The organism is Leucobacter sp. G161 (genome assembly GCF_001482305.1).
Taxonomy (GTDB): domain Bacteria; phylum Actinomycetota; class Actinomycetes; order Actinomycetales; family Microbacteriaceae; genus Leucobacter.
Window position 1 is genome coordinate 1 of record NZ_LOHP01000001.1, and the last position, 86,802, is coordinate 86,802.

The 86,802-nt window shown below is 63.0% G+C and carries 79 protein-coding genes and 3 pseudogenes; 51 read left to right on the forward strand and 31 right to left on the reverse strand.

The window, feature by feature from the left end:
* The 5 genes and pseudogenes from AUL38_RS17275 to AUL38_RS00025 form a co-directional block, all read left to right on the forward strand.
* Positions 1 to 250, forward strand: a pseudogene (locus tag AUL38_RS17275) (FAD-dependent oxidoreductase); the annotation flags it as partial.
* Positions 247 to 1,257, forward strand: coding sequence for a hydroxymethylbilane synthase (hemC, locus tag AUL38_RS00010; protein ID WP_059057995.1), 1,011 nt, complete (start codon positions 247 to 249; stop codon positions 1,255 to 1,257). The pseudogene AUL38_RS17275 and the gene hemC, both read left to right, overlap by 4 nt.
* Positions 1,254 to 2,093, forward strand: a complete 840-nt coding sequence (locus tag AUL38_RS00015; protein WP_059057997.1) for a uroporphyrinogen-III synthase — start codon at positions 1,254 to 1,256, stop codon at positions 2,091 to 2,093. The genes hemC and AUL38_RS00015 overlap by 4 nt, the downstream gene beginning before the upstream one ends.
* On the forward strand, positions 2,090 to 3,064 hold the full coding sequence (gene hemB, locus AUL38_RS00020; RefSeq protein ID WP_059057999.1) for a porphobilinogen synthase: 975 nt from the start codon (positions 2,090 to 2,092) through the stop codon (positions 3,062 to 3,064). Before AUL38_RS00015 ends, hemB begins: the two co-directional genes overlap by 4 nt.
* Positions 3,061 to 4,431, forward strand: coding sequence for a glutamate-1-semialdehyde 2,1-aminomutase (locus AUL38_RS00025; RefSeq protein ID WP_083506472.1), 1,371 nt, complete (start codon positions 3,061 to 3,063; stop codon positions 4,429 to 4,431). The genes hemB and AUL38_RS00025 overlap by 4 nt, the downstream gene beginning before the upstream one ends.
* 123 nt (positions 4,432 to 4,554) lie before the next feature.
* Here AUL38_RS00025 and AUL38_RS00030 read toward each other — a convergent pair.
* The 4 genes and pseudogenes from AUL38_RS00030 to purL all read right to left on the reverse strand — a co-directional run.
* Positions 4,555 to 4,785 (reverse strand): annotated as a pseudogene (locus AUL38_RS00030) (hypothetical protein); the annotation flags it as partial.
* A gap of 246 nt (positions 4,786 to 5,031) precedes the next feature.
* On the reverse strand, positions 5,032 to 5,607 hold the full coding sequence (locus AUL38_RS00035; protein WP_059058004.1) for a hypothetical protein: 576 nt from the start codon (positions 5,605 to 5,607) through the stop codon (positions 5,032 to 5,034).
* 18 nt (positions 5,608 to 5,625) lie between these two features.
* Complete coding sequence (locus AUL38_RS00040; RefSeq protein WP_059058006.1) at positions 5,626 to 6,135, reverse strand: matrixin family metalloprotease; 510 nt, start codon at positions 6,133 to 6,135, stop codon at positions 5,626 to 5,628.
* Between the two features lie 545 nt (positions 6,136 to 6,680).
* Entirely contained in the window at positions 6,681 to 9,008 is a 2,328-nt protein-coding gene (purL, locus tag AUL38_RS00045) for a phosphoribosylformylglycinamidine synthase subunit PurL (RefSeq protein WP_059058008.1), read from the reverse strand.
* 129 nt (positions 9,009 to 9,137) lie between these two features.
* Here purL and AUL38_RS00050 point away from each other — a divergent pair, with 129 nt between their 5' ends.
* The 6 genes from AUL38_RS00050 to AUL38_RS00075 all read left to right on the forward strand — a co-directional run bounded on the left by AUL38_RS00050 (position 9,138) and on the right by AUL38_RS00075 (position 15,201).
* A complete protein-coding gene (locus AUL38_RS00050) occupies positions 9,138 to 10,061 on the forward strand; it encodes a hypothetical protein (protein WP_059058010.1) in 924 nt (307 codons plus the stop codon).
* Positions 10,062 to 10,112: 51 nt separating this feature from the next.
* A complete protein-coding gene (locus tag AUL38_RS00055) occupies positions 10,113 to 11,141 on the forward strand; it encodes a GNAT family N-acetyltransferase (RefSeq protein WP_059058012.1) in 1,029 nt (342 codons plus the stop codon).
* Positions 11,142 to 11,332: 191 nt separating this feature from the next.
* A complete protein-coding gene (locus AUL38_RS00060; RefSeq protein WP_235590533.1) occupies positions 11,333 to 12,340 on the forward strand; it encodes a siderophore ABC transporter substrate-binding protein in 1,008 nt (335 codons plus the stop codon).
* 101 nt (positions 12,341 to 12,441) lie between these two features.
* Positions 12,442 to 13,422, forward strand: a complete 981-nt coding sequence (locus tag AUL38_RS00065) for an iron chelate uptake ABC transporter family permease subunit (protein WP_059058014.1) — start codon at positions 12,442 to 12,444, stop codon at positions 13,420 to 13,422.
* Positions 13,415 to 14,443: an iron chelate uptake ABC transporter family permease subunit gene (locus AUL38_RS00070; protein WP_059058016.1), complete on the forward strand. Its 1,029-nt coding sequence runs from the start codon at positions 13,415 to 13,417 to the stop codon at positions 14,441 to 14,443. The genes AUL38_RS00065 and AUL38_RS00070 overlap by 8 nt, the downstream gene beginning before the upstream one ends.
* Positions 14,440 to 15,201, forward strand: a complete 762-nt coding sequence (locus AUL38_RS00075) for an ABC transporter ATP-binding protein (protein WP_059058019.1) — start codon at positions 14,440 to 14,442, stop codon at positions 15,199 to 15,201. Before AUL38_RS00070 ends, AUL38_RS00075 begins: the two co-directional genes overlap by 4 nt.
* Before the next feature lie 205 nt (positions 15,202 to 15,406).
* Here the strand turns inward: AUL38_RS00075 and purQ are convergent, their stop codons facing one another.
* Both purQ and purS read right to left on the reverse strand, forming a co-directional pair.
* Positions 15,407 to 16,111 (reverse strand): phosphoribosylformylglycinamidine synthase subunit PurQ, encoded by a 705-nt coding sequence (purQ, locus tag AUL38_RS00080; protein WP_059058020.1) that lies wholly within the window; start codon positions 16,109 to 16,111, stop codon positions 15,407 to 15,409.
* Positions 16,111 to 16,377 carry a phosphoribosylformylglycinamidine synthase subunit PurS gene (gene purS, locus AUL38_RS00085; protein ID WP_059058023.1) on the reverse strand — a complete coding sequence of 89 codons (267 nt, stop codon included), beginning with the start codon at positions 16,375 to 16,377 and terminating at the stop codon, positions 16,111 to 16,113. Before purS ends, purQ begins: the two co-directional genes overlap by 1 nt.
* Before the next feature lie 115 nt (positions 16,378 to 16,492).
* On the opposite strand from purS, the gene AUL38_RS00090 reads away from it, so the two are divergent.
* Complete coding sequence (locus tag AUL38_RS00090; protein ID WP_059058024.1) at positions 16,493 to 17,527, forward strand: nitronate monooxygenase; 1,035 nt, start codon at positions 16,493 to 16,495, stop codon at positions 17,525 to 17,527.
* A gap of 33 nt (positions 17,528 to 17,560) precedes the next feature.
* On the opposite strand, the gene AUL38_RS00095 is transcribed toward AUL38_RS00090, so the two are convergent.
* On the reverse strand, positions 17,561 to 18,487 hold the full coding sequence (locus AUL38_RS00095) for a phosphoribosylaminoimidazolesuccinocarboxamide synthase (protein ID WP_059058028.1): 927 nt from the start codon (positions 18,485 to 18,487) through the stop codon (positions 17,561 to 17,563).
* 103 nt (positions 18,488 to 18,590) lie between these two features.
* Here AUL38_RS00095 and AUL38_RS00100 point away from each other — a divergent pair, with 103 nt between their 5' ends.
* Positions 18,591 to 19,388, forward strand: coding sequence for an SRPBCC domain-containing protein (locus AUL38_RS00100; protein WP_059058030.1), 798 nt, complete (start codon positions 18,591 to 18,593; stop codon positions 19,386 to 19,388).
* 33 nt (positions 19,389 to 19,421) lie between these two features.
* Here the strand turns inward: AUL38_RS00100 and AUL38_RS00105 are convergent, their stop codons facing one another.
* Together AUL38_RS00105 and AUL38_RS00110 are read right to left on the reverse strand one after the other, a co-directional pair.
* Entirely contained in the window at positions 19,422 to 20,087 is a 666-nt protein-coding gene (locus AUL38_RS00105) for a TrkA family potassium uptake protein (protein ID WP_059058032.1), read from the reverse strand.
* The gene (locus AUL38_RS00110) at positions 20,080 to 21,447 is read right to left on the reverse strand and encodes a TrkH family potassium uptake protein (protein WP_059058149.1); all 1,368 of its coding nucleotides are present in this window, start codon (positions 21,445 to 21,447) and stop codon (positions 20,080 to 20,082) included. Before AUL38_RS00110 ends, AUL38_RS00105 begins: the two co-directional genes overlap by 8 nt.
* Before the next feature lie 141 nt (positions 21,448 to 21,588).
* On the opposite strand from AUL38_RS00110, the gene AUL38_RS00115 reads away from it, so the two are divergent.
* From AUL38_RS00115 to AUL38_RS00125, 4 genes are all read left to right on the forward strand, one after another.
* Positions 21,589 to 22,053 (forward strand): helix-turn-helix transcriptional regulator, encoded by a 465-nt coding sequence (locus AUL38_RS00115; protein WP_059058034.1) that lies wholly within the window; start codon positions 21,589 to 21,591, stop codon positions 22,051 to 22,053.
* A gap of 101 nt (positions 22,054 to 22,154) precedes the next feature.
* Positions 22,155 to 22,253 carry a 30S ribosomal protein bS22 gene (locus AUL38_RS16715; protein WP_005504750.1) on the forward strand — a complete coding sequence of 33 codons (99 nt, stop codon included), beginning with the start codon at positions 22,155 to 22,157 and terminating at the stop codon, positions 22,251 to 22,253.
* Positions 22,254 to 23,111: 858 nt separating this feature from the next.
* Positions 23,112 to 23,708: an SLATT domain-containing protein gene (locus tag AUL38_RS00120; protein WP_059058152.1), complete on the forward strand. Its 597-nt coding sequence runs from the start codon at positions 23,112 to 23,114 to the stop codon at positions 23,706 to 23,708.
* A 2-nt stretch (positions 23,709 to 23,710) separates the two neighbouring features.
* Positions 23,711 to 25,024, forward strand: a complete 1,314-nt coding sequence (locus tag AUL38_RS00125) for a nucleotidyltransferase (RefSeq protein WP_059058036.1) — start codon at positions 23,711 to 23,713, stop codon at positions 25,022 to 25,024.
* Positions 25,025 to 25,203: 179 nt separating this feature from the next.
* Here the strand turns inward: AUL38_RS00125 and AUL38_RS00130 are convergent, their stop codons facing one another.
* The 5 genes from AUL38_RS00130 to AUL38_RS00150 all read right to left on the reverse strand — a co-directional run bounded on the left by AUL38_RS00130 (position 25,204) and on the right by AUL38_RS00150 (position 31,151).
* A complete protein-coding gene (locus AUL38_RS00130; RefSeq protein WP_059058038.1) occupies positions 25,204 to 26,046 on the reverse strand; it encodes a hypothetical protein in 843 nt (280 codons plus the stop codon).
* A 332-nt stretch (positions 26,047 to 26,378) separates the two neighbouring features.
* Complete coding sequence (locus AUL38_RS00135) at positions 26,379 to 28,172, reverse strand: enoyl-CoA hydratase/isomerase family protein (RefSeq protein WP_059058040.1); 1,794 nt, start codon at positions 28,170 to 28,172, stop codon at positions 26,379 to 26,381.
* A gap of 157 nt (positions 28,173 to 28,329) precedes the next feature.
* Positions 28,330 to 29,739 (reverse strand): TRAP transporter large permease, encoded by a 1,410-nt coding sequence (locus AUL38_RS00140; protein ID WP_083506461.1) that lies wholly within the window; start codon positions 29,737 to 29,739, stop codon positions 28,330 to 28,332.
* The gene (locus AUL38_RS00145; protein ID WP_059058044.1) at positions 29,736 to 30,215 is read right to left on the reverse strand and encodes a TRAP transporter small permease; all 480 of its coding nucleotides are present in this window, start codon (positions 30,213 to 30,215) and stop codon (positions 29,736 to 29,738) included. The genes AUL38_RS00140 and AUL38_RS00145 overlap by 4 nt, the downstream gene beginning before the upstream one ends.
* 48 nt (positions 30,216 to 30,263) lie before the next feature.
* Positions 30,264 to 31,151 (reverse strand): hypothetical protein, encoded by an 888-nt coding sequence (locus AUL38_RS00150; RefSeq protein ID WP_059058046.1) that lies wholly within the window; start codon positions 31,149 to 31,151, stop codon positions 30,264 to 30,266.
* A 538-nt stretch (positions 31,152 to 31,689) separates the two neighbouring features.
* Between AUL38_RS00150 and AUL38_RS00155 the strand changes: the two genes are divergently transcribed.
* From AUL38_RS00155 to AUL38_RS00185, 7 genes are all read left to right on the forward strand, one after another.
* Entirely contained in the window at positions 31,690 to 33,273 is a 1,584-nt protein-coding gene (locus AUL38_RS00155; protein ID WP_083506464.1) for a class I adenylate-forming enzyme family protein, read from the forward strand.
* Positions 33,274 to 33,584: 311 nt separating this feature from the next.
* A complete protein-coding gene (locus AUL38_RS00160; RefSeq protein ID WP_161937379.1) occupies positions 33,585 to 34,340 on the forward strand; it encodes a TetR/AcrR family transcriptional regulator in 756 nt (251 codons plus the stop codon).
* Positions 34,341 to 34,425: 85 nt separating this feature from the next.
* Complete coding sequence (locus AUL38_RS00165) at positions 34,426 to 34,719, forward strand: glutaredoxin family protein (RefSeq protein ID WP_059058053.1); 294 nt, start codon at positions 34,426 to 34,428, stop codon at positions 34,717 to 34,719.
* 38 nt (positions 34,720 to 34,757) lie between these two features.
* Positions 34,758 to 35,060: a Dabb family protein gene (locus AUL38_RS00170; RefSeq protein ID WP_059058055.1), complete on the forward strand. Its 303-nt coding sequence runs from the start codon at positions 34,758 to 34,760 to the stop codon at positions 35,058 to 35,060.
* A 3-nt stretch (positions 35,061 to 35,063) separates the two neighbouring features.
* Positions 35,064 to 36,230, forward strand: coding sequence for a sugar diacid recognition domain-containing protein (locus tag AUL38_RS00175; RefSeq protein ID WP_059058057.1), 1,167 nt, complete (start codon positions 35,064 to 35,066; stop codon positions 36,228 to 36,230).
* A gap of 65 nt (positions 36,231 to 36,295) precedes the next feature.
* On the forward strand, positions 36,296 to 37,462 hold the full coding sequence (locus AUL38_RS00180) for a glycerate kinase (protein ID WP_059058059.1): 1,167 nt from the start codon (positions 36,296 to 36,298) through the stop codon (positions 37,460 to 37,462).
* Positions 37,463 to 37,538: 76 nt separating this feature from the next.
* Complete coding sequence (locus AUL38_RS00185) at positions 37,539 to 37,805, forward strand: type II toxin-antitoxin system prevent-host-death family antitoxin (protein ID WP_161937380.1); 267 nt, start codon at positions 37,539 to 37,541, stop codon at positions 37,803 to 37,805.
* Positions 37,806 to 37,882: 77 nt separating this feature from the next.
* Here AUL38_RS00185 and AUL38_RS00190 read toward each other — a convergent pair whose 3' ends face one another.
* The gene (locus AUL38_RS00190; RefSeq protein WP_059058062.1) at positions 37,883 to 39,016 is read right to left on the reverse strand and encodes an FAD-dependent oxidoreductase; all 1,134 of its coding nucleotides are present in this window, start codon (positions 39,014 to 39,016) and stop codon (positions 37,883 to 37,885) included.
* An 80-nt stretch (positions 39,017 to 39,096) separates the two neighbouring features.
* Positions 39,097 to 39,654, reverse strand: a complete 558-nt coding sequence (locus tag AUL38_RS00195) for a helix-turn-helix domain-containing protein (protein WP_059058065.1) — start codon at positions 39,652 to 39,654, stop codon at positions 39,097 to 39,099.
* A 110-nt stretch (positions 39,655 to 39,764) separates the two neighbouring features.
* Between AUL38_RS00195 and AUL38_RS00200 the strand changes: the two genes are divergently transcribed.
* Complete coding sequence (locus AUL38_RS00200) at positions 39,765 to 40,724, forward strand: NAD(P)/FAD-dependent oxidoreductase (protein ID WP_059058067.1); 960 nt, start codon at positions 39,765 to 39,767, stop codon at positions 40,722 to 40,724.
* Complete coding sequence (locus tag AUL38_RS00205) at positions 40,714 to 41,397, forward strand: bifunctional 2-polyprenyl-6-hydroxyphenol methylase/3-demethylubiquinol 3-O-methyltransferase UbiG (protein WP_059058069.1); 684 nt, start codon at positions 40,714 to 40,716, stop codon at positions 41,395 to 41,397. Before AUL38_RS00200 ends, AUL38_RS00205 begins: the two co-directional genes overlap by 11 nt.
* 605 nt (positions 41,398 to 42,002) lie before the next feature.
* Here AUL38_RS00205 and aspS read toward each other — a convergent pair.
* Both aspS and AUL38_RS00220 read right to left on the reverse strand, forming a co-directional pair.
* A complete protein-coding gene (gene aspS / locus AUL38_RS00215; protein ID WP_059058073.1) occupies positions 42,003 to 43,346 on the reverse strand; it encodes an aspartate--tRNA(Asn) ligase in 1,344 nt (447 codons plus the stop codon).
* Between the two features lie 196 nt (positions 43,347 to 43,542).
* A complete protein-coding gene (locus tag AUL38_RS00220) occupies positions 43,543 to 44,664 on the reverse strand; it encodes a mannose-1-phosphate guanylyltransferase (RefSeq protein ID WP_059058075.1) in 1,122 nt (373 codons plus the stop codon).
* A 191-nt stretch (positions 44,665 to 44,855) separates the two neighbouring features.
* On the opposite strand from AUL38_RS00220, the gene sdhC reads away from it, so the two are divergent.
* The 5 genes and pseudogenes from sdhC (at position 44,856) to AUL38_RS00245 (ending at position 50,558) form a co-directional block, all read left to right on the forward strand.
* Positions 44,856 to 45,272, forward strand: coding sequence for a succinate dehydrogenase, cytochrome b556 subunit (sdhC, locus tag AUL38_RS00225; RefSeq protein ID WP_083506468.1), 417 nt, complete (start codon positions 44,856 to 44,858; stop codon positions 45,270 to 45,272).
* A 20-nt stretch (positions 45,273 to 45,292) separates the two neighbouring features.
* Entirely contained in the window at positions 45,293 to 45,736 is a 444-nt protein-coding gene (locus AUL38_RS00230; protein WP_059058077.1) for a succinate dehydrogenase hydrophobic membrane anchor subunit, read from the forward strand.
* A 45-nt stretch (positions 45,737 to 45,781) separates the two neighbouring features.
* Positions 45,782 to 47,613, forward strand: a pseudogene (sdhA, locus tag AUL38_RS00235) (succinate dehydrogenase flavoprotein subunit).
* A 3-nt stretch (positions 47,614 to 47,616) separates the two neighbouring features.
* The gene (locus AUL38_RS00240; RefSeq protein WP_059058079.1) at positions 47,617 to 48,384 is read left to right on the forward strand and encodes a succinate dehydrogenase iron-sulfur subunit; all 768 of its coding nucleotides are present in this window, start codon (positions 47,617 to 47,619) and stop codon (positions 48,382 to 48,384) included.
* Between the two features lie 296 nt (positions 48,385 to 48,680).
* Positions 48,681 to 50,558 carry an SHIRT domain-containing protein gene (locus AUL38_RS00245; protein ID WP_153006399.1) on the forward strand — a complete coding sequence of 626 codons (1,878 nt, stop codon included), beginning with the start codon at positions 48,681 to 48,683 and terminating at the stop codon, positions 50,556 to 50,558.
* Between the two features lie 171 nt (positions 50,559 to 50,729).
* On the opposite strand, the gene AUL38_RS00250 is transcribed toward AUL38_RS00245, so the two are convergent.
* Complete coding sequence (locus AUL38_RS00250; RefSeq protein ID WP_059058083.1) at positions 50,730 to 52,445, reverse strand: sigma-70 family RNA polymerase sigma factor; 1,716 nt, start codon at positions 52,443 to 52,445, stop codon at positions 50,730 to 50,732.
* A 314-nt stretch (positions 52,446 to 52,759) separates the two neighbouring features.
* Here AUL38_RS00250 and AUL38_RS00255 point away from each other — a divergent pair, with 314 nt between their 5' ends.
* From AUL38_RS00255 to purE, 3 genes are all read left to right on the forward strand, one after another.
* Positions 52,760 to 53,707, forward strand: a complete 948-nt coding sequence (locus tag AUL38_RS00255; RefSeq protein ID WP_059058085.1) for a YihY/virulence factor BrkB family protein — start codon at positions 52,760 to 52,762, stop codon at positions 53,705 to 53,707.
* 50 nt (positions 53,708 to 53,757) lie between these two features.
* Entirely contained in the window at positions 53,758 to 54,915 is a 1,158-nt protein-coding gene (locus AUL38_RS00260; protein ID WP_083506474.1) for a 5-(carboxyamino)imidazole ribonucleotide synthase, read from the forward strand.
* 86 nt (positions 54,916 to 55,001) lie between these two features.
* Entirely contained in the window at positions 55,002 to 55,511 is a 510-nt protein-coding gene (gene purE, locus AUL38_RS00265) for a 5-(carboxyamino)imidazole ribonucleotide mutase (RefSeq protein ID WP_083506469.1), read from the forward strand.
* Positions 55,512 to 55,535: 24 nt separating this feature from the next.
* On the opposite strand, the gene AUL38_RS00270 is transcribed toward purE, so the two are convergent.
* Entirely contained in the window at positions 55,536 to 56,669 is a 1,134-nt protein-coding gene (locus AUL38_RS00270; protein ID WP_059058089.1) for a hypothetical protein, read from the reverse strand.
* Between the two features lie 145 nt (positions 56,670 to 56,814).
* Between AUL38_RS00270 and galE the strand changes: the two genes are divergently transcribed.
* The 3 genes from galE to AUL38_RS00285 are packed head-to-tail and all read left to right on the forward strand — an operon-like array spanning position 56,815 to position 60,283.
* The gene (galE, locus tag AUL38_RS00275; protein ID WP_059058091.1) at positions 56,815 to 57,828 is read left to right on the forward strand and encodes a UDP-glucose 4-epimerase GalE; all 1,014 of its coding nucleotides are present in this window, start codon (positions 56,815 to 56,817) and stop codon (positions 57,826 to 57,828) included.
* Entirely contained in the window at positions 57,825 to 59,255 is a 1,431-nt protein-coding gene (locus AUL38_RS00280) for an LCP family protein (protein ID WP_059058093.1), read from the forward strand. Before galE ends, AUL38_RS00280 begins: the two co-directional genes overlap by 4 nt.
* 29 nt (positions 59,256 to 59,284) lie before the next feature.
* Positions 59,285 to 60,283, forward strand: coding sequence for a glycosyltransferase (locus AUL38_RS00285; protein ID WP_235590535.1), 999 nt, complete (start codon positions 59,285 to 59,287; stop codon positions 60,281 to 60,283).
* Here AUL38_RS00285 and AUL38_RS00290 read toward each other — a convergent pair.
* Complete coding sequence (locus tag AUL38_RS00290) at positions 60,280 to 60,855, reverse strand: TetR/AcrR family transcriptional regulator (protein WP_059058097.1); 576 nt, start codon at positions 60,853 to 60,855, stop codon at positions 60,280 to 60,282. The genes AUL38_RS00285 and AUL38_RS00290 overlap by 4 nt on opposite strands.
* 122 nt (positions 60,856 to 60,977) lie before the next feature.
* Between AUL38_RS00290 and AUL38_RS00295 the strand changes: the two genes are divergently transcribed.
* The 3 genes from AUL38_RS00295 to AUL38_RS17280 all read left to right on the forward strand — a co-directional run bounded on the left by AUL38_RS00295 (position 60,978) and on the right by AUL38_RS17280 (position 63,262).
* The gene (locus tag AUL38_RS00295; RefSeq protein ID WP_059058099.1) at positions 60,978 to 61,982 is read left to right on the forward strand and encodes an SDR family NAD(P)-dependent oxidoreductase; all 1,005 of its coding nucleotides are present in this window, start codon (positions 60,978 to 60,980) and stop codon (positions 61,980 to 61,982) included.
* 68 nt (positions 61,983 to 62,050) lie between these two features.
* Positions 62,051 to 62,896 carry a glycosyltransferase gene (locus AUL38_RS00300; RefSeq protein ID WP_059058101.1) on the forward strand — a complete coding sequence of 282 codons (846 nt, stop codon included), beginning with the start codon at positions 62,051 to 62,053 and terminating at the stop codon, positions 62,894 to 62,896.
* Between the two features lie 216 nt (positions 62,897 to 63,112).
* Complete coding sequence (locus tag AUL38_RS17280) at positions 63,113 to 63,262, forward strand: hypothetical protein (RefSeq protein ID WP_161937381.1); 150 nt, start codon at positions 63,113 to 63,115, stop codon at positions 63,260 to 63,262.
* Positions 63,263 to 63,378: 116 nt separating this feature from the next.
* Here the strand turns inward: AUL38_RS17280 and AUL38_RS00305 are convergent, their stop codons facing one another.
* The 6 genes from AUL38_RS00305 to AUL38_RS00330 form a co-directional block, all read right to left on the reverse strand.
* On the reverse strand, positions 63,379 to 64,269 hold the full coding sequence (locus AUL38_RS00305) for a glycosyltransferase family 2 protein (RefSeq protein WP_059058103.1): 891 nt from the start codon (positions 64,267 to 64,269) through the stop codon (positions 63,379 to 63,381).
* Positions 64,257 to 65,900, reverse strand: coding sequence for a glycosyltransferase (locus AUL38_RS00310; RefSeq protein ID WP_059058105.1), 1,644 nt, complete (start codon positions 65,898 to 65,900; stop codon positions 64,257 to 64,259). The genes AUL38_RS00305 and AUL38_RS00310 overlap by 13 nt, the downstream gene beginning before the upstream one ends.
* 1 nt (position 65,901) lies before the next feature.
* Complete coding sequence (locus tag AUL38_RS00315; protein WP_059058106.1) at positions 65,902 to 66,642, reverse strand: DapH/DapD/GlmU-related protein; 741 nt, start codon at positions 66,640 to 66,642, stop codon at positions 65,902 to 65,904.
* Positions 66,639 to 67,634, reverse strand: a complete 996-nt coding sequence (locus AUL38_RS00320; RefSeq protein WP_059058109.1) for a Gfo/Idh/MocA family protein — start codon at positions 67,632 to 67,634, stop codon at positions 66,639 to 66,641. Before AUL38_RS00320 ends, AUL38_RS00315 begins: the two co-directional genes overlap by 4 nt.
* Positions 67,635 to 67,701: 67 nt before the next feature.
* Positions 67,702 to 68,790 carry an ATP-binding cassette domain-containing protein gene (locus AUL38_RS17945; RefSeq protein WP_369795261.1) on the reverse strand — a complete coding sequence of 363 codons (1,089 nt, stop codon included), beginning with the start codon at positions 68,788 to 68,790 and terminating at the stop codon, positions 67,702 to 67,704.
* Positions 68,791 to 68,824: 34 nt separating this feature from the next.
* Positions 68,825 to 69,691, reverse strand: coding sequence for an ABC transporter permease (locus tag AUL38_RS00330; protein WP_059058113.1), 867 nt, complete (start codon positions 69,689 to 69,691; stop codon positions 68,825 to 68,827).
* Between the two features lie 96 nt (positions 69,692 to 69,787).
* Here AUL38_RS00330 and AUL38_RS00335 point away from each other — a divergent pair, with 96 nt between their 5' ends.
* From AUL38_RS00335 to AUL38_RS00345, 3 genes are read left to right on the forward strand one after another with little or no spacing between them, the layout of a single operon-like run.
* Positions 69,788 to 71,335, forward strand: coding sequence for a class I SAM-dependent methyltransferase (locus AUL38_RS00335; RefSeq protein WP_059058115.1), 1,548 nt, complete (start codon positions 69,788 to 69,790; stop codon positions 71,333 to 71,335).
* The gene (locus AUL38_RS00340) at positions 71,332 to 71,532 is read left to right on the forward strand and encodes a DUF6752 domain-containing protein (protein ID WP_059058117.1); all 201 of its coding nucleotides are present in this window, start codon (positions 71,332 to 71,334) and stop codon (positions 71,530 to 71,532) included. The genes AUL38_RS00335 and AUL38_RS00340 overlap by 4 nt, the downstream gene beginning before the upstream one ends.
* 52 nt (positions 71,533 to 71,584) lie before the next feature.
* Positions 71,585 to 72,574: a glycosyltransferase family 2 protein gene (locus tag AUL38_RS00345; protein ID WP_083506471.1), complete on the forward strand. Its 990-nt coding sequence runs from the start codon at positions 71,585 to 71,587 to the stop codon at positions 72,572 to 72,574.
* Positions 72,575 to 72,649: 75 nt separating this feature from the next.
* On the opposite strand, the gene AUL38_RS00350 is transcribed toward AUL38_RS00345, so the two are convergent.
* The 3 genes from AUL38_RS00350 to AUL38_RS00360 are packed head-to-tail and all read right to left on the reverse strand — an operon-like array spanning position 72,650 to position 75,659.
* Positions 72,650 to 74,581 carry a DUF6541 family protein gene (locus AUL38_RS00350; protein ID WP_369795262.1) on the reverse strand — a complete coding sequence of 644 codons (1,932 nt, stop codon included), beginning with the start codon at positions 74,579 to 74,581 and terminating at the stop codon, positions 72,650 to 72,652.
* A gap of 11 nt (positions 74,582 to 74,592) precedes the next feature.
* A complete protein-coding gene (locus AUL38_RS00355; RefSeq protein ID WP_059058120.1) occupies positions 74,593 to 74,949 on the reverse strand; it encodes a DUF2304 domain-containing protein in 357 nt (118 codons plus the stop codon).
* Positions 74,950 to 74,954: 5 nt separating this feature from the next.
* Positions 74,955 to 75,659 (reverse strand): glycosyltransferase family 2 protein, encoded by a 705-nt coding sequence (locus AUL38_RS00360; RefSeq protein WP_059058123.1) that lies wholly within the window; start codon positions 75,657 to 75,659, stop codon positions 74,955 to 74,957.
* 90 nt (positions 75,660 to 75,749) lie between these two features.
* On the opposite strand from AUL38_RS00360, the gene pseI reads away from it, so the two are divergent.
* A complete protein-coding gene (pseI, locus tag AUL38_RS00365; RefSeq protein WP_059058125.1) occupies positions 75,750 to 76,811 on the forward strand; it encodes a pseudaminic acid synthase in 1,062 nt (353 codons plus the stop codon).
* A 21-nt stretch (positions 76,812 to 76,832) separates the two neighbouring features.
* On the opposite strand, the gene AUL38_RS00370 is transcribed toward pseI, so the two are convergent.
* Positions 76,833 to 78,302 carry a bifunctional UDP-2,4-diacetamido-2,4,6-trideoxy-beta-L-altropyranose hydrolase/GNAT family N-acetyltransferase gene (locus tag AUL38_RS00370; RefSeq protein ID WP_161937382.1) on the reverse strand — a complete coding sequence of 490 codons (1,470 nt, stop codon included), beginning with the start codon at positions 78,300 to 78,302 and terminating at the stop codon, positions 76,833 to 76,835.
* 170 nt (positions 78,303 to 78,472) lie between these two features.
* Between AUL38_RS00370 and pseB the strand changes: the two genes are divergently transcribed.
* The 7 genes from pseB to AUL38_RS00405 form a co-directional block, all read left to right on the forward strand.
* Positions 78,473 to 79,462 carry a UDP-N-acetylglucosamine 4,6-dehydratase (inverting) gene (gene pseB / locus AUL38_RS00375; protein WP_059058130.1) on the forward strand — a complete coding sequence of 330 codons (990 nt, stop codon included), beginning with the start codon at positions 78,473 to 78,475 and terminating at the stop codon, positions 79,460 to 79,462.
* A gap of 2 nt (positions 79,463 to 79,464) precedes the next feature.
* On the forward strand, positions 79,465 to 80,589 hold the full coding sequence (locus AUL38_RS00380; protein ID WP_059058132.1) for a DegT/DnrJ/EryC1/StrS aminotransferase family protein: 1,125 nt from the start codon (positions 79,465 to 79,467) through the stop codon (positions 80,587 to 80,589).
* Positions 80,590 to 80,596: 7 nt separating this feature from the next.
* Complete coding sequence (locus AUL38_RS00385) at positions 80,597 to 82,024, forward strand: hypothetical protein (protein WP_153006400.1); 1,428 nt, start codon at positions 80,597 to 80,599, stop codon at positions 82,022 to 82,024.
* A gap of 4 nt (positions 82,025 to 82,028) precedes the next feature.
* The gene (locus AUL38_RS00390) at positions 82,029 to 82,880 is read left to right on the forward strand and encodes an aldo/keto reductase (RefSeq protein ID WP_161937383.1); all 852 of its coding nucleotides are present in this window, start codon (positions 82,029 to 82,031) and stop codon (positions 82,878 to 82,880) included.
* 14 nt (positions 82,881 to 82,894) lie between these two features.
* Positions 82,895 to 83,632, forward strand: coding sequence for a cytidylyltransferase domain-containing protein (locus AUL38_RS00395; RefSeq protein WP_059058138.1), 738 nt, complete (start codon positions 82,895 to 82,897; stop codon positions 83,630 to 83,632).
* 2 nt (positions 83,633 to 83,634) lie between these two features.
* Positions 83,635 to 84,924, forward strand: a complete 1,290-nt coding sequence (locus AUL38_RS00400; protein ID WP_059058140.1) for an aspartate aminotransferase family protein — start codon at positions 83,635 to 83,637, stop codon at positions 84,922 to 84,924.
* Between the two features lie 163 nt (positions 84,925 to 85,087).
* On the forward strand, positions 85,088 to 86,802 hold a 1,715-nt coding region (locus AUL38_RS00405), incomplete at its 3' end, for a hypothetical protein (protein WP_059058142.1).

Below are 86,802 nucleotides of genomic sequence, written 5' to 3' on the forward strand. Positions count from 1 at the left end.
CCTCGGCATCGCCATCGCGCCCGAGCACATCGTCGACTGGGCGAGGCAACCCTGGCACGTCGGTGCCCCTCCCGGCCCCACGCCCCGGATCGCCGCCCCCGCGGGCATCGCGCTCGCCGGCGACTGGGTGTTCGGTACGGGGCTTGCCTCCGTGATCCCTGGCGCCCGCGCCGCGGCCACCGAGTTACTGCGCGCACTCGACCCACACCCCACCGCATCGACCCCCGAAAGTCCGGTATCTCCAGCATGACCAGCTCCACCACTCACACTCCCGGCAGCGTCACCCGTGCAGCGGGACCCCTCGCCGCGGCCCCTGGACTCCTCCGGATCGGCACACGCGGCAGCGCGCTCGCCGTCGCCCAGACCACGCGCGTCGCCGAGGCGATCGCCCACGCCACGGGCGTCGACGTCGCGCTCGTGATCATCACGACGCACGGTGACGTCTCGCGTGCCCCGCTCGCGCAGCTCGGCGGCACCGGCGTCTTCGTGAGCGCGCTGCGCGAGGCGCTCGTCGCCGGGGAGTGCGATCTCGCCGTGCACTCGCTCAAGGATCTCCCGACCGGACCCTGCGACGGCATCGCGCTCGGCGCTGTGCCAGTGCGCGCGGATCCGCGCGACGCGCTCTGCGCACGCGACGGTCTCACGCTCGAGACCCTGCCGATCGGGGCGAAGGTCGGCACCGGGTCGCCGCGCCGCGCTGCGCAGCTGCTCGCTCGCCGCCCCGACCTGGCGGTCTCCGACATTCGCGGCAACGTCGATACCCGGCTCGCGCGCGTCGACGCGGACCTCGACGCCGTCGTGCTCGCGGCGGCCGGCCTCGACCGGATCGGCCGTGGTAACGCGATCTCTGAGCGATTCGCGCTCGACGTCGCCCCGCCGGCTCCCGGTCAGGGTGCGCTCGCGATCGAGGTCCGCGCCGCCGACGCCGAGTCCGCGCCGTTCGCGCAGGCGCTTGCCGCGCTCAATGACCCGCAGGCGCGCGCCGAGGCGATCGCCGAGCGCGTGCTGCTCGGCACCCTCGAAGCGGGCTGCGCGGCACCGATCGGCGCGTCTGGCAGCATGACGGACGGGATCCTCACCCTCACCGCCACCGTCTACCGGCTCGACGGCAGCGAACAGCTCACCGCCGCGGCCTCGCTGCCGTGGGACGCGAGTATGCCCGACGGCGCAGCACCGACCGAACTCGGACGCCAGGTCGCGCGGGAACTCCTCGCTCGCGGTGCCGAACAGCTCGCCCCGCTCGGAGCCGCGCTATGACGGGAGATCCGCAGGGCGACCCGCAGACCGATGCGCAGTCTGACCGGCAGCCCCTCGCGCGGCTGCTCGGAGGCAAACCCGTGCTCGTGCCGCGCGGCGGGGATCGCGGCGAGGCTATGGCTCTGCTCCTCGCAGAGCACGGCGCGCAGGCAGCGCTCGTGCCCCTCATCGAGCAGGTGCCCCCGCGCGACAACGCCCCGCTGGAGGAATCTGTCACGCAGCTCAACCGCGGAGCATTCGACTGGGTTGCCGTGACCAGCGTGCACGGTGCCCAGGCGCTCATCGCGGCGGGGGCCCGCCCCGGCTCCGCCCGCATTGCCGCCGTCGGTCCGGCAACCGCAGCCGCGCTCACGACAGCCGGCTTTGCGGTGGACCTCGTGCCGCCCGAATTCACGGGAGCCGAGCTCACGGCCCGCCTGATCGACACCATTAGCGCCCAACGAAACCCCGGGGGCCGCGTGCTGCTGCCGCTCTCCGAGATCGCAGACCCCACCCTCGAAGAGGGGCTGCGCGCCGCGGGGTTTGCGCCACACCGGGTCACCGCCTACCGGACGGTCCCCGCACGGGCAGACCCCGCGGCCGACGCCGCGCTGGGCCCCCGCCTCGGGGCCGCCCTCGTGCTGAGCTCGTCGGGGGCGCGTGCTCTCGTCGCGCGCTTTGCGCCGCTGCCACAGACCGTTGTCGTTGCGGCCATCGGTGCGCCCACCGCGCGGGAACTCTCCCGTCTCGGACTCCCACCCGCGGTGATCGCACCCGTGCACACCGCCGCGGGAACGGTCGCCGCTCTCGTCGACTACGCCGCTCGCACCATCAACCCAGAAGGACGAACCACATGACCCCCACGATCCGCCCGCGGCGCCTGCGCGCCACCCCCGCGCTGCGCGGGCTCACGGCCGAAACCCGACTGCACCCGCGCGAGCTCATCCTCCCGATGTTCGTGCGCGAGGGGCTCGCCGAGCCGTTGCCGATCGGCTCGATGCCGGGTGTCTTGCAACACACGCTCGACTCGCTCCGTGCCGCGGCGACCGAGGCCGCGGAGGCTGGGGTGGGCGGCGTCATGCTGTTCGGCATTCCCGCCGAGCGCGACGCGCGGGGGAGCGCGGCCGACGACCCGCAGGGCATCCTCAACGTCGCAACGGCCGCTGTGCGCGCCGAGGTCGGCGACGCGCTTGTCGTGCAGACTGACCTCTGCCTCGACGAGTTCACCGACCACGGTCACTGCGGCGTGCTCGGCAGCGAAGGCGCTACGGTCGACAACGATGCCACGCTCGACAGGTATCGCGCGATGGCGCTCGCACAGGCGGAGGCCGGGTCAGAGCTCCTCGGGCTCTCCGGCATGATGGACGGGCAGGTCGCCGCGGTGCGCTCCGCGCTAGACGAGGCCGGCTTCAACGACACCGCGCTGCTCGCGTACTCCGCGAAGTACGCCTCCGCCTTCTACGGGCCGTTCCGCGAGGCGGTCGACTCGCAGCTCACGGGCGACCGCAAGAGCTACCAGATGGACCCAGCGAACCGGCGCGAGGGGCTCCGCGAGGTCGAGCTCGACATCACCGAGGGCGCCGACATCGTCATGGTGAAGCCGGCGATGAGCTACCTCGACGTGCTCGCGGACGTCGCCGCGGTGAGTTCCGTGCCCGTGTGGGCGTACCAGGTCTCGGGCGAGGCCGCGATGATCGAAGCGGCAGCAGCGAACGGCTGGATCGACCGCAGGCGAGCGGTCGAGGAATCGGTAGTCGGCATCAAGCGGGCCGGGGCCGATGCGATCCTCAGCTACTTCGCGACCGAGCTCGCGGGGTGGCTCCGATGAGCGCCGCGCAGCAGGCCGCCGCGTCGCACCCCGCTGGGTCGGAGCGCGCAGCCCAGCAGACCGCCCGCAGCGCCGAATACGCTGCGCGGGCCTCGAACGTCATCCCCGGCGGCGTGAACTCGCCAGTGCGCGCCTTCGGGTCCGTCGGCGGCACACCGAGGTTCTTCGTGCGCGGCAGCGGTGCGACGGTGACCGACGCCGACGGCACCGAGTACGTCGACCTCGTCGGCGCGTGGGGGCCGGCACTGCTTGGGCACGCGCACCCCGCAGTGGTGGCGGCCGTGCAGGAGGCGACGGGCAACGGGCTGGGCTTCGGTGCGTCGGTTCCGGGCGAGTTCGAACTCGCAGAGGAGATCATCGCCCGCATGCCCGACGTCGAACGCGTGCGGCTCGTGTCGACGGGCACCGAAGCGACGATGACGGCGATCCGGATCGCCCGCGGCGCAACCTCGCGGCCGCTCATCATCAAGTTCGCCGGGCACTACCATGGCCACTCCGACGGGCTGCTCGCCGCGGCAGGCTCTGGGCTCGCGACCTTCGGACTCCCCGGCTCCGCGGGCGTCACCGCTGAGAACGCCGCGCAAACCCTCGTGCTGCCCTACAACGATCTCGCCGCGCTCGAACACGCCTTCCAAGCGCACGAGGGGCAGATCGCGGCGGTCATCACCGAATCGGCAGCGGCGAACATGGGCATCCTGCCGCCAGACCCGGGCTTCACCGAGGGCCTGATCCGGACCGCGCACGCCCACGGCGCGCTCGTCATCACCGACGAGGTGCTCACCGGGTTCCGGGCGAGCGCTGCAGGCTTCTGGGGGATCGAACGCGAGACGATGCCGACTGGGCTTGCCCCAGACCTCTTCACCTTTGGAAAGGTCGTCGGCGGCGGGCTGCCGCTCGCAGCCATCGGAGGGCGGCGAGACCTCATGGAGCTGCTCGCGCCGCTCGGCCCGGTCTACCAGGGCGGGACGCTCTCGGGCAATCCGCTCGCGGTCGCCGCGGGGCTCGCGACGCTGCGTCACGCCGACGCCACCGTCTACGAGCGACTCGCGGCGGCAGCCGACGCGCTCACCGTGGAGGTCGAGGACGCGCTTACCGCGGCCGGAGTTGCGCACCGCGTGCAGCGTGCCGGCACCCTGCTCAGCGTGCTGTTCGGCGAGTACCCGGTCGCGCCGGCGACCTACGACGATGTGCTTCGGCAGAACACCGAGCAGCACCGGGCGTTCTTCCACGCGATGCTCGCAGGCGGTGTGAACCTGCCGCCGAGCGCGTTCGAAGCCTGGTTTGTAAGTGCGGCCCACGACGACCGCGTGATCGGGCAGATCGCGGAGGCGCTGCCTGCCGCCGCCCGCGCCGCGGCGGCTGCATAGGCAAAGCGGCTGCATAGGCAAGGCGGCTGCACAGGCCAAGGGGCCGCACAAAACAAGGGGAGGGTGTCACCTGACGGTGACACCCTCCCCTTTGCAAGCCCGCGACCAGCGAGCCGCGGCGTGTTACTCGGCGATGACCGGGCCGAACGCGGCAGGCAGCGTAGCCTGCACCGAAGCGCGCAGCTCCGAGAGCGGCAGCGTGAAGCGATCCTGCAGCTCGATCGCTGCGTCGTCGCCTGCGAGGTCGGTGACGCCGACCTTCAGCACCGGGTAGTTGCGACCCTCGCAGAGGCCACGGAACTTCACGTCTTCCTCGTGGGGAACGGCGACGAGCACGCGCCCCTGGGTCTTGGCATTCGTTCGGCACGCATTCCGCGCGAGTGACGTGCTTACTCCCATTGCCTCGACGTGCAGGTAGGGGAGCTGCTCAAGCAACGACAGTACGATTTGTCGATAGTCAGCCACACAGGGCTCTTTCATCGCCCATCACCGCAATTGGTCATGCGTAAGAACTAGCCTGCACCCACAGCGGCACCCCTAGATAACCCCGCGCGCTCCCGAAAGCGACTGCTCAACTTCGTGGTGGCAGCAGATGCTCGCCTAGCTAATATCTTTCGGCACTACTGTGATCAAAGCAGGTTCCTCCTCGGTAGGATCAACCTGTTTGAACTCCATGCTCAGCAAGTCGGGCTGGCCGGACCTGGCCACATCTTGGCGGGGTTCGTACAGGCCAGCGCTAGCGCCAGTAACGTAGTACTGAGAAGCAAGTTCGCCGCCCAATCCTGAACTAGTGAGAAAGAGAAGGTACGTCTTTCCTGGTTCGAGAAGTGTGACGGGGGGCGCAGCGCTCCCGGATTCCTTGCTCCCGAACTGTCGCACTTCAATGACATCACCCATTTTTGAGTCGACCTTGACGTCCTCCTTCATGACTCCCTTTAGATCGACATCAGAGATAGTGATAATTGTGTCGGACCCCTCGATATCTTGGGCCTCACGAATTTGAGTAACTGTGCCGACAGCAACAAGGTCACTGTCCTCACGCATCTCAATTGCCGACGCATACATTTGCTCGCGATCGAACGAAGAATTCGCTCGCTGTTGGGTGCAGCCCGACAACAACGCGGTTGACAGCGCAGCCACCGTCAAGAGTGTGAACCCTCGTTTGAAGCTTGACATGTCTTCTCCTCGAATCTCTCAGTAAAGTGCGTTGATTCCGCGGATGTCACCGGCGGTAAGATTCCGGATACCGAGGTTCCAAGCCGTCTGGGTGCCCCCTCCGTACATGGCACGCCGGGTGTTGTCAATGTGGGCCAATCCGAGTGCATGACCAAACTCGTGTTGCCAGGTTAGGGATACGCGGGCGGCCGTGCCATTGGCCATCTGTGGGGCCGAACGATTCATCTCGATCTTCGCTGAGGAAGTAACGCCCAAAAAGCACCACCTATACGTTTGGGCATTCCAGCCGGTGTCGCCGTAGAATCCAGCTTCTGTTCTTATCTGACCGGTAGAACGCGAGATCAACGTAGCATTTGTGCGATCTCTGACCTGCTGTATGGCAGACGCTAACGATTCGTTCCATTTTCCGCTCGGGATGCCGCTCGTTTCCACATACATGATTCGCTGAGGAAACTTGCATCCCGCAAGTTGATACGCGTTGGCGGGCGCAATATTCAGGAACACCATCGCAACCGCGATTGCAGCCACCGAGGCGACAACCCTCTTGCGAGGAGTGCGGGCAGCCGTGTTGGGTTCTTGTTTCGAAAACACATTGTCTCTTGACCGCTGATTCGACGTTCATTCCAATGCTCTGAACGTCAAGCTAACTGTAGCCAGAGACGAAGAATCAAGTGCGTTCAGATCGGCCACAGACTCCCAAAGAGCGATGGGTAGGCTTCACTCGCAAATTCTCTGGGCCAACAGCCGTGGCCAGTTATTGTCTCTCAACTGCAGCCCAAGACTCAACGATGAGCTCGGTACTCAAAGAATAAAGCACCGTCGATAAACTAGCAACATAAACTTGATAAATAATTACCGTCTATTGTTTATCTATTAACATTTTGCTCGTGATTTGTGGCAGTTCCTCGTGTCGTTGCACGTGGTTCAGAGCCCATGCCTCACGAGCCGTTGAAGTAAACTTGCCGTAGAACGCAACTGTTTGGTCGCTCGGCGGCACGGAAAACCACACGGGCCAGGCGAAAATCCCCCAGCCCGTGTTCGCATTCAGGGAGTGGTTACGTCGCTTGTTGTAACTACTCGGCGATGACCGGGCCGAAGGCCGCGGGGAGCGTCGCGTTCACAGCCGTGCGCAGCTCCGAGAGCGGCAGCGTGAAGCGATCCTGCAGCTCGATCGCTGCGTCGTCGCCTGCGAGGTCGGTGACGCCGATCTTCAGCACCGGGTAGTTGCGCCCCTCGCAGAGGCCACGGAACTTCACGTCCTCCTCGTGCGGGACGGCGACGAGCACGCGGCCTTGCGACTCCGAGAAGAGCGCGGCGACAGCGTCGACACCGTCGCGCTGCATGATTTCGTCGATCCACACGCGAGCGCCGACACCGAAGCGGAGCACACCGTCGACGAGGGTCTGCGCGAGGCCACCCTCGGAGAGGTCGACCGCTGCGGAGAGCAGGCCGCCCTGCGAAGCCGCGTGGAGCAGCTCAGCGAGGGTACGCTCGGCGTCGAGATCAGCCTTCGGGGGCACGCCGCCGAGGTGCGAGTGCACTGACTCTGCCCAGGCCGAGCCGTCGAGCTCGTCGCGGGTGACGCCGAGGAGGTACAGGTGCTCGCCCTGATCCTGCCAGCCCGACGGCACGCGGCGCGCGACGTCGTCGATGATGCCAAGCACGCCGACGACGGGGGTCGGGTGGATCGGGGTGTCACCGGTCTGGTTGTACATCGAGACGTTGCCGCCCGTGACCGGCACCTCGAGGTGGAGGCAGGCGTCCGAGAGGCCCTCGACGGTCTGTGCGAACTGCCACATGACCTCGGGGTTCTCGGGGCTGCCGAAGTTCAGGCAGTCGGTGACGGCGGTCGGGACCGCGCCGGTGGTTGCGACGTTACGGTAGGCCTCGCCGAGGGCGATCTGTGCGCCGACGTACGGGTCGAGGTAGGAGTAGCGGCCGTTTGCGTCGGTCGAGATCGCGATGCCGAGCCCGGTCTCCTCGTCGACGCGGATCATGCCCGCGCCGTCGGGGAAGGACAGCGCGGTGTTACCGCCGACGTAGTAGTCGTACTGGTTCGTCACCCACGACAGGTCCGCCTGGTTCGGCGCGCTGGTCACGGTGAGCAGCTGCTCGCGGAGCGCGTCGGCCGAGCCGTTGCGCTCGAGGCCCGCGGCGTTCACGGTGTCGGCCTTGAGGGCGTCCATCCACGTCGGGTACGCGACCGGACGGTCGTAGACGGGGCCGTCGACTGCGACGGTCGAGGGATCGACGTTCACGATCTCCTCGCCCTGCCAGTTGATGACGAGGCGGTTGGTGTCGGTGACCTCGCCGAGCACGCTGGCCTCGACGTCCCACTTCGCTGCGACCGCGAGGAACGCGTCGAGCTTCTCGGGAGCGACGATCGCCATCATGCGCTCCTGGCTCTCCGACATGAGGATCTCCTCAGCGGTGAGCGAGGGGTCGCGCAGCAGCACGCTGTCGAGCTCGATGTACATGCCGCCGTCGCCGTTCGCGGCGAGCTCCGAGGTGGCGCAGGAGATGCCGGCCGCGCCGAGATCCTGGATGCCCTCGACGAGGTCAGCCTGGAACATCTCGAGGCAGGCCTCGATGAGTACCTTCTCAGCGAAGGGGTCGCCGACCTGCACCGCGGGGCGCTTCGACGGGCCGTCTTCCTCGAAGCTCGAGGAGGAGAGCACCGAGGCGCCGCCGATGCCGTCGCCACCGGTGCGCGCACCGAAGAGCACGACCTTGTTGCCGAGGCCGGAGGCGTTCGCCGTGTGGAGATCCTCGTGGCGGAGCACGCCGACGCCGAGCGCGTTGACGAGCGGGTTGCCCTGGTAGACCGAGTCGAACACTGTCTCGCCGCCGATGTTCGGCAGACCCAGGCAGTTCGCGTACGACGAGATGCCGGCAACTGCGCCGTGCACGACGCGTGCGGTGTCGGGGTGATCGATCGCACCGAAGCGCAGCTGATCCATGACCGCGACCGGGCGAGCGCCCATCGAGATAATGTCGCGGATGATGCCGCCGACGCCGGTCGCGGCGCCCTGGAACGGCTCGATGTAGGAGGGGCTGTTGTGGCTCTCGACCTTGAAGGTCACCGCCCAGCCTTCGCCAACGTCAACGACGCCAGCGTTCTCGCCGATGCCAACGAGCAGCCGCTCGCGCATCTTGTCGTTGACCTTCTTGCCGAACTGGCGCAGGTACGGCTTGGAGGACTTGTACGAGCAGTGCTCGGACCACATCACCGAGTACATGGCGAGCTCGCCAGAGGTCGGACGGCGGCCGAGGATCTCACGGATCTGCTCGTACTCGTTGGTCTGGAGACCGAGGGCCGCGTACGGCTGCTCTTTCTCGGGGGTGGCAGCCGCATCGGCGACCGTATCGGGGCGGGGCAAAGAGGCAGCGAAGTCAGTCACCCCCTCAGTCTACGGGGGTTTCGGGAGGACGTTTGTCCCCTCTGGCAGCGCGCGCGGGGAGAAGCAGTGGGATTTGGCATCGCGCAGTATTTCTGACAGTTCGCAGGCCGAAAGTGTCAGACTAGGGGCATGAGCGACAATCATGCACCGCAGGAACCCACGCAGGGCGCCGTCATTGACGCCCCACAGGTGGCGGGGGTCGGGAAAAAGAAGCTGTCGACGTTCCTTCGGGTGAGCATCATTTTGCTCATCGGGTTGACGCTCGCATCGATCTCGCTGCTCTTCATCGGCGATTTCGAGGGGCGCTTCGAGCGGATCTTCTCGACGTTTGCGCTGTTCGCCGTCTTCGTCGTACTCACCGCGATTGACACCACGCGCGAGCGAACGAACGAGTGGTACGCGCCGGTCGCGCTCATCGCAAACACGTACATCCTCGGGCTGCTGCTCGTGGTGATCTGGATGACGCCGTACGATCCCTTCGCGCTCGTGCTCGAGATCTTCTGGAAGTCCTTCCTTGTGATCCTCGTCACGCGACTCGTGATCCTCTGTTGCGAGCTGCTGCTCCGATCCGGAGACGCGGAAGACGAGGCCGGGAACCGCTTCGCTTTCATCACGAGCGCCCTGGCCGTGCTCGCAGGGATCCTGTTCACCGCGCCGGTCGGCATTGAGGCGTTCAGCCTCCATGTGCCCGATCTGTACTGGAAGATTGCGACCGCGGTCCTCATTCTGACGGCTCTCGGGCTCTCCGTGACGCTGCTGCTGCGCTGGGCGAACAGCTCGGAGGAGCGGGCCGCGAAGCGCCAAGCGGCGGTGGCCGAACGTGTCGCGAATGACGCTGCACAGGCCGCGGCGGCCCCCGTCGCTCCGCAGGCTCCAGCTCAGGTCCTGTCGACGACCACCGCAGTGCCGGACGCTGAAGTTGCGCAACAGCCGGCCCCGACCCAGGTGCTGTTGCCGTGGCCGACGTTTGCTGATGGTCGGCCGATCCCGGCCCGCCCGGACGGCCAGCCGGACTTCTCCGTCCCCGGAGCGCCGCTGCCACCTCAGGTGTAGCACCCGAGTTCGGCGGAACATGCAGAGCGGTCCCGGCCATAGAATTGCCGAGTGATTGATGCTTCATTTCCGCTGATTCGCCCGATTCGAACCGAGGAGTACCCGGCGGAGGTCACGCTGCTGCGCGCCGCCTACGGTGCAGGGCCGTATGCGGCTGAGCTGGCTGGGAACCCCGAGTGGGAACGCTCCGAGAACGATACCGCGGGGCGAGACGCCGACGGCCGTGTGCTCGTGTGGGAAGAGGAGGGCGCGCTCCTCGGTGCTGCCTCGGTGCTGCGGGCCGAGAGCTCGCACACGAAGCTTGCTCAGTCCGGCGAGGCTGAGCTGCGCTTGGTCGCGGTCTCGCCGGCAGCCCAGGGGCGCGGAATCGGTGCAGCGCTCGTTCGTGCCGGCCTTGAGGAGGCGCTCCGGTGGGGCTCGACGGTGCTTCGACTGGACACTGGGGAGCGGAACCCTGCCCAGCACCTGTACGCGCGGCTCGGGTTCGACCGCACGGATGCGCTCGACGGTGAGCGCTCGGGCGCGAGCTACGGTCGCTCGCTCACCTACGCGTACCCGCTGCAGGAGCGGGACGATGTGCGGGTGCGGCTCGTCCGTGATGCGGAGATTACGGAGGTAAGCGACATGGTGCTCGCGGCGTACCGTGACGACTATGCGCACCTTGATGCCTCCTATTTGGAAGTGATCGCAGACGTGGCCTCGCGGGCCGAGTCGGCGCTGGTGTGGGTCGCCGAGGACGTCACCACGGGTGCGCTGCTCGGGACGGTCACGACGCCGAGGAACCGCGAGCTCATCACGCTGGTCTCGGAACCGGGGGAGATGGACATTCGGCTGCTCGGCGTCGCGCACAGCGCGCGCGGGCGGGGGATCGGTGAGCTGTTGACGCGTCACAGCCTGCGGCTGGCGCGGATTCGTGGCGCGCGCCAACTCTCGCTCGAGACGAGTCCGCTCATGCCGGCAGCGCGTCGACTCTACGAGCGGCTCGGTTTTCACCGGCTGCCGACGCGTGAACGACTGATCCACCTCGACAGTGGCACCGAGCTGCAGCTGCTCGCCTACGGTTACGAATTGACGGCGTAGTTCTAAACCCCAGTTCAGGGTAATAATTCACGCACCCCCTTGAACATCAGATGAATTCAAGGTTAGGCTTGCCTAAGCAGGAACCAGTGTGGGAATTTGCCCAGTGCACGGGCCCTCTCACGGAACCTCATAGCTTCCAACCGGAAGCTGGCGCGCCGTCAATCGAACTTCGTCCTAAGGAAATCATTATCGTGACTCTCCGAACCTCCCGCAGGCCACGCCTGCTGAGCCTCGCAGCGATTGCTGCCGGCGCCGCCCTCGCACTTTCGGCCTGCACCTCGGCTCCCGCCGACGATGCTGAAACGAAACCCGAAGGCGCTTCGACAGTTTCGATCACTGACAACTACGGCACCGTCGAGGTGCCCGTGAACCCCGAGACCGTCGTCGCACTTGATAATCACGTCTTCGAGACCCTTGACAGCTGGAACGTCGAGCTCGCCGCTGCCCCGAAGGGCATCATGGGCTCGAACTGGTCGAACTACACCGACAACGAGTCGGTCGTTGACATCGGTTCGCACCGCGAGCCAAACCTCGAGGCAATCGTCGCGGCCCAGCCCGATGTCATCATCGCCGGCTACCGCTTCAGCGATGCGTACGACGACATCAAGGCGCAGAACCCCGACGCAGTCGTTCTCGATTTCTCGCCGCGTGAGGGCGAAGACCTCATGAGCGAACTCAAGCGCGGTACGACGATCCTCGGTGACATCTTCGACCACGCTGACGAGGCCGAGGCACTGAACACGCAGCTCGACGACGCCATCGCCGACGCGAAGGAAGCCTACAACGGCACCGACACCGTCATGGGGCTCATTACCTCGGGCGGCAAGGTCGAGTATGTCGCCGCGAACACCGGTCGCACCGTCGGCCCCGTATTCCCGGCCCTCGGCCTGATCCCCGCCATCGAGCAGGAAGCAGAAGACACCTCGCACGGTGACGACATTTCCGTCGAGGCCATCGCCGCAGCAAACCCCGACTGGGCGATCGTGCTCGACCGTGACGCGTCGTTCGCACCCGAGGATCTCGAGCCGGGCGCTGCCCCTGCTGACGAGCTCATCGCGGGCTCGGAGGCACTGCAGAAGGTCACCGCGGTAGAGAAGGGTCAGATCGTATACCTCGACTCGAACTTCTACCTCACCGAAGACATCCAGGCCTACACGGGTCTCTTCGAGCAGATTCGGGATGCCTTCCAGGCTGCATGACGCACATGAACACACCCACCGGTCCCGGTGGTGGCGAGGCGCCCGCTTCCTTAAGCGGGCGCCCTCGTGTTGCCGGGAGAAACACCACGGGGATCGCGTCGGTGCACACCGACGACGCCGTGATTCCTGAGGCACCGCGCGCGAAGATCTGGCCGCTACTGCTCGCAATCCTCGCCGTGGCGGGGCTGCTCACACTCTCCCTGTTTGTCGGTGTGTACGACATCTCCGATGGGGAGATGGGCCGGGAAATGATCTGGATCACCCGTGTCCCACGCACCCTCGCACTGCTCCTTGCGGGCGCCGCGATGGCCGCGAGCGGCCTGGTGATGCAGATGCTCACGCAGAACCGATTCGTCGATGCCACCACCTCCGGAACGACAGAGTGGGCGGCGCTCGGGCTGCTGCTCACGACACTCCTCGTCCCCGACTTCGGGCTCGTCGGGCGGATGGTCGTCGCCAGCATCTTCGCCTTCATCGGCGCCATGACGTTCATGCTCATTCTGCGGCGCATCGTCATCCGATCCACCCTCGTCGTCCCGCTCATCGGGATCATGCTCGGCGCGGTCGTGAGCGCCCTCACCACGTTCCTCGCCGTGCAGTTCAACCTGCTGCAGATGATCGGCACCTGGTTCATGGGCAGCTTCACGAGCGTCGTGCGCGGCCGCTACGAGGTGCTGTGGATCGTCGCGATCGTCACCCTTCTCGTGTTCCTGCTCGCTGACCGCATCACCGTTGCGGGTCTCGGCAAGGATGTCGCCACGAGTGTTGGGATGCGCTACGAGACGATCCTCATCGCCGGCACCGCGCTCGTCGCGGTCGCGGCTGGTGTGACCACCGTCGTCGTCGGCTTCTTGCCCTTCATCGGACTCGTCGTGCCCAATGTGGTCGCCATGCTTCGCGGCGACAACGTGCGCAGTAATCTCCCGTGGGTGTGCCTCGGAGGCATCGCCCTCGTCACCGTGTGTGACCTCATCGGCCGTACCGTACGGATGCCGTTTGAGGTGCCCGTATCCATGGTCCTCGGAATGATCGGATCCGTCGTGTTTATTGCGATTCTCCTGCGGAGCAGGTCGCGTGGCTAGCATCACCAGGCTCAGCGCCGAGGGCGTACTGCCCGAGGGGCCATTCCCGACGATGTCGCGCTTCCGGCAGGCGCTCCCCGTCATGATCGTGTTCGCGATTGCGATCCTGCTCGCGATCGGCATCCTCGTCTACGGCAACCCGGCAGAACCGGGGAGTGCCGGCTACTGGGTGATCGTGCGCACCCGACTCGGTTCGCTCGGCACCATCGCTCTCGTTGCGATCTGCCAGGCCGTCGCCACCGTGCTCTTCCACACCGCGACCTCGAACCGGATCCTCACCCCATCGATCCTCGGCTTCGACGCGCTCTACGTCCTCACCCAGACCTCGCTCGTATTCTTTTTCGGGTCGGCGGCCGCGGGCATGGAGGGGATCCCGAAGATCCTCGCGCAGAGCGGCCTCATGGTCGTCTTCGCTACGCTCCTCTACGGCTGGCTGTTTTCCGGGAAGGGTGCGAATCTCCATCTGCTCTTGCTCGTCGGGGTCGTGCTCGGCATCGGCTTCGGCTCGGTCTCAACGTTCATGCAACGGCTACTCACCCCGAGCGAGTTCGACGTGCTCAGCGCGCGCCTGTTCGGCAGTATCGGCCAGGGGAATATCGCCTATCTCCCGTTCGCCGCGGCGATCGCGCTCGGAATATTTGTGTACGTCTGGCGCAGGCGACGCACCTACGACGTGGTCGCGCTCGGCCGCGACACAGCGGTGAGCCTCGGGCTGAACTACCGGCGCGAGGTCGTGACGATCCTCGTGCTTGTTGCGGTGCTCGTGTCAGTGTCGGTGACGATGGTCGGGCCGATGACGTTCTACGGGTTCCTCGTGGCAACGCTCGCCTACCAGTTCGCGCGCAACGACTCGCACGGCGAAACACTGCCGCTCGCGATCGGCATCGGCCTCGTCACCCTCATCGGTGCGACGTTCATCCTGAAGCACGTGTTCTCCGCGGGCGGCCTCGTCACCGTCATCATTGAGTTTGCCGGCGGGCTGCTCTTCCTCGTTGTGCTGCTCAGAAAGGGGCTGCGTTGATCCAGCTCACATCAATCGGCAAGAACTACGCGGGCAAGCGCGTGCTCGGGCCAGTGGATCTCACGATCGAACCCGGCGGCATCACCGCGCTCATCGGCCCGAACGGCGCCGGGAAGTCGACGATGCTCACGATCATCGGCCGGCTGCTCAGCGCGGACGAGGGGCAGGTCACCGTTGGGGGCCTCGACGTCTCGACCGCGAAGCCCAAGACCCTGGCGCAGATCGTGTCGATCCTGCGCCAGGAGAACCACTTCATGGCGCGGCTCACGGTGCGCCAGCTGGTGACCTTCGGCCGGTTCCCGCACTCGGCCGGGCGCACGACCGAGGTGGATCGCCGGGCGATCCACGCCGCGATCGCGTTTCTCGACCTCGCGGGCATGGAGGATCGCTTCATCGATGAGCTGTCTGGTGGGCAGCGGCAGCGCGCCTTCGTTGCGATGGTGCTCGCGCAGGACACGGACTACGTGCTGCTCGACGAGCCGCTCACGGGCCTCGACATGCGGCACGCAGCCGGCATGATGCGGCAGCTGCGGGCGGCGGCGGACGCGCTCGGAAAGACGATCGTGCTCGTCGTGCACGACGTGAACTTCGCGTCAGCCTACGCCGACCGCATCATCGCGCTCGCGGACGGCGAGCTCGTCGCCTCGGGCACGCCAGACGAGATCATGACCCCGGAGGTGCTCGAGCAGGTCTTCGGCACCGAGGTTGAGGTCATCGAGCACGCCGGGAACAAGGTCGCGATCTACTACCGCGTGTAGGTTGCGCTCCCGCCCCCATCCCGACCCGTTTTTTCTATTCCGAGCCCTGTGCCGGCCGCACAAGGCTCGGAATAGAAAAAACGGGGCATGGAGGGTGGGGGAGGGGGCGCGGGGGCAGTCACCACCGCGTCAAGACGCAGGAAGGGCCGGGGAGCTGTAGCTCCACCCGGCCCTTCCTGTGCGTGGCCAAAGAGGCCCGGCGTCGTTAGACGCGTGCTGCGATCGCGTTCAGCGCGCTCTCGAAGAATCCGAGACCGTCCACACCAGAGCGCATCGCCTCGGGGGTGTTCGGGCCAAAGCCCTCCTCGATGGCGTGCTCGGGGTGCGGCATGAGGCCGACGACGTTGCCTGCGGGGTTGGTGAGCCCCGCGATGTCGTTGAGTGAACCGTTCGGGTTGACGCCCGCGTAGCGGAACGCGACGAGGCCGTCGCCCTCGAGCTGCTTGAGGGTTTCGTCGCTCGCGATGTAGCCGCCGTCACCGTTCTTCAGCGGGATCACGATTTCCTGGCCCTGCTCGAAGGTGTTCGTCCACGCGGTCGATGCGTTCTCAACGACGAGGCGCTGATCGCGGCGGATGAACTGCTGGTGCGCGTTGCGAATGAGGCCGCCGGGCAACAGCTTCGCCTCGACGAGCATCTGGAAGCCGTTGCAGATGCCGAGCACGGGCATGCCCTTGCCGGCCGCGTCGATGACCTCAGTCATGATGGGCGCGAGCGCGGCAATTGCGCCAGGACGCAGGTAGTCGCCGTAGCTGAAGCCGCCAGGCAGGATGATCGCATCGACGTTCTGCACGTCGTGGTCAGCGTGCCACAGAGCGACGGGCTCGGCCCCGATGAGTCGCACCGCGCGCTGCGCGTCACGGTCATCGAGGGAGCCGGGGAAGGTGACAACTCCGATGCGGGTCGTCATTAGCGTGCCTCGACAGCGACGCCGTCGACCGAGATTGCAACGACGTCCTCGATCACCGAGTTCGACAGCATCTCGTCAGCGAGCTGGCGTACCTCGGCGAGCACGTCTTCGGTGACCTCGCCCTGGACGGTCATCTCGAAGCGCTTACCGATGCGCACGTTCTCAAACTTGCCGTGACCGAGACGCTCGAGCGCCCCCGTCGTCGCCTTACCCTGCGGGTCGAGGAGTTCGGCCTTGGGCATGACATCAACAACAATCGTGGGCAAGGAGTGCCTCCAGGTTCGCGAAAATAACGGGATGCGGACCGTTCAAGTCTACCCTGGCTGTGAGGGCGAACATGCGCCCGGATTGCCACCGCACGCGAACGTATCGGAGGATCCCATGACCCCACGTTTTCTCACGAGCGAGCTGCCGCTCATCGCCGCCCCGATGGCGGGTGGTGCAACGACGGTGCAGTTTGCGGCGGCAGCTGCCACGGCTGGCGCGTTCCCATTCCTCGCTGGCGGCTACAAAACCGCCGAAGGGATGGGGGCGGAGATCGCCGAGCTGCGCGCGGACGGTGCCGCGTTCGGGGTGAATCTCTTCGTTCCGGATCGGGCGGATCCCGGCTCCGCTGACGGTGACGCGGCGGCCTTCGCTGCCTACGCCCGGGAGCTCGCCGATGAGGCGGCGACGTATGGCATCACCCTCGACCCGATACCGCGCGACGACGATGGCTGGCCCGCCAAGCTGGCGCTGCTGTGCGCTGACCCCGTCGAAGTCGTGTCGCTGACGTTTGGACTCCCAGCGGCGGGTGACATTGCGGTGCTGCGGCGGGCCGGCAGCGCGGTGCTCGCGACGGTCACGACGGCCGGTGAGGCCCGCGCGGCCGACGAGGCTGGGGTCGACGGGCTCATCGTGCAGGGCCCGCGGGCGGGTGGACACTCGGCAACGTGGGATCCGAGACGGGAGGTCGGAGACGCAGCGACCTCCGAGACGCTTGCGGCAGTCCGGTCAGTGACGAGGCTCCCGCTCGTCGCGGCGGGCGGGGTAGACGGCCCCGGATCGGTGCGCACGCTGCTCGACGGCGGCGCAGCGGCGGTCGCCGTCGGCACGCTGCTGCTGCGCACGGACGAGGCTGGCACCAGCGCCACGCACCGAGCCGCGCTTGCCTCGGACGCGTTTGTCGGCACCGCCATCACCCGGGTGTTCACGGGGCGGCCGGCGCGCGGACTCCGCAACGGGTTCATCGATCGACACGCACCGCACGAGATCACCGCCTACCCGGCGGTGCACCACCTCACCCGCGAGCTGCGCACAGCCGCGGGGGCTGCCGGTGACGCTGATCGTCTGCACCTCTGGGCAGGCACCGGCTATCGCTCGGCAAAAGCCGAACCGGTTGCCCGCACCCTCGAACGCCTCGCCAGCGGCCTCTGACGCCGCTGGGGAGCCCGTGCGGCGAGCCTCCCGCTACGCGTGTGACCGTGCGAACGGCGGCTGTGTGCCTGTGAGTCGAACGTAGAGATCGAGGTAGCGGGCATAGGTCTGCTCGACGATCTCGTCGGGGAGCACTGGCGGCACACCCTGCTTGTCCCAGTTCGCGGACAACCAGTTGCGCACGATCTGCTTATCGAACGACGCGAGTCGTTCCGGGCCGCTCAGTGACGCGTCGGAGTACGTTGCGGCATCCCAGTAGCGGGAGGAGTCGCTCGTCAGGACCTCATCAGCGAGCACGAGTTCGCCGGTCTCGGGGTCGCGGCCAAACTCAAACTTGGTGTCCGCGAGCACGACGCCCCGCTCCGCAGCGAGCTCTCGCGCGGCAGTGAAGATCTCGAGTGACGCGGCGCGTAGCGCCTCGGCAACTTCGGCGCCGACCAGCTCAATCGACCGCTCGAAGGTGATGTTCTCGTCGTGCTCACCGAACGGCGCCTTATACGCGGGGGTGTAGATCGGCTCGTCGAGGAGATCGCCGTCCTGCAGCCCTGCGGGGAGCTCGATGCCGCACACCGCCCCCGTCTGCTGGTACTCGATGAAGCCCGATCCGGTGAGCGCCCCGCGCACCACGCACTCGACGGGGAACATGTTCAGTCTGCGAGACACAACCGCGCGATCCGCAACGGCGTCGGGCGCCGCGGGAACGCCCGGCCCCTCCGCGAGATGGTTTGCCATCGGGATGCGTGCGAACCACCAGTTCGACAGCGCGGTGAGCAGCGCGCCCTTGCCGGGGATCGGCGGCTCGAGCACGAAATCAAACGCGCTCACCCGGTTGCTCGCGACCACGAGCAGGTGCGATGACGACGCGGCGTCTTCACTCTCGGGCACGTACAGGTCGCGCACCTTTCCCGAATACGTGTGGGACCAGCCGGGCAGCGCGAGGGGAGCGGGGAGAGCGTTCACTCCTCCATTCTCCCACCTCGAGCACCACCGTGTGCTCCCCGGGCCAGTTGCCTCCCGAGTACGCGGAATATGATGGGGGAAACAAACGGGAGGGTGTGGCGTCATGGCGGCTGTCGGACCAGTAATTGCGCGGATGCGTGCGAGGGCGTCGCGTGAGATCGCATGGACCTACATCGCAGATCCTGAGCTGCGGCACACATGGTGGCCCGACGCCGAGTTCGAGGTGGTGCTGGGCGGTGCGATCGTCGAACGGTGGAGCGACGGAGACGGCGATGGCGCAGAAGCCCCGAGCCGAAACGCAGTCGGCGTCGTCGACGTGTTGATCGCCGGGCACGCATTCGGCTTCCGGTGGCGTGACGGTGCCGACGAGCACGAGACCGCAGTGCTGCTGACGCTCCGCTCGCAGGGAGCCGAGACGGACCTCATGGTTACGGAGACCGGCTTTGGCAGGTTCCCCGACGCCTTCGAGCGCACGGCAGACGCACAACAGAGCTGGATCGAGCTCCTCAGCGACCTGGCCGCGGTGCTTGCGATCGTCGAGCCCGCGGTCGCAGAAACCGCGGAGGTCGAGGCGGCAGCGGAGGTCGAGGCGGCAGCTGAGGTCGCCGAGAACGCTGATAATGACGAAGCGGTGGCTGAAGGCGCCGAAGGGATCGTGGAAGCCGACGCCGAGCCAGCGGAGTTTGCCGAGCCAGCGGAGTCAACTGAGCCAGCCGAGCAAGCGGAACCCGAACCGGCCGAGCCAGCGGAACCAGAACTGGCCGAGGAACCAGAACTAGCCGAGGAACCAGAACTGGTCGAGGAACCAGAACTGGCCGAGGGCCCCGCGGAGTCCGAGGAGCCGGCTGAACCAGACTTCGACAGCCTGCTCCGGGGCGACACCGGCACTCGGACGAACTAGTCCCTTGGCGCCCAGGGCGCCAAGGCTTCGGGGTTAGCCGATCGTCGCGAACCGCTCCACGTCGGCTGCGGTGCCCGACACGATGATGAGGTCGTGGGGTGAGATGACGGTTTCCTGCGTCGCGTGCGTGAACGGCTCGCCTGGCGTTTTCACCCCGACGACGGTCACGCGGTAGCGCGTACGCACCCCGCTCTCGCGCAGCGTGCGCCCGCGCACGGAGCGCGGCGGGTACATCTTTGCGATGACGTAGTTGTCGTCGAACTGGATGAAGTCGAGCATCGAACCGGACAGCAGGTGGGCGACGCGCTCCCCGGCTTCCCGCTCGGGATAGATGACGTGGTTGACGCCGATCCGCTCGAGAATCTTGCCGTGTGAGTGCGAAATGGCCTTCGCCCAGATCTGGGGAATGCCGAGATCCACGAGGTTGGCGGCGATGAGCACGCTTGACTCGATCGACGCGCCGGTTGCGACGACTGCGATCTGAAACTCGTCGGCGCCGATCTGCTGGAGCGCTTCGATCGACCGCGCATCGGCCTGCACCGCGTGTGTGACGCGATCCGACCACTTCTGCACGAGGTCGGCGTTGCTGTCGACGACAAGCACCTCACGGTCTTGCCGGTCGAGCTGCCCGGCGGTGGACGCGCCGAACCGGCCGAGCCCGATCACGATGACGGGGGCATCACTTCGAATATCAACCAACGATCGGCCTTTCCTCGGGGAACCTGAACAGCTGCGACTTGCTTGTGGCCGCAACGGCTGCGGCGAGGGTGACGGTGCCCACGCGGCCCGCCCACATTGTCGCAGCAAGAATGTATTTGCCGGAGTCCGGCAGTGCCTCTGAGAGGCCCGTGCTCAGGCCGCAGGTGCCGAACGCAGAGATCACCTCAAAGAGGGTTTCGTCGAGCGTCGTGCCGGCGATGTGCATGATTGCCGTGGTCGAGATGAGTACGATCGTCGCGCCCCAGATGAGCACTGACACAGCGACGCGAAGCACCTCGGTGGGGATCCTCCGCCCGAACGCCTGCATGTCCTTGTAGCCGCGAGCTTCCGCGTAGGCGGCGAGGAACAGCACTGCGATCGTCGTGACCTTGATGCCGCCCGCGGTTGATGCGGATCCGCCGCCAACAAACATGAGCATGTCGAGCACGAGCCGGGTTGACCCGTTCATCTCCATCGGGTCGATGATTCCGAGGCCGCCAGAGCGAGTCATGATCGACATGTACCAGGCGTCAAAGAGGGTGCGTCCGACTGGCTCGGCTCCCAGCGTCGATGGATTGTTCCACTCGAGCGAGGTGATGAGCAGCCAACCGAGAATGACGAAGATCAGCGTCGTTGCGAGCGTGAGCTTCGCGTGCAGGCCGATGTGCCGACGCTTCTCCGAACCCTTGATGACGTAGCGGTAGAGGGCGAAGATCACCGGGAAGCCGATACTGCCGAGGAACACGCCGATGGCGAGCACACTCAGGAGGTAGTAGTCGCCGAGGTACGGCTCCAGGCCGTCAGCGAGCGGCACGAAGCCCGTGTTCGTGAACGCGGAGGCAGCGAGGTAGAAGCCGTTCCAGAGAGCCGGCCAGAACTGCATGCCGTCCGCGATGAGGCGCGGGGTGATGAGGAGCGTGAGTGCGGCCTCGATGACGAGCAGGCTGATCGCAACCGCGCCGAGGAGCCCGCCGATGTCGCCGAGGCCGACTGCCTGGCTCTCGGACGCGCCGCGAGTGGTGCGGTTCGGGTTCGTGTCGCTCGCGACGAGGAGCCGCTGCCTGAGTCCGAGCCTGCGGGTCACGGTCAGACCCAGCAGGCTGGCGATCGTGAGTACGCCGACGCCGCCGATCTGGATCCCGAGCAGAATGACGATCTCGCCGAAGAGTGACCACTGCGATGCCATGTCGACCGTCGCGAGACCGGTGACGCAGATCGCTGACACCGCGGTGAAGAGCGCGTCGGCAAGCGGGGTGACGGTGCCCGTCGCGCTGGCGATGGGGAGCGCGAGCAGTGCGGTCCAGATCGCGACGAGGCTCGTGAAGACGAGGATCGCGAATCGGGCCGGCGTGGTGTGCACGAGCGCATGGAACCACGACGGGCGATTGCCCTGGAAGGGAGCCCTATTGGCTAGTGCGCTTGAGCTCACTTCTCCTTCTTTCAGCGAACGGTGAGGGTGAATGTTGTCATGCTACACACTGGGCGGGATACCCTGGTGTCTATGCCAGACATTTTCGGAGTGATCGCAGACGCGACCCGGCGTGACATCTTGCAGGTACTGCTCGAACGTCACGTCGACGACGCTGAGATGAGTGTCTCCGAAATCGTGAACCAGCTTGAGATCAGCCAGCCTACAGTTTCCAAGCATCTGAAGGTACTGCGCGACGCCGAGTTGGTCACGGTTCGTGAGGAAGGGCAGCACCGGTTCTACTCGCTGAACCCGGAGCCGCTCGAAATGGTTGAGGATTTTGTGATCCCATTCCTCTCCGCCGGTTTCGACACGGAAGTGACCGTGGAGTATCTCGACGGTAACGGCTCGACGCTCACCGGACCCGAGGGTTTGCAAGACGGTGAGCCAGTTATCCCGGAAGAAGCAGCGGTTGCTGCAGAGCGATTTGGCCGCGCCGCGGCCGTCGCAGAGCATCGCGTCAAGGAGCTTGTCGCGCGATTTAAGCTGCGAGAGTAGCGTTCGAGTTCGCGCGAGGCTCCCCGGCGTTGTAGACTGTTGATCTTGTGGGCCACGTTACGGTTAGGCCCCGTACGGCCCCTAGAGACGTGAGGTAACTGATGGGTTCAGTAATCAAGAAGCGCCGCAAGCGTATGTCCAAGAAGAAGCACCGCAAATTGCTTCGGAAGACGCGCCACCAGCGCCGCAACAAGAAGTAGTCACACTGCCGCGTTCGCGGCGCAGTGACTGGGCACCGAGCTTCGGCTCGGTGCCTTTCTTGGTTTCAGGGCTGGAGACCGGTGCGGCTGCGAGCCCTGCGCAGTCATCGGCCCCTGCACCCGCGCCGCGCAGGTCCATCGGGCCTGAGAATGTCCAGATTGCATTATCGTCGGTGCTTTAGCGCTTCTAGAGCGTTAAGTAGGTCGATTGGGAGCACCAGTCGGCGTCGGTCCTCTAGGAATTGCCTGGAGGACCGATGCTTTGCTATGGGTATATCTTCAGCCCGTATCCCCTGAATTCTCCGATGGGAGATCGAGCGGTGTGAGGTTCGAGACTCTCCCATGCCCGGTTATGCTGATCTGGCCACAGGAGGTGCAACCCAATTGGGCGTGCCACCATGTCCGCGATCTGCAGGCCCGCGCTTTCGCGCTATTTACTCACGATCATGAAGTCGAGAGTTTCGTTCATGCCGCGCAGTCTTGTCGAGTCTAGGATTCGTCGAAACTCAATCTCAAAGGCTGAGTATTCGGCCTTGCCTCGGCTCTCAAAAAATGGCGCGTACCCGCCGGCCTCTCCTCCCCGCTGTTGAAACTGCAATACACGCGTTCGACCCCAATTCCGGCTTGTCGGCCGATTCCAGCCAATCTGATGACCTCAGGAGGTTCTGGTGACCAAAGTGGCGACCTCCGTTGTTCATGATTAATGATGAATCAACACTGTTGGACGCGACATTAAAGCTGCGTCACCAGTGCGAGCTCCAGCCCAGAAACGAGAATGTCGGTGGTCGCATTGATACTCGAAGAGGAAGCATCCGCAGCCGAGTGCGCGAGCAGAAGGCTTCGAGCGATAGGAACAATTTGATTGACGAACGAGCAGCGGCGTCCGACCGAGAACCGTACCTACTCGCGCAGGTGCGCGAGTCATTCGGGCGGGTTGTGTACAGCCACAAGACCCATGAAAAGCAGGCGGACATCTGCTTCGCCAAGCACCGGTGGCAGCAGAGCCTACTCATCGGTCTCACTGCGGTTAGCTCCGGTACTTTTCTTGCCGCAGTATTGGGGCTCACTGGCGATCCAGTAGTGACGAGCATGGTGACCTCGTCCATCGCTCTGCTGGTGACCTGGATCAGCCTGGGCACGAAAACCTTTCGGTTCGCCGACGAGTCCGACGAGCATCGGGCAATCGCCTCCCAGCTCTGGGATCTCCGAGAGTCGTACATCTCCCTGATCGCTGACCTCATGGCCGGCAGCGTCTCGGAAGCCGAAGGTGGCCGGCGGCGTGATGAGCTCCAGGAAGAGGTGCGGGGCACCTATTCCAGCGCACCCAGGACCAGTCCTAAAGCCTTCGCACGTGCACAGGGTGGCCTCAAGAACAACGAAGAGATGACGTTTACGTCGCGTGAGATCGACCTGTTCCTCCCGGAAACACTCCGACTCGATGAGGGTGAGGCCTGACCATGAAAACGTCTGAGATCTTTGACACACTGCTCGAAAACCTCAAAGTCGGCGAGACATCTAGCATCGTCGCATCCCGTCGGGACGAGATAGTTAAGGCGCTTAACAAGGACTTCCGGGACAAGGATGGCTGTACTGATTACAAGCTCATGGTTGGTTCGTTCGGTCGGCATACCGCAATCAAGGGCGTGTCCGACCTCGACATGATCTTCATCCTCCCACCCGGGATTCGCTCAGCCTACGATGGCGACACCGGTCCACGTCGGATTCTAGAGCGCGTCCGCGATGACTTGAAAGCGCGGTACACGAAAACCGATGTCCGTGTCGACCAGTGCGTCGTCCGGGTGCAGTTCACCAGCAACGCCTTCAAATTCGAGATTCAGCCGGCGTTCGAGAATTCGGATGGCAGCTTCGACTACCCGGATACGAAGGCCGAGAGGTGGAAGGTCACTAAACCGCGCGAGGAGATCACGGCGACCAAGGAGTGTAACGATCGCACCTCGGCGAACATGCGGCACCTTGCACGGATGGTGAGGGCTTGGAAGAACCAAAATGGCGTCAACATGGGTGGGTTGCTCATCGACACCCTCGTGCACAGTTTCTTCTCCCAAACTGACGACTACGACTCGGCGGGAACTGGTTCCTTCGACCGGATGGTCCGAGACTTCTTCGAATTCCTTAAAAAGGAACCTGACAAGGACTACTACCTTGCGCTGGGGAGCAACCAGCGCGTCGCGGTGAAGGCTCGGTTCCAGCCAAAGGCAAAGAAAGCTTACAACCGCTGCCTCGAAGCGATCGAGGACGCTGGTAAGGCGTCGGCCAATAAGAAGTGGCGAGAGGTCTTCGGGACCTCCGTGCTACTCTCCACGAGCACGAGCGAGGCTTCGCGGTCGTTCACGAACACCGAGCAATTCATCGAGAGTTGGTACCCCGTGGATATCTCTGAGGACGTCACCATCGACTGCGAAGTGACGCAGGACGGCTGGAGGCCCACCAGGCTCCGGGAGATGTTGCGAACGGGTTCCCTGCTCAAAGCGGACAGGAGTCTGACCTTCCGCCTCGTCGGATGCACCGTCGCTGAGCCGTACGAACTTAAGTGGAAAGTGGTCAACCGGGGAACGGAGGCCGAGCGGCGCGACAAGATCCGGGGCCAGATCGTCGACTCGAGCAGACCAGGCGTCCGGATCGAGCACTCCGACTTCAAGGGCGAACACGTCGTGGAGTGCTACGTCGTCAAGGCTGGGGTTGTTGTCGCCCGGGACCGCATCGACGTTCCGATTAGCAACACGAGCGCCAAGGCACCGAGTATCACTTGATGAGCGAGTGGGATCTGGAGCAATCCGCTGGAGTAAGCGCGCCGCGAATCTTGACCTGGGGACGGTGACCTCGAGTTGGGGCTGGGCCATGCGGGCGGATCGGTTCCGAGGCCAGTAGTTAGCCATGACACAGTTGGCCGCCGGGAGCAGGATGGAACCGATTGGGTCATGCAGTCCGATTACAGCGACGCGTAGTACCTCTGGTACGCGAGAAGCTTCTCGTGCAGATCAAACCCGGCGTCGCCGAGTTCATTAGTCATCGCCGTGTGCTGCTTGTATGCCGCATCCGTGACGTGACGGTCGAGCTTCGTGTTGAAGTGATCCCCGTCCGTCGAAGCAACACGCATGAACTTCAAACGCCAGGTTCGGGCTGCTTCCGCGAGCTGACCGAAGTGTCGTTCTAGCTCAGCGTTCCGCGCAGCTCGAATCACAGGCAGCTCTGAGAGCTCGTCAATCAGTCGGACGGGGCCCTGTGGAATCTGGTATGGGAAGAAGGAGCCGAGCATCGTCAGCAGCTCGCCGTCGGACGCATACTCGAAAAGATGTCGGGCAAGGTCGCGATCGGGCTCGCTCAATGCAGCAGACGCAGATCGAAGGCTTTCCAGTGCAGCCCTCGTTTCTGCCGCATCAGCCTCCGCTGCGGCAGCTGCAACCCTGTCTGTCTCCGTTTGTTCAACCGCAGCACGGGCCATGGCTTTCGCCTTTTCGGCGTCTGACTTTGCGGCATCGGCGTCAGCCCTAGCTTTGTTCAGGCCTTCAGTCGTCTGTCTAGCTTTCTCGACTTCGGTGACGATCGTTTCGTCGGCGATTACTATCTCTTCCTTCGCAGCGGTGACTCGAGCGATCAATAGCATCACGGCCGCAACGAGCGCAGCGACAACCAACCAAGGTAACCAGATCGCGTTGCTATTGACCCAGGTGACGACAGGAAGCACAGCGACGAGGATCGTCGCAAGTGTCGCAATTGCCCCCAGGACGATGAAGAGCGGTCCGAAAGCATACTTTTTCCTCGCCGGTAACATGCCACGAGACTATCGCGGGCTCGACGGTTAGATCGGGAACCCGCAGCCCTACAACACTCGCTGTCGGTAAAGTCGGCGACCCATAGCGCACGAACGAGTGGGCCGAACGGAACAGGCCTGGCGTCAGGCGTATCCGACTAGTTGGCGCTCACTTTGCTGGCGGCCACCTGCCTGTTGGCTCCCTCTCCGAGCTTCATGAAGAGCAGAGATTCTTGGGGGCTCTGAAGGTTTCATGGACTCCTGTCCGCCAGCCACGAGCGACCAGCTAGAAGGAAATGGCGAGCATAGACGGGTTTCTCCGTGAGGAAAAGAATGCGCACGCAGGTGCCTGCTTATCCGTCAGAGATGACCTCGCCGACGTCGAAGCGTTCCCCGTGCTGGTGCTTGAGTTCATTCGAACGGCGCCGAAACCCAGTTGTGCCATCTTGATACTGAGTGGCAAACCGCACTGCGCCCCCGGTCCACACCGGATAGCCCACGGCGAGAAAAGAAGCGATATTCGCTTCGGCAGTGGAACCAATATTGCCCTCGGAGACTGCCTTCAACGCGGTAATTGCCGCTGCAAAGAGCAGTCTGTCTTCGGCGTCAGAAGCCACGCATGGGGAGAGAAGCGCAGTGTTTTGAGCCTGAGGATCAGTTGGGGACGTCGGTAGCCAGACTGCGGATTCCCCTGAGAAGCCAGCGGCTGAAACTACCTGGTGAAGGTCTTCCAGAGTCAAGCCCTCGCTCATGAGCGCTTGCGACTCGCTGTGGAGGCGGTTTATAAGTCGTTCGCCAAAAGACTCGGGAGTGTTCTTCGTGAGAATTGCTTGTTTGTTGAGTGCATCGGCAAGATCGTAGGCGAGTCCGATCGCTCGCTGATCAGAGTCAGGAGTCTCGACGATCTGCAGCAGCCTGAAGTTCTCAACCGGAGAGAAGAGCAGAAGCTGCGTAGAGGCAGTATCGGGGGCACCGTTTCCGATACTGATCTGATACGAAATGGTCCTCTCCCTGGATTTCTGTCCCGCCATGCCTCGGGGCGGCAACTCAGTGAGAGACATCTGTGCATCGTCACTACCTGACGTACCTGTGCGCACCTCGACTCCGGCTTTCTCCAGGGCATGCCTCAGCAGGGTCGCCGAGTGCCCGGTGCCTGTGAGTCGAACTCGTACAAGGCGACGTGGGGCGAAACCTACTGGGCGTTTCACACCACGGGAAACCGCGGAGGAGTCGAAGAACAGTGCGTGAATCATGTTCTTGGTGACTTGCCCGGTGGCGACTCGAATGAGATATCGACTCTCGATGTGCAATGCAACATCGATACCTGTAGCCGCTCCCTCTGCTGCAGCGATGATTGCGGCAGCAGGCGCGGGGAATCGTGGGCGCAGAGCGGCGTCGGCGAGTGGTTCCGGAAGACTACGACGCAGTTCATCTGCGTCGTAGATCCCGCCTGGGAGCTCAAAGCCTGGCAGATCCCAGGCTTTCGCTGGAGCAGGATTCTTACGAATCCATTCGAGAGCCCGCGGCCGCAGCTCCGCGATAGTGTCCACCACCTCGTCAACGAGGCCGAGCTCATGTGCTTCAGCAACGGTGAAACGCGTGGCAGGCAGCACGATCTTGTAGAGCGCCTGTTTCAGTCCGAACATATAGACGGCCCGGGTGAGCCCACCTGCGCCTGGCAATAGTCCAAAGCCAATCTCGGGCAGCCCAATCTTGCTGTCCTTCACATCCGCAGCGATTCGGTAGTGCGTTGCGAGAGCAAACTCGAGACCACCGCCGAGCGCCGACCCGTTGATAGTGGAGACCACCGGTATCCCGAGGGTCTCCAGCGCTCTGAAGTGCCTTTTCACCGCGTCAATGGACTCGACCTGTTCTTCCGTGTGTTCCGCGGTGTAAGAAGCAAGCCTATTCAGATCGCCGCCTGCCAGGAAAGACTTTTTGGCCGAGGCCAGAATGACGCCGCTTGTCTGGTCTACCTCTTCGTGGAGTCGATCCACCACCGCCCCGAGGGCGGCTTCGAAAGGTTCGTCCATGACGTTTACTGGGCCGTGCGGATTGTCGAGAGTGAGGGTAACGATTCCTTCGCTATTTCGCTCGTACCTGATCGCTCCGGAAGTGCTCGTGATACCGGAATCTTTACTGTTCATGCTGGGTCACCTTGAAATATCCCGCGATACGGCGATACCGCGATGAGAAGTAATGCAAAAAATGAGTCGTACGGGCCAAAGCCCGGTGGTAGGCGCAGCTCGCTGACGGCCGAAGCCTGCTGTCCGTCGAACTGCGACGCTGACTTATTGAGCGGATCTACATGATCGAGGGCAGCCATGTAGCCAGCACGGGGAAGGTGAGAACCAGCGCAACGACGGTGATATCGGAGATGAAGAACGGTACTACCGACATAAATATTGACTTCATTGGGACCCCGGGCGGCACGAACTTCCGCATGACGAAGAGCGACATCCCAAGTGGCGGAGTGATGGTGCCGATCTGAATCGAAATGATCATTGCAATTCCGAATGCCAGAGGGTCGATTCCTGCGGCGGTGACAATCGGCATGAACAGCGGGATCGTGATCAACAGTAGCGACACGGACTCGAGGAACAATCCAAGCACGATGACGATGAGCACCATGATGATGACGAGGAGCAGCGAGTTATTGGTTGCTCCGGTAATCACGCCTACGAACCAGCGAACGAGGCCGCTGCCGGACATGACTCTGGCGTAGATGCTCGCGCCAACTACCAGGAAGAAGATCATGCCTGTGTTGAGTAACGCGTGATAGAGCGAGCGATAGAGCGCTTCCCAGTTGAGGCTCTTCGTGCTGATGGCGGCAAGGAGCGTGAGAACGACACCGATTGCGGCTGCCTCAGAAGTGGTAGCTATTCCCGAGAGGATGCTTCCTAGCGTTGCGACGATGATCACAAACAACCAGCAGGATGCCGCAACGACTTGGCTTTTCGAGGGGCTAGCCTGATCAGTGATGCTGACAACGTGTGTCGGCACGCCAGAAGCACTCAGGGTACCGGTGGGCACCTCAGTATGGCCGCTTCGTTCGGAGGGACGTCTCCACGCCTCGATGTAACCGTGGTCGCTAGCGGGGTCACGTTTCACAATGGTCTTTACAACCAGCGCATAGCCCACTGCCATCAAAAGCCCTGGCACTACGCCAGCGATGAGCAGTGGTCCAACCGGAACTCCTGCGGTGGAACCCCAAACAATCACTACGGCGCTGGGCGGCAACACCATAGCGAGACCCCCGGCAGCCAAAACAGACCCCGAGGCCAGTTTTGGCGAGTACCCCCTGCGCTGCATTTCAGGAATGAGTGATCCTCCGAGGACGGCAGTCGAAGCAACTGCCGAACCGGAGAGCACTCCCATGAGGCCACCGCCAAACACTGCTAGGAATGCGAGGCGACCTTTGACGTTGCTCAGCATCTGGTCGAGGCCGCTGATAGCGGTGAGCATGAGACCGGAACGAAACAGGACTTCACCCATCAAGATGAATAAGGGGATGGCGACGAGCGTAAAGGTGGATACGCTCGTCACAGCTGCGATAGCAGCCATTTGCAGACCAGAGGCTGCCCCGAAAAGGAGCATTGCACCGCCGGCGGACACGACCAGCAGAGCCACGCCTATCGGAAACCGGGCGAGCAACATGACCGCCAGCCCGCCGAACATGAATAGTACCCATACCCAAATTGGAAGAGTTGTCATTCTGATAGCTCCTCGCTGCTGTCATCGGCGTCAAGGACGGTTTGCCTCCGCAGCAGCGTGAGGGCGAACGTGGTCAGGCCAATCGCAAGGGCGAGCATCGGAATCCAACGTGGCGGGCCACTATTTGATCCAATCCTGATCCCGAGATCCACATCGTTCAAGAACTGCCTGAATACGACGACTGCGAAGGCGCCGAGCACGAAGGCTGAGATGAGCGTGGAGAGTCTGCCTGCGAGAATCTTGCCTCTACGAGCTGCGGCCGGAAGAACCTCCATGCGTACATGGCCGTTGTGAAGCATGACGAAAGCCAGCGATAGAAACACAGTGAGGCCCATCGCAACTTCGCTGCTGCCAAAAAGGAACGCAGAGGGTTGCGACAGTACTTTCCGGTAGTACACGCCGAGGGCTGTGGCCACCAACATGTAGACAAAACAAGCGCCTGCGATGACTGCAGTGCCGCGTGCGAGCCACGCCACACCAACGTCATAAGCTGCGCTGAAACCGCGCCTGGACATGCTGTGGTGCTACTTAATCCCGTAGATTTCTGCGAGAGGCATGGATTCCGGGCTGCGGGACAGGAGATCATCCCACGCGCCATTCACCACGATCTCCGTAATCCTGGCGGATTCTGAGCTCGAGGGCGTGACGATCTCGATCCCGTCAGCCTCGAAGTCCGCTAACTGGCCTTCCACTAGCGGGAGGAATATGTCCCCGAGTTTTCCTTCAGTGGTCACGATCGCCTGATTGATCGCGTCTTGCGTCGCTGGCTCCAAGCTGTCCCATTTCGCGAGGTTCATCACGATGGGGTAGGCGCCACTCATGAGTTCAACGTTCAGGGTCGCGACTACGGCCTCCTTCAGCCCGAGACCTTCTACGCCGAAGTTGCCAGCGATAAATCCGTCAGTTGTGCCACGGTCCATCGCGTTGTACACCTCGGAGATTGGGAGATTGACGGACTGCCCACCAAGTCCTTCTATCGCGGGCATCTGTGAAGCAGATCCTCGGATGAGGAAGCCGTCTAGGTCGATATTGTTTGGGTCGAGAGACTTGTACTTTTCGCCCAACTGCATCTGCGCACCGTAGTGCTCGAGCCCCTGCCCGACGAGCTTGAGCCCATTGTCTGCGTGCATCGAATCGAGAATCTCGAAAGCGCCATTCTCACGATCCTCGAGTGGGCTGGTGGTCGCCAGGCCCATGACGTCAGCAAACTGCAGAAGGTGTGAATAGTAGCAGGAGCACAAGCTGGACATGTCCACCGCACCGGACATCACAGCCTCTGCCTGCTCCGTCCCCGGAATGGTTTCTGGGCCGCCCATGTACTCAATGGTGATCCAGGGGGCGTTCTCGCTGAGCTCGTCAACGAATGACCAAAAGCCGAGGTGTTCATTTGCGTCACGTACTTGAGCAGTCATTGCGCGGATAGTGACGGGGCTGGGTTCATCCGCAGAAGCACCGTCGTTGGTGCTCGCAGGAGACGGGCTCCCGCTGCAGCCGACGAGCGCGAGCGAGAGCCCTGCTGCTATTGCTGTGATGCGAAGGAGTTGCCTACGAGGGGAGTTCATTAGTGATCCCTTTCATGTTGGGTCTGTACCGCGCAGTCGTGCGTAGCTGAGGGCATGACAGGTGAGCGTCGGTATGGCGACGGTGGTTCGGTTTGCCCTGCAAGGCAGGCTCGAAGGGGCTTGAGTGTGCTGGGTGTTCTGCGGGGCCAACGTCCTTGTGGGGTGGGCAGAATCCTGGACTTCATTAATTGGTCGATTGTACGATTAATGTAGAGAATAGCCGACTTTTTAGATTGCGCAAGGGTTAGAGCGGCTTCGGTTTTGAATTTTGTAGGCAGGAAATTCGTAGCCCATTCGGTGGGTATGTCGTGTATCGTGTTCCAAAATTAATCGAGCGAGATTAATTATCCAGCCATATCAAATAGTGAGTCCGAAGGCGTCAGAGGCGATGCCAGAAAGAGTTCAGGCAATCATGGATATTTCCTTTACCATTCGTCAATCCGAGAATCAGCTTTCTCGTTTCGATGACTCCGCACCGGCCATTAGGTTTGAAGATCAAGAAGCCCTGAGTTTTTCTGAGCTGCGTGAGCTGACCTGGCAGTTCTCCAACGGGCTTCACGAGCTCGGGGTGCGGCCGGGTGACCGGGTCGGACTGGCGCTTCACAACAGCGTGGAATACTGGGCGCTCTATCTCGCGGCAACTCGTTTGGGTGCGATTGCAGTCCGAATTAATTTTCGCCTGCGGAGCGAAGAACTGGAGTTCATTCTCCAGGACTCCGGCTGCAAGGTGCTGGTGGCAGAAACACATGTCCTAGATAGCCTTGAGGCTATTCGGGACGAGCTGCCGGTGCTTCACTACTTTGGCCCTGGAGTTGAACTGTCGGCCGCCGATTGGTGGGCTAACCTGACGGAGCTTAGGGCAGCGAGCTCGGATGAACCGAACGTTGCCCTACCTGACCCCTCTGATCCCGCCATGCTGATGTATACCTCTGGGACCACGGGCAGCCCGAAGGGCGTGATCTGGAGTCACAGCAACACGCTCTGGTACTCAGCCATGCAGCGTATTGAGTGGGGGTACGGGCAGGAGACTGTCACGCAGCTGAATGGACCTATTCACCACGTTGGTGCGCTCGAGAACTTTGGCCTACCGACACTGCTCGCCGGGGGAACCGTCGTGGTGTTTGGTAGCACAGGCTTCAGCCTCGAGCGCGCGCTTGAGGTTGCAGAGAACGTAGGCACAACGGAGCTGATGCTCTTTCCGTCGATGCTGCAGGAGCTGACTCGGAAGAGGCCTGACGAGTTGGCTGGACTCCATCGGGTGAGACGCATTGTGACTGGCGGAGATACTGTTTCCCCGGTCACCGCGAACGCAATCAAGGCTCTTCTTCCGAATGTCGAGCTCACGCAGGTGTACGGACTGACGGAAGGTACACCGATTGCTGTTTCGAGTCCTCCAGGGTTGATGTTTGATCGCCCCGAACTAGTCGGTATTCCCTCACCGTATACCGAGGTCTCAATTCGCGACCAAGACGGACGCGATGTTCCCGCTGGGGTCGCCGGAGAGATTTGGACTCGCAGTCCAGCTGGCTCGCTCGGGTACTGGAACCGGCCTGAGGAGAACGACCAGACGTTCATCGACGGCTGGTGTCGGACCGGCGACGGAGGTGTGATTGAGGGAGGGCACTTAAAGTTCACCGCACGCCTAAAGGACATTATCCGTAGCGGCGGAGAGAACCTCTCTCCAGCCGAGATTGAGAATGTGTTGAAGCGGCATCCAGAGATTCTGGATGCAGCAGTGATCGGGGTACCCCACCCGGCGCTTACTGAAACTGTGTGTGCCGTAGTGGTGAAGAAGGAAGGAGCTGCGATTCAATCTGAAGACGTCGTTGCATACTGCGGCCAGTACCTGGCCGGTTTCAAGAAGCCCCGCGCAGTGATGTTCGTGGATCAGCTCCCACGAAATCCGTCACAGAAAGTGCAGAAGTTCATTTTGCGCGAGCAGTTTGCGACGACCGGCATTCCCGTGGCCTAGCAGATGTATCCAGTGAGGTTGGTTCCAGCAGGCGGCGAGCGGCACAAGCTTGCTGCCAAGGCGGCTTCGCCCGGTTCTCTCCGGCTGTGGCTGGGGCTCGTACGCCAGTGATTTCAAAATCTGTATTGCGGTAACGGTGGCCGGAAGGGGGTTACCATTGATTCGAACGACGTCGCCGCAGGGCGCAGCGATGACCTGGCGAGTTGGAGAAAGATGCGCGGGTTGCTGTGCAGCATAGCTTGCAGGGAGCCCGTCACAGAAAGTGCAGATGTTTATCTTGAGGGATCAATTTGCAGTAGCGGGTTTTGCCATTGTCTAGACCCACTGCACCCCGCGGTCGGCCAAGAGCTGCAGCGTTAGCGGAGCGCGGCATCGATACGCGGCAGAATATTCTCGATGCTTTCACGCACCTGGTCGCGCAGCGCGGTTACCAGGCCACGAGTATTTCGTCGATCGCGGAGGCTGCGGGGGTGACTAAGGGCACCGTAGTGCATCACTTCGCGACGAAAGATCACATGATGCAGGAAGCGCAAACTCAGTATTTTCTCCGCCGGGTTGAAGAGTTTTCACGTATCTTGGCAGAGGTTGACGATCCGGAGCTACAGCTCACCGCTGCGATCTACCTCACGATTCGCGCGCACCGTGACGATCGCGCAGGGACTGTTGCGTTCATGCGCGAGTACGCGCACTATCTGTTTGCTGAGATGACTCCCGAGCTGCAGACTCTCCGTTCTGAGTATGCAGCCTTGATGGTGGGAATAGTGCGGAAGGGGGAGGCCAAGGGCGTTTTCGCTGTCAAGAACGCTCGACTCACCTCTTTGCAGATATTTGGAATGGTTAACCATCTTTGGACCTGGTACCGACCTGAGCAATCTGAGTCAGCAGAGGAAATCACCGCGCAGTTCGCTCACAACATTTTGTATGGTGTGGTGTCCGCCCGCTCAGGCACAGATCGGAGCGTGGAGGATCTTGCGGTGTTTCTGCACACGCTCAAACCATGGTTGGCGCCGGTGCAAACGTATGCCCCTTCGAGATTCACTGCCTCTGAAGCGGAGCGGGATACGTAGCTGTGGCCATTAGGCGGCTGCGAACATGTGACGATACCCGGGCTGTGCCGCACGCCCACGAGTCTCCGCGCCCTAGACTGGAGCCGTGGAACCCGTACGCATCACCCTCCTCGGCAAGCCCGGTTGTCACCTCTGTGATGACGCTCGCGCGGCGATCGAGCAGGTGTGCGCCCAGCTCGCACAAGACAAGATCGCGACCGAGCTCATCGAGCTGAACATCCTCGAGGACGAGGGACTCGCCCGGCTGCACTCGGAGGAGATTCCCGTTGTGCGCATCGGGGAGAAGCGCCACGCGATCTGGCGGGTCGACCCGGTGAAGTTCGATGCGGCCGTGCGCCGCGCCGCTCGATCATCCAAATCCTCGTTCTGGCGGCGCTAACTGCCCGCACCCACCTGCACCGCATCAAAGGAGACATCATGGCAGTGCGCCACATTGTGAGCTGGAAAATGAACGGCGAGACCGCAGAGGTCCGTGCGCATCAGGCGACGGAGATCGCGGAGGCGCTGCGTGCACTCCCGGCGACCGTCCCCGGGATCCTCGCCCTCGATGTGCACCTCAACGAGCTCAACGCCGAAGCGAACTGGGATCTTGTGTTGGTGAGTGACCACGCGGATCAGGCCGCGCTCGATGTCTACGCGACTCACCCGGATCACCTCGAGGTCGTGGCGCTCGTCAAGGAGCGTTCCGCGGGTCGGGCCGGGGTCGACTTCGAGGTCTAACCGGTGACCGCGGAGCCGCAGTCGCAGAGGGTCCACCTGAGCCAGGCGCTCGCGCAGCGGATCGTCGATGAGTTGACGCCGGCGCTGCAGGAGAACCTCAACCTCATGGATGCGCACGGGGTGATCGTCGCATCGAACGATGCGAGCCGCGTTGGTACTCTGCATCCGGGTGCGCGCGAGGCCGCCGCGACGAACTCTGTGGTGACCGTGGAAGCAGGCTCGGCTCGCTCGGGAGAGCAGGCCGGGGTGAATGTGCCGCTCGAGCATCGCGGTATGGTCATCGGCGTTGTCGGGGTGACCGGGGAACCCGCGAACGTGCGTTCGCTCGCGCCAGTGCTCGCGCTCACGATCGGGTTGTTGTTCGAGCGAGAAGCTGAACTGGCTGGCGAGTCACAGCGTGATGCCAGAGACAGAGATCTGCTCGCCCGCCTCGTGTACGGAGCGCGGCCACAGGACGCGGTCGGGCTGCTCGCGCGGCGTGCGCCGAGGCTCACGGGGCCGTGGCAGCTCTTCGCGGTGGTTGATGCGGCGGGCGCACCGGGCGGGATCGACGCGACCGCTGCCGCTCGGGTGCGGGAGCTTCTCGGTGCGCAGGCCGTCGTGGGGGCACTGCGCGGGGTGCTGTGGGTGCTGGCGGGTGGCGTTGCGCTCGCGCGCGGATCCGGATCCGGTTTGGACGCCGGCGCCGCGGCCCTCGCCAACGAGCTCTCGGCGATACTCCCCACCGCGTCGATCCTCCACAGCGACATCGCTGCGACCGACGCCTCGCTCGCCAGTGAGGCCGGGACGCTTGCCGCGCTGTCGACGAGATCCGCGCTCTGGGCGGTCGGCGAGGTTCGGGCGGCGCGCACGCTGCAGCTGCGGCTGGTTGCCGCCCATCTTCCGGAGGGCGCCGCGGCGAACCTGGCCGTGCTCCTCGACGGGGTGACGCCGGGGGAGCGTGAGACGCTCGCCGCGTATCTCGGCTCCGGCGTCGCCGCCGAGGCGTCACGGTCGGGGTACGCGCACCGCAACACGGTGCGACGCCGGCTCGCGTCCATCGCCGAGCGCACCGGATTCGACGTGCGCGTGCCCGAGCAGGCCGCAATTCTCGCGTTGGCACTCGCTGCGGAGCAGGAGCTCACGTATCGATCCGCAAATAAGGTGCATAGCGCACCGATTGGGGAATAGTATCGCGCTATTGTGGTGCCTTTCGCACCTGTTGAGTGGGAGGGAACGCGTCTAAACTGAGGCGCATGCCAGCGAGTACACGCCCCCTGATTATCGCAGCCCCCGACTCGTTTAAGGGCAGTTGCTCTGCCGCAGCCGCCGCGCACGCGATGCTCGCGGGTGCCCGCGCGGTCTACGGTGATGCCGCCGACTACCTAGCCATTCCGCTCGCCGACGGCGGGGAGGGCACGCTCGACGCGCTGCTCGCAGTGTGGGGCGTGCAGGCGCGCGAGGTGACGGCGCGCGACGCGATCGGCAGGCAGCGTCGTGCGCGCTACGGCATCAGCGTCGACGGCGCCACCGCAATGATCGAGGCGGCCGAGGCAAACGGGCTCCCCTGGGTGAGTGACGTCCCCCTCAGGCCGCTCGACGCCGATACGTTCGGCGTCGGCGAGCTCGTGCTCGACGCGCTCGACCAGGGCGTCAGTGAAATCCTGCTGAGCGTCGGCGGATCCGCGACGAACGAGGGCGGCACCGGGATCCTCCGCGCCCTGGGCGTGCGGTTCCTCGATGCCGCGGGCCGCGAGGTCGCGCCGGGCGCACGCGGCCTCGGCGACATCGCCACGATCGATGATTCGGGGCTCGATCCGCGCGCGCTCACTGCGGAGTGGCGGATCGCGGTCGACGTCAGCTTCCCGCTCTGTGGACCCGAGGGCGCCGCGGCCGTATTCGGGCCGCAGAAGGGGGCGACGCCCGCGGACGTGCCGATCATTGACGCGGGGCTGGAACGGCTCGCGATGCTGCTGGCCGCGAGAAACGGGGTCCCCGCGAGCGACTACACCGAGCGCGCCGGGTTTGGTGCTGCTGGCGGAATCCCGCTCACCGCGGTCGCACTCCTCGGCGCCGAGGTTGTCGCGGGCGCTGACCTCGTCTCCGAAGCGGTCGGCTTGCCCGAGCTCATGGCGGGCGCCGATCTTGTGTTTTCGGGGGAGGGGCGGCTCGACAGTCAATCCGTGAACGGCAAGGTCGTCGATCTGGTCGCGCGCACGCGGCCGGCCGCGGCCCCGCTCGTGGTGATCGCCGGCGCGGTCGAGCTCGCTGCGGTCGAGTGCCGGGCGGCGGGCGTCACTGCGGCCTTCTCGATCGCGCCCGGCCCGACGTGCCTCTCCGACCTCGTCGCGGTGACCGAGGACAGGATCGCGGAGACCGCAGCGCACGCGGCCGCGCTCGTGCGGGCGAGCGTATCCGGCTGAGGTCTTTGACTGAACGCTTGCCGATAGCCGGTGCATGTTCTGCGCACCGTTAGGTGTCCTGGGCTATTTTGGTGCCATGACGCACACGCAGCCCCTCGCTATGTCTTCGACTGTCGCCGCTCGGCGCGGCGTCGGCTTTGTGGCCGCCCAAGCGCAGGAACGGCCGGTGAAACTGACCAGCCACGGTAAACCGGTTGCGGTCGTGCTCTCCGCGGCAGAGTACGACGAGCAGCGACGCCTGCTGCGAGAGGCAGAGCTCAAGGTTCTGTCGCTTGCGGCGAACTTGGTCGCGGACCGCTCGGCGGCGGTGCCGGCAAACAAAGCGCGCAAGCGGGGAACCTGACTCGGGTTCCGCTCGCGAAAGCGCCCTGCATCCGCGCGGCGGGACACGCAGGAGCTCACCGAGCGCGCCGGTGACCCTCAGCGGGTCTTCGCGTGGGAGGCGAGCCGGAACTCCTCCGGCGGCAGCCCGATCCCGGTTGCTGAGTCCGCGAGGATCCGCCCGATCGCGGGTGCGAACTTGTAGCCGTGCCCCGAGAACCCGGCTGCGACGGTGAGTGGGCCCACACGGTCGAGCACGAAGCGGCCGTTCGGCGTCGACGTGTAGGTGCAGCTGATCTCGACACCCGTGTCTGGGTCGAGGCCCGGAAACCATTCTGCGACGTGATCCCGCACCGCCGCACGCACCTCGGGTGTCGGGGCGAACGTGCGCTGATCCGGGTCCACCTCGTGCCCCACCGCGTGCAGCCCGAGCTTCACGCCCTCGCCCGGGCTCGGCATGCCATAGACATTGCCGCCTCGCTCGTCGAGCTGGTCGGGAGCGAACATGTGGTTGAACGATGGCCAGACCAGTGCGGGATCGCGTGGGGTGAAGTGCGCGGGATGCTCCTCTGTGACGGTGAGGCGGGGGAGATCCACGATCCCCTCGAGCAGCGGTTGGGACCAGGCGCCCGCCGCGACGATCGCGTGGCCGGCCTCGATGATGCGGGTAGCGCCACTCGCGTCAGCGACGGTCACGCGCACGCGGTCCGCGGCCGGATCGATTGCGACGACCCGACTGCCCCGCTCGATGATCGCGCCGTCACGAACAGCTGCGGCCTGGAACGCATCGAGCGCCCGGGCCGCGTACCCGATCCCCGCCTGGTTCCCGACGAGGACGGGGCCGGCGAACCGCATCCCCGGCCAGCGGGCGTTCGCCGCAGCCGGGTCGAGGAGTTCGACGTCGGCCCCGCGCGCGGTGAGCGCCTCGTGGGAGGCGAGCACCGTCGCCTCATCGCCCTGAGTGACGAGGCCGTGCAGCTTGAGCAGCGGCTCCGGGGCCTGCTGCTCCAGGTCCCGCCACAGTGCGAACGCCTCGTCGAAGAGGTCCAGATAAAACTCCTCGTGGTAGGCGTTGTTGATGTTGCGGGTGGAGCCGTGTGAGGCGCCGCGCGTGTGGTGCGGCTCGAACTGCTCAATGAGGCGTACCCGCTCGCCGCGGCGGGCCAGCTGCCAGGCGGTCGCGAGCCCTATGATGCCGCCGCCGATGAGGAGGTGATCCGTGTGCTCAGCCATGCTTCGAGGGTAGCCGTGAAGCAATCCTCTGCGCGAGGAACTCCGTCATCTCTCGTCACGACGGCCGGGCGGCGGAAGAGTCAATCGGCCGAGTGGGAATGCAGGTGCACGCGCTCGCCCACGGTGTTGAAGATGCTGATGACCTCTGCCGGTCTGGTGCCTGCGGCCCACATGCGGTGCGGCGTCGTGGTGTCGAATTCTGCGGCTTCGCCTTGCTGCAGCACGAGCTGCTGCTCGCCGAGCTCGAGGTGCAGTCGCCCCGAGAGTACGTAGAGCCACTCGTGCCCCTCGTGGGTCTGCGCCGGCCGCTGCGGAGCCTCGGGGCGATACGTGATCTTGAACGCGCGAACATCGGATTCCTCGCGTGTGAGCGGCGCGATTGTCATGCTGCCGCGGGTGACGGGGGAGCGATGCACGCGTGGGTCGCGCGGCTGCTGCTCGAGGAGATCGTCGATGCGGATCCCGAGCTGCTTCGTAAGCGGAAGCAACAGCTCGAGGCTGGCCTGGCGCTTGCTCGATTCGAGCCGTGAGAGCGTGCTGACTGACATGCCTGCGCGGCCCGCGAGGTCGTCGAGGGTCCAGCCGCGCTCCTGCCGAGCGGCGCGGAGGCGTGCTCCCAGTTGCTGCAGTTCTTCCACAGTGCTCCTTCTGCGTGCTCGGGCTGAGGTAGTCAAGGCGCCCACTGAGCGACTTGCCAATACGGCAATTCTGATTGCCATTATTGCACCCCTCGCGGGACGATACCGGTATGGAACAGACACACGCTGACGTCATCATTGTCGGGGGCGGCACCGCGGGGCTGAGCGCCGCGCAGACCCTCGGCCGCTCCCTGCGCCGCACAATCGTGATCGATTCGGGAAGCCCGCGCAACCGCTTCGCCGCGCACATGCATAACGTCCTCGGCCACGACGGCGCCACACCCGAGAGCCTCCTCGAGCGTGGCCGCGCAGAAGCGGCGGCGTACGGGGTCGAGTTCGTCGAAGGCAGCGTCGTTCGGGTGCGCGACGCGGGCGACAGGCTCGCCATCGAGTTCGCGCCGTTGACGGAGGGAAGCGCCTCCGAGACCCTCACCGCACGTGCCCTCGTCATCGCGACAGGCGTGCGCGATGACCTCCCGGCGATCCCCGGGCTGAGTGACTACTGGGGGAGCAGTGTGCTTCACTGTCCCTACTGCCACGGCTGGGAAGTGCGCGGGAGCAGGATCGCTGTGCTCGCCACCTCTCCGGCCTCGTTGCACCAGGTGAAGCTTGCCCGGCAGTGGAGCGACGACGTCACTGTGTTTAGCGCGGAACTCGGACCACTCGACCCCACAGTCGAACGTTCCCTCCTCGCACGCGGCATGCGGATCGTGAGCGCGCCGGTCACGGAGATCCTTGGCGATGGGACGGGTGTGACAGGCGTGCGAACGGCAGATGGGCTCAGCCACGAGATCGACGCGATCCTCACCGCGAGCACCATGGTCCCGTTGGATGGCTTCATAGCCGACCTCGATCTTACGCGCACCGAGGCACCCCACGGGAGCTTCCTGACAGTCGATGGCTTTGGCCGGACGAGCCACCAGCGCGTGTGGGCCGTCGGCAACGTCGCCGCACCAATGGCGACCGTGCCCATGGCGATGGGGTCAGGAGCGGCAGCCGGTGGCTCGGTAAACTTCGCCCTGGTGGAGGAAGACTTCACCGTGGCACTGAGTAAGGAGCATGATGACTGAGGCGGAACTGACCCCGGCCGAGTTCTGGGAGCGGCGCTACGGCGAGGCCGACCGCATGTGGTCGGGCAAGGTCAACACGGCGCTCGCCGCAGTTGTCGCGGATCTCGCCCCTGGACGCTCGCTCGATCTCGGCTGCGGCGAGGGCGGCGACGTGCTGTGGCTCGCCGAGCACGGGTGGCAGGCCACGGGCATCGACCTCTCGCAGACCGCGGTCGCTCGCGGTCGGGCAGAAGCGTTATCGCGCGGTGTTGAAGCGACGTTCATCGCAGCCGACCTCGGAGACTGGATCGAGAACCCGCGGGCCATCGACGGCTCGGAAGCCCCCTTCGACCTCGTCACCGCAAGCTTTCTGCAGTCGCCGGCACACCTGCCGCGCCCCGAGGCGCTGCGTGCTGCCGCGGCACGCGTCGCGCCGGGTGGCAGACTCGTGCTCGTCTCGCACGGTGCCCCGCCGTCGTGGGCGGCGGGGGAGCAGTCCGGCCACTCGGGTACGGGGCACCAACACCACGGACCCGGCTACTTTCCGACGCCGGAGGCTGAGCTCGCCGATCTCGCGCTTCATCCGGAGGTGTGGGAGGTCGACATCGCCGAGCTGCGGCATCGTGCCGCGATCGGCCCTGACGGCGAAGCCGGCACCCACTACGACACCGTCGTTGTTGCGAGGAAGCGCTAGAGCTTTTCGACCTTAACGAACACGATCGCGACCGTTGCCCCCTGCGGAATCATCCACTCGGTGACACGAAAGTGCTCGTTCTCGAGTTGTACCGTGCTGCGTGCTGAGGGACCATGAGGCGGTGTCCTCTCTGTTGCGAACGGCAATGTTTCTCAGTGCGGCAGGAAACCACGCCAGACATCCTCACTGCCCCGATTTACCCAGACCGACTGCTGTACAGGCCAAACACAGGTCGGTCTCAATTAATGGGGGCGGTGAGGAAGTCGAGCGCGCTGCGACCCGCGGGTGCCAGGCGTGCACAAGGAAAGAGCCGGCCGTGCGAAACGCGGCTCTTCTCAATCGAAGCTCTAGCGCGAAGACCTTTCTCGCTATGGCCAGCACCTCTCAAGGCGAAGTCGCGCCCACCCTGAATCGCTCATCAGCCATGACCTCAGCGAGGTTAGGAGTGATTTGCAGCAAAAGGGTCATGACCTCGCTGAGGTCATGGCAAGTCAGCGTTGTTTGCTCGCTGCGGCCTGCACTTTCAATTGCGAAGAGGCGAGAGGCGAGAACGCAAAGGGCGCCCCCGTGTCGGAACACGAGAGCGCCCTGCGTGAGAAGCTGACTTACGGCAGCAGGCGGTTCGGGCCGCGGAACAGGTACGTCGTCTCGCGGATCGAGGGCTGGTTGAGCATGAGCATGAGCACACGGTTCAGGCCCATGCCGAAGCCGCCGTGGCTCGGAACACCGTAACGGAAGAAGTCAAGGTAGAAGCCGAGCTCTTCGGGGTTCATACCCTTGTCGCGCGCCTGCGCCTCGAGTACCTCGATGCGGTGCTCGCGCTGCGCGCCCGTCGAGATCTCGGTGCCGCGGTAGATGAGGTCGTAGCTCTTGGTGAGCTCCGGGTTCTCATCGTTGCGCATGTGGTAGAACGGGCGGATCGACGAGTCGTAGTCCGTGAGGAAGACGAAGTCCGTGCCGAACTTCTCCTGCACGTACGCTGCGATCTGGCGTTCGCCCTCGGGATCCATGTCTGCGTCGGCGCGAGGCACCTCGTAGCCGCGGCTCTTCACGATCTCCTTCGCCTCGGCGAGGGGAATACGCGGGAACGGGCGTGCGGGGATCTGCAGATCCACGTTGAAGAGCTTCTGGATCTCTTCGCCGTGCTTCTCCTTCACCGCGGTGAGGCCAGCGACGATGAGCTCCTCGTGGAGCTCCATGACGTCTTCGTGCGAGTCGATCCAGCTGATCTCGGTGTCGATCGAGGTGAACTCGGTCGCATGGCGCGAGGTGAACGAGTGGTCGGCGCGGAACGCGGGGCCAACCTCGAAGATGCCGCCGAAGCCGGCCGCCTGCGCCATCTGCTTGAAGAACTGCGGGCTCTGCGCGAGGAACGCCTTGCCCTCGAAGTACTCGACCTCGAAGAGCTCAGCGCGCGACTCTGATGCAGAAGCCATGAGCTTCGGGGTCTGGATCTCGATGAAACCGCGCTCGACCCAGAGGGTGCGCAGCGCGTGCAGGAACGTGGTCTGCACACGGAACACGAGGTTCTGCTCGGGGCGACGCAGATCGAGGAAGCGCCAGTCGAGGCGCACGTCGATGTTCGAGTCGTCCGCGACCGGGTTGTCGGGCAGCGACTGCGCGACAACCTCGATCGTCTCAATCTGAATCTCGACGCCGCCAAGCTTCACGCGCTCGTTGTGCTGCAGCTCGCCCTCGACGGTCACGAAGGTACCGTGGGTGAGCTCGGAGATCGTGGTCGTGCGGGGCACGAGAATATCTGAGCGGGGATTCTCGGGGTCGGGCTCGCGGAGCACACCACCGTTGACAAGCTGGACAGCGCCCGACTCGTCGCGGAGCACCACAAACTGCACGTACCGCTGGTCGCGAACCTTCTCAACCCAGCCAGATACACGTACGGTGCCGTCCTCGCGGGCGGCCAGATCCTTGATTAATACTCGCTCAGTCACCCGCACAGTCTACTCCGACCGGGAGCGGCCTGCTCTCCAGCCTGCCTCTCGCCTTCCTCGGACGCCGAAACGGTATCGACTCAGCGAAACGGCCAGTTTTCTGCAGCACAAGGGGCAGGACTTCGCCGAGACGTTATGTGTTGGGCGCTGAGGACACCGAAGAGGGCCGAGAAGGGAGGGGCGGTCGAGCCGCAGGTTAGAGCAGGTGTCCGCCGCCCGAGACCTTCATGCGCTCGACGAGGCGCTTGACGTCTTGCGCGCGCGCCTTAGTCGTCACGAGCAGCACATCGGCGGTGTCGACCACGACGACGTCTTCCATACCGACGAGCGCGACGAGGCGGTCACTCTCAGAAACGACGATGCCGCTTGAGGCGTCGGACAGGACCTGTGCGCCGTCGCCGAGCACGGCGAGATCGGACGGACGGCCGCGCGTCAGGAGGTTGGCGACCGAAGCGAAGTCGCCCACGTCGTCCCACTCGAAGTGCGCCGCAACGCAGACCATCTTGCCCGCGGCAGCTGCGGGCTCCGCAACCGTGTAGTCGATGGCGATCTTTGGCAGCGTCGGCCAGAGCCGTTCTCGCACCTCGGCGCCGCGCTTTTTGCCCCAGGAGGCTGCGATCTCGCGCAGGGCGTCGACGAGTTCGGGCTCAGCGAGCGCCATCTGATCGAGGAGCACACTCGCCTTCGCGATGAACATTCCGGCGTTCCAGAGATAGCCGCCCGATTTCAGGTAGCGCTCGGCGGTCTCCGCGTCGGGCTTCTCAACGAACTCGGTCACGTCGTAGAGGTCAAAGGGTGCGAGATCGGTGCGGGCTTCGCCGCACGAGATGTACCCGAAGCCGGTCGCCGCGTGGGTGGGGTGGATTCCGATGGTCGCGATGTAGCCCTGGTCGGCTGCGCGAACGGCCGTCGCGACCGCGCGCCGGAAGAGCACGTCGCCGCGGATCACGTGATCGGCCGCAAACGAGCCGAGGATCGCGTCGGGATCGCGCAGTTCAAGGATCGCCGCGGCGAGTCCGATCGCTGCCGAGGAATCTTTCGGCTCGCTTTCAGTGACGAGGTTCTCAGGGAGGATGTCCGGAAGTTGCTCAACTACCGACTCCCGGTGTGCATTTCCGGTCACGACCATAATTCGCTCGGTGGGCACGAGCGGCTTCAGCCGCGACCACGTCGCCGACAGCAGCGAGTCGCCCGCGCCGGTCAGGTCGAGCAGGAACTTCGGCGCGTTGGCGCGGGAGAGAGGCCATAGCCGCGAGCCCACTCCACCCGCGGGGATGACACAGGTGAGGCGATCGAGCGCGGGGTTCGGAGACGTCATAGAGCCAGCCTAATGAATGCTCATGGGTGGCTTCCTATCGCCGACTCGCGAGGGGGTGTTCGTGACACCCCCAGAGAGTGCCATAATGGAAGTCGCAGAGAACTCTCAGCAATGTGGCGTGCCCGCATATCGGGTGCCTCCTCAAGAATGCTGACTCTGCTGCGTGTGCGTGACGACCAAGGAGGAAGCTCGTGTCAGCCCTACCCGCTGAAGCCGCTCCAGCGGCGAAGAAGAAAGCCCAACGTGGCGGTACGCTCTACCGTGGCAACGAGGGCATGTGGTCCTGGGTGCTTCACCGCATCACCGGTGTCGCCATCTTCTTCTTCTTGCTCGTGCACGTGCTTGACACTGCACTCATTCGTGTGAGCCCTGAGGCTTACAACGCGGTGATGAGCGCCTATAAGACCCCGATCATGGGCCTCGGTGAGGCAGCGCTTGTCGCAGCCATCGTGTTCCACGCGTTCAATGGTCTGCGCATTATTCTTGTGGACTACTGGAGCAAGGGCGCCAAGTACCACAAGACGATGTTCTGGATCGTTATCGTGCTCTGGGCTGTGACGATGGCAGGCTTCCTGCCGCGTCACCTGATCAACGTGTTCAGTCACTAAGCGAGGGCGGAGTAACAATCATGGCTATGACAATTGACGCGCCCCGCGCGAAGACCCCGGCAAAGAAGAACACCAACTGGGAAAAGTGGGGCTGGATCTACATGCGCGTCTCTGGCGTGCTGCTGGTCGTGCTCGTGTTCGGACACCTCTTCTCGAACCTGATGATCGGTGACGGCATCAGCGCCATCGACTTCGGCTTTGTGGGCGGCAAGCTCGCGAACCCGTTCTGGAAGGTCTGGGACCTCCTGCTGCTGTGGCTCGCACTGATCCACGGCGCGAACGGCATGCGGACGATCGTGAACGACTACGTCGTGCGCCCGGGCCTGAACAAGGTGCTCCGCACCCTGCTGTGGCTCTCCGCAGGGCTCCTTATCCTCCTCGGCACACTCGTGATCTTCACCTTTGATCCGTGCCCGGCGGGGGCTGACCCCTCGCTCGTTGCCTCCTTCTGCTCGGCGAAGTAACCGCCGAGCCTCAGAGACGTACAGAATTCAGCAGTAAGGAAACCAGTGACCACGAACACTCATGAGGGCGAAGACGTCACAGTGAAGGACGGCGTGACCTATCACCAGTTCGACGTTGTAATCGTCGGAGCGGGTGGTGCGGGCATGCGCGCCGCGATCGAGGCTGGCCCGAAGGCCAAGACCGCTGTCATCTCGAAGCTTTACCCGACTCGCTCCCACACGGGCGCGGCGCAGGGCGGCATGGCTGCTGCACTCGCAAACGTCGAGGAAGACAACTGGGAGTGGCACACCTTCGACACCGTCAAGGGCGGCGACTACCTCGTCGACCAGGATGCGGCGGAGATCCTCGCCAAGGAAGCCATCGAGGCCGTCATCGACCTCGAGAACATGGGCCTGCCCTTCAACCGTACGGCTGACGGCAAGATCGATCAGCGTCGCTTCGGCGGGCACACCCGCGATCACGGTAAGGCTGCGGTTCGCCGCGCCTGCTACGCCGCTGACCGCACGGGCCACATGATTCTGCAGACGCTGTTCCAGAACTGCGTGAAGCTGGGCATCAACTTCTACAACGAGTTCTACGTGCTCGACCTCGTCATGACCGGCGAGGGCAAGGACCGCAAGCCCGCAGGCGTCGTCGCCTACGAGCTCGCGACCGGCCAGCTGCACGTCTTCCAGGCCAAGTCGATCGTTTTGCGACCGGTGGCTTCGGCAAGATCTTCAAGACGACGTCGAACGCGCACACCCTCACCGGTGACGGCGTCGGCATCATCTGGCGCAAGGGTCTTCCGCTCGAGGACATGGAGTTCTACCAGTTCCACCCGACCGGCCTTGCGGGCCTCGGCATCCTCCTCACCGAGGGTGCGCGCGGTGAGGGTGCGATCCTCCGTAACGCGAGTGGCGAGCGCTTCATGGAGCGCTACGCGCCGACAATTAAGGATCTCGCGCCGCGTGACATCGTCGCCCGTTCGATGGTGCAGGAAGTGCTTGACGGCCGCGGCGCCGGCCCGAACAAGGACTACGTCTACCTCGACTGCACCCACCTGGGCGCCGAGGTGCTCGAGACGAAGCTCCCGGACATCACCGAGTTCGCTCGTACCTACCTCGGCGTCGATCCCGTCGTTGAGCCCGTGCCCGTCTTCCCGACCGCGCACTACGCGATGGGCGGCATCCCGACCAACGTCAACGCCGAGGTCCTCATGGACAACGACACCGTCGTTCCCGGCCTGTACGCCGCGGGTGAGTGCGCGTGCGTGTCCGTGCACGGCTCGAACCGTCTCGTCACCAACTCGCTGCTCGACATCAACGTGTTCGGTACGCGCTCGGGTAACGCGGCAGCTGACTACGCCGTGACCGCCGATTTCGTCGACCTCCCCGCGGATCCCGCGAAGGAGATTCGCGAGCTCGTCGAGCAGTTCCGTCACGGTAACGGCACCGAGCGCGTTGCGGACCTCCGCCGCGAGCTGCAGGAAGCCATGGACCGCGGCGCCCAGGTGTTCCGCACCGAGGATTCGCTCACGGAGGTGCTCGGCGTGATCCACGATCTGCGCCTGCGCTACATGAACGTTGGCGTGCAGGATCGCGGCATGCGGTACAACACCGACCTGCTCGAGGCGATTGAGCTCGGGTTCCTGCTCGACCTCGCGGAGGTGCTGACCTACACGGCGCGCAACCGCAAGGAGAGCCGTGGCGGCCACATGCGCGACGACTACCCGGATCGTGACGACGAGAAGTACATGCAGCACACGATGGCCTACCCCACGGGCGACCCACATTCGGCGAACCCCGAGGACCACATCCGCCTGGATTGGAAGCCGGTCACCGTACTGAAGGACGAAGACGGCGAGTTGCGTTACCCGCCACTGGAGAGGAAGTACTAGAACATGAGTGCTGTCACCACTGAGGCACCCGGCGAGAACGCCGTGGAAGAGATCAAGCCGTTCAACGTCACCCTGCTGATCCGCCGTTTTGACCCGGAATCGGGCCGAGGCGCGTACTGGGAAGACTTCGACGTCGAGATGTACCCGACGGACCGCATTCTTGATGCGCTCCACCAGATCAAGTGGGACATGGACGGCACCCTGTCGTTCCGTCGTTCCTGCGCGCACGGCATTTGCGGCTCGGATGCGATGCGCATCAACGGCCGCAACCGCCTCGCCTGCAAGACCCTCATCAAGGATCTTGACATCACGAAGCCGATCTACGTTGAGGCGATCAAGGGCCTGCCCCTCGAGAAGGATCTCATCGTCGACATGGAGCCGTTCTTCGCGTCGTTCCGTGAGGTGCAGCCGTTCCTCGTCGCGAACTCGGCGCCGGAGCCCGGCAAGGAGCGCATCCAGGACATTGCAGCTCGTGAGCGCTTCGATGACACCACGAAGTGCATCCTCTGTGCTGCCTGCACCACGTCGTGCCCCGTGTTCTGGACCGACGGCCAGTACTTCGGCCCGGCCGCGATCGTGAACGCACACCGCTTCATCTTCGATTCGCGCGACGATAACGCACAAGTTCGCCTGGACATCCTCAATGACAAGGAAGGCGTGTGGCGCTGCCGCACCACCTTCAACTGTTCAGAGGCATGCCCGCGCGGCATCCAGGTCACCAAGGCAATCGCCGAGGTCAAGGCCGCGATCCGCACCGGCGTCACGGTGTAACGCTCTGCGGCGAATGCGCCCGCGCTCAGCCCCTCCCGGGAACGGCTACTGCCGAATCCGGGAGGGGCTTTTGCTTTGCCGCTGGTAGTTATCTAATTTACAGCTGACTGTCAGTGTTTCGTGAAACGGTGTCCTCGTGGCGCACAGCGTGGCGTGCCAGAGGTACTCAGGGTGCTGCGTCATGGGAGTATCCGCGTGCCTGTTGTGGGGATAGGGGACGTAACCATTGTTCGAAACGGTCGTTACCCAACGAGTTCGCATGGTGTTGGCGTGGCGGCGACAACCTTGGAGACACCATGAAACGAAGAATTCGAACGGTTGGCGCCCTCGGCGCAGCCGGTGCATTGCTCCTGACCAGCATGGGGGTGACTGCGGCCTCGGCCGCCGAGCCCGAGTTCACCATCGACGCCTATGCGAGCGATGGAAGTGAACAGATTACCTCGATGGGTGAATTCCTGTTCGACTCCCGTAAGAGCGACGAGCCGGGTACCACCTACGACATGGCGTACCGCGGCTCGCTCGACATGACCAGCATCTGGGCCGAGTATCTCTCGTTGCGCGGGGCGGGGGCGGGGTTGGTTGGCGGTGAAACTGCCTGGCAAAACTCAAGATTCTATGGCACCTGGGACGCAACGTTTGGGATAGATCCCGAGGTGGTCAGCGTTGACGAGTCGCTGTTGACCTGTGAGGCAATGCAAGCGGAGTTCGTGGCCCAGAACGTCGGCACGTCCGCTGGCGACATGCTGCAGTGCGAAAGTGTTGCATTTAACGCTGCCTCAGGCAGCCTCACCATCAGAATTGCTCTGCTCAGGGCGAATGGCGACCCTGTCATAGGCTCGGATCTTGATCGCGCTGCGACTGAGCCTCCCCAAGTGCTCATCCCGACCCCGCCCGGTGCGCTCTTCGTGCAGCAGTCAGCGTTCGAGGCGGGCAAAACGTTCGCGCTCACCAACGCGAATATCTCTGGGGAGATGAAAATAGACCACTGGCTTGCGGGTAACATTCCGGTCAGCTTCAATGAGCCCGGAAACGATGTTCCGCTGAGCATGGTCCCCACGTTCGACTCCGAGTACAGTTTCTCGAGTCTCACCGAGGGGGAGGAGCTGCCCGAAGCCGTCCTCGCCCAGCTGCCCGCAGGAGAATTCATGCTGCGGGACGGGACCGAGGTCGCGCCAGTGGCTCCTGCCGAACCCAACGTGCCCGTCGACGAGGACAGGGCGTGGGTGTTCCGCGGCTGGGATCCGGCAACCACCACGGTTGCCGGCGAAAACCTCAGCTTCGTTGGCGGCTGGGAGCTGACGGAGGACGACGGCTCCGGTGGCGACGATGACGATGAGGACAACGTCTTCGGCGTCAGCTATCGGTTCCATGCGGCAGACGCCGTGGGTGACGGGCCACTCCCCGACGCAGTGCTTGCGTTGCTGCCGACAACTGACGACAAGTTCGCCCCGGGTGACACCGTCGTCCCTCTGCCGCCAGCGCAAACTCAGGTCGTTGAAACGAGTGACGACCTCGAAGCAGGCGTCCGAACGGTGACAACCTGGGATTTCGTGGGGTGGGACAGCGAATCAATTGAGATCAGCGACAGTGACATCGTCTTCACCGGAACATGGAGCAAGACGGTCACCGAGGAGCCAATCGTTGTCGAAGATACATTCGGCGTGACCTACGTGTTCCGGGCAGCTGACGGGGTGGACAGCCCGCTGCCTGATTCAGTGCTTGGGCTGCTCCCGGTGAGCAACGAGCGCTTCGTCAGCGGTGACACCGTGACTCCCATCGCGTTGAGCGAGACCCAGGTCATCGAAACCGCGGACGATGAGGGGCAGAACATCCGGACCGTGACGACGTGGACGTTCGGTGGGTGGGAGCCAGAGACAGCCGAAGTCACTGACTCCGATGTGGTCTTCACGGGAGCATGGGAGATGAAGGTCGAAACCAGCCTGATCACGCCGGGCCCTGATCCCACGCCGGACCCGGATCCCACGCCAGATCCAGCGCCGACGCCTGACCCAACACCTACGCCCGAAGACGGCAAGAAGTCGCCGCTGCCGGGCACCGGTGGAGCCGGTCCGGGACTGCTCGTCGCCGGAGCAGCGTTGCTGCTCGCAGCGGGATCCGCAGTCGTGCTGCGGAATGTTCGACGCCAGGCACGCAACGCGGACCAGGCGGTCTAAACGCAGGATCTGCATCCGTGCCTGACGCGCGTGTGTAGTCGCGGGGTGAGTGGTGGGGCCGAAAGGCCTCCACCACCCACCCCGTTCGACGTTACGTTCAAGCCTGCGCAGCGGAGGAGGGGGTGTGCGAACTCACATCTTCGATAGTCGCCTCGGCTGGCGGAGCGCCCGTTAGGTACTGGCCTTGGGCGACCAGGTAATGGGTGGTCGTACCCACGGCGGCCACGTCGTTGGAGGGTCAACGGTTGGTGGCTCGATGACCGGTGGCTCGATGATGGGTGGCTCGATGATGGGTGGCTCGATGATGGGTGGCTCGATGATGGGTGGCTCGATGATGGGTGGCTCGATGACCGGTGGCTCGATGATCGGGGGTTCGACGATGGGCGGCTCGATCACCGGGGGTTCGATGACCGGGGGTTCCACGATCGGGGGCTTGATGACTGGTGGTTTCACGATGGGTGGCTCGATGACCGGTGGCTCGATGACCGGTGGCTCGATCACCGGGGGCTCGATGACCGGGGGCTCCACCGTGGGTGGCTCCGTCACAGGCGGATCGACCAGAGGAGTTGGTGTGTGCGGCTCGTCGGGTTCTCGTGGTGCGGGGGTGGCCGGCAGCGGCAGCGGCTGCGGCACCGTGACATGCTCGCCGCTGTCGGGTATCAGCGCGGGTGGCAGGCCGTCTGCCGTCGCGATTGCCTGGTCGAGCGCGGGGAGGACCTCGCCGCTAGTGGCAGCTTCGCCTGATTGATCTGAGGCCCGCTCGCGCGTGCGGCTCGGGGCCTGAGTGCCAGGAGACGCGGCCGCGGGGGCACCATCCGCGCCGTGATCCGTGCCGGCTGAGGCGACGGGAGCTGCGAGTGGAACTTCGGCGGGGAGCGAGATCGCGGCGACGCCGACACCGGCGGCTGCGACGAGGAGCAAGCTGGCGCCACCGATCGCCGCGGGCAGGCCAATGGAGCTCACGAGCCCGCTCACTCCGGAGGCAATGGCGGCAGGAATGGATCCCGCCGTCGCCCCGCCTCCCGCAGCCGCGCCCCCGCCCTGGGCGCCGGCTGCCACTGCGGCTCCGCCGGCCGTAATTCCGACGTAGCCTGCGATGTTGAGTTGCTCGGCGAGCGCGGCGGTGCCGGCAGCGCCGAGGGAAATCCAAGCGAGCACGAGCCCGAGCTGCCGGTTCAGGGTCGCGGCCTCTACCGCCGCGAGCGCACACGACGCGCACTCATCGAGGTGGATTTCCACCTCCCGAGTCACCCTGGCCGTGAGCTTCCTGCGTTGGTAGCGTTGCAGGTTCTCGATCGTGGATCGACACGCCTCGTCAGCAAGCTGCCGATTCACGTGGGCTTCAACCCAAGCAGATTTCAGGGCGTCTCGGGCTCGGCCGGCGAGCACCGAGGTGCTGTTCGCTGAGATACCGAGCAGCTTCGCTGCCTCGCGCGGCGGCATTCCTTCGACCTCGGTGTACCAGAGCACAGACTGCCAGCGAGGCGTGAGCGTGGCGAATGCCTCGGTGACGGCGTTGAGGTCAAAGGCGTTGTCTTCCCAGGGAGCGGTTTCGTGGAGCGCGGGGGCGTCGGTGAGTTCCACGTCGGTGTGCTCGCCAGCGCGGAACCGATTCGCTGCCGCTGAACGGATGACCCGGTAGAGGTACGGGCGGAATGCTCCCTGTGGGCCGCGGCCGTCGCGCACGAGCTCGAGGATGGTGAGGTAGGCCTCTGACACCAGATCTTCGGGGTCGAGGGAGGGAGCAAGGCTGCGTGCGGCGGTGAGCCCGGGTTTGCGGTGCCGCTCCCAGAGCTCCGCGAATGCCGCAGTATCCCCCTCACGAGAGGCAGAGAGGAGCTCCTCATCAGGCATCGCTTGACGATCCTGGTTGACATCCTTGCGCACATTTCCCCCGTGAAGTGTTCCCCCGTAGGCACGGCAACGCGACCCGCGTTGGCATGCCTCATGCTCAGTATCCGCGCCCCCCAGCGCGAATGCTTCCTTACCAGTATCGCGGGTCGCAACGCGAATTTACGAATCCGAAATCCTTTTGAAATAATTTCGTGAACGCGCGTCACGATTTGTGGTTTTTCACGTGTTATTAAATGCCCGGCTCCTCACCGCAATCCCCCCAGGACTGCATTCGTGGTGCGGAGCTGGGCGCTTAACACGCGGCCACGAGCCCTCGACCGCTCTGCGGTCGCGCTACACTCGCTCTCATGAAGAAAAGCCCGCAGCCAGGAGTCATTGCACGCGGGCTCACCCTGTGGCAGCGCATCCCGCGCACGCGGCCCTATCGCGCGTTCTCCCATTTCACCGATGTTGGTGGGAGCGTGCTCTCGGGCGGCATGAGCTATCAGGCGCTGTTCGCGGTGTTCGCTGGTGTGCTCGTCGGCTTCAGTGTGTTCGGCATTGTGCTGCGTGGCCAGCCCGAACTCCTCGCCACCATCATCGAGCAGATCAACGTGTTCGTGCCGGGGCTGCTGGGAACCGATAAGGATTCGGCGATCCAGGTGCAGAGTCTGCTTGGCGCGCGGGTGCTCGACTGGACGACGCTGGTCGCGGGTATCTCGCTCATCTGGGTCGCGATCAACTGGTTCACTGGCACTCGGCGCTCGATCCGACTCATCTTTGGGCTTGAGGTCAAGGAATACCGGAACGCCCTGCTGCTGAAGGTGCGCGACCTCGCGCTCGCCGTCGGCTTCTTCCTCGCGATCATCGTCTCGGCCGTGCTCGTTGTCGTGAGCTCGAACCTCACCGACTTCCTGCTGTCCTGGCTCGGGGTGAGTTCTGACAACTGGTTCTTTGGTGGGCTCGGCACAGTGGTGCGCTACGGAGCCATGTATCTCTTCGACGTGCTCGTGCTCGTCGCGATCCACCGCTACCTCGCCGAGGTGCGGGTCGGCTGGTGGCACCTCATCACCGGCAGCCTGGTCGGGGCCGCTGCGCTGTTCCTCCTCAAGCTCCTCGGCACGGCGCTCCTGGGCGGGGCGACGAGCAATCCGCTGCTCGCCCCGTTCGCGATCTTTGTGGGCCTGCTGCTGTGGTTCAACTTTATTTGCCGCGCACTGCTGCTCACCTCGGCGTGGATAGCGACGGGCCTCGATCCGGAGCTCGGGCTGCCGGAGGCAGTCGCCCCGAGCGACGCAGTGCGCCTGCTCGAGTAACGCTGGCTCCCGGGCAGCCCGAGATACGGCAGAATGGAGGGGTGAGCGAAATTCCTGAAGTTGCTGCTGCGAATCCCACTGTCCGCGTCGGCGTGATCGGCGGCGGCCAGCTCGCCCGCATGATGGTGCCGCCCGCGATTCACCTGGGTATTGAGATCTCCGTGCTCGCCGAGACCGAGGGCATGAGCGCGGCACGCGCCGCCGACATGGTCGGCGACTACCGCGACCCAGAGACGGTGTACGCCTTCGCCGAGACCGTTGACGTTGTCACCTTTGACCACGAGCACGTGCCTCACGAGATCTTGAACGAGCTCGAGCGCCGCGGCGTCGCCGTGCACCCCAGGCCACACGCGCTGCAGTATGCGCAGGACAAGATCCTCATGCGTGAGAAGCTCGCTGAGCTCGGCGTGCCGATCCCCGCCTGGGCGGCAGTCGATTCGGAGGAAGCCCTCCAAGAGTTCATCGATGCGAACGGGGGCCGCGCCGTCGTGAAGACCGCCCGCGGCGGCTACGACGGCAAGGGCGTGCGCGTCGTCTCGCAGGCTGACGAGGTGCGCGACTGGTTCACGGCGCTCGCGGAGGACGGCCGCGGCGGCTTCCTGCTGGTAGAGGAGCTCGTCGATTTCACCCGCGAGCTGGCGCAGCTCGTCGCGCGCAGGCCGTCGGGGGAGACCCGCGCCTGGCCGCTCGTCGAAACCATCCAACAGGACGGTGTCTGCGCCGAGGTGCTCGCGCCCGCACCCGTATCGAACCCCGAGACCGCGGCAGAGGCCGCACGCATCGGTGCCGTTGTCGCCCAGGGCGTTGACGCGACCGGTGTGCTCGCCGTCGAGATGTTTGAGACGCGCGACGGTCGGGTGCTCGTGAACGAGCTCGCGATGCGTCCGCACAACTCCGGACACTTCTCGATCGAGGGGTCACTCACGAGCCAGTTCGAACAGCACCTGCGCGCCGTCACTGACCTGCCGCTCGGCGACCCCGCGATGGCCGCGCCCTTCGCCGTGATGGTGAACGTGCTCGGTGGCCCCGCCGAGGGCCCGATGCCGGTGCGCTATGCCGACGTGCTGGCTGCGCACCCCGCCGCGAAGATCCACAGCTACGGCAAACTGCCGCGTCCCGGGCGCAAGGTCGGGCACGTCACCGTCGTCGGCACCTCGCTTGAGGACGCACGCGCAGAGGCGCGGTCGGCGGCCGACGGCTTCGCCTAACGCCGAGCCGGGTGCGCTGTCGCGCGGTGAGCCCGCGCTGCTCGTACGGGCTCACCCGCCGCGCTGGCGACCGCTACGATTGGGGTATGAGCGAATCATCCCCCCTCGTCGGCGTAATTATGGGTTCTGACTCCGATTTTTCGGTGATGCAGGACGCGGTGCACATGCTCCGTGAGTTCGGGATCGCGCACGAGGTCGAAGTCGTGAGCGCGCACCGCACCCCCGACAAGATGGTGGACTACGCGCGTGCAGCCGCAGGCCGCGGAGTGCGGGTCATCATCGCGGGCGCCGGAGGGGCCGCACACCTGCCGGGCATGGTCGCATCGATGACCTCGCTGCCGGTGATCGGAGTTCCCGTGCCCCTCGCGAAACTTGACGGCATGGACTCGCTGCTCTCAATCGTGCAGATGCCAGGCGGGATCCCGGTTGCGACAGTCTCGATCGGGGGCGCGAAGAACGCCGGCATTCTCGCCGCACGCATCCTCGGGACGAGCGATGACGCGCTCCGTGCCAAGCTCGACGCGTATGCGCAGGGTCTCACCGAAATGGTGGAAGAGAAGAACGCGGCGCTGCAGGCGCGCGTCGCAGCGGAGTAGCGTCGGCCGTGGTGGCCCTCGCCGCTAGATGAGGGCGTGGGTCTCCCACAGCTGCCACGCGACCGAGTTCCACGAGTACGTGCGACCGCGATCCGCTGCGTGCACGGTGAGGCGTTCGAGCTCGCTCGATCCGTCCCCGCTGTTCGGGATGAAGAGCCGCGACAGTGAGGTGATGAACCCGGGAGCCTCGGGCTCCGCGTGCCCCGCATCGAGGATGTGCTCTTCAAACGCCGGCACGCCCGCGTGCAGTACGGGAACGCCTGCCATGAGCGCCGCGATGACGGTATACCCGGTGCCAGCAAACGACTGCGGCTGCAGCAGCATCGCCGCACCAGAAATGATGGCTCCGACGTCAGCGAGATCCTCTGCGGGGACAACGGTCACCCGCTCGCGCACCGCCGCTGGGAGGGCAGCGACGATGTCGTTCTGCTGTGGTGCGCCCTTAACGTGTAGGAGCGGGTCGAGGCCAGTGATGACGACGAGGTGGGGGAGCGACGGGTCTGAATCCAGCGCGTCGAGCACCCACTGCAGGCGTCCGTGATCATCGAGATTTGCCGTGGTCACCAGGTAACGCTCGGGCAGGCCGAGATTGTCGCGGCGAGCCGCAGCGTCCTCTCCGGCGAGGAATACCGACGGGGCGACTGGCGGGACGACCTGAACCGGAACATTGTGGCCGTAGTGCTGCTGAATGAGCGAGGCCACTGAGTGTGAAGTCGCGATGAGCACATCGGCGTACTTCGCGGCACGCTTCACGAACGAGCGGGTGAGACGGCCCTGGGCGGGGGTGAGGAGGTCAGGAGCCTCCCACGCGAGCCCGTGGGGGATCGTCACGGTGGTCTGGGTGCCGTCGTCCTCGGATCGAGAACGGAGCGGGATCATCGGTGTGACCGCGTGCGTCATCTCGCCGTCGAGGGGGCGGGCGGTCGTGCTCGACTGCCAGAGAATGGGCAGCGCATTTGCGCCCATGGGCAGCTGCTCGGCACTGATCCGCGGCGAGGAGAAATCGGGCGGGGTCGTGCCGCGGGCCGACAGAAACCTCGCACTGCAGCTGCGCGGTGCGGTCGCGGCAATGGCGTCCGCGAGGTCGGTAGCAGCCGCGAAATGTACGGGGGCTTCCCAATCCGGAAACGGCTCGGCGATGAGGCTGAGAGTCGCCATTTCCACCTCCGGGGGTTGCGTTACCAATAACTATGAATCCATAGCCATTCTACGGTGCAGGAATTGCACTTCCTGTGCGCCGCGCCCCGCGAGTCCTCGGAGTGCCGCATGGTTCTCTCTGCTTCGGTGAAGTAGCCTCGATGCTATGCGTGTTCTGCTCACCGGAGGTGCCGGCTACATCGGCTCCCACACTGCCCTCGTGCTCCTCGAGCGCGGCCACGACGTCGTGGTGCTCGACGACTTCTCGAACAGTAGCCCGGAGGCGGTGCGGCGGGTCGCGGAGTTGACGGGTCGCAGTATTCCGGTCATTCAGGCGGATCTCGCCGATCGCGTCGCGGCCGAGGCTGCGTTCGCGGGGCTTGAGGTCGACGCGGTGGTGCACTTCGCCGGGCTGAAGGCCGTCGGTGAATCAGTGGCGCAGCCGACCCGGTACTACCGAGTCAATATCGACTCGACCCTCAACCTGCTCGATCTCATGCGCGAGCGCGGTATGACCCGCCTCGGATTCAGTTCGAGTGCGACGGTGTACGGCGACCCGCAGTACGTTCCACAGGACGAAGACCACCCGGCAGGCTTCGGCCTCACGAACCCGTACGGCTGGTCGAAAGCGATGATCGAGCAGATGATCCGCGACACCCAGACATCGTGGCCAGAGCTGCAGGCGGTGCTGCTGCGGTACTTCAACCCGGTCGGCGCGCACCCGTCGGGCCGGATCGGCGAGGATCCATCGGGCATTCCGAACAACCTCATGCCGTTCATTGCGCAGGTCGCAGTTGGTAAGCGCGAGAAGCTCAGTGTCTTCGGGGACTCCTACCCGACGCCCGATGGCACCGGCGTGCGCGACTACATTCACGTGATGGACCTCGCCGAGGGGCACGCGCAGGCCCTGGAGCGGATGGGCGAGGGTGTGTCCACCTACAACCTCGGTTCGGGTGCCGGCTCGAGCGTGCTCGACGTCGTCCGCGCGTTCGGGGAGGCCGCTGGCCGCGAGATACCCTATGAAGTCGTTCCTCCTCGCGGCGGCGACGTCGCCGAGACCGTGGCAAACCCGGCGAAGGCGAACCGCGAGCTCGAGTGGCAGACGACGCGCTCGCTCGCTGACGCCTGCAGGGACTCCTGGGCCTGGCAGTCGGCAACCCCCGATGGGTACGGTGTATGAGCGGAGCCCTCGACTACGACCTCGAACGGCCGATCCGCACACCCGACCTGTCTTCGCCGCCGCTGATGACCAAGCGGGCGCGTTGGCTTGTCGTGCTCGGATTTTTGCTGCCTGGCAGCGCGCAGCTGCTCGCGGGCAACCGTAAGCTAGGTCGCTTTGGGCTCAGCGTCACCATCGCGGCCGTTGTGGTCTTGGTGATCTCGCTTCTCGGTCTGCTGTTTGCCAGGGCTACGACGCTCTCGGTGTTCACGAACAACCTGTTCTTGTTTGTGCTGCAGTGGCTCATCGCAGCGCTCGGGCTCATGTGGCTCGTACTCGGCATCGATACGCTGCGCCTCACCAAGCTTGTGCGGGTGACGCCGAACTGGCGGGTGCCGGTCGCGATGCTCACGGTGAGCCTCACCCTGGTCCCCGTCGCTGGCGCTGCCTGGGCGTCATCCCTCATCGGCACCGGCCGCGGCGCGATCGGCAGCATCTTCATCGGTGCACCGGACGTGAAACCCATCGACGGTCGCTACAACATCCTGCTGCTGGGAACCGACGCCGGCTCCGACCGTGAGGGCATCAGGCCCGACTCGATTTCACTGGTGAGCGTCGACGCGAAAACCGGGCAGTCGGTCATCATCGGGCTCCCGCGCGAACTCATCGAGATGCCGTTCCCCGAGGAGTCGCCTATGAGCGCGCTCCACCCGTACGGCTTCGGCGTAGCTCCGAACTCGGTCAGCGAATGGGGCGGCTGCTACACGACCTGCTACCTCAACGCCGTCTACACCGAGGTCGAGAACTTCCCCGAGACCTACGCCGGACTGTACCCAGACGCGGAGTCGCGCGGCTCCTCGCCCGGCATCGAGGCGACGAAGGACGCGGTGCAGGGCGCCACCGGTATCGACCCGCAGTTCTACGTGCTGTTGAACATGGACGCGTTCTCGAACATCATCGATTCGCTCGGCGGGGCCACGGTGAACGTGCCTGAGCGACTGCCGATCGGTGGCGGCATCGACGAGTACTCGGGAGAGCTCGTGAATGTTGATGGCTGGATCGAACCGGGCGAGCAGCACCTCAACGGCTGGGAAGCACAGTGGTTCGCCCGCTCGCGCTACGGCTCCGAGAACGGCGACTACGACCGGATGCAGCGGCAGCGTGATCTGCAGGGCGCAATCCTCGCGCAGATGAATCCCGGGAACGTGTTGCTGCGGTTCCAGGAGATCGCGGCGGCTGGCTCGCAGTTGGTGAAGACCGACATCCCGGACTCGATGCTCGGACGCTTCGTTGACCTTGCCGGCAAGGCCCGCGAGCACTCGCCGGTCAACGTCGAACTTGTGCCGCCCGCAGTCGACCCGGAGGCTCCGGACTACGGGGTCATCCGCGAACTCGTCGACGCTGGCGTTGCTGCGGCAAGCCCGCAGCCGGAAGGCGGCGGCGAGTAACGCCTGCCGTAGAATAGGTCGGGTTTCACGTGCAACGAAAGGGTGACATGCGGGTCACGGCAGTACTTGTCGCCTTCAATCGGCGCGAATTGCTTGGCGAGGCGCTCGACGCGCTCGCGGCGCAGTCGCGCCCGGTGGATCGGCTGGTCGTCGTCGACAACGCCTCCACTGACGGCTCGACTGAGGTCGCGGAGGCGAAGCTCTCCGAATGGGGGGAGCGCGCTCGCCTCATCAAGCTCGAGAAGAACACGGGCGGCGCCGGCGGGTTCGCCGTCGGTATCGCTGCCGCAGTCGTTGACGAGGAGACCGACTGGGTCTGGGTCATGGACGACGACACCGTGCCCAGCCCCGACGCGCTCGCGGGCGCGCTCGGCGCGCACGAGCGCTACCGCGCCAGTGGCCCGGACGATCTCGCGGTGATGGGCTCGCGGGTCATCTGGACCGACGGGGCGGATCACCCGATGAACACCCCGAAGTCGAAGATCCGCGCGGCCGCCGCCGAGCGCGAACGCGCGGCGGCCGTCGGCGCGATGGAGATCCGCTCGATCTCGTTCGTGTCCGCATTTCTGCGTGCGGCGCGGGTGCGTGAGCTTGGACTGCCGCTGGCTGACTACTTCCTGTGGAATGACGACTTTGAGTACTCGGCGCGCCTGTTGCGCGGCGCGCGCGGCATCTTTACCCCCGATTCCGTCGTGACTCACAAGACCGCCAAGCGCGGATCGAGTGACGCAGACCCCGGCCCGCGGTTCTTCTTTGAGGTGCGGAACAAGCTGTGGGTATTCCGGCGTTCAGACGCGCTCTACGGCTGGGAGAAGTTCCTGTACTTCGGTGCGAGCGTGCGGCGTTGGATCCGCACTTTCCGAGCCTCGAGCGATCGCGCGCAGCTGCGCGACTGCCTGCAGCGCGGCTGGCGCGAGGGCACGCGCACGAATCCGCGATCCACCCGCGACGTACTGCGCGACACCGGCGTACCCGTCGACGTGATGGTCGAGATCGAGCGGCTTGAGAAGGCCGAACGCCGCAGCTAGCTCGTAGCCGCTGCGCCCCACATGCGGCCGGGGCCGAGGATCTGCCACATCCAGCCAGCAGCGACCTCCGGGGCGGGGAAGGGATCCTGCGCGATCCATGCCTCGACGACGCCGAGCAGCGCGCCCGAGGTGCCGGCTGCTGCAATATCGAGCGGCAGCTCCGCCTGAGTGATCGGCTCGGGAGAGATCTGCATGCCGGCACGCACGAAGCCGAGCATGCGGGCGCGCACGCGCGCAGTGACGAGCGCGGAGCCGCGTGGCCCGAAGACACCTCGGTAGAGTGCAGCGTTCGCGGCAAAGTGGCGCATGAATCGCACGAGCTCCGCCGGTGGTTGCGTGGCGTCGGTGATGACAACCGGTTCGTCGGCGTGGGCCATCTCGATCTCGATCTGCTCGAGTGCGGCCGCGAGGAGCTCCTCGCGGCTCACGAAGTGCTGGTAGAAGCTACTGCGATTGACGCCCGCGAGCGAAATAATGTCGATGACCGTGATGTCGGTGATGGGGCGCTCTGCTGCGAGTTCGAGTACCGCTGCGTGGAGAACGGACTGGGTGTGCGCGGCGCGAGGATCCATACCGTCAATTCTCGCAGGTGTGCGCGGATGGAAGATCCAACCTGGCTTCTCCGACACGTGTTGGAGTAGTCTGGTGGGGCTCGGCCTTGCGTTGGGCAGGGACGCTCATTCAGGGAGGCCCCATGTCCACGCTCACAGCCCACAGCACCATTGGTGACTGGCTCGATCACCCCGAAGGTGGGGCAGCGATCCGCGCCATGCTCGCGCAGTCCGGCGGCGACGCAGCATCGCTCACCCAGGTGCGTTCACTTCCGCTGCAGCAGCTCGTCACGCTCAGCCAGGGCAAGATGCCGCAGTCCGTCGTCGACGACCTCGTGCGCTCCGTGAACGGGGGCGAGATTCCGGCAGATACCGGTTCTAACGCATGGCAGGAGCGCATCACCGGAGGCCGCTTTGACGGGCAGACCGTCATTGTGACTGGCGCGGCGAGCGGCATCGGCCGCGCCACGGCCTCCCGAATCGTCCGCGAGGGCGGCAGCGTCATCGCCGTAGATCTCTCGGCCGAGAAGCTCGAAGAGTTCGCGGCGGAGGCCCCTGCCGGGCGTGTTGTGCCCGTTGCTGGCGACGTCACCAAACAGGAATCAATCGACGCCGTCCTCGCCGCAGCCGGAGGCCGCATCGACGCGCTCGCGAACATTGCTGGCGTGAATGACGACTTCTCGCCGATCCACGAGACCAGCGACGAGATTTGGGACCGCGTCATCGGCATCAACCTCACCGGCGTCTTCAAACTCACCCGCGCGGTCGTGCCGGTCATGCTTGAGGCAGGCAAGGGGGCCATCGTGAACATCTCCTCCGAAGCGGGCATCCGCGGCAACGCCTCGGGGAACGCATACACCGCCTCGAAGCACGGCGTCATCGGCCTCACCAAGAGCGCCGCGTTCATGTACGCGCAGCAGGGACTCCGCATTAACGCGGTCGCGCCAGGCGGCGTCGCCACCGGCATCCCATTCCCCGCCAACGTCTCCGAGGCCGGCAGCGCGCGGCTGCAGCCCTTCCAGGCTGCGATCCCGACCGTTGCTACCGCCGAGCAGCTTGCTGCCTCGATTACGTTCCTGCTCAGCGACGACGGCGTGAACATCAACGGCGCGATCCTCACCTCCGACGGCGGGTGGTCGGTGCAGTAGGTCGACTGGCGGGGGCGGGCGGCGGTAGCCCGCCGCCCTTCCTCGCGGGGAGCTAAGCTAGTGAGGTTATGGTGCACGCCCCGGAATTCTCGCTCTTGCTCCCCGTCTACGCTGGGGACGATGCGGACGCCCTACGGCTCGCATTTTCGAGCTCCGTGGATCAGCAGACGCTGCGACCCGCTGAAGCTGTGATCGTGCAGGACGGGCCTGTCTCCGACACGTTGGAGCGGGAGCTCGCGCGTCTCGAAGCCGAGAGCCCCATCCCCGTGCGGCTCGTCCGACTCCCCGACAACCGGGGGCTCACCGAGGCGCTCAACGCTGGCCTCGACGCAGCGCGGTACCCAGTGGTCGCGCGCATGGATGCCGACGATGTCTCCGTGCCGGAACGCTTTGAGAAACAGTGGGCGCTATTGAGCCAGGGCTACGACCTTGTCGGCACCGGAATGGTTGAGTTCGAAATCGACACGGAACAGCCAATATCCGAGCGGGTGCCCCCGACGGGAGCGGCGCGCATCAGGGACCACGCGCGCACCCACAACCCCTTCAATCACCCGACCATGATGTATCGCGTCGCGGCGCTCGACGTCGTCGGCAGGTACCAGCCGTTCGGCAAGATGGAAGACTACTGGCTCGGGGTGCGACTCATCGCCTCCGGTGCCCGTGTCGAGAACATTGCCGAGCCGCTCGTGAAGTACCGAGTTGGCGCAGGAGCATTCGCGCGTCGCGGTGGTTGGCAAGAGGCCAAGACCGAGTGGGCGCTGCAGCGTGAGATGCTGCGGATCGGGTTCATTTCGCGCGGGCAGTACGCGCGGAACGTGGTCGTAAAGGGCGCCTACCGGCTCATGCCTGCGTCGCTGAAGCGTGTGCTGTTTCGGAAGTTCGTCGGATCCGGGCTGCCGGGGGACCGGGCCTAACCTCTGGCCTCTAACCTCTGGCGTCTGGCGTCGAGGCGTCACCCGTGCAGCCTCCTCGTGCGGGTTGGATGTCGAGACCCAACTGGTGGTTGTGGGGTGTGACAGACAGCAACCAGTGGTTGCGGTGACCCAACTGCGCCTCCCGGCGCAAGCCAGCGAGTGCTGGGTACTATCTCAGCAGTAGATGGTTTGCGAACACTGGAGCGAGGAGCAGCTATGTCAGGGATCGGCGCGATGGTCGCGGAACTACGTGCGCGACGCGGGTGGACGCAAGAAGTGCTGGCTCAGCGAGTGGGGGTGTTGCGATTCGGGGTACGCCTGTGGTCAAGCCTGCCGATGCTCAACGACTACCCTGAGATTGACTAAGAGGTATTGCTCGAGCACATCGAGCGGGGGCTCGTCGGTCAGGTGATGCGCGTCGCAGCTCAGGACGGCTCGATCGTGACCGTTGCCTTGGAGGAGTAGCGCGCAGCGAGAAGCCGCTAGGCGACGTGGTCGATGGCCGGATTGAACCTGATGCCTTCCCCCAGCTTGCCGCGCATCTGACGCTGCAGCGGTTTCGCTACGTTACCCCTGCGCATCCCAACCACCACCTGCGCAGCAAACATCAAGAAGTGCAGTTTCGATCGGTGGTGCCACTGGTACGAGGCCTGGTTGCGGGCACCGTACGCGAATTTCCAGGCGTTCTTCTCGTCGACCATTCCCCAGTTGACGCCCTTGTTCTCGCCCATGTCGTGCACTGTCACGCTATCGAGCACCTGGATACCGGGAGTCTCGCGGGTGATGCGAATCGTGTACTCGGCGTCATCGAACCAGATGAAGTACTCCTTGTACGGCAGCCCGTGTTGTTCGAGCACCCACCGAGGCACGAGTACCGAGACGAACGAACACTGGCTCACGAGCACCGCCTGCTGCCCCTTCACGAGGAGTCGGCCCCAGTCCCAGGTTGGGACTGGGTTGTTCATCTCGCAAATATTTCCGTCAGTGAAGACGACGGCTGAGCATGCGAATGGGACCTGCTTGCCGAGTTCATCGCTTGCAGTGGCGATGCCGTCGTGGAGTTTCGCGAGGGCATCCGGCTCGGGGTACCCGTCGTCATCCATGATCCAGACGAAGTCGGCGCCGAGATCGTAGCCGCGACGCATACCCGCGGAGAAACCGCCGGCACCGCCCGTATTCGAATCCAGCGAGACGATGTCGAGCGCGAGCGTCGACGAAAGTCCTGTGAGGAAGTCGCCTGTCCCGTCCGTTGACGCGTTGTCGACGATGATGAGGTGCGACGGTGTCAGGGTCTGCGCCTCGAGCGCAGCAATGACCTTCTTGAGCTTGTCGAGACGGTTGAACGTCACAATGACTGCGGCTACGCCTGCCATGATGCGAAGAGCTCCTTCATAAAGTGGTGCGCGGAGGGAAGCGCAGAAAAATCGGTAACCTCTGCCCGTTGACGTGCCCAGAGGCGTTCTCGGAGCTCCTCGTTCTCGGCGAGGCGCTCAATGAGCGCCGCTGCTCCTCCGATGAACCGGCGTGCAGGTCGTGGCAAGAGCGCTTCGCCCTGCACGATCGTACGCTGTGAGCCAACGTCGGTCGAAATGACCGGAATGCCAGCAGCGACCGCCTCGAACGTGGTGAGGGTGAGGCCCTCGTTGATCGAGGTCACCACAAGAACATCGCTCTCGGCGAGTGTGTCTGCCACCGGGGTGTCTTCAAAACGCTGCTCGATGAGGTCGGCGAGATCAAACCGATCGAGCAGGCCGTCGACGATCTCCCGCATCTCCCCATCCCCGTGCAGAATCGCGCGGAACCGAAGCTTCCGCTTTCGCAACTCGTTTACGAGCCCGAGGAAGACGTCGGGGCGTTTCTGGCGCGACAGCCTGCCAACGAAGGCGATAGTGATGGGGGCTTCGCTGGCTCGGGGAGCGAAGCCACCGATTTGATCGACGGTCAACGCGGTGAGTGGCGCGAGCGTGAGCTTGTCACGTTCAACGTTCTGCACGTCGGCAAGCCACTCGACGAGTTGTGGCGAGATGACATGATGGACGTCAATGAACTCGTCGAACCGGACAGCGAGGCCTGGGTAGCCGCCGCCGAGGTACTCAACAATGTGCAGCGAATCGACAACAGACAGATCTGGCCGATGCTGTTTGATCCACGGCAGCATTTGGTACAGGAAATAGGAATGGTGGAGCACCACTCCTGAGAAATTGAAGTTCTCGAGCAGCGCATGTGTGAGCGCAACGTCGATGGGATGCTCATGATCGTCAAAGCTGAGCGTGATGACCACGCAATCCTGTAGCTCCGGGCGGGTGAGCCACGGGTGCACAGAGTTTTGGTCGGTTACTATGACCGGCAAAAAGCCAGCGTCCTTGGCTATCTGGATAGACTCGATCGCCCAGCGCTCAGCGCCGCCGGTCTGCAGCCAGTGCAGCCCGAACAACACCGCGGCCGGCGTCGCCGGTGCAGGAGCCGGGACCCGGGCCCAACCATTGAAAGCGGTGGAGACATCGACGTCGTGCTGGCCCTGCGGAAACGGGGGGAGCTGACTGGCTATTTCGCGTTCCCGTCGACGCATGATGAACTCGCGCACGGTATCGAGGATCACCGGACCACGCTGTTCGAGCGCGCGATACACACGCCGGGGAAGGGACTGCTGTGCTGGCGGGCGAGTGGTTGCCGGGGAGGCCTGTGAATGTCCTAGGCGAACCGCGCGCCTGACTGCATCAGCGCCCTGCGTGCCGAGCGCTGTGCTGCGTACCCGAATCTCATGCTGAGGATGCAGGTCCACGACGGCGGCCCCAGACAGTGAAGTATGGTCTGTGAGTGCCGGCACCTGCGACGGATCGCCGATCGCGACCACGACCGTAATGACCGAACCGGGATTGAGTAGTGCGTGGTACGTCAGCGCCGCGTGCAGTTGTGCGCGTTGCCCGTCAGCCAACTGTGCGACGAATTCATCATCGGTGTCACTGACGGGGGTGTACAAGGGCGGTACCGACGAGGCATCCATACTACTCCGACCGCCAGATGGCTCGGGCGGGCTTTCTGGTTTCCCGCATGCGCCACTGCAGGATCTCGGCGGCGAGCGCCTCGTCGAGATCGGTCTCGTTACAGGAGTCGAGCAAGAGGTCGCCCGCCTCATAAGCCGAAGAAATCGCCGCTATAGCTGCGGCAGAGACGCCTCTCCGCTCGAGCCCGATCGCGTTCACACCGTGAATGCGTAGGGGGGAGCCGAAGGCCTTGACATGGGGTGGCAGATCTCGGGCGACCGGCGTTCCCATTCCAACCATGCAGCCAGCACCAATGAACACCCGCTGGTGGACGCTCGCGTTCATACCAATATTCACGCGGTCACCGATGACACAGTGACCTCCGATTGAGACTCCAGCGGAGACAGTGACACCCGAGCCGACGAGCACGTCGTGCGCAAGGTACGCGCGATTCAAGATCCAAGTGCCGGCGCCGACTGTGGTCTCGCGGTAACTGCCCTGGTGAATGACGACACCCTCGCGGATGACCGCGCCAGCTCCGATACGGACCCCGGCGTGCTCAAGCGCCCCCGTCCAAGCAGCATTCTGTGTCTGATCGGTCATCTCGGGCGGTGCCCCGATTTGCGCGCCCGGACCGATCCACGCGCCATCTTCGATGACACACGGTCCCAGAATGACTGCGCCAGGCCCGATGGTCACGTCGCTACCAACGTCCACGCCGGGCCCAATGAACGCGTGGGCGCTGATGCGTGAATCGTTCACGCTGAAGGTTCCATCGCGATTGTGGTGCCGGTGCGCGAAGATTCGAGCGCAGCCTCACAGACGCGGAGCACCTGCAACCCCTCGCGCAGATTGACAATTTCGGTCGGTTCGCCCAAGATACGGTCGCGGAAGGCTTCGTGTTCCGCCTTCAGCGGTTCCCGCTTCTCAATCTGGAACCGTGTGACGGTGCCCTCGCTGACGCCCCGGAACGACGTTACCGCGTCCCACTCTGAAGTATGGGTCCCGTTTTCGTAGAAGGTGAGGTCTGCTGTGAGCGTATCTGCGATGAACGAGCCTCGTTCACCAGTGACAAGTGTGAGACGTTCCTTGAAGGGGGTCAGCCAATTGACGACGTGGTCAGTGATGATGCCGTTCTCGAGCTTGGCAGAGATGCTCACCATATCTTCGTGTTCACGTCCCGAGCGGAACGCGGTTTGTGCTGCGACCTGTACGAACTGCGAGTGCGCCAGCCAAGCGGTGAGATCGACGTCGTGGCTACCGAGATCCTTCATTACTCCGACATCGGCGATCCGGGCAGGGAATGGCCCCTGGCGGCGAGTGTGGATCTGGAAAACTTCGCCGAGATCGCCGTTTGCGAGACGCTTGCGCAGACTAATGAGCGCCGGGTTGAACCGCTCTATGTGTCCGACTGCACCGACGAGTTCGTTCTTTTCGAAAGCATCGACCAGGAGCTCGCCCGCCTCGAGCGAGTGCGCAACCGGTTTCTCGATGAGCGCGTGTACGCCTGCTGCTGCGAGCTTGAGCCCGACGTCTTGGTGAAACTGGGTGGGGACTGCGACGACTACTGCATCAACACCATGCTCGATGAGCTTTTCAACCGAATCGTAGAGCGGGAGATTGCCGGCGACGCCGTGCGGGTCACCCATCGCGTCGGCGACGGCTACAAGCTCGACGCCCTCGACCTCACGTGCGACACGCGCGTGGTGACGTCCCATCATTCCGAGGCCGATCAGGCCAAACCGGAGCGTCATGCGTTCTCCTTAGGGTCGGTGTATTCTCCACTAAAGTCTACTGGACGCGCCCAGTGGTACCTGCGGGCTAGACTGCAGGGCTCCCCCCGCGCGGGTGAAAATGGATACCCGTGTCTAGCGTAAAGACTGCAGTTCCGTTCGAGTACTCCATCGTTCGAGACTCGTAATCCTCGAGCTTTCCTGACGGCTGCGAGTGGATGAGCCCCCAGTCGCCGTTTGGGCCGCCGTTGCGCTGGTAGACAGCGAGGAAATGTCCACGGGAGAGGCCCGAGGTGAGCGTCTCTTCTCGGCCTTCGGGTACGTAGCTCGTAATGACCCCAAGCTCGAACTCTTGGTAGATACCGGGCGTAGCTCCGCGGGCCTCTTGCTGCGGGCCGAGAGGGGCGCCGAAACGCTCAGGATCTGCTGAGTAGTAGTCGTAGATCACGCCGGTGACTGGGAAAGCAGTTTCGACCGCGTCAGGGTTTGATTGAAGGCGCACGATAGCCTCGTCAATCGGACCATCGAAAATGACTTTGCCTTGGCTCAGCACAATGCCACGTTCGCAGAGCTTCTTGACCTGATTCGCGTTGTGGCTCACGATAAACATGGTCTTTCCCTGCGCCTGCAGCTCAAGCATTCGCTGCTCGCACTTCTTGCGGAACTCGGCGTCCCCGACTGAGAGCACCTCGTCGACGAGAAGGGTGTCAAGTTCGGTGTGGACTGCTACCGAAAAACCTAGTCGTGCGTACATCCCCGATGAATACCGCTTAACCTCGGTGTCGATGAAGTCACCAATCTCTGAAAAGGCGAGGATCTCGTCAAATCGATCGTCGGTCTCCTCTTTGCTCATTCCGAGGATTGCCGCGTTAAGGTACACGTTTTCACGGCCGGTGAGATCAGGGTGGAAACCGGCTCCAACCTCGAGTAGGCCAGCGATGCGGCCGCGCGTGCGGATCCACCCTGACTCTGGCTCCATGACGCCGGAAAGTAGCTTCAACGTCGTTGACTTACCGGACCCGTTGCGGCCCATGAGCGCCACTGACTGCCCTTCGGGAACCTGGAACGACACGTTGTCGACGGCATGGAAGTCAGTAGACAGCTCCTTTCGCTTAATCTTCGAAATGAATGCCTGCTTGAACGAGTGTGCGTGCTTGATCTTAAAAGTCTTGCTCACACCCTCGAAAGCGATAACCGGCTTGGGGGCGGGGTTAGAGGTTCTGGGCAAAGGACCCCTCCAACTTCTTGAACGTGAGCTGACCAATGAGGAGGGTTCCAAGCGCGACAGCGGCGGCAATCAGGAGATGCATGACGAGGTCACTTGGGCGAGGATCCGCGGGCGCGATGGGCACCCAGAAAGCTGTATGGAACAGCTCAACCGCTGCCGTCATTGGATTCGACATGTAGAGGTGATAGAGCCAGTCAGGTGCATGCTTCTTCACCATCGTCCAGCTATACAGCACAGGGGAAGCCCAAGTCGCGAACATGAGGATGAGGTCGACGAAGTTCTTCGCATCTCGGTAGGCGACGTTGATGGCGCCGAAAAAAAGCCCGAGCCCGAGAGAGAACGTGAGAATGAGGGCCACGCCGCCAAGGAAAGCCGCGATCTGGATCCAGCCAACAGTCCAGCCAAAGACGAGCGATACGACAAGAAGCAGGATTGCCTGCGGTAGGAAATGGACGAGCCCAACCCCGACTGCCGCTACAGGGAAGAGCGCACGCGGGAGGTAAATCTTCTTCACGAGTGCCTTGTTATCGATGATGGCGCTCGTCGTGTTACGGAGGACCTCGCTAAAGAGGTTCACGGCGACAATTCCAGTGAAGAGGTAGATCGGAAAGAGGGTGATGTCCTGACGTCCACCCATGATGACACCGACGACGAGGAAGTACATAAGGAACTGGGCAGCGGGCCGAATATACGACCACACCCATCCCAAGGCGGAGCCGTGATAACGGGTTGCCACGCCTTTTTTTAGCAGCAGGGACAGCAAATAGCGGTGCCTGAAGACGCCAAGGAGACCACCACCGGTCCCTGGCCTTCGAAAGTCTGGGTCGTTCAGAATCGCGTTTGCGCTCACACGGGGAGTCTAGCGTCTGGAGCCTCCACGCAGCCGCAAGCCAGCTACCATGGAAGCCGCGAGCAACATCACAGGTGCTCCTACGAGTGAGGTGTTATGTCTTTTTCGGCCACTGCCGCAGGAGTTGCGCTCCCCGATCTCGACCCCGACATCCAATCTGTCGATGTCCGATTTGGAGATGACAGGGTCTGGTCGATCGACCTCACGGTGCTACCGTCGAAGCGTCCTGAATTGATCGAATGGCCGGTTGCGTTGAAGCCCTATCTCGTCGGGACTGCGACCGTTGTATTGGTGCAGTCTGGCAGCGGTCGCGTGCTCGCGACAGAGCAGGCGCGCTTTACCGACGCGGAGGTGGCGACTCGGGTACTGGATGACTCGGGTGTACCGCTTGCCGTGAATAAATGGGGCAGGCTCGGGAAGACGCTGGAAGCGGGTAACCCCGGAGTGCAAGAACGCATTCTCGAGCGGACCGAGGAAGTGATGGGCAGACTTACAGAGATGGGCCTGCGTCCATTCGTCGTTGGCGGCACTCTCCTTGGCGGCGTTCGTGACCAGGCGCTGCTCCCACACGACGATGATGCTGACGTTGCATACTTATCGCGACACCGTAACCCTCTCGATGTCGCGGCAGAGGGCTTTACGGTAGGCCGAAAGCTCGAGGCGCTTGGGTATGAGCTCGTGCGGCACAGCGCGACGCACATGCAACTATATTTCCGGGACAGTGGGGGCGGCCTTGACTACTATGTCGACGTGTTCACGGCATTCTTCACTGATGACGGACATATCAACCAGCCGTTCCACGTGCGCGGTGAAATGCGCGAAGACCAGATGTTGCCCTTTGGGGAAGTTGAGATTCAGGGGCGCATGTTCCCAGCGCCGGCAGATGCTGAAGCGTGGTTGGTCATCAACTACGACGAGAACTGGCGTACCCCGATTCCCGGCTATCGGCTCCACACCCCACGTTCGACAGTTCGACGCTTCCAGAATTGGTTCGGGTCCTTCCACTACACCCGCGACTTTTGGAACGACCACTACCGCACGGGTGACACAGAAGTAGACGAACCCTGGGCGAGTGGTCGGGATTGGATTCTCGCCCACGAATCAGCGCTCCAGTCTCGCTGGCTTGTCGATTTGGGGACGGGAGCCGGCGTGCTTGCGGCCGAGTTGCGGGACCGTGGAGCCCACCGCACCGTCGTTGCAGCCGACTACTCTCCAAATGCATTGGCGCTCGCTTCGACCCATGGGGGTGAACGTCTCGCGGTAGTCCACACGAACCTCTACCGAAACCTCTCGCTGGCCATGCCCGTAGACGCGGGTATCGATGGTCCCTTTGATCTGGTTGCAAACCATCTCATTCAGCACCTGGGACCGCACGCCTTCCCGCAGGCCATGAGACTGATTCGCATGGCACTCCGATCCGGAGGCCGGGCATATGCGACACTTTACGGCGAGGTTGATGTTGAGGCCACACACAGTGGGCCGATGTCGTGGGCGATGCCTCCGGAGGTGCTCCAAGAACGCGCGGCCGATTATGGTCTCCGAGCAGAAATTTTCGAGATTCCGGCAGGGTCTCACGAATCGTTGCGTGCCCCCTACGGCGTTCGCTTTAGCGCCGCCCATGTTACCTTCAAGGAGAAACTATGAAGCAGCAGATCAAGAGCTTTTCTCAGCGGGTGTTAAATACGCTGTTTCGGAGTCGCCAACTGGCTGTGAGGGTGGACGAACTTGAGCGCGAACTCGACGAGTACCGACGCGACAGCCTGAGAGTCGCGGAGATGCTTGACCTGATTGAAGCGCGGCTCACGCCGGGTATTAACAACCCTAAACTCCCGAACAACTAGAGCTAGCCCCCAGCGGTACTAGACGATCATCAGCAGACGAGAAAGGCCAGACGTGGCAGAATCCTTCGACGAGACGCGCCCAGAGACCAGGCCAGTTCCTATCGTTAAGAACCCGCAGCCCGCAGTGGACCAGGGCCGCGTAGCCGCAGTCATCGTGACCTATAACCGGCTCGCTAAGCTCCCGAAAACGCTCGAGACGGTGCTCGCTCAGAGCTATGCATGCGACTGGGTCGTTATTGTGAACAATAACTCGACCGACGGTACCCGCGAGTACCTTGACGGGCTCGACCATCCCAAGCTCGATATTCTGCACCTCGATGATAATCTCGGCGGTGCAGGTGGGTTCGAACACGGGATGGCGCGCGGTTACAACCTCGGCGCGGACTTCGTCTGGATCATGGATGATGACTGCTATCCGGAGGAGCGAGCGCTTGAAGTGTTGCTGCGGCAGCGCAATAAGTCATCGCAGTCACTTGGGTACGATGTCCCGTTTGCGTGCTCGCTTGTGAAATTCATTGACGGCTCACTGTGCGAGATGAATAATCCGATCACGACATGGGACTGGCCTCGAGCATACCTCGATGGCCAGAACTCACTGCTCGTCACCGAATGCACGTTTGTGTCTGTTCTGGTACCTCGGTGGGCTATCGAACAGTCTGGCTTACCACTCGGCGAGTACTTCATCTGGTTCGATGATAAGGAATACACTAAACGACTCAACCGTTCTTTCGGTGCTGGAATCGTTGCCTTGGACTCCCAGGTTGTCCACGACATGGGAGTGAACGCGGGTGTGAACTACCGAATGGTGGACGAGTCTAACGTCTGGAAATTCGAGAAGGGTGCCAGAAATCAGGCGTCCTACCGGCTCCACAATGAGGGACGAATCTCCTACGCGCTGTACTGCCGACGAGTTATCAGGGAAATGCGCGAGGGCGAAGTTGCCCCGGCAGTTCGCAAGCGGATGCGTCGTGCCCTGAACGAGGGGCGGAAATTCAATCCCCAGCCACGGTTCCCGAGCAACGCTCGATACGCGCGGGTGTGATCCTCCTGGCGCAGCCGTGTGTCGTCGGGACTATTTTCTCTCCGACGGCACACGGCTACCGACAACAGTCTGCGACTACGCGCAACCAGTGAGCTCGTAGAGTGTCGCGTCGCCCTCAGTGAGGATCGGTGTGAGAACAGGGGATCCGCTCACGTCCGTCAAGCCTGGGTAGTCGAGGTGACGCATCGCATCACCGCGCACAGAATACAGTTCTCCCATGTCAAGCACATGCGTGACCCCGTGCCTGTTGGCTGCGTCACATGCTTTGAGCGAGCCCATCTTGAGGTTCTTGGCAATCTGGAGGGCGTCCTTCCCGTATTGCCCGCCCAGATGCGGGAACACGACGCTTCGGTCTGCAAAGGTATAGGCGAGGGCGCTGCCGTTCCAAGGATTGCCTGCAATGACCGCATCCTCTGGAAGTATGTCCTTCGCCTCGCGCATGAGCTCGATCTCGTTGGTTGAGAGAAGACGAGACTCCTCGTCGATCTGGTGTAACTCGTGGAGCTTTTCCACCATGAGGTTCATACTGCCTCCGCGAAGCCCAAAAGCGGCTCCGACGAGTACGACTGCGATCATCGCTCCTGCAAACACGGCAAGCTTCGCTTGCGGTAGTCGTTCAGAAATCTCCGCGGACCTAGCACCTGCCGCCACCATGTCAGTGAGTCTTGCAAGCGTGATGGCGGCAAGCGGCACAGCGGCGATAGCGATGAGCGCAGCTAGCCTGTGTGCATCGTTGTACCAGAGGCCTGTGATCGCCGTGCGCACGGGCCCAGAGAGGCCGCTCGCGACGACGTACAGCCCAACGGCAACGAGGTACGATCCAACGAGCCACCGGTGCTCCTTGCACCACATCGTGATGAACACTCCGCCAAGGACCAAGACGGTGAGAAACCACGCCCGCTGATCCAGCAGCGGAGAGTTGGTGAGGGCGCTGATTGCGGCCTTCACAGGGTTCTGCTCAAACTCCCTGCCATTGTCGCCAGTTCCGAGTCGCAGCCAGAGAGCTCCGATCGCGATGAATGGCAGCAGAGCTGCACTCGCGCGCAGTACTTGTGCGCCGGTGGACCCAGCAGCACGAAGAAACGAGGGGAGACTCGCGATCACCAGGGGTAAACCGAGTGCCGCAAATCCGAACAATGCGTTTGGGTGCGCAGCAGCACTAGCCATGAGAGCGCCAGCAAGGCCTACCCACATGGAGAAAGGCGCAATCCTCGTCCCAGCAGTGTTAGTGCGCAGCACAGCGCCCAAGAACCCGAGCGCGATGGGGATGAGAGCCGTAGACAACAAATTCGGATAGAGCACGCCCCATGACAGCAGCATGTAAGGGAACGCGGTGAAGCCTGACGCTACAACAGCAACGGCGAGGTGGTGACGCAATTTCTGACCGACGAGCGGTGACGCGAAGAAAAGTACAGCAACGGGCCACACCACGCAGGCCGTGGCAAAAATCATGGAGCCTGTTGCGAGTTCTACGGATGCGCCGGTGAGCTGCACGACGAGAGCCGCCGTGGCATGCCAAGTGTTCGGGTAGAACTGAGACGTGGCCTCAGGGACCGCCAACGTCATATGCAGTGGGGACGCGTCACGGCCGTCGAGAATGAACTGCACCAGATTGAGATGGAAGACGTTGTCGTAGCTCTGAGAGATAGCGTCAGGCGCGCCGAGACCTGATTTTACGAGCGTGCCGATGAGAGCTGCGGCGACTGCTACGGCGATGAGCGGATTCACCAGTGAGCGAATGATGCCGACGGCCGGCCTCGGGCTGAAACGACGACCCAGCGGAAACAACACTGCCGAGATGCCAATGGCAGTCACCACGGGCAGGATAATAGACCAGCTCAGTCCGAGCAGTGGTGCCAGGAAAGAGGACAGGGTAATGATCGCGAATGAACCAGCGATCGATGCTGCCAGGAGCGCGAACCCCCGTAGCCTCAAGGCCAGCGCTACCGGGAGCCCAAGGAAAACGACGAGTGCTAGCGCGGTCAGGTAGGCCGGGGCAGCCTGAATCCACGCCCTGCTTACTCGGGCCGCGAACCGCTGGAGGGATCCGTCACGCGCGCCTCGATGAGGGCAACGGCACGAGCGAGCTCAGTGACACGCGCGTCACTGCGAGCCTTTGCGCGAACCGTCATCACAGCGAACACCAGACCGGCAATGACAAAAAGGTACAGAAGGAAATCTGTTCCGCGCCCCACGCCGAAGAAATTCGCGACCGTGGAGAGAAGCGGAGGAAACAAGATCGCGAGAATGGCGCCGGCGACGAACAATAGCGCGAGAATACGCTTGATCGCGAGCGACTTCTCGCCCGGCAGACTGCGGACTGCGAAGACTGCGATTACGATCACCAACGCGATGAGAAGAAACTGAAACAACATGGTGCCTACCGAATCACGAGATCTACGAGGATGTTCACTGAGTTGAGCAGAGACTGGCCCTTGGCCTTTGAATAGTCAGTGTAGAGAACCTCGACAGGCTGCTCGGCAAAGGGAAGCTTGGTCCGCCCCAACTGCACGACGATCTCCGTCCCATGTGCCATGCGATCTTGGCGGAGTTTGACCTGGCGGAGCGCATCCCTCCGGATAACTCGAAGACCATTGTGGGCATCGGTGAGTTTTGTGCGTGTCGTGACGTTGGTTACCCAGACCGCGGTCTTCAACACGATCTTCTTAAGGAATCCCGGCTTCGTTCGATCATCGAGAAAGCGGGACCCGAAAACAATAGCAAGGTCTTCTTTGCGAGCCCGATCGACCATCGGGACTGCATCGACAACGCGGTGCTGTCCATCGGCATCGAAGGTCACCACGTATTCAGCGTTGTGGGACAGCGCATACTCGAACCCTGTCTGGAGTGAAGCGCCCTGGCCGAGGTTGATCGGATGGGTGACGATTTTAGCGCCGGCTGACCGCGCGATAGCCCCAGAATCGTCAGTCGAGCCGTCGTCAATACAGACGACGTTCGGAAAGCTCGGGAGCAAGCCCTCAACTACCGACGCGATAACGGTTGCCTCGTTATACAGTGGTATCACGATCCACACGTCGTTATTCGTTCTTGAGCGCGAAGCGTCACTCAGAGGGGCGGGGGTCATAGCCCTATTCTGACAGAAATATACTGACCCGTGAGTGTTCTGGCGAACGCAGGCGCCCGAAGTAGATGATTTGACGGTAATCTAATCCAAATGAGCGCAACTCAAAACATTTCTCTCTCTAGCGCAGTAATTGGGCAGGGTAATCCTGTTTTTACTATTGCTGAGATGTCCGGTAACCACAATGGAGATTTGGCCCGAGCACTTGAAATTGTCGATGCTGTTGCTGCTACTGGTGCACACGCATTGAAGATTCAGACCTACACTGCTGACACGCTCACCATCGACTCCGATGCGCCTGCCTTTCGAGTGCGCGGGGATCATGGACTCTGGGGAGACCGCAATCTCTACTCCCTTTACCAAGAAGCTCACACGCCATGGGAATGGCACAGTGAGATCTTTGATCGGGCACGTTCGCACGGATTGATTCCGTTTTCCACGCCATTCGATCCGACATCGGTTGCCTTTTTGGAGGACCTGGGGGTCGAGCTTTACAAGACGGCCTCTGCTGAGATCGTGGACCTACCGCTATTGCGTGAGGTTGCACGCACCGGCAAACCGGTTGTCGTCTCCACGGGCATGGCTACACTTTCGGAGATCGATGCGGCGGTGACCGCACTGCGTGACGCTGGATGTACTGAGCTCGTGCTACTTGCGTGCACTGCTGCTTACCCGGCCGAGCCTGAGGAAGCGCGACTGGGGAACATCCAGGTGCTTCGTGAAGCGTTTGACGTGCCAGTTGGGCTGTCGGACCACACCCTAGGCACCGGTGTTGCTGTTGCTGCAGCGGCACTCGGCGCAACGGTTATCGAGAAGCACCTCACCCTGGATCGTGACGACGGGGGAGTGGACTCGGAGTTCTCCTTAACGCCCGCTGAGTTCGCTGCCCTGGTCGTGGGCGCAGAACAGGCTCGAGTGGCGGTGGGAAGCGGGGTGGCGTTTGGGCCAACCGAACAGGAACGAGCTGTACTTGCTCTCCGACGTTCCCTCTACGTCGTCGCCGATGTCGTTGCTGGGGAAAAAGTCACTTCCCACAATGTTCGTTCTATCCGTCCCGCGGGCGGACTGCCTGCCGACGACTTTGCCCGAGTTGAGGGGCGAACGTTTTCGAAGAGTGTGTCCCGCGGTACTGCCCTCTCCTGGGACCTCCTGTAGCAGACCAAAGGCGGGGCGACGCTAGCTGCTGGAATGGTCGCTTGGGAGTTGCCACTTTGCAAGGGTTTCGAAGCCGTTGCTGTCTGCCGGCAGATGCGGCAAGTAGTGCGCGCCTAGAAACAGTCGCCTCGACGCAGCGTTCGAACGGTGGACGGTAGCCAACAGCAGTTTTGGCGAAGAATTGGCGAACCAGTGTTCTCCAGTCGCCAGGACAGATTTCCCCAAGCCTTTGCCGCGATAGGAAGGGGCGATGGTGATTGAGGCTTCCCATGCGCTGTCGCCCAGGCGGTCCCATCGCACAGTCGCGACGGGCTCATCCCCGTGCTCGATTATCAACAGTTGTCGATGCTCGTCGGCCAGCACCCGGCCCATCCACGTGACGTGCTCGTCCCATGCGATGGGCTTGTGCGACCGGGATACCGCCCTTGTTGACGAGTCATTGCGCCACTCGAAGAGTCGGCCTGCGTCAGAAGCTAGTGCTCGCCGAGCGCGAAGCTGCGGGTGCCGAATGGGCGGTGTCTGCTCGCCCGTACCCTGCACAAGCGCCTCCCATGCCGACACCACTCGCCAAGCGCCAAGCCCGTCAATCGCGGATCTGCCGCGTTCGGCGCTGTCTCGAAGGTAGCCGGGGTCCTCCACAGAGGCCAAGAAAGCTCCAATGGAATCCTCTAAGCCGGTGAAGGGGGGAGTGCCAAGCGGGAAACCAATGCCATGCTGCGCGCATGATGAGTAGCCTGGCAATTGGTTCTCGGTGACGGCGACAATCGCCATTGGGATCCCTGCGGAAGCGAAGTCCCAGACAGATGTCCCCGCTGCCGATATCACTGCGTCCATCGAATCGGCGAGTCGAGGCAGATCATTTGTGAACGAGAGCATCTTGACACGATGCGCGTCTGCACCGAGGGAACGGAGGAGCTCTGGCTGAGCCTCGGGGCGGCAGATAACTGTGAGGTGAATCCGCGGGTGCTTCAACAACGCCAGCACAACTTGTGGAGTGATGTTGAATGGATCGGTGCCACCAAGCACGACGAGCACGCGTGGCGCCCGAGTCGGCCTCTCACCAACCTCGTGGTGGATTGCCCGCATTTCTCTGCGTACCTGTACAACGGAGGACCCGAGCAAGACGCGATCGGACTGCGAGATTGCGCTGTAGCGGTGCTCCGCGTCAAGGTTTGCGTCAATGTGCAGATCCGCTGGGCGGCGCCCAAACATCCCGTCTTGCATATTGCTCGTGAGCACTGACGGGGGCCTGAAGCTATCAAGCGCCTCATCATAGGTGTCGAGGTGGAGCAGGTCAGCTGAGCGCTCCGCGAGGAGCGTGGAGAGCGCCAGTTGGAGCGGGCCATCACCAAGCTCAACGATCTCTTGGCCGGGAAAAAGCGCAGCAACGTGTTCCACAGCGCGCCCACCAAATTCGCCCGCAATGGTAACGTCCCAGCCACGAGACGTGGCCTCCTCCGCGAGGCAGAGTGCTCGCATGAGGTGTCCCATTCCACGCTCCAAATCGGCGTTGCAATGAAGGATCACACTCCGAGTTACCATTAACTTCCTTTCGCGCTAAGCCTTGAGGCTGAGGGGCCGACCCTAACGATAGAATAGTTCGAAAGCACCGGAAGGTTTGTCGTCAACTAGCGAAGTTGACGCGGGAACGAGGAGATAAAGTGTCGATACTTGAGGGATCCACGATCCTCGTTACCGGAGGTACTGGCTCTTTCGGCAAAGCCTTTATCCGATACGCCCTCGACAACCTGAATCCGCGTCGGCTCATTGTCTTCTCCCGTGACGAACTCAAACAGTATGAAGTTCGGCAGCAATTCAATGACGACCCGAGACTGCGTTGGTTCTTGGGGGATATCCGAGATGAGCGTCGTCTAGCTCGCGCGCTGCACAAGGTTGACTACGTGGTTCATGCAGCAGCGTTGAAGCAGGTGGACACTGCCGAGTACAACCCGTTTGAGTTTGTTAAGACGAACATCATTGGCAGTCAGAACGTGATCGAGGCCTCGATCGACGCAGGGGTAAAGAAAGTTGTTGCGTTGTCGACTGACAAGGCATCGAGCCCGATCAATCTCTACGGCGCCACCAAACTGACCGCTGACAAATTGTTCATTACCGGCAACCATTACGCTAGTGCATACGACACTCGCTTTTCTGTCGTCCGCTACGGCAACGTGATGGGCTCGCGAGGATCAGTGATTCCCTTCTTCGAGAAGCTTGGGGCTGCTGGGGAGCCGCTGCCGATCACGGATCTGCGGTGCACACGCTTCTTCATCACTCTTCCTGATGCTGTGCAAATGGTGGTAGATACTTTCGAGTTTATGCAGGGAGGCGAGCTTCTGGTGCCCCGAATCCCGTCAATGAGAGTGGTAGATCTTGCACACGCTGTCGTCCCTGGGGCGGAGCTCGTTGACGTCGGGCTGCGTCCGGGAGAGAAGCTCCACGAGGAAATGATCAGTCCGGAAGAAGGACGTCGAGCGGTGTCGATTCAGGATGGGAAGTACTTTGTCATCCAACCCGACCTCGCGACCTGGGGTTATCAGCCCCCAGTTGACGCGACGCCAGTTCCAGACGGCTTTGCGTATCGCTCAGATTTGAACGATGAATGGTTTACCCAGCAAGAAATCGCCGACATTATCCACGCGGGTATTTGACGATGCTTCCATACGGTAGGCAATCAATCGCGGAAGAAGACATCAACGCTGTCGTGGAGGTCCTTCGAGGGGATTGGCTCACGACGGGACCCGCCGTTGAAGCCCTTGAAACCGAGATTTCACGCATCACAGGCGGCAGTCGTGCGGTAACAGCGACTTCGGGTACGGCAGCGCTGCACATGGCATACGCCGCAGCCGGTATCGGCCGAGGTGACGAAGTGGTCTCTACCCCGATGACGTTTATTGCGACGGCTTCGACGGCATCTATGCTGGGCGCGACCGTCCGTTTCGCGGACGTCGAAGAAGACACGGGACTGATTGATCCGGCCTCTGTCGCGGCGCACGTGAATGAGCGGACCAAGGTCATTGCCGCGGTCGACTACGCAGGGCACCCTGCTGATTACGATGCTCTGCAGCCCATCGCAGAGGCCGTTGGAGCCCTGACACTCGATGACGCAGCACACTCCATTGGTGGCACCTACCGGGGGAAGCCGGTCGGTGATCTCGCGGACATCACGACTTTTTCCTTCTTCCCGACGAAGAACCTCACCACGGGGGAAGGGGGAGCGCTGGTAGCCAAGCGGCCGGATCTGGCTCAACGTGCGCACGAGTTCCATTACATTGGGCTGGTACGCGACCCCGAGCGCTTCAAAGTTGTATCGGAGGGGCCTTGGCATCAAGAGGTTCACGAGTTCGGGTTGAACTATCGGCTATCTGATGTCGCATGCGCGCTCGGTCTTTCGCAGCTGCGTCGACTTGAGAGCTTTAAACAGCGCAGGGCAGAGATCACTGCACGGTATAACTCGGCGCTGAGTGACGTCGAGGGGCTTAGAGTGCCTGTGCAAAAGGACCATGTTGACCCTGCTTGGCACCTGTACCCCCTCCGGGTGCTCCACGGGCGCCGACAGGAAGTCTTCGAAAAGATGCGGGCGGCCGGTATCGGGGTGCAGGTCAATTACATGCCTGTCTATTGGCATCCGGTCTACGCTGAAATGGGATATAAGCGTGGGATGTGTCCGAACGCAGAAGCGTTTTATGCGCAAGAGCTGTCGTTGCCGATTTTCCCTGGTCTCACCGATTCGCAAGTCGATCAAGTGATCGATGCGTTGCTTACCGCAGTCAGGTAACAACGCTGTGAGCAAAACTGGTACAGTCAGCGCGCTTCTCGCCGCAGAGGACTCGGGTTCTGATGTGTTGTTCGAGCGGCTGTCCGGCTCGAGCGCATTCCTGTGGCCGATTGCTCGATGGCCGATTGCCCGCGCGCTCGCCCAGGCAGAAGTCAAGCTTGAGCTGCGTGCGAGCAAACCCGCAACGAAAGCACAAGTTCTCCAGCGCGTAGCGCGTCTGGCGCTTCCTAATCCGGCGTCGGCGGACAACGTGTCATCTGTGGAACACCTCTTCGTGGTCTCCGGCACCACACACGCGGACGCGCCGCGCGGCGTGGGTAACTGGCTCTCAGATGACTTCTCCCAGGCGCTTGGTGAGCGGGCGGCTGTGGTGCAGGACGCTGCCTTCGACATCCTCACCCCGCGGGTTAAGCGCCCAGCGAACCCACGCACGTGGACATATTCCCAAGCATCTGCACGCATTTGGCGCGCCGCTCAAGCATCGCCGTTGTCGGATACGCAACGTGAACGTGCGACCCAGGCTTTGTCAGGCATGTTCGATCTGTTTGGTCCGCTGCTTTCGCAGGATCTCCGGCAACGGTTATTGGGGCAGATCCTTCCCCTCCTGGAACTCACCCCGCATGCAGAAGCTGAGTTCATTGCGCTTCTCGATCAGGCACAGCCTCGCGCAATATATATGCAGATGGCGGCTTACGGGGATCGTTCAAACCTTATTCGCGTTGCGCATGACCGGGGAATCTCGGTTGCGGAACTGCAACATGGCTGGATCGGTGCAGCGCATGCTGCCTACAATTTCGGGCGAGCGTTTTTCGATTCTGAATTGACCAGCAGTCTTCCCGACACGCTATTCACGTTTGGACAGTATTGGGGGAAGGATCTTTCCTTCCCAGGGCGTATCGTCCCCGTTGGAAAGCCGCCGTTAGAGACGACCTGTCTTTCTGCACCCAGCTATGATGCACGCCAGCAACGTCTGCTAGTGATCTCTAGCGAGTACGAGACTGGAAAGCTGATAGAGGCTGTGACACTTCTCAAACGGCACCTGCCGGATGAGTGGGAAGTCGTGCTTCGGCCTCACCCGGCGGAGCGCGCTGATGGTGTAGTGCGTTTTGAGGAAGCGTTGTCGCATGGCGCGGTTCTTGACCCCATGGTTGACTTGAACGCGTCCTTGAGTGCCTCGCGTGCAGTTGTCGGCATGACCAGCACGGTGTTGTTCGAAGCGCTTCCGTTCAACATCAACGTTGGGGTGATCGAGACGGACCTTGCCAAATACTATGCGAACGCCGCGACCTTCCCAAACCGGCTTGATGACGAAGCGTCGTACTGCGCCTTCGCCAGGGCTATTCAGCGACCGCCTGTGACCCGGAAGTCCGAGATAGACGACATGTGGCACCCAAACGCAGTTGCTACATTTCTCACTGAAGTTAGCGGGAGATAGTTCGGTGACGCAGTTGGTTCTTGGTACAGCGCAATTCGGTACGGAGTACGGGGCCATGAACACCGTGGGACGCCTCGGTGATGCCGCAGTGCAAGCGGTGAGTACGGCTGCGGTGCAGGGAGGGATCGAAGTGTTCGACACCTCGTCCTACTACGGCGACGCTCAAGGCCGGCTCGGAGAAGCGTTTGAGGGTAGGCCCAAGCCTCGCTTTATCTCTAAGTTCGGGCTCGATGGGCCTACTGTCGAGCTGGGGAAACAGCTCGACGCAACACTGCGATCTTTGCGCGTTGACAGCCTCGAGGCCCTGCTGTTTCATCGGGTGGATGATTTGCGTGATCCGCGGGCTCCCCGTGCATGCCAGTTGCTTCGCGAGGCTCGAGCCGCGGGCCTTGTCAAGCACGTAGGTGCGAGCATCTATGACTCTGCAGACCTCGAAATTGCGCTCGAACTTATGCCAGATCTCGATATTGTGCAGTTGCCAGCCAACGCGCTGGACCGCCGACTCCTTGAGCATCCAATGCTCGACGAATTTCACCGTCGGGGAGGTCTGGTGCACGTGCGGAGCGCCTATCTGCAGGGTGTTCTACTTGCGCCACTATCGTCGATTCCTGGGCATTTGTCAGAGCTGCGACCTGCGGTAGCGCACATCCAAGAAGTAGCGACAGAACGCGACATTCCGTTGATCGAACTTCTCCTCGGATTCCTCAAACATCATCCGCTCGTTGACGCGGTCGTGGTTGGAGCTCTGACAGCGCCCGAAATGAGGCAGACGCTCTCCGCGTGGAATGACGCAGCAGCAGTAGAGTTTGAAGTACCTGTTCTCGCGGACGCTTTACTCGACCCCCGCAGATGGTAGGAAGGCAAGCGAACATGATTCTTGGGATCGTGCAGGCGCGCTCAAGCTCGACGCGTTTTCCGCGAAAGGTGCTCCAGCCACTTGTCGGGGAAGCTATGATTCTGCGACAGCTAGAGCGGATTATGCTCAGCCAGAGCATTGGACGAATCGTCGTTGCCACATCCAATGACGAGTCAGACGACGAGCTTGCAGACGTTTTGACTGTTCACGGCTATGAAGTTCGGCGTGGCCCACTCGACGACGTGGTGAAACGGTTTGAAATGGTGATTGACGAGTTTCAGCCAGAACACGTCGTCCGGTTAACCGCTGACTGTCCGCTGGCCGATCCGAGCGTGATTGACAAGGTAGTCGACGAACACCTGACGCGACAGTGCGACTACACGTCGAACGTTCTGACACCAACGTTCCCAGACGGACTAGACGTAGAGGTCTTCTCCATGAGCGCTTTCGAGCGCCTGATTGATGGGGAGCTCTCTCCCACAGAGCGTGAGCACGTGACGCTCGGGATCTATACGCACCCTGAACGTTACTCACTGTGGGACGTCCGCCAGGAGACGGACTACTCCCACCTGCGTTGGACAGTGGACGTGCCCGACGACTTAGAGTTCGTTCAGCGAGTATACGAACAGCTGTATACCGTTGACCCTGCCTTTGGGCAGGAGGACATTCTCGACCTGCTGGAATTGCAACCCACCCTCTCGAGAACATCTCAAGACCTCGCTCGCAATGCCGGGCTCGTAAAGGAGAAATGATCATGGCTGCACTGGGACGCTACGCGAAGTCTCTCGAACAACTGGAACGCGCGCGACGAGTGACTCCGCTCGGCACCCAAACCTTCTCTAAGTCGACGAAGACGCTTCCCGCTGGGCTTGCTCCGTTGTACTCCGACAGGGCGAAGGCGGGGCGAATCTGGGATATCGACGGGAACGAGTACGTCGACCTGATGAGCGCCCTCGCCTCAGTGAATCTCGGTTATGCTGACTCTGAAATCAATGCAGCCGTGGCTGGGCAACTCGAGCGGGGAACGACGATTTCGTTGACCCACCCGATCGAGGCTGAGGTTGCACAGCTTGTAATCGATCTCGTGCCGTGCGCGGAGAAGGTCAAGTTCGGTAAGAATGGGAGTGACGCAACGACCGCTGCAATCCGCATTGCTCGTGCACACACCGGACGGGACCACCTCGTCACGTGCGGCTATCACGGATGGCAGGATTGGTTCATCGGCAGTATGGACTCCCGCTCGCTAGGTGTACCGCAGGCTTACGCCGATCTTATTCATCCGACGCCCTACAACGACCTGGGTGCGCTTGAAGACCTGTTGAGTTCGCAAGCTGTTGCCGCGGTTGTCATCGAGCCGATGACATTCATTTGGCCAGAACCTGGCTATTTAGCTGGCGTCAAGGAACTCGCTCATCGCTACGGGGCTCTCCTCATTTTCGATGAGATGGTGACCGGGTTTCGTTTCGCGCCAGGAGGAGCACAAGAATACTTTGATGTGACACCCGACCTTGCAACGTTCGGCAAGGGGATCGCGAACGGGTATCCACTTTCTGCCGTCGCGGGACGAGCAGAATTGATTGATGTGCTCGAGACTGCCTTCATCTCGGGGACGTTTGGCGGCGAATTGCTTTCGCTGACCGCCGCCAAAGTCGTGCTCGAACGAATCAAAGGATCTGACGTCGTCGCACGGGTCGCGCAGACCGGGAAAGAGCTGGCGCAGCGAGTCGACTCAGAGATTGAAGCTGCAGGACTTGGAGACGTGCTGAGTCTTCAGGGGCATGATGCCTGGAAGTTCCTGATTTGGAACCCCGAAGCCCAAGAAATCGACGCGTTGAAGTATCTCTTCATGCAGGAAATGAGCCGTAATGGGGTGCTCATGATTGCAACCCATAATGTGACCGCCGCCCATGACGCAGCAGACCTTGATCACGTTGTGGCAGCCTACCGTGCTACCTTCGCCGTGCTGAACGAAGCAATTCGAGGGAACGACGCAGCAGCGAGGCTCGACGGAGATATCGCTGAAATCGGCCGTAGCATTCGATGAAATGGGCAGTTGGTCGCTGAGCCAGGTCCCCTGACCAAGAGGCGTACAGTGTCGCGTGCAGCGATACGTCGTTGGGGCTCATGTAGATAGCTTGCCGCGTAAAACGGCTATCAACTACAGTGGTCATATTATTGGATCTCAATGTTTAGTTGAAGGTGAATCTGTGGCGATGAAGAAGCGGATTTGGTCCGTGCTGATGGCTGCCCTTTCCGCCAGCGCGATTGTTGCTGCGTCGGCTCTAGTCGTAGTCGCTCATCCTGCGCCAGCTAACGCCTGGAGTACAACCGATTTTAAACCGAGCAACATCATCGACGACGGCCTCTTCTACAACGGCAACTCGATGAGCGTTGCTGAGGTGCAGGCTTTCTTGAACAAGCGTGTTCCTCAGTGCTGGCTAGGCCGGGCAGGCTACGAGGTGGGAAAACCTGTCACTTGGAACGGGCCGACAAAGCTTGCATCAAAGTGCACTCGTGACTTCACAACGACGACGAGCTCACGCGCTGCCAACGCGTACTGCAAAGCCTATACAGGTGCACCGAATGAGAAGGCCGCCGCAATCATTTCTAAGGTCGGTGCGGCCTGCGGTATTAGCCCCAAAGTTCTTCTGGTGATGCTCGAAAAAGAACAAAGCTTGATAACCGACCCCTGGCCGAATGAAAACCAGTACTTTATGGCAATGGGGTATGCCTGTCCTGACAGCGGGCCGGGTGGCACTGCCGCCTGCGACCCAAAGCAGGGAGGGTTTTTTCAACAGGTTTACCGGGCTGCATGGCAGCTGAAGGTGTACCGGGCCCATTCAAATTCTTACAGTTACAAGCCTCTCAAAAGCAACTATATTCAGTGGCACCCCAGCCAGTCGTGTGGCGGATCCAATGTTTACATTGAGAACTGGGCTACCGCTGCGCTGTACATTTACACGCCATACCAGCCGAACCAGGCAGCACTCAGGGCTGGTTCAGGGACCGGCGACAAATGCTCCTCATATGGGAATCGTAACTTCTACATTCTCTGGAACTCCTGGTTTGGCGCGTCGGTGATCGATGATCAGATGTCGCCCGGAATCCGACAGGTGTTCGACCAAGCGTTGGCTTCGGGCTTTAACTACGGTAAACCACTCAGCGCGAGACGCACCGTCTCTGCGAATGGTGGCGGTTTCCAAATGGAATTCGAAAACGGGTTAATCACTGAGTCGAAAGTGCTCGGTAAGAGTTTTGGAATCCTGCGGGGCTGGATGATGGACGCCTATCTTGCAGCGGGCGGAGCTGAAGGCTCGTGGGGCTTCCTTGCTAGCGGGATCTCCGGTGTTGCGGCGGATGGTAACTACCGGGCCGCATTCCAGCACGGAACGACCGTGTACGATCCCAAGAACGTCGTCATGCAGCACATGCCGACGAAGGTGTTCCAGGCTTGGCAGAAGCGAGGGGAGCAGAACGGCCCTCTTGGGTTCCCCACGCAAGGTGCGTATAGACACGCTGCTGCTGCAGTGAGCCAGCTGTTTCAAGGCGGAACGCTCATGGTTTCAGGGGGAGGAAATGCTGTCCTAAACGCGACCGAACTGCAGTCGTGGAAGACGCTCGGGGGCTACGCTGCTGTTGGTCTGGTGACCGGGGACGCGGTGGCTTTCGGAGGCAAGAGCTATCGACCCACTCAGAAGGGAGGAATTGTTCAAACTTCAGCAACAGCACACGTTTTCGTGCCTGCCGGAATCTTCGAGCGGTTCGTTTCTTCTGAAGCGACGGTGCAGAGCTGGGGTTGGCCGGTATCTCCGATCAAGTTGAGCGGGGGGATCGGGATGAAATTCCAGAACGGTAATGCGGTGTACTCCTCAACGACCGGGGTTGCAGCTTTCATGCAGACTGGGACGTTTGACAAGTGGGT

Bases quoted from the DNA above. Each gene is read 5' to 3' on its own strand.
- hemC (WP_059057995.1), top strand. From the start codon at position 247: ATGACCAGCTCCACCACTCACACTCCCGGCAGCGTCACCCGTGCAGCG.
- AUL38_RS00015 (WP_059057997.1), top strand. From the start codon at position 1,254: ATGACGGGAGATCCGCAGGGCGACCCGCAGACCGATGCGCAGTCTGAC.
- hemB (WP_059057999.1), top strand. From the start codon at position 2,090: ATGACCCCCACGATCCGCCCGCGGCGCCTGCGCGCCACCCCCGCGCTG.
- AUL38_RS00025 (WP_083506472.1), top strand. From the start codon at position 3,061: ATGAGCGCCGCGCAGCAGGCCGCCGCGTCGCACCCCGCTGGGTCGGAG.
- AUL38_RS00035 (WP_059058004.1), bottom strand. From the start codon at position 5,607: ATGTCAAGCTTCAAACGAGGGTTCACACTCTTGACGGTGGCTGCGCTG.
- AUL38_RS00050 (WP_059058010.1), top strand. From the start codon at position 9,138: ATGAGCGACAATCATGCACCGCAGGAACCCACGCAGGGCGCCGTCATT.
- purQ (WP_059058020.1), bottom strand. From the start codon at position 16,111: ATGACGACCCGCATCGGAGTTGTCACCTTCCCCGGCTCCCTCGATGAC.
- AUL38_RS00090 (WP_059058024.1), top strand. From the start codon at position 16,493: ATGACCCCACGTTTTCTCACGAGCGAGCTGCCGCTCATCGCCGCCCCG.
- AUL38_RS00100 (WP_059058030.1), top strand. From the start codon at position 18,591: ATGGCGGCTGTCGGACCAGTAATTGCGCGGATGCGTGCGAGGGCGTCG.
- AUL38_RS00115 (WP_059058034.1), top strand. From the start codon at position 21,589: ATGCCAGACATTTTCGGAGTGATCGCAGACGCGACCCGGCGTGACATC.
- AUL38_RS16715 (WP_005504750.1), top strand. From the start codon at position 22,155: ATGGGTTCAGTAATCAAGAAGCGCCGCAAGCGTATGTCCAAGAAGAAG.
- AUL38_RS00125 (WP_059058036.1), top strand. From the start codon at position 23,711: ATGAAAACGTCTGAGATCTTTGACACACTGCTCGAAAACCTCAAAGTC.
- AUL38_RS00130 (WP_059058038.1), bottom strand. From the start codon at position 26,046: ATGTTACCGGCGAGGAAAAAGTATGCTTTCGGACCGCTCTTCATCGTC.
- AUL38_RS00135 (WP_059058040.1), bottom strand. From the start codon at position 28,172: ATGAACAGTAAAGATTCCGGTATCACGAGCACTTCCGGAGCGATCAGG.
- AUL38_RS00140 (WP_083506461.1), bottom strand. From the start codon at position 29,739: ATGACAACTCTTCCAATTTGGGTATGGGTACTATTCATGTTCGGCGGG.
- AUL38_RS00150 (WP_059058046.1), bottom strand. From the start codon at position 31,151: ATGACTGCTCAAGTACGTGACGCAAATGAACACCTCGGCTTTTGGTCA.
- AUL38_RS00155 (WP_083506464.1), top strand. From the start codon at position 31,690: ATGCCAGAAAGAGTTCAGGCAATCATGGATATTTCCTTTACCATTCGT.
- AUL38_RS00170 (WP_059058055.1), top strand. From the start codon at position 34,758: ATGGCAGTGCGCCACATTGTGAGCTGGAAAATGAACGGCGAGACCGCA.
- AUL38_RS00180 (WP_059058059.1), top strand. From the start codon at position 36,296: ATGCCAGCGAGTACACGCCCCCTGATTATCGCAGCCCCCGACTCGTTT.
- AUL38_RS00185 (WP_161937380.1), top strand. From the start codon at position 37,539: ATGACGCACACGCAGCCCCTCGCTATGTCTTCGACTGTCGCCGCTCGG.
- AUL38_RS00190 (WP_059058062.1), bottom strand. From the start codon at position 39,016: ATGGCTGAGCACACGGATCACCTCCTCATCGGCGGCGGCATCATAGGG.
- AUL38_RS00200 (WP_059058067.1), top strand. From the start codon at position 39,765: ATGGAACAGACACACGCTGACGTCATCATTGTCGGGGGCGGCACCGCG.
- AUL38_RS00205 (WP_059058069.1), top strand. From the start codon at position 40,714: ATGATGACTGAGGCGGAACTGACCCCGGCCGAGTTCTGGGAGCGGCGC.
- AUL38_RS00220 (WP_059058075.1), bottom strand. From the start codon at position 44,664: ATGACGTCTCCGAACCCCGCGCTCGATCGCCTCACCTGTGTCATCCCC.
- AUL38_RS00230 (WP_059058077.1), top strand. From the start codon at position 45,293: ATGGCTATGACAATTGACGCGCCCCGCGCGAAGACCCCGGCAAAGAAG.
- AUL38_RS00240 (WP_059058079.1), top strand. From the start codon at position 47,617: ATGAGTGCTGTCACCACTGAGGCACCCGGCGAGAACGCCGTGGAAGAG.
- AUL38_RS00245 (WP_153006399.1), top strand. From the start codon at position 48,681: ATGAAACGAAGAATTCGAACGGTTGGCGCCCTCGGCGCAGCCGGTGCA.
- AUL38_RS00255 (WP_059058085.1), top strand. From the start codon at position 52,760: ATGAAGAAAAGCCCGCAGCCAGGAGTCATTGCACGCGGGCTCACCCTG.
- purE (WP_083506469.1), top strand. From the start codon at position 55,002: ATGAGCGAATCATCCCCCCTCGTCGGCGTAATTATGGGTTCTGACTCC.
- AUL38_RS00270 (WP_059058089.1), bottom strand. From the start codon at position 56,669: ATGGCGACTCTCAGCCTCATCGCCGAGCCGTTTCCGGATTGGGAAGCC.
- galE (WP_059058091.1), top strand. From the start codon at position 56,815: ATGCGTGTTCTGCTCACCGGAGGTGCCGGCTACATCGGCTCCCACACT.
- AUL38_RS00280 (WP_059058093.1), top strand. From the start codon at position 57,825: ATGAGCGGAGCCCTCGACTACGACCTCGAACGGCCGATCCGCACACCC.
- AUL38_RS00290 (WP_059058097.1), bottom strand. From the start codon at position 60,855: ATGGATCCTCGCGCCGCGCACACCCAGTCCGTTCTCCACGCAGCGGTA.
- AUL38_RS00295 (WP_059058099.1), top strand. From the start codon at position 60,978: ATGTCCACGCTCACAGCCCACAGCACCATTGGTGACTGGCTCGATCAC.
- AUL38_RS00300 (WP_059058101.1), top strand. From the start codon at position 62,051: ATGGTGCACGCCCCGGAATTCTCGCTCTTGCTCCCCGTCTACGCTGGG.
- AUL38_RS17280 (WP_161937381.1), top strand. From the start codon at position 63,113: ATGTCAGGGATCGGCGCGATGGTCGCGGAACTACGTGCGCGACGCGGG.
- AUL38_RS00305 (WP_059058103.1), bottom strand. From the start codon at position 64,269: ATGGCAGGCGTAGCCGCAGTCATTGTGACGTTCAACCGTCTCGACAAG.
- AUL38_RS00310 (WP_059058105.1), bottom strand. From the start codon at position 65,900: ATGGATGCCTCGTCGGTACCGCCCTTGTACACCCCCGTCAGTGACACC.
- AUL38_RS00320 (WP_059058109.1), bottom strand. From the start codon at position 67,634: ATGACGCTCCGGTTTGGCCTGATCGGCCTCGGAATGATGGGACGTCAC.
- AUL38_RS00335 (WP_059058115.1), top strand. From the start codon at position 69,788: ATGTCTTTTTCGGCCACTGCCGCAGGAGTTGCGCTCCCCGATCTCGAC.
- AUL38_RS00340 (WP_059058117.1), top strand. From the start codon at position 71,332: ATGAAGCAGCAGATCAAGAGCTTTTCTCAGCGGGTGTTAAATACGCTG.
- AUL38_RS00355 (WP_059058120.1), bottom strand. From the start codon at position 74,949: ATGTTGTTTCAGTTTCTTCTCATCGCGTTGGTGATCGTAATCGCAGTC.
- AUL38_RS00360 (WP_059058123.1), bottom strand. From the start codon at position 75,659: ATGACCCCCGCCCCTCTGAGTGACGCTTCGCGCTCAAGAACGAATAAC.
- pseI (WP_059058125.1), top strand. From the start codon at position 75,750: ATGAGCGCAACTCAAAACATTTCTCTCTCTAGCGCAGTAATTGGGCAG.
- AUL38_RS00370 (WP_161937382.1), bottom strand. From the start codon at position 78,302: ATGGGACACCTCATGCGAGCACTCTGCCTCGCGGAGGAGGCCACGTCT.
- AUL38_RS00380 (WP_059058132.1), top strand. From the start codon at position 79,465: ATGCTTCCATACGGTAGGCAATCAATCGCGGAAGAAGACATCAACGCT.
- AUL38_RS00395 (WP_059058138.1), top strand. From the start codon at position 82,895: ATGATTCTTGGGATCGTGCAGGCGCGCTCAAGCTCGACGCGTTTTCCG.
- AUL38_RS00400 (WP_059058140.1), top strand. From the start codon at position 83,635: ATGGCTGCACTGGGACGCTACGCGAAGTCTCTCGAACAACTGGAACGC.